Source organism: Paenibacillus sp. GCM10023250, assembly GCF_042653205.1.
In the GTDB taxonomy this organism is placed as follows: domain Bacteria; phylum Bacillota; class Bacilli; order Paenibacillales; family Paenibacillaceae; genus Paenibacillus_Z.
In genome coordinates this window covers 57,672-173,014 of record NZ_JBHSHY010000004.1, presented here as the reverse complement: position 1 = coordinate 173,014, position 115,343 = coordinate 57,672, and the positions used below count along the sequence as shown (strand labels likewise).

The window sequence follows — 115,343 nt, the reverse complement described above, 5'->3', positions numbered from 1 at the left end:
ACTTGACCATGCCTGTGATCTCATAGTTGTTCACTACTTTCAGGTTTGCGTCCACCATGCCCGCATACGAATTGGACAGATCCAGCAGGACCGAGCCATTCGCCGCCGCAGCCGGGAAGGTGTACTTGTGGAAAGCTACATGATCTGCGGTAGTCAGCTTTGCGTCGATACCGTTCTCAAAATCAACGCCGTAATAACCGACAGACGCTTCTTCACTGCTTTTGATATATTTCTGCTTGTACTCCGCCGCGTTTTTCGTGAATTCGCGAACTTCAGGCATCAAAAGGATGTTGCCGCCCGCGCCGCTGCAGCCTGCGCCGCTGTAACGCATATGAGAGAAGCCCTTTAAGTTCTTATCCTGGTAATAGTAGCCGCTGAATGCCCCGCCGTCGCCATCCGGACCAGGGGACGCCAGTCCGAACGGCGTGGTTGGGCCTGGATTCGTCTGGCCGTTATCGCCGAGGGTATTGATAAACGGATCCACATAATCGATCGGCGCCAGATTCGAAGGCCGGTCGGCCGGCGTTTGGCCGGCGTCTACGCCGTACACTTCGAATTCGTATACGCGAACGACATTGCCGTCATAGGCGGCTTTGTCGATGTACAATCGCACATAGCGCGCCTCGAACGGCGTTACGAAGCGATCGACGATCGTTTGCACATTGCTCTTCACGACGTCGACGTCGGTCCAGGTCTGGCCGTCGTCGCTCTTTTGCAGACGGAAATCCTTCGTATTCCAGAACGGGGCATTGTTCCCCTCGTTGATGGCCGCGTTTTGCACAGCCCATTCGTTGATGTTGTAAACCTTGCCCAGGTCGAGCTGCAGCCATTTTTTGGCCGCGGACGTATTGTCGCACCATTTGGTGTCGTTCTTGCCGTCGACGGCGTTAGCCGGATTCTCGTTCGCATTGCATTGGCCAGACGCCGTTGCCACAGCGCCGATCGCCACGTTCCGCGTCGGCGTACCCGGGTCCGCCGAGGCGGCCGCGGTCACGACTTCTGCCGTAACGGGCAGCAGCAGGTTATAGACGAACATGGCCGTCAAGGCAACCGCCAGTAACTTCTTCCGCATTGATATTCGGTCCTCCTTCGTTCGTCTTACAGGGAACCGGCCGGCAGCAGCCGGCCGATCATGACGGCCACTTCGGCGCGCGTCACGGATTTCTTCGGATGGAACTGCTTGCCGTCGCCTTCAATCAAGCCTTGGGTCCAGGCCTCGTTCACGGCTGTCGCCGCCCACGCCGAGATGCTCTTCGCGTCCGCGAAAGCCGGCGCTCCCTTGCCCGGAGACGCAAGGTCGAAATATTGGGCCGCGCGCACGAGCGCCACGACCGCTTCCTCGCGGGTAATGCCGTCGTTCGGACGGAACGCGCCTTGGTAGCCCGTCACGATCCCGAGCGAAGCCGCTTGCGTCACGGCATCAGCGTAGTAGCTGCCGGCCGGTACGTCCTTGAACGGATCAGTGCCCGCAGGCACGTCCGCCTTGCCGTTCCACGCGACGCTCCGCATGAGCATCGTTGCGAACTCGGCCCGCGTGATGCCGCGTCCCGGCACGTAATGCCGTTCGTCCACGCCGGTTACGATATGCTTCGCGGCCAGCGATTTCACGGCCTGCTCCGCCCAGTGGCCCTTCATCTCGATGAAGGTCTTAGCGTATTCCAGGATCGCGTACGTCGAGAAGTGGTTCACCAGGAACGTGAACGTGCCGCTCTCCGCTTTGCCGCCGACGTACTCCAATTCGCTGCCGTTCACGAAGTACGCGCCGGCCAGATCCGCCGCGACCGTCTTCGCCTGCTCGTTCGTCAGCTTCAGCTTGACCGTCGCCGGCTTGCCCAGGTCGTGAATCTCGGTCGCCGTGCCGCTCGATACGAGCTGGATAGCGACCGTAACGACCGCGCCGCTGCTATGGTAGTCTGCGTTCGAACCGAGCGAGCCCGCGATGGCGTTCTTCGCGTCGTCCGTCAGTGCCGTGTTCAGCACGATGCGGATATTCGTCTCCTGACCGGCGTTGTCCGCCGCGATCGCTTCCGCCGGAATGCGGACCGTGGCGTTGCCGGAGACAATGACGAGATCCTTGTGGTTGCTTCTCAGCGTGTTCAGCGCTTGCGCCGGGAACTCCAGCGCGCTGCCGGACATGCCGGACGATGCCGGCAGCTTGATCGTCACCGCGTCGCCGGCTTGACCAGCCGCGGACGTCAGCGTATCGCTGCCGACGATGTATGTGCCATTCGGCGCCTGATCGGGCTCGATGCCGCTGCCCGTCGCCGTGCCGGCGTCGGCCGGAATCGCGTTCGACGGCGGCGCGATAATCACGCCGCCTCCGCCTCCCTCGGACGGCTCTTGCGGATAATTACCGTCCGCATCCGTAACCGCGAACGTCTTGCTCAGCGTCGCGGCGCCGTTGCTCGCCGCGAGATGGTAGACGCCGTACGGCGCGAAGTCCGCTTCTTGCGGGATGGTGATCGTCTTCTTAAAGCTGCCCCCGGCCGATTCGATGACGTCTAGATAAAACGTCGTTTTGTCCGGGCTCACGATCTTCACGTTCACGTCGCCCTCCGCCGTTCCGGAAAGCGTCAGCCGCTCCCCGCGCTGCAGCTTGTCCGCATTCAGCTCGAGCGTGTACTTCGCCGCGGCGTAACCGGACACCGGCGCCAGTACGAAGAGCAGCGCCAGCATGGCCGCCAAAACCTTTTTCACGTTTGCAGTCCTCTCTTTCCAGCCGTTATTGGAGCACGATCGGCTTCGCCAGCTGTACCGGCGTCGTATCCAGCGGCTTCTTGCCGCTGTCGAATTGATTCACGACGAACACCTTCACTTGCGCGTCCGCGCCTGCTTGATCAAAGTATTGCGTAACCGCCATCTTCGTCTGCTTCAGCCGCACCGCGCTGAGCAGCCCCGGCGTCGTGCCGTCGCCTTTCACGAGCTGGAAGACGAGGTAGGCTTCGCCGCCGTATTCGGTCAGCGACTCGACGTTCACGGATACCTTCAGCTTGTTCTTGGCGTCGTCCCGCTCGATGCTGCCCGTAAGCAGGTACGTATCCCGCACATCGTTCTTCGTGAACGCCTTCGGCGAGACGAGCGGTGCGCCCGCCGAAATGCCGCGAGCCGCGTTGGCCGCTACGCGCACCCGTACGGCGCCTGCCGCATAGTCCGCGTCGCCGACCGGCTGCGGATTCGCCGAGACCGGCTTCCACGTTGCGCCGTTGTCCACGCTGAATTCGTAATCCGCCGGCTCCGCATACTTCGGCGCGTTCGTCCAGCCGAACGTATTGTGCGCATCGTCGACAACCGGATTCGTCGGCGCGGCCGGCTGATCGCCGGCGCTCGCCGCCACGCTGGCGTCGGAGTTGTTGCGCTTGTTGACAGCCTTCACGACGAACTCGAGCGTTTGGTCCGGATCGGTCGCGTCGACGACGTATTGATAGTCCTGTTGGGTGCCCGTGACCGGAATTGTAACGCTCCAGTTCGCACCGAGCCGATCCGCGGCTTCGTAGAGACGGAATTCGCGAACCGGGTTATTCGCATCGTCGTTCGCCGGCATCGTCCAGGTGATCGTCCGCTTGCCGTTGTCCGACTTGACCGCGGTCAAGTTGACGACCGGCGCCGGCTTCGCGTCGTCCCGGAAGATGGAATACGTGTCGAACGGCGTATCCTGACCGGATTTGTACGAGTCGATCTTGAAGCTGTTCTCGGTCATGCTGACGCCGGAATAGATCGCGACCTTCGGTTGCTCGATGTAAGCCGCATAAGCCGGATCCGGAATCGAAATCTCGTAGAATTTCGTGGCCGCCGAGTTATTGATCATGTACAGCGTGCCGCCCGGATTCACGACGCGTCCCTCGCTGTCCTTCGTTACGTCCTTGATCGGCTTGTTGCCGTACATTTGGAACGATCGCATGAACGTATGGTCATGCCCCTGCAGCACGACGTCGATGCCCAAATCGTCGAAGATCGGATACATCTTCTCGCGAAGCGCCAAGATATCGGCGTCCTTGGCGTGGTTGCCGACAGAGTAGATCGCCTTGTGGAACGCGACGATCTTCCACTTCTTGTCCGTCTTCGCCACCTCGTGCTTCAGCCATTCGACCTCCTTCTCGAAGGCTGCCGACTGGCGGGCGTCCCAGCTCATATCCATCGTGTTGAGGATCATAATGTGCGCGTCGCCGTAATCGAACGCGTATACACTGCCCGGAGGCAGCGGATCCGGGATGGCGTCGTTCGGATAGTTGAAATGATAGTAATAGTTATCGTTATAAGGACCTTCGTGGTTGCCGACCGCCGCTTGAATCGGCAGGTTCATGAGCATGTCCTGCGGCTGGCCGAAGTAATCCAGCCACTGGGATTCCAGCTTGCCCGCGTCGACCTGGTCGCCGGTCATGACGAGGAACCGCGGATCCGCGACATGCTTCAGCGCTTGGGACATCGTGTTCGCCCATACGCTGTAATCCTGCGTGCTGGAGCCTTGCGAGTCCGTCATGTACAGGAAGTTGTAAGGCTTCCCGTCGTTGGTTTCGGTCGTGAAGCTGCCCGTCTGGCTCCAGTTGTCGTCCGCGCCAACCCGGTACTTGTACGCCGTTCCCGGCGTCAGCCCTTCGGCCAGCACTTTATGGGAGATAAACGAGCCCGTCAGGCCGCTCGTAATCTGCAGATTGTTGAGCACGCGCGTGTCTTCCGGCTTGGCCGCGAAACGCTTCGCGTTCGGCGAGCCGAATTCCTCGCCCGCCGGCACGATCTCGACGATACTGTCCTTCGCGTTCGCCGGCGCGTTCTCCGGCCGGTCGTAACGGGTGTACCACGCGAACGCGCGATTGGTCTTCGCGCTGCCGTGGATCGACATCGCGATCGCGATCGGCGAATAATTGATGATTTCGGAGAGGTTGGACGGCGTAAACTTGAACGCCGCGACAGGCGTACCGTCCGCGTAGCTCAAGCCGCCGAGTCCGTCGTACGCGAGCGCGAGGCGCTGACCCGGAAGAATGGCTTTCGCCATGGTCAGCGTGACGCCGGAGGCATCCGCCGGTGCGACGCTTCGCACGGCGACCGGCGCTCCGTCGGCCGTCAGCGTCAGGTGCGCGTTCAGGCCCGCCGGCAGCTGGCCGAGCTCGGATACCAGCGTCAGCGTCACGGTCTTGCCGTCCGCCAGCGCGGTGCTTGCGACAGCGCCGGTATAATCGGCCGGCAGGTAGTACGCGCTGCTCGGCACGAAATCCTTCGCCATCGTCGGCGACGACCAGCGCAGGTACAGGTTGGAGCCGCCGAAGTCTTCGAAGTATTCGATCTTGAAGCTGTACTTGCGGCCGGCTTCCAGATGGACCGCCGCGCTCGTGATTTCTTTATCCCAATCGTTCACCCAGTGCTCGATGACGGGCTTGTCGTCGATCCACAGGTTGAAGCCGTTGTCGCCCTGCATGAAGAAGGTATAGTCGCCCGTTGCCGGCGCCATGATCTGGCCGGTCCACCGGATGTTCGCGTTGTCTTCCCCGCCCGTGTAGCCGGTCAGGATAGGATTCAGGTCGGTAAAATTAATGAGCGGGTCGACCGTCGCCCCTTTGTAATCCCCGAACGCGAAGTTATTGGCCGCGCCCGTGCCCGCATAGAACTCGGCGAGCAAGCCGTGGACGTTGCCAGCCGCGCCTTGCACCGTTCCTTTGCCCGCTTCAGGTTCGGCTGCATAAGGCTGCTGCGCGTCTGGATCGGCGCGGAAACCCATCGCCTCGAATTCGTAGATGTGCGCCGCGTAGTTGCCCGACGCGGGATCCGCGATGCCCGGATTCGTGATGGCGAGCTTGAAGTACCGCGCCTTCACCGGCTTGTCCAAATCGTGCGCGGTCAAGCCTTCCGTATTGCCGGTCACGGTAACGGCCGGCGTCCAGTTCACGTCGTCGCGGCTCGTCTCGATCGTGAAATCCTTCGTGTTGTATGCCGCTTGTTCGCCGCCGGATCCGGCATGCGCAAGCACGAACTGCTGCACGGTTACCTCCTCGCCGGCATCGACCTCGAGCCAGTACGGACGTTCCGCCGTCGGCAGACTATCGTCGCCTTCGGTGATCCATTTGCCGCTGTTTCTATTTCCGTCAATCGCGTTGGCCGGCGCAAACTCATCCGACGCGTATCCGCTCGCGGTTGCCGTAACGCCAGCCGCCGCGAAGACGTTCACCGCCGCCGTCCGGGCGTTGGCATGCTGCACCGCGGAATAGCCCGCAGCGGCAAAAACCGACGTCCAGATCAGCACGATGGCGAGCATGCGATTTGTCAGCCTGAACCCTTTCTTCACTCCTGCATTCCCTCCTATAAATCTAATAAACCCTGCATTACTATAAGCCGGATGAAAGGGGGCATCAATTGTTCCCGTGTCAACGCCGGTTAAATCCTTCGTAAAGGCAAAGCACGATTTATTCGCTGGCATATGTTAACTTTTTCTTGTACGTTACGCCCTTACGAAAGCTGCTGCTTATACTCGTAAGCGGAAGCGGAGGTTGGGTTACAAGTCCCGCATTGCCGTATTCGCGACTTGTAACCGCTCTCCCCTTCACCGCCATTGAAATGTAAACGGTTTAACGAGACGGCAGCGCGGCTCCGCCTGTCCGCATAAAGTCCTAGGCCGTTCGTCTAAACCTCACAAGTCCTCCATGTGTAGGGATTGTAAATGTTGATTGGAATCGCTCATTGGACCGTGACGAAATGGCAGACGGCGTTACGGTCCGGAGTCGCGCCCCGAAGCGGTGAAGCCGCCGATGAGGACGGGCAAGCGCAACAAAAAGAACCGCAGCCACTTGGCTGCGGTTCCCGTTCATCCGGAACGGCTTAAGGCCGTTCCGACTCATTATTAGACATGCTATGCGCCACTCGCGGTCGGCACCGATCAGTTCGCGTCGTTCTTGAACAAATTCGGATAGAGGGCCGCTACGCCGCCGGCAAGACCCTTCTGCACGTTGCGGCTCATCTCGTCGGCCACGATTTCGTAGCTGTCCGCTTCCAGGCCGTCGATGGCGATTTTGGCGATATCCGCAGGGTTCGATTTCGGAGCGTCGACGCGAGCGGTCATATCGGTGTCCATGAAGCCGACATGAAGGCCGGCGACGCGAATGTTGCGCGGCGCCAGATTCACCCGCAGCACGTTCGTCATGCCCCACTCCGCCGCTTTGGCCGTCGAATACGCCCCGGCGCCGCCGGTAGTAAACCAGGACAAAACGGAGAGAATATTAAGAACCGACCCGCCGCCGTTCCGCTCGAGGACCGGAGCGAACGCACGAACCATCGCTAGGGTGCCGAATACGTGCGTGTCGAATTCCAGGTGCATCTTGGACAGATCGTCTTCCAGCAGCGAACCGCCGGTCGAGGTGCCCGCGTTATTGATGAGAAGCGTCACGTCCTTAGCGGCATCGGCCGCCGCGGCGACCGATGCCGGATCCGTGATGTCGAGCTGCAGCGGGATCGCCCCCGGAATGTCGACGGCTTGCGGGTTTCTCGCTCCCGCGTATACTTTTGCCCCCCGGGCAACGAGCTCGCGGGCAAGCTGCAGGCCCAGTCCTCGGTTCGCTCCGGTTACGAGCGCGATTTGGTTCGCGATATTCATCGATGATCTCTCCTCTTTCGCTTATGATTTATTCGTTGTGGCTGTCGGCGGTCGGATATGCCATTTAAGAATAATTATTCTTTTACGTTGTAAAAAAATAGCCCCTCTGGCATGAACACGATCCATCGAATCGCGGCTTGGAACGTTGATTTTCTTGCGTTCCATTATTAGAATAATCATTCCCAAATGAGCGAACACCGATCGCCTTGACGAATTCATCATACCTTATTCAAGAACGAACAGTCAAGTATAATGTCTCATCCTTTCGTGCTTCCCCGTTATTATGATCGAACGAAGCGTTTTTCATCCTCGCCAGACATGCCGAAGCAATGGCGGGAGCCGCATCATGCCGCAGCCCAGGCGCCTCTATTGAGGATTGACCGAGGGAGGAGTATACTGTTACCAGTTGTCGCCGGGCTCGCTTGTCCGGCGAATTCATCCACGAGGAGAAATTATGAAGACTACCGACTTTTTGCCGATTATCCTCGGCAGCGACGAGAACGCGTACGGCAACGTCCGGCTGATCCATGAAACGTACGGGATCAAGCCGCTGCTGCTCTGCACGCGTCTGCTGATTCCCACCATGCACAGCACGTTGTTCGACCTCATCCAGATCGATCGCTTCGACCAGGAAGACGTCTTCCCCGGCGCGCTGCTGTCCATCCTGCAGAAGCATGCCGCCCCGAACCGGAAGCTGGTCGTCATCCCGTGTTCGGATTATTACGCCGGGATGCTGTCCCGCCACTACAGCCGGTTCAATGGCCTGATCGCCAATCATTTCATCTCCGGCGCGCTGCTCCAGACGCTGGATACGAAGGACAAGTTCTACGAGCTGTGCGAGAAATTCGGGTTGGACTACCCGAAGACGGTCGTCTGCGAGCCGCATGAGCGGGAAGACGCCCTGAGCCGCATGGATTTTCAATTCCCGATCGTCGTCAAGCCGGAGAACAGCAATGCGTACGAGTACCTCTACTGCCACTTCGAAGGCAAGAAGAAAGTGTACTTCTTTAACAACCGCGAGGACTACTTAACGATGGTCCGCAATATGAACACCTCCAATTACACAGGGAAATTGATCATTCAAGAGTTTATTCCCGGCGGCGACAGTGCCATGCGCGTCATTAACAGCTATTCGGACGACAACGGCAACGTCAAAATGATGTGCCTCGGCCAGCCCGTGCTCGAAGAATACGCGCCGAAGACGCTCGGCAACTATGCGGCGATCATCAGCCGCTCCGATATGGCCATTTACGAGAAGATCAAAGCCTTCCTGGAGCACATCGGGTACGTCGGCTTCTCCAACATCGACATGAAGTTCGACAGCCGGACGGGCAAGTACATGATGTTCGAGATCAACCCGCGTCTGGGCCGCAGCAGTTTGTTCGTCCGGGCGGCCGGATTAAACATGCTCCAGGCGATGATCGACCGGGTCGTCTACGGCAAAGAGACCGACTGCGTGTACGGGCGGGCCACCGCGCTGTGGTCGAACGTGCCGAAGAAGGTGTTGGACCGCTACGTCACCGATCCGGCGCTGTCCGCCGAGATCAATCGGCTGTACCGGGACAAGAAAGTGATCCGGTCGCTCTGGTACGCCAAGGATCTGAACGCCAAGCGGATCCTCAGCGTCTCGCGTTATTTCTATGGTCACGTCCGCAACTACAAGCGTTACTATTTCGATAAAGGACAAGCTTGACGCTCCAAGCGGGCGGACGGCACATGAAAAGGCAACCGGCCCATTCCGACCGGTTGCCTTGTTTGCATCCGCCTTTCCCCGCACGGCCCCGAAGTCTTGCCGTCAGCGCCTGCACGACCACGCCTTAAGCCTGCGGCTTACAAATACTTCTTCAAATTGCCCAGAATGACCGAATAGGCGTTCGGCCACAGATGGATGCCTTCCACGGTGAATTCCGGCTTCAGATTCCCGTCCCCGTCCGTTAAGCCTTCGTTCACGTTAATAAACGAAAACCCATGCCGCTTGGCCAAAAGTTCGATCGCTTCGCTTGCTTCCAGCAGGTTGGCGTTCGTCCGGGTGGCGAACAGCGCTTCCTTCTCGGACGGCGCGAGGCCGAAGTCCGCTTGCGCATTGACCGGATAGTAGGCCATCACGAATACGTCGCACCGCGGCAGCCCCGCTTGGATCTGCTCCATGATGGCCGCGTAATTCGCAAGCAGCGCCGCTTTGCCGCCCCCCGCCATCCCCACGGCCGCGATGTCATTCGAGCCGATATTGATGAAGAGCTTGCTTGGCTCCAAGTCCAAGATGCAGGCATCCATCGATTGCAGCAGGTCCGCGGTCGTCGTCCCGCCGATGCCGCGATTATAGATGACGCGGTCAAGACCCAGATCCAGCGTCAGCTGCAGTTCATGAATCGGGAAGCCTTCCATGAGCGAAGAGCCCGCAAATACGATTTGCCCTTTTTTGGCATGCCGGTTCAGCATGCGGTATTCCGTCAGCTTGGCCTGGTTCATCACGCTTCACTCCCGTTCGTCGTTGAATTCTTGTCCGCCCCTGGCGTCCGCGCCGCATCGAGGCGCATCCGAAGCACCGGTCCGCCCGGCGTTAGAATACTGAATCTATATAGCTAATGGCTGTCGGACATGAGCGCGAGTTGTTGTGCTTAACGCGAATCGATTAACCTGTCAGCCGCGAGCAGAAGATCCTTTTTCGTTGTAAAGCCATTGCCTAGAACGGTATATTGCAGCATGGTATCGTCCCGTTGAATGACGAAAGTCAGCGTGCGCTGCTGGGGTTCGTATATCACGTCCAGCCCGTTAGTATCGATGATCTCAGCCTGATCATCAAGATGGCTTGTACCTGTAAAGCCGGTGGATTCGGTCACATTGACGTTAATCGCCGGAACACTAGGATGGCTCTTATCCACATAACTGAATTCGACCCGCTCGACTTGATGGGTCAGCTTGAGCGGCTTGATCAGGTAAGGACGATCCGAAGCATGCGCTTCAGCGTCCCATTGCTCCAACTCCGCCTGCTCGACAGGGACGGTCTTATAGCGGATGGTTCCTTCGGAGAACTTGTAGGACGGGATGATTTCGCCCGGAGCCATGAATGCCGCAGGAATCCCGCTCCTCATCTGCTCGATGCCCGTGAATAACTTAGCTTGCTGCAGCGGGAAGTAATGGCCATCTATTCGATAGGCCTCCGCAATGAAGAACACCGCAGCCTCTCCGAATGCTAACGATTGTTCCGCCTCCGACATTTTGCTGGCGTACTGGGAGAGGAGGCCCTCAATCCGACGATCGGTCGCTGCGCGCTCGCTCGGGGACTGCCTATACTCCAAAACGGCGTTGTGATTCGAATCATGAAGAACGAGCCTGGAGAAGACCGCATACGCGTGAGGCCCGGAGGCAGCGATGGCGGCTAGGCAAAGTAAAACGACCGCAACCGTGAAAGGCATGAGCCTGCGCGATATCGGATCATCGGAATTCGTAGGCAATAAGGCTGCTTTCCTGAGTCGGGGCCTGGGAATAGGCTCGTTCTTCCATGCTTCCTCGAACTGCTCATATGTATGAATGGATCGTTTGTTCATGTTCGTGTCCTCCTTGTCCAGATTGAAGCGACTGTTGAAGCTTTCGTTTGGCTCGCTCGAATTTCTTCCTGGCGGCGGCAGCCGAATGATTGATGATGGCTCCGATTTCTTCATAGGCCCGGCCCTCGATAACCCGCAGCACCATGATGGAACGCTCCTCCGCGGACAACCAAGACAGCATGCGGTCTATGTCGAATGACGATTCCACATGGGCCAAGGCTGCGTCCTGATAGGAATCACTGCTTCGTCCCGGCACGAAAGGCAATAGTTGAAGCAATTTTCGTTTCTTGAGGATATTCAAGCAATGGTTATGCGCGACTCGGTAGATCCAGGCCGCTTCGGATTGGATCTGATGTTGAACCTTCCGGCTTTTCAGCGTTTTTACGAAAATCTCCTGTGACGCATCCTCTGCATCCTGACGCTGCCGAAGCATGTGGTAACAGTACTTATAGATCGCATCGTAATACCGATCGATCAGGTTCTCTATCCATTCGTTCCCGCCGTTGACGTCCAATTTCTCACCTCTTTCAAGCTTGATACTAGTAATGACAATCAAGGCGGTGGGAATGTGACGCATGTTTGCAAGATTGCCTTTCCCGGTAAAACAGAGGCAGCCGATCGCTGCCGTGTTTTCGTTAAGTGATCTAGTCTCGTTATTGCTAGCTCGCCATGTCATTTTCGAGCTCCTGAAGGTGCTTTCAAAGCCTTGCGCAACCATGGCCGCCATAGCCTTTTCTCTCGGCAATCCGCTACCTGTCAAGATGAGTCGTTCGTAATTAGATTCGGCAGATTCAGCCCCGTTCCTTCATCCTGCACGGTGGCACGGCGGACAATGAACCCGCCTGGGCTGCACTTAAGACCAGCAAAACCGCGAAATAAAAAACACCTTCAAGTTCGTCTCCGCCGTTACGACATGCGAGAGCTTCGGTTGAAGGTGTTTAAGTATAAGCCGCGCGCTTCGGAACGGCTTTACCAGGCGGTCGCTCCGCCGTCAACGGCGTAATTGACGCCCGTAATATAAGCTGCGCGATCCGAGGCGAGAAAGACGGCGAGTTCCACGAGCTCCTCGGGTTGACCGAAGCGCTTAAGGAGCGTCTTCTTCGTGATCGCCTCCCGAGCCGCCTGATTGTCGCCTAGATCACGGTCGCTGGCCGGCGTCAAAAAGGGGCCCGGACTTATCGCCACCGCGCGGATTCCTTGACCCGCGCCTTCGAGAGCGAGCTGTCTAGTCATGGCGATGACGCCGGCTTTCGACGCGGCATGCCCGACCATCGGAGGCGTCTCGCCGGCGATCATGCCGGAAATGGATGCCACGTTAAGAATGACGCCCCCTCCTCTTTGGACCAAATGCGGCCACGCATACTTGGATACGAAGAAGGGAATGTCCAGTTCGCCCGCAATGGTCGTCCGCCAATCTTCGATTGAAAAATCGGGCATGGGTCCGAATTTTTGAATAGCGGCGTTATTGTATACGACATCGAGTCCATCATATGCCTTCACGGCCGACTCGACCAATTCTCGAACCTGTTCGTGGTCGGTGAGATCGACCGGCGCGATGCCTGTCATTTCGCCGCCGGCTTTACGCACAAGCTCGACGGTCTCGGCATTGGCGGCGGCGTTAATATCGCTGCCCACGACTTTCGCCCCTTCACGGGCGAAGGCAAGCGCCGCTACGCGTCCCAGACCGCCTCCCGTCCCTGTGATCAGCACGACTTTATTCTCAAGGATTCCCATCGTTTAATACCTCCTTGGCGTTAGGAATATCCGGGTATCGTATTAAGGATATCCCGAATCATGCAATCCATTCGTTTCGAAAAAAAGGGGTTAACTCAAACCCGCGATTAAGAATGCAATAATGCCCAACAATACGATCATAAAGGTTTGCTTGAATCCATCTTTCACGCGCAAATGGGCGGCGGTTCCGCCGATCGCGGTCACCCCGATGACGAGCGCTCCGGCGATCGTGATATCCGTATTCCAGTATCCGCCGATCAAGAGCGCGGAGCCCGCGAGTTCGACGAGGCCCGTTATCCAGCGGAACCATTGCGGCAATCTCAGATGATCGAACGTATCCTTCTGAGCTTTCGCGCCCGACACTTTGCCTAATCCCCCCATGACGAACATCGCGGCCAACAGCCCTTGCAAAATCCAAATCCATATATCCACTAACATTTCTCCCCCTTAAAGTGAACTACACCTTTTGCTTAGGCAACAGATGTTGTATAATCGAGTCTATTCGATCGTCATGCCGGTCACAACCGTTAGTTTTCGATATATGCAGCTTACACAACGATAGAGGCGGGATGTCGTTCAATTCGCGGGGAGGATGAATATGATGGAGATTGAAGTCAAGACGGACCCAAGGGTGATGCGGACGAGGAAGCTCATCGTCGATGCTTTCGAGACTTTGCTGCGCAGCCATGATTTCAAAAGCACCTCGATCAAAGATATCACCGATGCCGCAACGGTGAACCGCGCCACTTTTTATGCGCATTTTGCGGATAAACACGACTTACTTGATGCGGTCCTCACCGAGTACCTCCTTCAAAACGTGCAAAGCAGCCTGCAGTGCCATGCGCGGTTGAATGAAGATTCGGTCGCGAAGGTGTTCCTCGCGATCGCAACGTTTCAGAAGGAGCTAAGCATCACCTGCAAAAAAAGCTACGAATCCATTCGCCCGGTGGTTGAAGATAAAATTAAAGGCGCAATGAAAACCGTATTTCGCCACCTGATCGCGGAGCAATACCCGGAAACGGAAAAGGAAGCAGCCGAAAGCTGGTCGTTCATTCTCAGTTGGGAATTATACGGAGCCTGCTTGGACTGGCAAGTCAATAGCTCCCTTACCGCGGAGGATTACATTGAAAAAGCCATCCCTTTTCTGACGAAAGGGATGGCTGCTCTAGAGCGTTAATTTAACTCAAGCTTATATAACGATACGCATATGACTGATGAACGTGCGTGAAGCTTGCAACCCAAGAGGCCGAAGGCCGCTTACTTGGCCGGCTCCGCCTCATGCGGTGCGGCCTCGGGCTTCTTCGGCGCCTTGTGGTTCATTCCAATGCCGACGATGCTGGCGACCGCGGCAACGACGCTGACCGTAATCGATTTTACCTGTAATAATGGACCTTCTTCGCCGCCTCATCGTAGGACACCTGTCCGCCCAGCAGCTCCGCGGCCGAACGGACGGCGATGTAGGCCTTCCCGCCGATCAGCTGGAACGGGCGGGCCGCTCGGCCGTCCACGTAGGGGGCCGACTCTTTCTCGTTCCAGGCCACCTGCAGGCCGAGCGCGTCGCCGAGCTGCTGCAGCGGCGCGTACGCGTGCCCGTCCAGGATGCGGCCGTAGCCCGCGAGCTTGTCGTTGACCACGATCTTGACCGCGTCCTCGTCGGCGGACTGGCCGTCCGGCCGGCCGCCATAGGCGTCAAAGAAGGATTGCTCCATCGCGTTGACGTCGACATTGCCCCGGATTCCGTTAACGGCGCCTTCGCTCGTATATTGAAAGACGGCCCACTGCGCCCAGGTCGGGTTCGCCATCGGGGTGTCCGTGTCGTAATGGGCCACCCATAACGGCCACTTGCCGAGCGCTTGGCCCAGATTCGAACGCGCGAAGCTGGCGCCGGTGTAGATCATGACCGGATGCCCGGCGAGCCGCTCGACCTCCTGCAGCCACTCGGCGCACCAGGCGGTCAGCTTCTCCGCCCCGATCTGCTTGGCCTCGCCTTCCACGTCGAGCACATGCGGGAAGTCGGCCTTCCGGCCTTCGACCGCGCGCACGAAGTTGGCCGCTTCCGCCTTGGGCGCGTTCAGCTCGGGGTGGGCATAGTGGTAGAAGCCGACCTTGAGACCGGCCGCGGCCGCGCCCGCAGCGTTGGCCGCGAACGCCTTATCCCGGCCCGAACCGCCCTCCGACGCCTTGATGAACGCCCCCGCGACGCCGTCCTCCCGGACGGCGGCCCAATCGATCGCGCCGCGGTCGCTCTGATGATGCGACACGTCGATGATCTTTACGTTGCTTGCCGATTTGGATTGCATGCTGTTTCTGCCCGTCCTTTGTGCCTCATCTTGCGCGAATACGCGATTATTTGCCCACGAGCTCGAAGCTGTCGAACGCCGCCCAATTGCCGGCTTTGGCGTCACTGTAGACACCGACCTCGATCTGTCCGTTCGTGACCGGAATGTTGTCGATCGTGTAGTGCGTGTACGCCGTCACCGGGCCTGTCCCGATGTCCGCCCCCAGCTCGGCGCCGCCGTAATTCTTGACATACAGCTTGAGCGCGCGCTGGCCGCCGCCCGAGCGTACCCACACGCTCGCCTTGTACAGCCCGTTCGGTACGCTGACCGTCTGCGCCGTGATTTGCTGATAATCGCCGGCTGCCCAGTGCGTCAGCTTGAAGCTGCCCTGATACGGCTGATCCCGGTCGACCTTATGGGCAAGCTCGCGGTTATGCCACTCGAACCAGTTGGCCAAATCGCCCGTATCGAAGCCGGCGTTCTTTAATAGATTCGCGCTCTCGGCCTTCGCAAATCCGATCCAATTGAGGTTGAAGCCCGCACCGCTCGCGAAGACGCGCAGCGTGATCTGGCCGGCGCCGAGATTCGCCGCCGTCTGGACCGTCTGCCAATTCTGCCAGCCGCCCGTATTCGGCACGGCCGTCGTCGCGAGCACCGTCTCGCCCGCTTTCAATTGAATCTGGCCGGTCGCGACCGGACTCGCGACCCGGTACTGCACCGTGTAGCGGCCCGCCGCGGGAACGTTCAGCTTATACTCCATCCAATCGCCGGCATCGATATAGCCGACGTTCTGGCCGCCGCCGGCATCGGTCGTGCCTTCGAGCTGTACGCCGTTCATCGCGCTGAAGCTCTCGGCCTCGATGCGGCCGGGAATCGTCACGGGCGCCGGCGCCGCATTCGCGTCGCGTTCGTACACGCGGACGTAATCGACGAGCATCGTCTGCGGAAATACGGTCGCGTTATCCGGATCGCCGTCGAAATTGCCGCCCACGGCCACGTTCAGCAGGAAATGGAACCGCTTGTTGAACGGCGCCGGGCTGCCGCCGCCCGAGCTGTACCACTCCGAAGCATTGCGCGTCTGATACAGGTTCCCGTCCACGTACCAGCGGATTTCGTTCGGCTCCCACTCCACCGCGTACACGTGGTAGCCCGCGTCCGGCAGCCTGTAGCTCGAGCCGATATACTTCCACGGATTGCCGAAGTGGATCGTGCCGTGCACCGTGAGCGGATCCGAGCCGCGCTGCTCCATGATGTCGATCTCGCCGCTGACCGGCCATGCGCCGTATGCCCAGTCGGTCGGCAGCATCCAAATGGCGGGCCACAGGCCTTTCCCCGCAGGCAGTTTGGCGCGGACCTCGAATCGGCCGTACGTCCAGTCGCCCTTCTGATTGGAGACGAGGCGGGCCGAGGAATACGGCATGCCGTTCGTGTTTTCCCGGAGCGCTTGAATCACCAAGTGACCCGTGCCGTCCAAATACGCGTTTTTCGTGCTGTTCGTATAATACTGCTTCTCGTTGTTCCCCCAGCCGGTTCCGCCGATGTCGTAGCCCCATTTGGCCGGATCCGGAGCCGTGCCGCTCGCGCCGTCGAATTCGTCGCTCCATACGAGGCGCCAATTGCCCGTGCTCATCGTCATCTCTCCTCTTCTTAAGTCAGGTATGCCGCCTTCGGTCAAGGCGATTAACAGGACAGGTTATTGCCCGGCGCGACGCCCAAAATCGAACAAATGCGCTTGTACTGGTCAACTCGGCTTTGGACCGGTCCTCCGCCTCCGCGGTTGCACTCGAGCGCGCCGTTGATCGTGCGGATCGTCTCGCCGAATCCGCGCGATTTCACCATGGCGTCATGGCAGGTCATCGATCCGGCACCGGTCTGCGTGTTCCAGAACCACAGCGCCGTCTTCCAGGCGACGGACGAATCTTGGGCGACCAAGTCCGGATTCTTCAGCAGCGGGAGCCCCAGCGCCTCGCCAGCCGCGCCGTAGTTATAGTTCCAGCTGATTTGCAGCGGTCCCCGGCCGTAATATTGCTTGCCCGGCTCGACGGGATAGCGGGTGTTGCCATAGTCCGCATAATGCGGGTAATTCGCGGTATTCGCCTCGTTAATGTAGTACAGGCCGCCCGTCTCGTGATAGACGTTGGCCAGGAACGCCGCCGCTTCCTGCTTGCGCATCGTGTCGTCGCCTGTATTCGCGAAGCCGGGATAAGCGCCGAGCGCCGCGGTAAATCCGGCATACGTATAGAACGATTGGCGGGACGGATAGATCTGGTTGAACTGCGATTCCGATACGATGAACCCACCGCCGCTCGGGTGCGACGGCTGGGCTGCCCCCGTACCCGCCTGCGCGATCGTAAATTCCTCCCACCCGGACGCAGCCGTCCGGTTCGCGTACAAGACACCGCCCTTGTTCAAATCCGCGCATACGTACAGCTGATTGGCCATGGCCTGCAGCGCGACCTTGCCGTTGCCACGGTCGATCTTCCTGAACTTCTCCCAGCCTTGAATGGCCGTCGCGCGCGCGATCAGCTTCGTCTCTTGATTGAGATCCGCCGTCACGTATTTGTTATTCGCGATCGATAGGAATGATACCGTCCCGTCGCTGTTATGGATCTCATTGAACATTTCCCACTCTTGCGCGGCCTGCCGGTTGGCGACGAGCGGGCTCGCGCCTTGGTTCTCCGCCGATACGAACGTATTATTCGCAGCTGATTTAATCGTAGATGACATGATAACCTCCGAAATTTAATTAATTTTTGAAAGTAACTCTCTTAATTACTATGAGGATACTTCTACTTTTTAACAATGCGCCGATCATCCGATATTTTAAAACATATTTTTACATTATTTATTGAATGTTTTCTTAATTTCGAGTAACTCGCCGCGATTACGTTCCGATTCATTCGCGATGCAATCGCTTATTATGGAAGCCGTTCCAGCCCAAAATGAGCACAGAGTCCTAGATGCTTTCCAGATGCGCCCGGCCGAAAACAAAAACGAGACGCCGGAGGATCTCCTGCGTCTCGTTTTCGTTTATTTTTCCGCCGATTTCTCGTTCACCTTATGGAGCAGCTTCCGGATCGCCTCGTTCAGCACGCCGATCTCCGCCTCGGTCATCCCGCTCGCTTCGAGCAGCGACATCGGCACGCACGTCGTTTGTTCCTTAAGCGAGATCCCCTTGCCGGTAATCCGGATATGCAGGACCCGCTCGTCTTCCGTCGAACGCTCCCGCCGGATCAGTCCCGCGGCTTCCATGCGCTTCAGCATCGGAGTGAGCGTGCCGGAATCCAGGACCAATTGTTCGCTTATCTCCTTGACCGACATGGTCTCGTGCTCCCATAGAGCCAGCAGTACCAAGTATTGCGGATAGGTTAAGTCGAGCTCGTCCAGCAGCGGCCGGTACATTCGGAATATCGCCCGCGAGCAAGCATACAACGAAAAACACAAATGAGCGTCCAACGGGATATGAGAACCTTGGTTATCGTGCTTCATCGCGCATCCCTCCTCTCACGTTAACTGCCGCATGTCCGTCGCCCTTCATCTTACAATCCCTTATCCAAAAAAACAATGATTACTCGGCGAGGCTGCGCAGGGCCGAAAGCGCGGCGCCGTAGTCCGGATGATCCGACAGCTCGCTCACATATTCGACGTAACGGACGGTATCGTCGGCATCGACGATAAAGATCGCCCGTTGGTCCAGCTGCAGCTCTTGGATCAGCACGCCATAAGCCGCGCCGAAGGCACGATGCTTGTAATCCGACAAGGTGACGACGCGGTCGATGCCGGCGGTCGTGCAGAACCGGCTCTGCGCGAACGGCAGGTCGACCGAGATCGTCAGGACGACCACGCCGTCGCCCAGCTTGGACGCTTCTTGATTGAACCGGCGCGTTTGCGCGTCGCATACGTCGGTATCCAGCGAGGGCACGACGGATATGAGCTTGATCAGGCCATTGTAATCGGATAGGCTCGCTTCGGTCATGAGATCCTTGTTGACGGTGAAGTCGGGCGCTTTGTCCCCGGCTTTCAATTCCGGGCCGACCAGCGTGATCGGTTGTCCGCCTGCCGTTGCTTTGCCGATGCGTTCTTGTGTCATGAGAAATACCTCCATCAGATCATAGTTGAGAAGATTTGTATATTACGTAACGGTATGCACGAGTCTTACCTGTTTAACTAAGCCTTATTGCTGCTCGAACAAGAAGTTCTCGCAATCCAGCGCCGCTTTGCAGCCGCTGCCCGCCGACGTGATCGCCTGACGGTAGATCGGGTCCATGACGTCGCCGCAGGCGAATACGCCGGGAACATTCGTGCGGGACGTACCCGGGACGACGTCCACGTAGCCGTGCGCGTCGGTACGGATCTGACCGCCCAGGAAGCCGGTGTTCGGACGATGGCCGATCGCGAGGAAGATCCCGTCGGCCTCGAGGAGCTCCTCCTCTCCCGTCGCGTTATTGCGAACTTTGAGCGCGGTTACCCCTTTGTCGCCGGACAGCACTTCGAGCGGGGCCGCGTTCAGGCTCCACGCGATTTTCGCGTTGGCGCGCGCGCGGTCCTGCATGATTCGGGAAGCCCGAAGCTCCTCCCTGCGGTGCACGATACGGACCTCGGAAGCGAACCGCGTCAGAAACTGCGCTTCCTCCATCGCGGTGTCGCCGCCGCCGATGACGATGATCTTCTTGTTCCGGAAGAAGAACCCGTCGCAGGTCGCGCATGTGCTGACGCCCCGGCCGATGTTCTCCGCTTCTCCGGGAATGCCGGCCATATTCGCGGAAGCGCCGGTCGACAGGATGACCGCGTCCGCCGTTATCTCGGTGCCGCCTTCGAGGTACAGGGTGAACGGGCGCTTCGATACGTCCACGCGGGTTACGTAGCCGGTTTGAATGCGCGCGCCGAACCGCTCGGCTTGCTTGCGCATGTTCTCCATCAGCTCCGGCCCCGTGATCCCCTCCGGAAACCCGGGGAAGTTCTCGACTTCCGTCGTCGTCGTCAGTTGCCCGCCCGGCTGCGGCCCTTCGATCACGAGCGGAGACAGGTTCGCCCGCGCCAAGTAGATGGCCGCCGTGAATCCTGCGGGACCCGTTCCGATAATAACCGTTTGATGATGCATCATGAATTCCTCCTCAGCTTCGCTTGCTCACTAATCATTTGTGTACAAACTTTATGAACCCATCATATCTGCCGCATACTAGTTTGTCAACAAATTAATTTTAAACAAACAAATACCGCCTATGCGCCGGCCTGGCTGCGAAACCGATTTGAAACGCCTATATGAAAGACAAAAAACGGCGGCCCCCACGCGGCCGAATCCGTCATTTTCAACGCTTCATTAGAGCGCTTCTCGAGCCAAATTCGTTCAATTAATTTGTTGACAAATCATTTGTTAGCAAATTATTATAGGGATGCGGATGAGCCAAAACTTTCCACGGCAACGCAGGCGAGGACAGGCGGTTCGCGGAACCCACCATTCTGAGGAGGAATAGATGATGAGAAACTTTACAAGCAAAAAGGTCATGACGCTGTCGCTGGCGGTCGCGCTGATCGGCACGGGAGCGGGCATCGGAGCGAGCCTCGCGAAATCGCCGGTCGCGGAAGCGCAGCATTATACGGCCGGCGTCGTGAACACGAGCAGCGGCCACTACATCACGGTCGGCAACAACGTGAAGCTGTACGTCGAGGACGTCGGCGAAGGCAAGCCGGTCGTCTTCATCCACGGCTGGCCGGCCAATCACGAGATGTACGAATACCAAGAGACCGAGCTGCCTAAGAAAGGAATTCGCTTCATCGGCATCGACCTGCGCGGCTTCGGCAAGTCCGACCGCCCGTACGACGGCTACGATATGGACACCTTCGCGGACGACGTGCGCCAGGTCATCGACAAGCTGGAATTGAAGGACGTGACGCTGGCCGGCTTCTCGATGGGCGGCACGGTGGCGACGAACTACATGATCCGGCATAAAGGACACGCGGTGTCCAAGCTGATGCTGTTCGGAGCCGCTTCCCCGAGCTGGAGCCAGCGCGACGGCTATCCGTACGGTATCACGCAGAAGGATATCGCCAACATCGTGGCCAACTTGAAGGCGGACCGCCCGAACATGCTGAAGAGCTTCGGCGACGATTTCTTCTACAAGCAGCCGAGCCCGGCTTTCCGCGCCTGGTTCGATCAGATGGGCCAGTCCTCGGATGCCCGCGCCACGATCGAAAGCATCCAATCGGTCGCGGACACGGATCTGCGCGCCGGACTGAAAACGATCGGCGTGCCTACGCTGATTTTGCACGGCGTACATGACAAGGCGGTTCCGTTCGCCATCGCGGAGCAGCTGCACCACGGCATCCGGAACTCGACGCTCGTCCCGTTCCAGAACAGCGGCCACGGTCTCTTCTATGAAGAGAAAGCGAAATTCAACGAGGAAATCGTGAAGTTCGTGAACCCTTAAACGCCGGGACGCCGATACGGAGGTTCCGTACCGGCCGAGATCTTCATAAGCGGCATAGCAAAGGCAGCGATCGCGGGTGATCGCTGCCTTTGCCTACTGAATTGCAGCCCGTTCGAGCTACCGGAAAAACGATCTGAACAGCCGAGCGGCGGCCTGCGGGTTCTCCTCCATGATCCAATGCCCGGTCTTCTCCAGCTTCACTGTCCTTGAATTCGGCGCATGCTCGGACAAGAATTGCTCGAGCATGCCGTAACCGGACACGCCGGCGATGCCGAGCGCGGGTACGGACAGCGGCGGGTAGGTCTTGAACGTCTCGATATCTTCCCTGAACGTCTTGTACCATTCGTTCCCCGCGCGAAGCGCGTCGGGCTGGGAATAGGCTGCGAGGTACACCTCGCGTTCCTTCTTGCTGAGCGCATCCTTGGTATAGCCCATGTAATCGTAAATCCAATTGTAGACGAGATCGAGCTGCTTGCCCTGCAGCAGCTGCTCCGACAAGCCCGGGATCGTGTTGACGGCAAACCACCAGTAGAACTTAGCCCGCTCGGGGTTGCTCTCGTCGTAGACGCCCGCCGGCGGCAAAATCGGGATGTTCAAGAAATTCTCGTTCGGATGGGAAGCATCCATCAGCAAGACTTTCTTCGTGGCTTGCGGGTAATTGGCCGCGTAAGCGTAGGCGATCGTCGCGCCGATATCGTGCCCGGCGATATAGATGCGCTCGTATCCGAGCGCTTGGGCCAAAGCATGAATATCCGCGGCCATCGTCTTCTTATCATACCCCGATTGCGGCTTGTCCGAGCTGCCCATGCCGCGGTATTCCACGACGTACAGATGATAGTACTTGGACAGCTCCGGCATCATGCTGCGAAACGAATACCACGTTACGGGCCAGCCCGGCAGTATAAACAGCGGCTCGCCCTTCCCGCCCTCGACGTAGTGAAGCTTGACGCCGTTCACTTTCTTGTAGCCGTTCTTGAAGCCCGGAAGCTCTTTGACCAGCTCCTCGTCGGAATACGCCTTGGCGGCCGCCGGCTTGCTTGCCGTGGTGTAGGCCACGTTATCCGCATGGATCCCGGCAGCACGCTCACCGCCTTGCCGATCGTCGCGCTGCGCGCAGGCCGACAGTACGAGCAGCAGCATCGACGCAATCAGCGCCAGCGCCGCGCCTCTGGCCGGCCGTCTCGAATGATGTCCAAACATCGCATTCCCTCCTGCTATAGGTGTATTGGTTCTCACTTCGATCTTACTAAGGAGGACGGAATGCCAAATCTGTGAAAGGTCATGACTCTGCATTAAAAAAAGCATCGCTTTCGGACATTGCGCATGACGATCTTCATGGGCAATGCCGAAAGTAATGCTTCCCGTATCCAGGAACGGTCTCTGCAAGCCGGCCGTGCGTTTACACCCGCCTCTTATACGCCCGCATGGCAAGCAGATAAGCTGCCGTCATGACGCCGATGCACCAGGCCAGCGCGATCCAGATGCCGCTTCCGACCGGTTGTTCCGCCAGCAGCGCCCGGATGGCGTTGACGATCGAGGTGACCGGCTGGTTGTCGGCGAAGACGCGGACGACGGCCGGCATCGACTCGGTCGGCACGAACGCCGAGCTGACGAAGGGCAGGAAGATGATCGGGTAGGAGAAGGCGCTCGCGCCGTCCACCGTCTTGGCGGAGAGCCCGGCGAACGCCGCGACCCAGGTCAGGGCCAGCGTAAACAGGGCAAGGATGCCGGCGACGGCCAGCCACGGCAGCACCCCGGCGGATGAACGAAACCCCATGACCAAGGCGGCGATCACGATGACGGCGAGCGAGATAGCATTGGACACCAGCGAAGTCAGCACATGCCCCCATATCAAGGCGGAGCGCGATATCGGCATTGTCTGAAACCGCTCGAGGATGCCCCGCTGCACATCGGTAAACAGGCGGTACGCCGTGTACGCCACGCCGCTCGCAATCGCCATGAGCAGGATGCCGGGCAGCAGGTAATTCACGTAGTTGTCCGTCCCGGCCTGGATGGCGCCGCCGAACACATAGACGAACAGCAGCATGAACGCGATCGGCATGATCGTAACCGTGATTATGGTATCCATGCTGCGGAACACATGGCGCAGGGAACGTCCGAGCATGACGCTGATGTCGGTGAAGAAACGCTTCTTTGCCGCTTCCATTTACTTGCCCTCCTTGTGGCCGACGATGGCGAGGAAGATCTCCTCGAGGGTCGGCTGTTTTTCCACGTATTCCACTTGCTTGGGCGGGAACAGCTTCTTCAATTCCGCGAGCGTGCCGTTCGCGATGATCCGGCCTTCATGCAGGATCGCGATCCGGCCGGCCAGCTGCTCGGCTTCCTCCAGATACTGCGTGGTCAGCAGGACCGTCGTGCCGCTCTCGGCAAGCGCCTTGACAATCTTCCAGACCTCGATGCGCGCTTCGGGGTCGAGTCCCGTCGTCGGCTCGTCGAGGAAGAGGATCTGCGGGTTGCCGACCAGGCTTAATGCGATGTCGAGCCGGCGGCGCATGCCGCCCGAATACGTGGACACGCGGCGGTCGGCGGCCTCCGTCAGTCCGAATCGGGTGAGTATGTCGTCGGCCACCCGGCGGGGGTTAGGGAGATATCGCAGCTTGGCGATCATGATCAGGTTCTCGCGCCCGGTCAGCACTTCGTCCACGGCGGCGAACTGCCCGGTCAGACTGATCGCCTGCCGCACATGGTCGGGGCGGGACGCGACATCGAATCCGTTAATGGCGGCGGTACCGCCGTCCGGCTTCAGCAGCGTCGCGAGGATTTTGACCACCGTCGTCTTGCCCGCCCCGTTGGAGCCGAGGAGCGCGAAGATGCTCCCCTGCTCCACCTCGAAATCGACGCCCTTCAGCACCTGCAGCTGCTTGTAGGATTTTTGCAGCCCATTCACTTGGATGCTCTTGGGCGGCATGGCTTGCACAGTTTGCACGGTTTGCATGGTTTGCATTGGAATCCCTCCCTTATCGGATCGTGACGTTCGTCAATTCGGCTCCCATGCCCTTAAGCAGCGCATAGGTCAGCTTATCCATCGCCGCGCCGTCGAAGCGGATGGTCTTGATCATCCGGCTGTACTTGTTCGTGAGCGCGAACCCCGGCCTGAACGAGACGTTGTTTAAGGTCGCGCCCTTGAACGAGGTTCCGGTCAAGGCCGTGTTGTCGAACGTCACGCCGATAAACGTCTGGCCGTCGAAGCGCTGCCCGCTCAGATCGGCGTGCTTGAAGTCCGCCCCGTCGAACACGCACCCTTCAAACGACGTCTTCCGAAGGTCGGTCTGCGCTAACGTCACGCCGGTCAGCCGAACGTCCGCGAAGCGGGCACCGCCGAGCGCCGACTTGCCGAAATTCGTGCGGACCAGAATCGTGCTGCGGAAACTGGCATTGGCCAGGTCCAGCGCGGACAGGACGCAGTCCGTCAGGTTCGCGCCGTCGAAGTTCGCTGCGCGGACGTTGCTGCTCTGGAACGTACTGCCGATCAGATCCGCGCCGAAGAAATCGGAGCCGTGCAGCGCGCTGCCTTTGAACTGTCCCTGATGCGCCGTCACGCCGGTCAAGTCGCTTTCCGCCAGGTTGCTTGCGTTGAAGTTCGTCAGCAATTTCCGTTCCAATCTCGCATTCTTCATCTTAAATCGCTCCTCATGAATTCATTTTTTTAGACGCGTATCGCATAAGCTCGCTTGTGCTTGCTGGGATGTAGTGTTGGGTTCGCTCAACCATTCGCTTCCATATCTGCATGATAAGCCATACTACTGTGTCTGTAAAGGTACTTATTTTATTATAATACTACGCCGCCGAAAATTCGTGTGGGCCAAACAAAAAAAACCGCGCGGCGCGCGGTTCTCTGAGCGTTCCTGCCTTACAAACCAATGGCAGCCGATCGAATCGGCTGCCGTTGGCTCTAAGCCGCTCCATATGGAAGGGCTCCTATAAAAGAATCTTTGGCCGGGTCGTAAAAGAGATGTCCGAACGCACCGGATTATCCGAGGGGGACTTCGGAAAAGTGGACAGGCTGATTCAATTCGGGAACGGCCAACTTACCAACAGGGCTTCTCGGCCGCCTTGTTCGATGCCTGAATGACTTCATTTCGCATTGGAAATTCTAAACACGACGCAGCGCTCGCGCAGCTTATTAAGCAGCCTTGTCCTGAACAACGCAACGCCGGAAGAAGAGCTTGATGAGGAGCCGATTGCCATTGACAGGCCAGTTCCCGGCTTCTATAATAAAGTCAACTAATTGACTATTGAGGTTGATTCAATGGATGAAAAGAAAGATGAACGACTGGAGATTATCGACAACGTTTTCCGGGCAAACGTTTTATTGGAACGCATAGGCCATAACTTGTCCTCGCAAGCCGGCTTGACCAGCCTGCACCAATGGTTTATTCTTATCGCTCTCGAGCGAGTCGGGGATCAATCTTTTAAAGAATTGGGAAACAACATGCTCGTAACCAAGCAAAATATGACAGGCATGGTGCAGCGGCTGAAACAAAACGGATTCGTAACGACTTACGAGTGTCCGCTTGACAGACGCGTCACCAAAGTCAGCATCACCGAGGAAGGAAAAAAAGCGCTGGCCAACGTCAATGAATATTCCGTTGTCAAAGTTGAACGTTTGTTCGAGGGATTTTCCGCTCAAGAGTTGGCATCGTTCGGCGGCTTTCTTGAAAGAATGATCGGCAATATGAAAAAAGAGACGTAACTAAAAATTTTATGCAATTGGTCAACTTATTGACTGTCATGATATTTACTAAAAAATAGACGGAGGACCGAGATGGCTAAAAAAAATTTCAAATCCGAAAGCCAGCTGCTGTTCGGCAAATGGAATTACGACATCGTGAAGGAATTAATGAGCGGTCCCAAACGTTTTTCGGATATCAAGAGAACGCTGCCGATTACCGGCACGTCCTTGACCGGCCGGCTGCGCATGCTTGAAGCCGAAAACTTGATTAGGAGGCATATGCATCCCGGAGTCCCCATATGCGTGGAATATGCATTGACGGATAAAGGGGAAGCAATACGGCCTGTGATCGAAGCATTCGAGCGATGGATCAGCCATTATATGGACGGGTAGCGATAGTGGAGGCAGCTTGAAAGGAGGTGAAATCGAATGAGCCAGGTTGAGGACAACGTCCCCTTTTATTTTAACGGCGATTTTGGAACCGGAGCTACGAGTAACGGATGGGCCGCCGAAGGCAATATCAAGCACGAAGTCGCGTTTTATCAACGGATTTTCAGCGGAGGACCGGTAATCCAATTTGCTTCTGAAGCACAAATTCGCCGTGCTTATGTGGCATTGGCGGCTGGGGGCACGATCGTAAAGCCGTTAGAGGAGACTTCCGTCGGCGGATTTTCTGCGGCCGTAAAGGATCCTAACGGCATCGAGTGGAATCTGCACTTTGCTAAGGATGATGGCCATAATTAACGTACATTGAGGCCAGAAGCATCGCGGTTTTACGGAACGGGGCCGGCATCGGTATCGTTTGACATTTATCTTAAACTAATGTATCTTGAATTTAAGACTTAATTCGCGATATACAAGGAGAGATTACCATGAGCAAATTGTTTTTGGACGCTGTCAAAGCTAGACGCACGTTCTACGGGCTGAGCAAGGATGTCGTCGTCTCGGAGGACCGGATCAAGGAAATCGTACGCGAAGCCGTCGATCATACCCCGTCCGCATTCAATTCGCAAAGCTCGCGCGTGGTCGTGCTCTTCGGTGAACAATCGGACAAGCTGTGGAACATTGCGAAAGAAACGCTTCGAAAACGCGTTCCCGCGGAAAATTGCGCAGCGACCGAAGAGCGAATCAACGGTTTTGCGAGCGGCTACGGTACGATCCTGTTTTTCGAAGACCACGCGGTCGTGAAGGGCTTGCAAGAGCAATATGCGTCTTATGCCGACAATTTCCCGGTTTGGTCCAACCAATCCTCGGGCATGCTGCAGCACGTCATTTGGACGGCGCTTGTCGCAGAAGGTCTCGGCGCTTCTCTGCAGCACTACAATCCGCTCATCGATGCCGATGTTGCGCAAACGTGGCAACTTCCGGGCGACTGGAAGCTGATTGCGCAAATGCCGTTCGGAAAACCGACGTTCGTGCCGGGCGACAAGGAATTCATGTCACAATCGGATCGCGTGAAGTTTTTCTAAGTGCTCGTAACATAGAGTGATTCGATGAATGCAGCGGCTGACTAGGACGCGGAGACGATGTCCTGGGCTGGCCGCTGTTTTAATTGACGTTGAACGTTCAGGTGCCGATCTGGACGATGGCGTATGGCCCGCGGCCGGAGCCTTAATGCGGGCAGCAGGCCGGTCCGCCGCGGCCGCTATCCGCTGCTCCCCTCCAACCGCCAGGCAGCGGCCTGGCCTCCACGTCCGCTGCCTATGCTCTCGCTCCTCTCCCGTGACTGCCCCCACACGACTGTCCACCCCCATCCCCAGACACGAAAAAAAGCCGCAACCGATGCGGCTTTGCCATACGTATGCGGCAAATTGACACGCCATCATGGAACGGGCTTATGTACGCATCTGCAGCCGATCCGTCATGCCCCCGGCATCCAGCTCCTGCATGGAGAGCGAAGCGCCGATGTCCCGAAAATTCGCGATGACGTCTTCATAGCCGCGCTCGACATGCTCCACGCCCGTGATATACGTGCTGCCCTCTGCCGCCAGCCCGGCCAGCACCAGACAGATGCCGGCGCGCACGTCCGATGCGTGCACCCAGCCGCCCTGCAGGGGCATGCCGCCGCGGATGAAGGCACTCTCGCGTCTGAGCTCGATCTGCGCGCCGAGCCGCCTTAACTGCGGCACGTGAGCGAAGCGCTTCGGAAAGACGCGGTCGGTGATGATGCTCTTGCCCCTGGCCTGCAGCAGCAGCGAGGTCATGGGCTGCTGCAGATCGGTCGCGAAGTTCGGGTACATGCCTGTCCGAACCCGCGTCGCCCTCAGCGAACCCGTGCCGGAGGCCGTGATATGATGCTCGCCGCATTCGATCTGCATGCCGATCTCCTCGAGCTTCGCCAGGCAGGAGCCCAGATGCTCGGGGATGACGTCCCGGACGGTCACTTCTCCCCCGTGGATGCCCGCGGCCATCAGGAACGCCCCCGCTATCAGCCGGTCCGGAATGACGGTATGCGTGCCGCCCTGCAGATAAGGGACGCCTTCGATGCGAATCTGCGGCGTGCCTGCCCCGTAGATCCGCGCTCCGAGCCGATTGAGCAAGACGGCCGTATCGACGACCTCCGGATCCACGGCGGCGTTGCGAAGCACCGTCCGCCCGCTGGCCCGGACCGCCGCGAGCATCGCGTTAATGGTCGCGCCAGAGGTAATGGTGTCGAAATAAATGTCCGCGCCCTTCAAGCGGGCGGCCTCGACGACGAAATGATCGTCGAACAGCCTGACCTCGGCGCCGAGCGCCCGAAAGGCTTTGATATGCTGGTCGATCGGCCTGGAGACGAAATCGTCCCCGCCCGGGAAGCCGATCGTGACGCTGCCGAATTTCGGGAGCAGCGCACCGGCGAAGTAATAGGAGGCCCGGAAGCCGGACGCTTTGCTCGGGTCGATGACGGCGCTGTGCATCCAGCGGGGATCCAGGACGACTTGTCCGCCGGTCTGCTGCATGGACAGGCCGATATCTTGGCTGATGGCCGATATCGTGCGAATGTCCTCGATACGGGGAATCCCGTTCAGCGTGACGATATCGTCCGCCAGGCAAGCGGCGGCGAGCAGCGCGAGCGAGCTGTTTTTGGAGCCCGGTATGCGCACGCTGCCGTTCAACGGGCCCGAATAGTCGACTTTGATGTATTTCATGACGTAATTCCCACTCTCGTTTTCGATTCAGTCTCGAGGATATACCCGCTTCCGCGGACTGCGTTTATGAGCAAGGTGTCTTTTCCGTATTTTTTGCGCACGCGGTACACCAGGGCGTTCAATTCGTCGAGCGTGACATCGGGGATGCCTTCCTCGCCCTGCAGGCGTTCCGGCCACACGCTGGCTTTGATTTCGTTCAGCGGCACCAGCTGGTTCGGGTGCTCGTGAAGGGCCCGAAGGAACAAATATTCTTTCTCCGACATCGGAATCCGCTTGCCCTCCACGATGCATTCCCGCTTGTCCCAGTGAATGATCAGCCTCGCCTCCGCCTCGTCCGGCTGCGCGTCGGCCCTTGGCGCTTCGATATCCAAGGTCTGCTCGGCGAACGAATACGAGAAATGAAGGACGACCAGCCCTTTGGACAGCTGAATGCGATCGAAGTTGTGCAGCAGATACGGCTTATGCGGCGTCATGCGCACGCCGTTCAGCTCCGTGCCGTGACGGCTTCCGAGATCGTAGAGCAGCGCCTTGTCCCGCTCCCTGCGGATGATCACGTGCTGACGGGAAATATACGCGTTCGTGAAGGCAAGGTCCGGGGCCGACTGATGGGCGACCCTGCCGATGAGCATGGTATCATCCGTCAGATTCACGCAAGTCCCGGGGGAGTAAGGTTCGCCGCTGATGACGTACAGGTAGGCGTAATTGTCCACATTCGTCACCTCCGTTTGGGTGTGCGGGCTGCTTTTCGGGTTGCGGCTCCATCCCTTATGGTACCGGAAACGGCGCGCAATGAAAACCTCTCGGCGCTGACGGCACGGTTACGGTTCGGTAATAACCGCGCAAAGTCCGAAACGCAACCGAAACGAAAAAAGGAACCGGCCCTAAGCCGGTCCCTAAAATCCGCGTTGCTGTGCCTATTGCTGCCGGGCGAGGAAGGCCGCGTCCCGGAGCAGGCATGCCGCCGCTTCCTCGGAAATATGCTTCCCGCGCTGCGCGCTTACTTCGCTCGCGAAGCTGTCCACGTTCCCATGCTCCAGCTTCTTAAGCAGGCTGTTCGCGATCCCGCCGTTGTCGATCGATCCGTTCGCCCGGAATCGTTCGACCAGGGCATGCAGGGAATCGAGGCTGGCCGTCGTCATGAACCGAACCGTTAAGGTGCCGGCATTCCCCGCGAGGTCGCGGGCTTCCACGGCCAGGACGTGAGTGCCGAGCGCAAGTCCGCTCAGGTCCACCGCTTCGCCCGGATGAAGCCGCACGCCGTCGAGCGTGACGACCGTGCTGCCGGCCGCCGCGCCGGAGCCCGCGTCGGTTACGGTAATCTGCGGGAGGAACAATTGATCATCCGTGAATACGTCGCCGTCATGCACCGAAGCGGTGATCGCCGGCGCCGTCCTGTCCAGACGAATGAAGCTTTCCCGGGCCGATTCGACGTTGCCCGCAGCATCCGCCGAGCGGTACAGGATGCGGGCCGCCGCGTCGTCGGCAAGCGTGACCGGACCAGTGTACGGCAGCCAGTTCGCTCCGCCGTCCAGGCTGTATTCCGTCTTGGCGACGCCGGACAATTCGTCCGATGCCGTCAGTGTCAGCTCGACTGGATGCACGTACCAGCCGTTCTGCCCGTCCGGCGCGGAAGGCGCCGCGGTCAGCGTCGTGACGGGTGCCGTCTTATCCAGTCCCGCTACCGCTTGGTCGATCACCTGTTGGATCGCGGCGCTGCTGTAATATCCGTCCGCCGGTCTGCCGCTCACGATCGCCTGGGCTACGGCGAGCTTCCCGTCGGCGCTCAGCAGATTCCACTTCGTTAAGTTCAGATGGAGCCCCGGCGAAGCCGGCGAGCCGAGCAGCTGGCGCACGTTCTCGGCCGCAGCCGCCTGATTGAGGCTTAAGAACACGGGATTAACCGCATACCCGCCGATCTCGAATTCGTAAATCCGGGCGGCGTTGTCGCTCGTGCTGGCCGGCTTCGTCACCCACAGCCGGACATACCGGGCTTCCGACAGATCAATCGTATGCTCGGTCCGCCCCTTCGTGTTCGCATGGACGTCAACGACGTCCCGCCACGTTGCTTTGTCGTCGCTCAGCTGGATTTTGTAATCGTACGTATTCATGCTCACCGCTTCGCCGCCAAGCTCGGCATGCGAGAGCGCGAAATCCGTAATCGCGTAATCGGCGCCCAGATCGCTCACGACCCAGTGCGGGCCGCTGCCAGCATTGGCGCACCATTTGGTCTTCAAGCTGCCGTCGAACGCGAATCGCGCGGCTTCGGACGAGGCGCAGGTCGAGCTCGCGGTCGCCGTCTTGTTCAGCGCGAGATTGGACTGGCCGCCCGATACCGCCCACGTGACGTGAACCTGCTCCGTATGCGCGTCTTCGCCCGAGCTGTTCGAGGCGGTCAGCGTAATCGTGTACGTCCCTTCTTGGCTGTAGGTGACGACCGGGTGCCCCGAGCTGTCATCGACCTGGCCGCCCGGCACATCCCAGCGGACCGATTCGGTCGTCTCCGACGAGCGGTCGATCAAGTCGATCGGCTGGCCCGGAGCGGCGTACCGCTGGCTGACGGCGAAGTCCGCCGCCGGCTTCGGATAGGCCGGCCAGTTCAGCGTGACGACCGCCGGCTCGCCGTGCCGGAAGCTGCCGTCGACGCCGACGATTTGCAGCGCCGTCTGCGATTCCTTGCCGATCCGCTTGATCTGGGACACGTAATACGCGTCGTTCGGCGTCGCGCCGAGGAACTCGCGCGTCCCGTCCGGCTTCAGCCGGTATACCTCGTACAGCGCGGCAGCCGGTTCCGGCTTGGTCCAGGTCAGCCGGGCGTCCGCGGCGATGCCGCCGGTAAATTCATTTGTCATTGCCGGCGCGCTCGGCTGGAGGGCCGGCGCGGGCTGCCCGGCTTCGTCGGTTACGGACAGCCGCCCGATGTTGACGGCGTAGCCATTAATCGCCGTGTCGCTCGCGAAGCTCAGCCCGGTGGCGGCGATCCGCTTGCCGGCATAGGCGCCGAGCGGGATCGACTTCGTCGTCCATGCGCCGCCCGGGGCGTCGCCCGCATCCAAGTAGACGAACGCGTTCGGGTCATCCGCGAAGGCGATGCCGACCTTCATATGCGAAGCGGCCACGCTCGGATCCGCCAGCTTGAACGCAACGCCCAGCTTCGTGTCCGCCCCTACCGGCAGATCGGTCTTGTACAGCTTGATCTGCGTGGCGTTCGCCGGGCCGAGGTCGCCCGAGACCTTAAGGGAGCTGCCGCCATAATAGGCGGTCGCGAAATCGATGTCCGGCTTCAGCGGCGTGCCCGCGCTGTCCGCGATCCAGCGCCACGTCGGCATGACGTCCTGCAGGCTGCGGTTATTCCAGTCCGCGGTGCGCAGCACCTCGCCGTTCACCGCGAATAGATGCCCCTGCCCCGCGTTGAAATTCGTCACGAACGGCAGAGACGTCACCGGCGTCTTGTCCGCGATGTAATTCGCGATGCCCGGCCATGACGTGCCGGGTGCCGTGCGGCGCGGATCGCCGTTCGGCCCGACCCAGAACCGGTTCTCTCTGGCGTAGAAGTCCGCCTGCCCGGTCGACGATTTGTACGCCCAATCGGGGCGGTACAGCCCGAGCGACGTCACCGCCTGGCCGCCGGACGGGAAGATGGCGCTCCAGCGAGGGGCCGAATTATACCCGTTCGCTTCCACGTCGATGCCGGCGTACAGGTCGTACGGATTCCGGCCCAGGTTCGCCGCCGCCGCATTCGAAGCGCTCAGCGTGCCCGCGCTCCATCTGAAGTCGAGGAACATGCTGTCGGAGACGATTCCGCTGCTGTCCTGGAAGAACATGCTGTTCGATGCGTTGAGCGCGCCCTGCCACGACACCGGGCCGCTGCTCACCATCGCGTCGTACCACATGATTTTCATGCTTGCGGGTTTCTTGGCTTGCAGATACTTGAGCATCTGCTGCATCTTGGCCGCGGTCGACGAATTGCCGCCGGCCGTCTCCTGGTTGATGAACCAGCCGTCGAACCCGTAATAGTTCGCCACCTCGATCAGCTTGTCCGCGAACGGGAAGGAGCCGTCCGGATTTTGCACCAGCGAGTCGTTCACCCAATCGATCTTGCCGCCGTAGGCGGTCGGCGGGTAGAAGATCGTGCCGAGGATCGGAACGCCGTTCTTATGCGCGGCATCGGTCGCGTCGGCGCTCGGCGGCACGATAATGCCCTCGCCCGAGGAGCCGGCCCAGTCGACGAGCACATCGGGATACTGCCAATATTGGAACGCATACGTATCGAACTGGTCCGAGCCTTGCGACGGCGTCCCGCTCGTATGGTCGGCCATCGACGAAAGCGCTGCCAGTTTCGGGCCCAGCGTTACGTTGGGATTTACTTGATCGCCCACAGCCCGAGTGGCCAGCGGAATGCCCGACTTATTAAAAGCGGCATCCTTGTCCGTCTCGGGGGACCAATTCAGCAGGTCCTTTGGGAACCAGTACGAGGAATACGGCTGCTCCGCGTGCGCGGACGCTTGCCAAATCATGCAGGAGGCCGCCATCACGGCCGCCAAGGCGAACAATCTTCGTAGGAAAACCAACCTCATCCGTCCTTTCTCTTTACCGCTAATAGAGCGCTTTCATTACATCGAAGCCTGCCGCTTGCCTGCGCGATGTTCACCTGCGTTGACGATTGTTTCGCAGCCCTCCCCCTCTCCGCTCGCTGCTAACGAGTAACAATTACAGGCGTGCAGATCATATTTTACTTCAAGCCCGCGTGGTTGAATAGTCAACAAACGATAGATCTTGCGGACAACCTCGCGGACCGGGAACAGCGCGGAACCATACAATCTACAGGGCATCGTCGTGATGAATAGGAGTGAATGTCATACGAGGAAAACCTGCGGCCGCGAGCGCAATGAGGCTTCCAACGGTTCGGCAGAATCCGCGCGACAACCGCCCGAAAATAAAAAAAGGGACCCGCAGCAACGGGCTGCGGGCCTAAAAGATATATTTCAAAAGGGGGGTCGAGTTCAAGTATAGCCTAGCAGCCTTAAGAAGAGATAAAGATTGGATGTCATTCTCATTACAAGTATCTTACAAAACCAATTCAAACCGCTCCCGGGCCGGCGGTTAAAAATTCCTCGGGGCGAGGTCTTTTTCTTCCGGGACGGGGAATAAGATGATCCTTAGGGCCGCGTCCACTTCACGAGTTCGAAGGAAGGGCCCACATTAGGAGGCGGTTAGGATGGCAGAACGAAGAATCGAGCCGAAAGACTTCGTCAAGATGCAGCAGCAGTACGGCCACGTCTTGGTCGACGAAGCCGTGAGGCAGGCGCTTATCAGCGAGAAGCTGATCAAGGAGACGGACGCCAGCGCGGCTGTTCTCGTCTCGGAGCAAAACCCGTTGTCCCTCCTGAAATACGATGCCGTCATCGGCTACCTGGACAAACTGTCACAGGTCGGAAAGCCGCTCACCCCCGCCCCGGAGGTGCCCGGCGGTCAGCGCATTATCGGGGAGAAGATCGGGATTCAAGGCAATCCGCCGTGGGCGGATACCGGTTATGCAGGGGGATGGCACTTCAGTCAAAGCAACGGCTGGGATGCGTGGTTTACCGTCATCCCGATCGCGTCCGGCGGATTCCGCATTGCGAATCCGGCTTGCCGGCTGACCGGGAGCCACGGCCCGGCAATACGCGGCGGAGACACCTATGGCCAGCTGAGTTACCTGACCCCCTACGATAGCGGCCGCCTTCTCTTTCACGTGAGCTGGGATAACGGCACGGCCGGGACGTACCAAGACACGAGCGGGTTAAACGCCGAGGGGCATTTCTTCGGCAACGCGGGGGGGGACGTCGTCTTCGAAGCGAGCAAGATGCCGAAGGAGAAGGTGAGCGATCCCGCTCCGATGCGGCCGGTGATCAGCTGCGAGGCCGCCGCGAATCAGATTCAGGACGGCTTCAACGTGACCATGGGCGGCGCGGGATTCGGCGGCTCCGAGCGCTACGAACTGCAGGGCCGCGTGGTCGGGACCGGATTCACCGGCGAATGGGGCGTCTACGCAGAGGGCGAGACGGATGGCTTCGGGCGTTTCGCCGCTTCCTTCGGCATTATTAAGCCGCTCGGTCAAGCATACGTATTCCGTGCTCTCGGACAGCACAGCGGGTATACCCAAGAGATCGGCATCTCTTAGGCGGCGATAAGACGGATTCGCGGACCGGCGTTCGTGCCGCATGATCGGGCAAGTCTGCCGATGGAGCTGCGCGCCCGCTTCCCGTTACATGAACAAGGGCAGCCGCATCTTGCCCCGGCCGCCCTTCACGTAAACCTTTTTCCCCGCTTGAGCCAACCTTATCGCGCGCACCTCGCGCGATGGCCGGATCGGCGGCAGCTTTAGAACGGCGGCGCAAATACGAAGTTCTTGCTCGCTTCATCCAGCGCCAGCAGCACGTCCTCGGACAGCTCAAGCTCGACCGCCTTCAGATTCTCGTCGATCTGCGACTCGCGGGTCGCGCCGGCGATGACGGTGCTGACCGCTGGCTGATGCATCAGCCATGCCAGCGACAGGGCCGTGGCGGACGTCCCGATCTCCGCGGCGATGCGCGCGACCTGTTCGCCCAGCTCCACGCGGTCGGCGTTCAGGCGCCGGGCGAAGTTCGGGTTCTTGTCCAGCAGTGATCCGCTCGGCACGGCTCCGCCCGAATACTTGCCCGTCAGAATGCCGCCTGCCAGCGGGAAATACGGGATGAGGCCGATCCCCTGATCGACGCAGAACGGAACCAGCTCCCGCTCCACGCCGCGATCGGCCAGCGAGTAGCCGGGCTGCACCGACGCATAGCGGATCAGATGCCGGCTGTCGCTAATGGCGAGCGATTTCATCATCTGCCAGGCGCTATAATTCGAAGCCCCCACGTACCGCACCTTGCCGGAGCGCACGAGATCGTCCAGCGCCCGGAGCGTCTCCTCCAGCGGCGTCTGCGAGTCGAACACGTGAATCTGGTACAGGTCGATGTAATCCGTCCGCAAGCGGCGCAGGCTCGCCTCGACTTCCCGGAAGATATGCTGGCGCGAAGCGCCCCCGGCGTTCGGGCCTTCCCCGTTCTTGATGCCCGCCTTCGTCGCGAGGAGCACGTCCTGGCGCCGGCCTTGGAACGCCTCGCCGATGATCTCCTCCGACTTCGTGCCGGTGTAGATATTGGCGGTGTCGATGAACGTGATGCCGCTGTCCGCCGCGCGGTGCAGCACGCGGATCGAGGTCTCCTTGTCGGCGCGTCCGCCGAAGGCATTCGTGCCCAGTCCCAGCACCGATACTTCCAATCCGCTCGTCCCCAATTTCCGATAACGCATATTCATTCCTCCTATAGTGGTTCATTCCAATTCGCCTCAAGCGGCAGCCTCACGCAATCACAGCTAACGACACGTTCGCCGCGTCAGACGGCGCGATTGACGACCGACGGCTTATTCGCGTTCCGGTTCCCGGTGCCCCGTTCCCGGTACAGCACGACGCCGATGATCAGCAGCGACAGCGCGACAAGCGCGCTCGGGATGAAGAAGATGTCCGGCGTAATGCCCCGAATGAACAGCGGCAGGAAATACCCGATGAGCGAAGCCGTCTGCGTGATGAACACGTACAAGCTCGCCCCAAAGCCCGTCCGGCTCAGGAACATCCGCTGCACGTAGCCCATGGCCACGCCGGCCAAAATCGAGACGAAAAACGAATACAACGGCTGGACCGCGAAGAAGACCGGGAGCGAATCGCTGCTCGTATAGGTCAGATAAGCGGCAAGCGCGAAACAGCCGCCCAGAAAAATAATCTTCTTGCTTCCGTACCTCGCCGCCCAATACCCGCCCAGCGTCATGAAGAACAGCTCGAATACCGCCTGGGTGCTCCAGATGTAGGACATCACCTCGGGCTTGTCGAAGAGCTTCAGGACGACGAGCTGCAAATACAAGCCGCGAATGGCATCGGCACAAGAGAGCAGCAGCAGCGCGATCAGCATCACGAGGGAGAACGGTTCGCCCTTCACGGCCTGCTTCGTTCCCGGCTCGCCCGCCGTCTCCTTATACGTGAGCAGCAGCACCGCCAGGCAGACATACCCGGCCATATTCCCCCACAGAACGCCCTGGAACGTGGCGATCAGGAAGATGTTCGCGCCAAGCAGCAGCCCCGTAAAAAAACCGACGCTGAAGGCCGCCCGCAGCCAGAGCTGGGCCATCTCCACCAGCTCGCCGGCCCTGCGGGCAAAATGGCTTCTCGCCATGCCGAACAGCTGCCCCATGATTAATCCGGACGGCGCGACGGCGATCGTCATGCCGATGAGCGCGCTTCGGAAGTCGGAAGCCTGCATGTAGACGGCCAATCCGATCATGCAGAGCAGCGCCGCCGCCAGAGGCAGCTTCTTCTTGCGTACCAGCCGGTCGCTGAACCAGCCGACGGTAATCGTAATGGCGATGTTGCAGAACAGGGATACGGCGAATACGGCCACGATCTGTTCCTTCGACAGCCCGACGCTCTCGTCGAGATAGACTGCGTTCATCGGCGCCAGCATGCCGGTGCCGATCCCGTAGAGGAAGAACATCGTCAGCAGGATTCTGGCGCCGGAGACCGCCATAAACGCACGAATGTCTTGCATGATTTGCATACGCCGTCCATACCTCTCGTTCTCTCGTTTTCGCTTCTCGGGCGGCCATGCTCCCGGACATCGGGCGTGCCCTTTCACTCTATCTATTATAGGCCCGCCGATTACCGCTTTAAAGAAGTGAAAACTTTATCAGCATCTTACCTCGTGTATAGTAACTACCCCCGGCACGGCATCTACAATAAGCACAAAAGCAGAGTAGCGCCGGAGCATTCCGGTCTACTCTGCTTTCTCTCCGCTATTCGTCAGTCCTATCGTGCCGCCAGCCCGTGCTCCCGCACGACCTGCAGCGCCCGCTCCGGATAATCCGTCGTGATCCGCATGCCCGGGTAGTCCGCCGCGATCCGCGCCAGCAGCGCGGGATCGTTCACCGTCCATACGCCCAGATCGATGCCGAGCTCCGCCATCTCGTCCGCGAGCTCGCGCGTCAGGAACGCATGGTGCATCGATAGGCTTGCCGCGCCCGCGTACCTCAGCTGCTCTGCGAGCAGCAACGGCTTGCCGAGGAAGATCAGCCCCGTCGCGATGGACGGATCCAGCTCGTGCGCGAGCTTCATGGAGTCGTGGTTGAACGACGACAGCACGACCTCCTGCTCCATGCCATGCCGCTGCACGAGCGCGATGACCTTCTCCTCGATGCCCGCGTATTCCTGCGCCAGCATCTTCAGCTCGATATGCAGCACGCAGCGGCCCTTCGCCAGCTCCAGCACCTCTTCGAGCGTCGGGATCCGCTCCCCGGCGAATGCCGGCGCGAACTTGCCGCCCGCGTCCAGCCCGCGAAGCTCCTCGAGCGTATGCGCGTCGACGCGCCCCGCTCCGTTCGTCGTCCGCTCCAGCGTATGGTCGTGAATGACGACGGGCACGCCGTCCTTGGACAAATGCACGTCCAGCTCGATGATCGCGATGCCCGGCTCCTCCAGCGCCAGCTTGAACGCCGCCAGCGTGTTCTCCGGCGCCGTCCCCGAGCAACCGCGGTGCGCGACGATCGTCAGCGGCAGTGCGCGGTTCGTATTCTGCGACATTTCGTTCATCTCTCATCCATCCTTTCGATTGTCTTCTTTCACGTCTCGCTTATTTGACGCCGTTATAGACGAAGGCCTTGATGATCTGCCGCTGCGAGACGAAGAACACGACGAGAATCGGGGCGACCAGAATGAGGTTGCCGGCCATCAGGACGTTCCATGTCGCCACGCCTTCCACTTCCCGGATCTTGGCGATGCCGAGCGGCAGCGTGCGCGCCGTCTCGTTCGTCGTCATGACGAGCGGCCAGAAATAATCGTTCCAATGGGCGATGAAGCTGAACAGGGCGAACGTGACGAGCACCGGCTTGACGAGCGGCACCATGAGGCGCAGGATGATCTTCCACTCCTTCGCCTGGTCGAGCCGCGCCGCTTCGACGAGCTCGTCCGGGATCTGCAGGAACGCCTGCCGCAGCAGGAAGATGCCGAAGGCGCTCGACGCGAACGGCAGGATCAGGCCGAGATGCGTATTCAGCAGTTTGAACGCGCTCAGCTCCAGGTACACGGGCAGGAAGATGAGCTGCGCCGGAATCATGAGCGTCACCATGACGATGCTGAACAGGAAGCCCGAACCGGCGAATCTGTACCGGGCGAATGCATACGCGGCCGGAATGATCGTCAGCATCTGCAGCGCCAGGATGCCGACCGCGATGATGAGGCTGTTCGCGAAGTAATGCAGGAACGGCCCCGTGTTCCACGCTTCCGCGTAATTGTGCCAGACCGGATTCCGCGGGATCCACTCCGGCGGGAAGATCATCGTCTCCGGCAGCGTCTTGAGCGAGGTGGAGATCATCCAGATGAACGGCATCGCGAAGATCAGCACCAGCAGCAGCAGACAGGCGATATTGAGCACGCGCAGGACGGCGCTGGCCGTCTGGCGGACGACCGCCTTCCGCGACCGCGCGCGGGTCCGGCTGCCGGCGGCGGCGGCACCGATCGGCCGGCCGCCGATCGTAGAGTCTACGGCTTTCAACAGGTTCACCTCTTCCTAACGGTAATGGACGCGTTTCGACAGCAGGTTGAAATACAGGATCGTCAGCACGCCGACGATTGCGAGCAGGATGACGCCCGCCGCGGAGGCATAGCCGATCTTGAAGAACCGGAAGCCGTACTGATAGATGTAATAGACGAGCGTGTTGGTCGAGTTGACCGGTCCGCCCTGCGTCATGATCGCGATCGTCTCGAACACCTGGAACGAACCGATCATGTTAATGACCGCCAGGAAGAAGATCGACGGCGACAGCATCGGGAGCGTCAGCTTCCGGAACGTCGTCCACGGCTTCGACCGGTCGAGCGACGCGGCTTCGTAGATATCCGGCGGAATGCTCTGCAGGCCTGCGATGAACACGAGCGCGTTGTAGCCGAGCCCCTTCCAGACGGCGACGATGACGAGCGAGACGAGCGACGTGCTCGGATGGGACAGCCACTCGAGCTTGCCGAAGCCGAATAGTCCGATGACCCAGTTCAGCAGGCCGTATTCGGGATCCATGAGCCAGCTCCACAGCAGCGAGATCGACACGAGCGAGATGATATGCGGGCTGAAGATCGCCCCCTGCACGAAGCCGTGGAACATGCTCTTGCGGTTCAGCCAGAGCGCGAGCAGCAGGGCAAGCCCCGTCGTCAGCGTCACGGTCATCAGCGTATAGAGCGTCGTATTGCCGAGCACCTGCCGGAAATCCGGCTCCGTCAGCAGGTCCTTGAAGTTCTGCAGCCCCACGAACGACTTGGTCGGGCTGACGAAGTTCCAGTCGAACAGACTCAGGTACATCATGTAAAAAATCGGATAGATGAAGAACAGGGAGAAAATGATCACGGCCGGCGCGACCATGCCATACGGACGCAGCTTATCCCAGAGCGTCATGTCATCTGCCCCCTGCCGCCGTCAGCTGCCTCGCGCCCATCTCGACGCCGCGCAGCCGCTCGCCGTCCGGCCCGAAGTAATAAAGCCGGTCGTACGGAATCGTCACCCGGACGCGCGCGGCCGTCTCGAGCGGCGCGAGGAACGTCTTCACGAAGAAGATGCCGCCGTCCGAGCGGATCTGATAGATATTCTCCGCGCCCAGACTCTCGCGGGTGAGGATCTCGCCTTCCAGCGTGTACCCTTCGGCGTCCACAGCCGCGCCGAGCAGCGCCTGCTCGGGACGGAAGCCGACGAAGCCGACCGGCGCGGACGAATGAAACTCCAGCCCCTTCATGTCCCGGCGGTCGATCAGGTTCATCGCCGGCGTGCCGATGAATTCCGCGGTGAAGCGGTTCGCCGGATCGTGGTAGAGCTTCATCGGTGTATCCGCCTGCTGGATGACGCCTTTATTCATGACGACGATCTCGTCGCCCATCGACATCGCTTCCACCTGATCGTGCGTGACGTAGACGAACGTCGTGCCGAGCCGCCGGTGGAGCTGGATGAGCTCGGTCCGCATCTGGTTGCGCAGCTTGGCGTCGAGGTTGGACAGCGGCTCGTCGAGAATGAACACCTTCGGCTGCTTCACCATCGCCCGGGCGAGCGCCACCCGCTGGCGCTGGCCGCCGGAGAGGTTCTGCGGCTTCTTGTCCAGATGCGGCGTCAAGCCGACGATGTCCGAGATGTCCGCGATCAGCCGGTCGCGGTCGCGCCTCGCCACGCCGCGGTTCTTCAGCCCGAACTCGATGTTGCCGCGCACCGTCATCGTCGGATACAGCGCGTAGTTTTGGAACACCATCGCGACGTCCCGCAGGCCGGGCGGCGTGTCGTTCACGCAGACGTCGTCGATCCAGATCTCGCCGCTCGTCACCCGCTCGAGCCCCGCCACCATTCGCAGCGTGGTGGACTTGCCGCAGCCCGACGGCCCGACGAGCACGGTGAACGATCCGTCCTTGATCGTCAGATTCAAATTCTCGATGATGGTCTCATCCTTGAACTTCTTGCCGATCTGCTTCAGCTCGATCTTTGCCATCCGATATGCTCCTCCTTGTGATGGATTGTTGCAGCGCGCGCATCAGCCCCTCCAGCTCCTCCAGCCGGGTCAGCCGGAGATCCCACGCTTCCGGGTCGCCGCTCGGATACGGCGAGATGAAGCAGGTGCGCCCGCCCAGCCGCTTGACCGGATGCAGGTCGTTCCAGGTATTGTCCCCGATGGTCAGAATCTCGTGCGGCTCATAGCCCTGCGCCAGCAGCGCGGCCACGTACGCGTGAAGTCCGTCCGGCTTGTTGGCGCCGAAGATCACGTCCCCGAACAGATGCCGGATCCCCATGTAACCTAGAAACTCGGCGCCGGACGCTGGCGGCGTATTGGTCAAAAGGCTCTTCTTCTCGACCGCGTCCAAGGCCTCGATCGCCCAGAACAGGCCGGTGCTGAGCTCGAACCGGTGAGGCGGCTGCAGCATCTCCTGCCGCACCCGCTCGAACGCCGCCAGCAGCTTCGCTTCCGGCAGCCGGTGCCGCCGGGACAGCGCCGTGACGATGCTCCACGGGTCGCCGACCGGCACCAGCAGCGGGGCCAGCGACGCATAGCTGCCGTAGGCGCCGGCGTCGATCTCGACGCCGTCCGCCCAGGTATAGCCCCGGACGAACCGGCCGCCCTCGAGCGCCAGGCAGACATCGTCCCCGGTATGGTAGAAATGGCCGAAGCCGCCCGGGTGTTCGCCGGCCAGCATGGCGCCGCCCAGACGCACCGCCGCTTCCGTTTCTCCTTCGTGCTCCGTTCCTTCCAGCAGGTACCGGATATAGCGTTCCAGATACGCATGATCCTGATAGAGCGTACCGTCCATGTCGAATACGACGACTTTGATCGCGGACAACCACTTCTCGTTGTACATTCGGTGCTACCTCTCCGCTCTTAAGATAGGCGGAGGGCCATCCGCCCGCCGGGCGATGGGCCCGCGAAGCCAGTGGCCCGCGGGTCCCTGCGTCCCTGCGGCGAACCGCCGCTCCGCCGAAGGTTGGTCTCTTCCCGTCTTACTTGGCGAGCAGCTTGTTCGCCTTGTCCGCCGCCTGGTTCATCGCGTCCTGCGGCGTCGTCTTCGGATCCAGAATCGCCTTCTCGATCGACTCCTTGATGATCTTCGCGACCTCGGGATACGCGCTCACCATCGGGCGCGGTCTGGCGTATTCCAGCTGATCCACGGCGACCTTATACTGCGGGAACTCCGCGAAGTGCGCCTTCAGCTCGTCGCTGTCGACGGCGGACAACCGCGTCGGCAGGTAACCGACATGCTTATGCTGGTAGATCGTGTTTTCCTTCGACGTCATCCATTTGAGGAATTCCCACGCCGCTTCCTTCTGCTCTTCGCTGCCCTTCGACGTGATGACGAGCTGGCAGCCGCCGGTCGGCACGCCGTAGCTGGCGTTGGCCGGCATGAACGACGCATCCATCGTGAAGCCGTTGCCCTTGGCGATCTCGAGCGCGCCGGATACGCCTGCCGTCGAAGCGAATTTGAAGGCCGACATCTGGTTCGCCCAGTCCTTGTCCGCCGTGGCGCCCGCTTCGTCGCCGACCGGAATCTTGATCAGCTTCTCGTCGGCGAGCTTCTTCCAGAACGTGACCGGCTCTACGCCTTCCTTCGCGTTGAACGCCGCCTGCTTGCCGTCCTCGCTCAGCATGTTGCCGCCGCTTTGAGCCACGAGCGCTTCATAGAACCAGATATCGATCGGCATCGTCATGGCAGTCTTGCCCTTTTGCTTCAGGACGCGGGCATACTCCTCGAGCTCCGTCCACGATTTCGGACCGGCTGGGTCGAGCCCGGCATCCTTGAGCATAGTGACGTTTTTATACAGAATCGGCGTGCTGCGCATGAACGGGAGGCCGTACAGCTTGCCGTCCACGTAGGCGTTGCCCATCAGACCGGGGTTGAAATCATCGAGCTTCAGCTGTTCCTTGTCGCGCTCCGCGTACATCGTCAGCTCCTCGAGCATGCCGGAGCGGGCGAAGACGCCGGTGGACGCGATCTCGAGATCGGTGACCGCAGGCGCGTCGCCGGCCGCGAACGCCGCTTGGACCTTCGCGTGCAGGTCGTCGTAATTGCCTTGATGCTCCGCGACAACCTCGATTTTGTCCTGCGATTCGTTGAACGTCTGGACCATGTGCAGCTTCGCTTCCTCGATCTTGTCCCCGAAGGCGTACCAATACTTGATGACAATCTTCTTGGACGCATCGTTCGTCCCCGCGCCGTTGTCCGCCTTCGTCCCGTCCGCGTTCGCATTCGCCGCGTTCGCGCTGCCGGCAGCGCCCGTCGCCGTGTTGTCTACCGTCGTTCCTCCGCCGCAGCCCGCGAGCATCCCCGTCATCAGGGCCGCAAGCGGCAATACCGTAAGCTTCTTCATCATCGTTTCTCCTCCACCTTTTCTATCCCTGGAATGCAAGCTCTAATCGGGGCGCAAAAAAAGAAACCTTAATCCAGCCGGGGACGAGGTGCGTCCGCCAGCGGATAAGGTTTCTCCAATACTCCAACCGATCGTATTTACTTGTCGCCTTGAATATTACGCGCCGTTCGTAAAATCTAGATTAACCCGTTGCTAAGATTATATGAATATTCGCAGAGCGCCGTCAGCCCGAGTCCAACTGGCGTAAGCGAGAACCGCTTCCGGCCGGCGCCGGCGGGCGCCGCCGCGGGCGGCTTCACGCAATCCGGATCGGGGCCAAGGCACCGCCACAGCTCGGGCCTCGACGCCGAGATCGCCGCCGCGCCGTGGTGCAGACATTCCTCCGCCTGGCTCCGCTCGTACAGCAAGCCGCCGGTAATAATCGGCAGCGCGGTGAACGACTTCACCCGGCCGATCATGTCCGGGATGCGCGCCGGCATCAGCTCGACGACATCCGGCTCGCTCTGCGCGAGGCTCTTCGCGATGTTCTCGAGCCCTTCCGTATCGACGAGGAAGAACCGCTGCACGGTGAGCAGGCCCAGCTTCTTCGCGGTCTTCACCACGTTCGTCTTCGTCGAGATGATGCCGGTCGGCTTGATGACCTTCGCGAGGTAATCCAGCCCGTAGTTGTCCGTGCTCAGCCCGCCGATCTTCTCCAAATGCAGGAACACCGGCAGCCCGTGCGCCTTGAACACGTCCACGTAGCCCTTCACGACGCCGATGTGCCCGGTGAGCAGGAAGACGCCGCTCAGTTGACGGTTCAGCGTCAGCGCGGTCTCGATATGCCGCGGGTCCTTGATGGACGCGATCATCCGGTGCGCAGCCAGGCCCTCTAGGAACGCTTCGTGTCCCGGGGCGCCGCTCATGCCCGCACCCGCCATTATTGCCGAGGCGCCGCGGCCGGCAGGGCGATCTCGATCTGACGGTCCGTCTCCTGCCCGCGGGCGTCCGGGTTCGGGCTGAAATGCTTCATGTTCCGGTGCAGCGCAGCGCCATGCGCCAGCAGCCCTTCGGCTTCGACGTCAACGGCGGAGACGCGGATCCGGCCGCCGTCCAGTTCCACGATCCGGTAGCCCGGCTGATCGAGGCCGGCGGACAGCTGCACGAAGGTCCAGTTATCCCGGGACGCGATCGAATCCACATGCGTATGTCCGTTGAAGTACACGCCGATGCCCTGTTTCTGGTTCAAGATGCGCCGCATGTCGATGTCGGGGTGAATGGACGCCTTGTCCATCTCCGAGCGCGCCGTCGTGCCATAGACCGGATGATGCGCGAAGACGAGCAGCGGCTTCGTGCCGGACTCCGCGACTTTGGCCTCCAGCCAGCGCAGCTGTTCTTCGTCCAGCCAGCCGCTCCAGTCGGCGGGGTTCATCTCGCGGGCCGTGTCGAGGAAGACCATCATGGCCGCATCCGTATCGATGGCATGATAACGCTGCTGCCCTGTAATCCGGAGCACGTCCTCGCGCGGCTGCGAGTAGAGGTCGTGGTTGCCCAGCACGTGGATGAACGTCCGGTCCTCGCGCTTCAGCAGCGCGTACACCTCGCTCAGTTCCGCGGCCGTTCCGAAATTCGTCAGATCTCCGAGCGATACATGCCAATCGGCTTCCGTATTCAGAGCGTCGTCCAGCAGCGTGCGATAGAACGCCTCACGTGCCTCCGGCAGCCCCGGAACCGCGGCATCGATCTCGTGGTAGTGCAAATCGCCGAGCAGTACCAATTTCATGATTCTCCTCCTCCTGGCCTTACTAAGAATTTTGGGATACCCGATGCCATTGTACAGGACAAGTATTCCATGTTCGTTAAGCGTAGTGGGAGTTTGTGTAAAGGCGAATGGAAACGGCAGCCCTGCCGCAGGCGGGATGTCCGCTGACTATACAGTTCTGGTTCCGCGGCCCGTTCTCCTGCGGTCCGATCTCCTATCGGCGAGCGATGCTCCATCCAAACAAAATAACCCGCATCCATCCCGTATACGTCGGGACTGATGCGGGTTAATGCATTTTGACGTCTGCTTTCATTAATCCACGCTTAGCGCTTATACCTGCCCCACCGACTCGCCCTCGATCAGCGAGACGTAGATGCGCTCGTGCTCCGCGCCCTGGCCCGCGATCAGCCTGATCAGCTGCTCGGCTGCCACCGCGCCCCAGCGCCGCTCGGAATAATCGACGGTCGCGAGGCGCGGCTGGACGTAGTCGGTGATGTCGATGTGGTCGAAGCCGACCACGTGCAGATGCTCGCCGATCCGGTACGGCGAGTCCTTCAGCGCGTGATACACGCCGATGGCCATCTCGTCGTTCAGGCAGAAGACGCCGGCCGGTCCGTCGTATTCGCCCAGGATGCGCCTCGCGGCCGCCTCGCCGCTCGCCTTGTCGAAGTTGCCGGGAATTTCCGCGTATTGCAGCGGCGCGTTGCGTTCCACCGTTTGGCGGATCGCCGCCAGCCGCTGGGCGGAGTCGAATGAGCCCTCGGGGCCGGTCACGACGTAGAGCTTCTTATGGCCTTTGCGGATGAGGTACTCCATCGCGAACGTGGCGCCCGCCATGTTGTCCAGCAGCACCTGCACGATGTTCGGATGGCTGAGCTGCCGGTCGAGCACGACGAGCTTATGGTTCCTCGCCGCATGCCGCAGCAGCTCCTGGTCGGTGAACCCGTTGTCCAGAATGATCGCGCCGTCCAGCATGCCTTCCGACAGCATCCGGTGCGACTGCGTGCCGCTGCAGATTACGAGGTCGTACCCCCGTTTGTTCATCTCTTCCTTCATCCCTTGAAGCAGCTGTCCGTAGAACGCCCCCTCGAAGGTCGTCAGGAACGCGCCGATGATGCGCGTCTCCCGCTTCTTCAGCGTGCGCGCGGCCGCGTTCGGCACGTAATTCATCTCTTTGGCCGCGGCCAGCACCTTCCCCCTTGTTTCTTCCGTGACCTTCGGATTCCCATTCAGCGCGTAGGATACGGTCGATATGGATACCCCCAAGTGTTTGGCGATGTCTTTAATGCTTACCACGGCAATCGCTCCTATCTTCACGGCTCGTTCTCGAATGGCCTATCGCAATAAAATTCGGCGATGGGGTACTGACTTCCCCCATCGCCTCACAAAAAGTTATCCCATTTGAATCTCGATCTCGTTCGGCGCTTCGCCAAGCAGCCCGCCCAGCGCTTCGCGCGCGATCCGCACGCCGCCGTGACGGTAGCGGTTCGCCTGCTCGCTCACCGGCACGGCCTGGCCGTTCACGGTTACGCCGCGCACGACCTCGCCGCCGATCCGGTACACGAAGTCGATCGGCTTGCCGTTCCATTCAAACCGGAAGCGGAGCCCGTCCAGCTCGGCCGGCAGCACGGGATCCAGCAGCAGATCCCCGCCTTCTTGGCGGATGCCGAGGCCGTTCGAGATGAATTGGTTCATATAGATCCCGGGACCGCTGGAGTAGATGCGCCAGCCGCCCTTCACCTGCACCTCGCCCGCGCGCAGCCGGCCGAAGCCGTCGCGCGCCTCGTAGCGGTCGGCGAACTTGCCGTCCGAGCTGCTGAAGTAGGCGTTGCTCTGGCGCCAGTCCGCGTTCGGCACGACGTCGCGCAGGCCGACCGGGTTGATCATCCGCAGCCCCTGCCATACTTCGTCGCGCTTGCCGAGCTTGGCCATCGCTTCGATGAAGCGGATGTGGGCATGCACGTACTGCAGCCCGATCTCGCGCCCGAAGTTCGCCGCCTGCTCGGCGCGCTTGAACCGGGTGCTGACGCCGCCGTTATAGTCCGCGGGGCGGTTCATGAGCCGGACGCCGTCCGGGCAGTACAGCTCCCGCTTGATGAGGCGGTAATGCGATTCCGCCTGATCCGCGTCCAGCAGCTCGCCGATCATGCTGCGCGTCATCGGGAGGAGGCGGTATTCGATGCCGGTCTTGTCATCGGCCGGATGCAGCATCAGCTCGATCCGCTCCGGCTCTTCCATATACGCGAAGCCGGAGATGATGCCGTCCTTCACCAGGTACCGGTTGAAGTCAGCCTGGATGCCCGCGGCCAGCTCCTGCAGCTCGGCCGACAGTGCCGCCAGCTCCCCGCTTTGGCCGGACAATGCGCCGGACAGCTGGGTTAATGTCTGGAACGTCAGCGATACGGTCCAGCTGCTGATCATGTACTGCTTCAGCTTCGCGTTCGCCGGCTGCAGCGTGTCGTCCCAGTCGCCGTCCCCGTAGGCGGACAGCCGCGTCCCGTGCAGGAAATGGTCCTTGATATACTGCAGTTCCTTGCGCGCATGGTCGAGGACGGTGAAGGCCGCTTCCGTCATCTCCCCGCTGTGCGTGGAGTACGGCACGCGCTCCTCGAGAATCGAGAAGTCGCCCGTGACCCGCAGGTAATCGCCCAGCACCTTCAGCGGCCAGACGATGATATCGCCGTGGCTCTCCTCCTGCTGAATGCGGTAATACCGGTCGAACATGAACCACTGCGGCCAGTTGCCGTCTTCCTGGTACTGATGCGCGTAGACCGTCTTTAAGATTTCTTTGACCTGGCCGTACTTGCCCGTCGCCAGGAAGTATTCCGTCGGCCCTTGGCAGACGTCGCGCGTGCCCCAGGCGGCGCCGCTGTATTGCTCCAGACCGTGCGGCACGGAGTAGTGCACCAGCATGTTATGGGTGTACCACCACGCCAGCGCGTTGAACTTCTCCAGCTCCCGCGCCTGCCGCTCCGACGCATGCGTCAGCCGGAAGCCGTTCATGACCGACGCCAGAAACGAACGGTACTGCTCGATATCCGCCTCCGCTGGCTGCTGCGCATCCGCAGCGCCCGCCTTCGCGGCGGCTTCGGCCGCTTCCAGACGGCCCGCGATCGTCAGTCTCCAGCTGGCCGCCGGCTCCAGCGCCAGCACCGCCAGCGAGGCGGAGCCCGCCGCCGCTTCCGGCGCGAGCGCGCGCTCGTCGAGCAGGCGCATGGCCGTGCCGGTGACGCCGAGCCGGTAGTGCAGCTCCGGATAAGCGCCCGCGCTTAGCGATTCGGGATCGGCGCGGAAGACGAGCTCGGCGCCGTCCTGCTCGACGAGATACGGGAGCTCGTATTCCTTATCGTTCATCGTCATTTGATTCGTGACGAGGAAGCGGTACGCCCGGCCGGTCTTCGAGACTGCCTCGAGCGCCAGCTCCGGCGAATCGGCCTTGGTCCAAGCCGTCACCACGAGCGTATCGTCCGCGAGTTTATAGATCCAGCGCGCGTAATTGAAGCCGATCTCGTACAGCGACGGCAGGGTGAGCAGGCGGTACTTGCCGCCAGCTTCCACATAGATCCGCTGGCCGGACGTCTTCAGCACGTTCAGCGCATTGCGGGCATTCGTCATCAGTTTATTGAACGAGGTGTTGCCGACCGTGATCTGCGAGTGGAAGATGCCGTACATGTAGTTGGTCGTCGAGAGGACATGCTCGTTCATCCGCGCATTGTCGCCGCTCATGAGGATATGGCCGTGCGGGCGCTCCGTGCGCAGCTCCTTCGCCTTCAGCACGATATGCTCGTACGTGCCCGTGAAGAAGGACAGCAGCTCTTCGCCGTCCACCTCCTCCTGCAGCCGGACCGGATACAGCGCCGCGACTTCTTCCTTCGTCAGCGCTTCGCCGTGAAGAGGTTCGCCGAATGCGTCGCTCCACGCCACGCGGGGACTGACCGGCCGCAGCTCCTGTTCGGAGGCGATGCCGGACTCCGCCTGCGCCAGTGCCCAAGCCGTCAGCACGTCGTCCCGGAATTCCAGCTCGGTGACCGCGTCGGCATGGTTCGGCCGCAGCAGGCCGTAGAACACGAACGACGCTTCGCCGCTTAACCGCACCGTCTCCGACTGCAGCGCCGTATACGCGAATTCGTACTGGTAGACCGTGTTCGCCAGCCGCTCCTGGCTCAGCGCTTCCGGCACGTTCGTCTCCTTATAGGAGAGGCCGAAGAATTGGAAGCCGTCCGTCGAGTAGCCGGCGGCGCCGGTCAGCGAGCCCTGCTGCAGGTACGGGAAGCCGGACGACATCGGCTGGTTCTGCCGCGAGCAGACGACGCAGCCGCCTTCTTCCGCGCGGAACGCCGTATGGCCGATGTATTGCGACATGTACGCTTCGTTCGTGCGCACCGCGCCTTTATCCGCGAGTCCCACGTCCTGCCCGTACACCACATCCACTTCCGCGCCGTCGCCGCTCAGGCGGACGTCCCAGAACCAGATCAGGCCGGGCATCAGCGCGAACGTCACATGATACGCCACGCCGAGCGCCTCGCCGCTCCAGACGACGCGCCGGTCCGACGCGCGGACTTCGCTCTTCGCATGCACGCCCAGCAGCGGCGCGAACTGAATCCGCCCTCCCTCGCGCACGCGCAGATACAGATTGTTCATCGATCCGTCCAGCGGATTCGTCATGACTTGATTGACCATGATGCCTTCGTATTGAATATCGCGCAGATCGCCGCTCTCCAGGAACGTGAAGACCAGCCCATCCGCTTCCACGGGAATCGTTGTCGTTGTTCGCTCAGTATTCATATCCGGGCTCCCTCCCATGCTCTTGGTATCCTATCCGTTCAACTCTATATCTCTAAGTATGAGGCCGCCCGCGCAGCTGCCGTGCCGCCGCAGGCTTCCGGTCAGGCATGCAAATATTCGTCCTGCACGTCGTCCATCAGCTGCTCCAGCTCCCGCTTGAGCGCCGCGATCGTATCGGCATAATCCGGCTGGCCGTACACATTGTTCAGCTCGTACGGATCCTGCTCCAGATCGAAGCACTCCCACTCCGGCGGCCGGGATTCGTCCCGCGAATCCGTCGTGCCGAGCGCCTGCGCGTAATAGTAGATCAGCTTGTAACGGTGCGTCCGGATGCCGTAGTGCGAGTACACTTCATGAATGCCGTCCAAGTGCATCCAGTAGCGGTACACCATCGACGTCCGCCAGCCTTCCGGCACCGTGCCGTTCAGCAGCGGCCGGATGCTGAAGCCCTGCATGCGCTCGTGGAGCGGCAGCCCCGCGTAATCGAGGAACGTCGGCGCGAAGTCCGTGTTCAGAATCATCGTCTCGCTCACGCTGCCCGCCCGAATCTCCCGCGGGTAGCGGATGAGGAACGGCATCCGCAGCGACTCCTCGTACATGAACCGCTTATCGAACCAGCCGTGATCGCCGAGGAAGAAGCCTTGGTCGGACGTGTAGATGACGATCGTATCCTCCGCCAGCCCCTGCTCGTCGAGGTAATCCAGCAGACGGCCCACGTTATCGTCGATAGAGGCGATGCAGCGGAGATAATCCTTGATGTAGCGCTGGTACTTCCACTTGCGGACCTCTTCCGGCGTCAGTCCTTCCGGCGGCGGTCCCTTCGTATCGAGGTCGTTCAGGTCTTCGATGCGCATCTTCGCCTGCACGGCCGCCTGCGAGCGCGTCGCGTAGTCGTCGTTGAACGTCGGCGGCTCGGGAATCTCCAGCTCTTCGTACAGGTGCATATGCTTCTCGTCCGGTTCCCAATGCCGGTGCGGCGCCTTATGATGGCACATCAGCATGAACGGGCGCGACGGGTCGCGGTTCTCGATCCAGGCCAGCGACTTGTCCGTGATGATGTCCGTGACGTAGCCTGCGAACTTCTTCTTCGTGCCCATCTCGATGAAATCAGGATCGTGGTAATCCCCCTGATCCGGCAGCACGCTCCAGTAATCGAAGCCCGTCGGGTCGTGATGGCCGCCGTGGCCGAGATGCCACTTGCCGATGATCGCCGTCTGGTAACCGTCCGCCTGGAGCAGCTTCGGGAACGTCACCTGCCGGCCGTCCAGATCGTCGCCGAGCGTCTTGACGCCGTTGATGTGGTTGTACGTCCCCGTCAGTATCGTCGCGCGGCTCGGCGCGCAGATCGCGTTCGTGCAGAAGCAATTGTCGAAGCGCATGCCTTCGTCGGCCAGCCGGTCCAGATTCGGCGTCTGGTTAATACGGCTGCCGTAGGCGCCAATGGCATGCGAAGCGTGGTCGTCCGACATGATAAACAAGATATTGGGTCGTTTCGGAGCAGCAGCGGACATCGTCATAGCACCTGCTTTCCACTAGGAATGGGGATTACTTCATACCGGAGATGCTGAAATTCTCGATAATATGCTTCTGGAAGTACGTGAACAGGATGATGACCGGAGCGACCATGAACGTAGCGCCCGCCATCTGCAGGCCGTAGTTCGACGAATACTGCCCCTTCAGCAGCGAGAGGCCGACGGACAGCGTGTACAAGCTCTCGTCGTTCGCGACGATCAGCGGCCAGAGGAAGCTGTTCCAGCCGGCGATGAACGTCAGGATGGCCTGAACCGCCAGGATCGGCTTCGAGATCGGCAGCGCGATCTGCAGGAAGATCCGGTATTCGCTCGCGCCGTCCAGCCGCGTCGCCTCGAGCAGCTCCGTCGGAATCGTCGACATGAACTGCCGGAACAGGAAGATCGCGAACGCGCCGACGAAGCCCGGCAGCACGATCCCCGTCATCGTATTGGTCAGCCCCATCGAATTCAGGATCAGGTAGACCGGAATCATCGTCACTTGGCTCGGGATCATCATCGTCGCCAGGACGAGCACGAACAGGCCGTTGCGGCCCTTGAAGTCGTACTTGGCGAAGCCGAAGCCCGCCACCGCGTTCAGCAGCAGCCCGACGAACGAGAACAGCACGATGATCAGCGTATTCTTCAGATACACGCCGAAGTTCATGTTCTGGAACAGGTCCTCGAAGCTCTTCATCGTGAAGTGGGACGGCCACAGCGTAGGCGGGATCTGCACGATCTCGCTCTCCGGCTTGAACGACGACATGATCATCCAGAAGAAAGGCAGCAGGAAGAAGAGGCCGCCGACGCTCAGCACGATGACGGATATCCATTGGAACAGCCGGCCGCCCTGCTGCGCGTCCGGGCTCCCTTTCCTCACGGCAGTTGATTTACTCATAGTGATCTCCCCGCATCTTTAAGTCATGTCCGACTCGCTTTTTTGCAGCCGGAGTTGGATCAGCGTGATGGCAATGATGAACACGAACAGCACGAACGAGCCGGCCGCCGCGTACCCGAAGTGGTTGAACTTGAAGCCGTTCTGGTAGATGAACAGCGATACCGACAGCGTGCCGTCCAGCGGACCGCCGTTCGTCATGACGAACGGTTCCTCGAAGAACTGCAGCCAGCCGATCATCGTCGTGATGGACACGAAGAAGATCGCGAAGCGCATCATCGGGATCGTGATCTTCGTCACCTGCTGCCACAGGCTCGCGCCGTCCAGCTGCGCGGCTTCGTAGTACGACTTCGGAATGCCCTGCAGCGCCGCGATGAAGATGATCATGTTCAGACCGACCGCTTTCCACAGCGCCAGCATAATCAGCGACAGCTTGGCCGTCGTCGGCTGCGTGAGCCACTGCACGTCCGGCAGGCCGACCGCGTTCAGCAGGTAGTTGAACAAGCCCAGCTGCGGATTATAGAGATAACTCCAGACGACCGCGACAGCCACGATATTCGTCACGGACGGGAGGTAATAGACAACGCGAAACGCCTTGAAAATCCGGGACGTGCCCAGATTGATCAACAGCGCGATGGCAAGCGAGAACACGATGACCAGCGGCACGCCGATCACCACATAGAAGATCGTATTGAAGATGGACTTCAAAAAGACGGGATCCGTCAGCACTTCGGCATAGTTGGCAAAGCCGATAAAATTGATGGAACCATAATCCGCGAGTCCTCCGAGGTCCATGTCGGTGAGACTGATCACGAGCGCGACCAGAATCGGGACGAGGGAGAACAGCGTAAGCAATATCAAGGTTGGCGCGATGAACACATACGGTGCTTGCCTATTCAGGAAACCTTTCATCGGGAGATCTCACTTCCTTTTTCATGCCCGGGGCATATATAGAGCAGGCCGGCCGCGCGCGGCCGGTCTGCTTCAAGTGGAGCGGAAGACGATTCCCGCACCTGGATTGCTCGTCAAGCAAAGATTACTTCATCAGCTTGGCCGCTTCTTCGTTGAAGCTGTCCATTTCCTTCTTCACGTCCGCGTTGCTGCGGTAGATCACTTCGAAGTGCTTCAGGTAGGCGTCGCCGATTTGCGCCCAGGACTTCAGGACCGGCATCGGTTCCGCCGTCTTCAGCTGTTCGCCGAGGATCTGGTAGTTCGGGTCGTTCTTCAGCTTGTCGTTATCCCAAGCGGACGTGGCGGCCGGCAGCGAGCTCGTGTCGTCCATCCACTTCAGCTGCGTCTCCGGCTTGCTCATGAACGCGACGAACTTGGCCGCGGCATCCTTGTTCTTGGAGTATTCGAAGATCGACAGGTTCGAGCCGCCGAGCACCGACTTGTTGTTTTCTTTCTTCGGCAGAACCGCGAGCGCCCATTTGTCCTTGATCTCCGGCGCTTGATCCTGGAGCAGCTTGATCATCCACGGGCCGCTGATGAACATCGGCACGATGCCTTCCTTGAACGCCGGGATGATGTCGATGCCGAGATCCTTCGGCGTAGTGCCTTTCTGGTAGAAGCTATTGATGTACGAGATCGCTTCGACGAACTTCGGATCGTTGAAGTTCGGCTTGCCGTCCGACGTGAACCAGTCCGCGCCGTTCTGGCGGGCGAACATGAAGCCGAGGGACTGCTCTTTCGGGTCGATGCTCATGCCGTACTTGCCTTTGCCGCCGGCCTTGGTCAGCTTCTCCGCGGCGTCAGACAGCTCGTCCCACGTAGCCGGCGCCTTGTCGTAGCCGACGCTCTTCAGCATGTCCGTGCGGTAGAACAGCACGCGCGTCTCGACGTACCATGGCGAGCTGACGTACTTGTCGTTGTACTTGCCTGCCGTGACGGAGCCTGCGTAGAAGTTATCGGGATTCAGTTCCGGGTATTGCGAGACATATGGCGTCAAGTCGGCCAGCACGCCGGCGTCGGCGAATTCCGCTACCCAGGACGTGCCCATTTGGACGACGTCCGGACCTTTCTTCGACGCGACCGCCGTCAGCAGTTTATCGTGGCCTTGATCCCAAGGCAGCGCTTGGACGTTGACCTTGATGTTCGGGTTGGCTTTCGTGAATTCGTCCGCGTACTTCGGCAGCGTCTTCGCTTCTTCGCCCATGCCCCATACGGTCAACGTCACTTTCTCGTTCGAAGCGCCGCCTTCGCCGGCATTGCCGCCGTTCGTATCGTTCTTCGCTCCGCAGCCGGCGAGCAAGCCGACGCTCAGCATCGCGGCCGTCATTACGGTCACTGTCTTTTTCATATCGTAAAACCCCTCTCGATGATTTCGCCATTCCATTCAATGCTGCTGTCCTTACGTGCACGCTTTCATTTCCTCCGGTCCGTCCCTCCGAGAAGCGCACGCACCCCCTCATTATGTCCTGAGTTTTCCAGCCTTATTACGGCGTTCCGAACGTCGGGATTTCCGTAGAAACGTTTCGATTACTCGTATAATTCCCATAAAATAGGTCATAATCAGTGAAATCTACGTAAGTGAAACGTTTCGAACCGATTATAGCCGAAAAATAAAGCGTATACAAGAGGGTAATATTGATGAATCGAAACGTTTCTATTGTTGTCGTGACAGCAATGATAGCGCATCCCTTGCGGCGCTTGCTTACATTTCGTTTTCAGGGGCCGCGGTTTTTTTGTTCACACCACGTGTGAGGAAGAGGCTGTGAAGCGCATTCGGGCCGATGGCCGCAGGCGAATGTAAAAAAGACAGCTGCGCAGGAACGATCTCCCTGCCGCAGGCGAACGTAAAAAGACAGCTGCGCGCAGGAAGCGATCTTCCTGCCGCAGCTGTCCGTGTCCGAGCGGTCCGTGCCCTGGCTGTCTGTGTCCGCGCCCCGATTGGCGGGCGGTTAACACCGCACGTATTTCCGTTTGAAGCCGGGCTTCCCTTTCTCGAGGAACTTCTGAATGTTCGCGTACGCGTGAATGGCTTGCTTGCTCTTCGGCTTGTCCGGATTCACCGCAACCGGTCCGACCGCCTGGGCCGCGGCGACCGCCTGCTCGTGGAGCGGCACATAGGACGTGGCGACGGTGTAGAGGAAATTGTTCATCGCGAACTTTGCGCGCTCCGGCGCGTCATGAATCGTTCGCTGTACCGCCTCGAGCATCCCGGCCAGCTTGTCCGGATCGAACTCGGCGTCCTTCCAGCTCCCGAGCAGCCAGCAGTAGCAGCTCCAGCCGGCCGACATCCGCAGCTCCTCCCCGCTCGCGATCCACGCATCCGCGACCTGCTGCGCGATCTCCGTCTCGGCCAGGGTGACGGCCACCACGAAGTCCGACAGCATGTAGAAGTACGCCGCGGCGATCCAGCGGTCGAAGTCCGCCTCCGTCATCGCCTTGGGATCAGCAATGACGCCGGCGAAGTACATGGCATCATAATTCCCCGTCGCATAGAGCTCCTCGGCCAGCGGCTGATTGCGCTTGATCTTCTTCGCCATCGGCTTCATCTCCCCGGTCGCGACGCCGAACACCGGCTCGTGCGCGCCGTTCGAGACATACATCTTCTTCAACCGCTCCTTACCGAGCGCTTCAAGTTCCTGCATGACCGCGTCCACGCTCATGACTTCCGCCATTTGGAATCACTCTCCTTTTGGTATATTCATCAAAATCCTTCAGCAATTCCGCTACCCAAAGCTCCTGATGCAACTTCACGCCTTGTTCTATCATCGTCTCAATCAGTGAAGCATCCCAGCCCAAGCCGAGTTCCGGTAGTCGCAACAGCTCTGTGTCAGCCAGTGACATTCCCTTATGTGCATATCGAAGATAAACTTCTCGATCCATGCGCCATGCGCGAAATCGCCGCCGATAGCGTATCTGCAAACTTAATGCGATGCCTAACCCGACAAGGTCCAAATCGCCGGCATAATGGAGCGTCACGTCTTCTCGTTGACTTAACAAGGCATCAAGAAGCTTGATAACCGCTGTCGTCGGGCGTCCATTTCCGCAGATGATCACTGCGCCCTCGGCTTCCGCATGCTTGCAAATTTGACTATCGGCATCTACCAGCTCGGCAAAAACAGACGGATTCTCCACCATAAAAACTCGCGTATAATTCAACGCTCCGAGCTGGGCTACCGATAGCCGTTCCACTTGCCTGAGAGTCAACACATGCTCTTGTGCCACGCCAAACAGTTCCGGAGCGTAAAGCAACACTTGGGAGGAGAGGTCGTCATCAGCGACACTACCTCGACGATATCCTTCGCGAATTAACCATGCTTGCGACATACCTTCATCGAGAACATCAATCTGCTCTTGTTCGGTACCGAATTCATCTTCCGATAGTGTGGGAGCTAGATGACCGCTATTGCCTGTGACGTACGTCAATCCCCACCAGAAGAGTCGTCCCAGCGGATGTTTCCAATCAAGTGCGTGCGCATCCCCAGTGGCTTGCGCCGCCAGTATCGGCAAGCGAATCGGCTTCGTATCTGCTCTACCCACGACTATGTTCAACGACTCCAAGCAATGATCGAGACAGCGCCGTGCCTCCGCCTGCGATTTGGCAAACAACGTTCTCAAGGTGCGGAACCCGGGAGAGGACTCGTCGATGAGTCCCTGCGCCCAGGCCAGTACGCGGCTATTATTGCTTGCTATCGCCGCACCCGCTGCCTCAATACTTCTCTGGACGAACGCCTTCCACTCCTCGTACGTAAGCGATTCTCGCTCTCCTCTTGTCAGGACAGGTTCACCATTCATAATCTGAAGCAATTCCTTCACGGTAAGCTCGAATCGGTCAGCCGCCAGCAAGCGCTTAAACGTATTCAACGAGTACGCCCTGTTCTCCCCTAGGACAGGAGGACTATATAAGCGGTAAAACGTGTCCAGTGTATCGCGCTCGAGTTCACTTATATTGGTAAGCGTTATAGAGCCTCTCGCCCCATCCTTCGACGCTGCATACTTCTGTGCGAGCTGCTTCAGAAACCGTTCAAATCCCGGTCTGCCAAAATAGCTGCGAATCTCTTCTTCCCTCACGCCTCGGCTTCGCCTCCATGCGCAGCAATTGATTCCAGGCGCCGTCCATTCCAGCGGTAACGAAGCACCGTAACATAATTCGCATCCTTCGGTCTGTAAATCTCGCAGATCCCAAGTTTCGGCACGGTATCAAAACAGCCCCACAATACCTGAGAAGTCATCATGTAATCGAATTCCATTTCCGACAACAAGCCGAATAGGTCACGAATATTTTCATCATCGACGCCTGCGAATGCCTCGTCCAACGAAATAATCTTCGGCGCGTCCGGGCTCGCATCCGCGTATCGGGAGTAGGTCGCGGCAAACAGCGGAATATACATCGACATTGCTTTCTCGCCGCCGCTCAGCACATTAAATCTGGCGTCCGTGAGCTCACGGTAATTGGTTTCGTCACCTTTCTTATAACGCAGTGAAAATTGGAACCATGAACGATAGTCCAGCATATCGTAAATATGCTTACGCAACGCTTCCCGCTCCTCGGCTGCGCCTTGCTTAGCCCACTGAACGCGCGAACGAAAATGACCTACGAGACGCTCTACCTCATCATCCCGCAACAAATGCGAATCGCGGCGAAGGAGCTCGACCAGCTCATCGCTGCTCAGCTCGGACTCCGATTGTGCGGCTTTGGGCAGCCACTGCAGTTGCAGTTTCAACCCGCTCGATGTATCCCGATCGGACATCAGCTTGTTCATCGCCTTCAACCATAGCTCCGCGCGTTGTATCCGTGCACGAATGGACTTGCCGACACTACGCATGATGACTTCCTCGAACAGCTCTCGGTCCTTTTCGTTAAGCAGACTTTCCTGCTCCGCCAAGATATCTCCCATCTCCGCAAGCAGGGTGCCGGGCTTTTGCGGCCTAGTACGGTCACGCATGGATAGGAGCGTAATTCTCCCGGTCTCACTAATGTCGGACTCCAGTACATATTCGGACAGCAGATGCTTGGTGGCATTGAACTGATCATAAAGCATCCCGCTCAGCCGATCCCTATTGGACCGGGATACGCTGACTTCCAGCTCGGCAACGACCGATCGGCATGCGCTAAGCCAATCCGCAGCCGTTCCGCCGTCGATTTCGTATCCTTCCGTCTCGGGAACAAGACGCATCTGCCACTCACTGATAAACTGCTGTTTTCTTCGCTGCGCCTGTTCATCAACTTCTTGCTCACGCATCGCCAATCCAGACTGACGCTCCCGGAGCACGCCTATGTGCGTCGAGATGTCCGCAACCGCTTTCGACAGATGCTCGCGCTCTTTCACCAACTCCTGACGCCGTTCCTTTAAGGCGCTGATTCGCGCATACAAATCGCTGATCCCAAGCTCTTCCATTAAGTTGCGCAGCTTCTCCGTTTTGACCCGAAGCGCATATTGCTTGTCGAGCAGCGCATCACGCAGTTCTTCTTCTATGTCAGCCTGCCCAGCCTGTTCAACTGCCTCCAAATCATACCGTTTCGCTTCCTCACTCCGCTGCCGATACTCTCTCCAGTCGGAATGAAGTTGAGCGATCGCCTCCAAGTAACCCCCAATGGCCTGATTGGCCTCTTGCAGATCGCGAATGGTTTTAAGGCGTGTCCACCCTGCTGTCTTGGCGATAAAGGCTTGCTTCAGCTCCGCCCATAATTGCTGCTTGATCCGAAGCTGGTCCGCCAGCTTGTTCTCTTGCTCCAGCAACACTTTGAAGCGCATTGCAGATTCAAATTGCGCAGACCAGGCACGTCGCAGGGCGGCATGCGATTCATCCTGAATCGGAAACCGCGACAGCTCCTGTTGTAGGCTAAGGACGGCAGTGTCACAGTCAGCGATGCCATGGCGAAGCGATAGAATACGCTTGTCCATGCTATCGATCTCTAGTCCCAGCCGAGCAATTTCCGCCAGTTTATATCGCTTTCTCGCTTCTTTCCCGATATACTGCACCCGGTGAACATCATGATCGACTTTACCGACAAGTGCGCCAAACCGGTAATAGTCGCTGCCGACGATCGATGCATGTTGCTCCTGCGACAACAAATCCGTCTCTAATCCTTCGCCCCACGCAAACGAGCGGAGGACTGCTTCGACTTGCTGTTCGGACAGCCCGGATTCAGCCGAAGGCATTGGCTTTAACACATCCGCGAGCGTGTAACCCCATTCCATTGGCTGCGGAACGACCCATACGTCTTCATAATTTTCGCCAATGGTACCGATTTGACCATCAGGTCGCAGCCAGGCATCCAACAACCTGCTATTTAGAAGCGTCAGTTCGATGCTCGCTCTTTGCGCCTCGCTGATATGAGCATGAAAATCGCACACTTCATAGAGCGGAGCTCCTTGTCCCGGCTCGTACCCACTTCGCGTCCGCAATCGCGCTGCGCTGCGAACAGGCTCTGGCTCGCGACTCTGCTCCCAGGCCTGCTTCTCCGCAGTCAGCGCATCCCTCTCCGCCAGCAATTGCTTGAGCTGATGCTCCAGGTCCAGCTTTCCTGCAACGATCTCCTGCCGACTTCGGTCGGCTTCGCTTCGTACGGGCCCCAGCACGGCCTCCACGTTCTGCTGCTCATAAGACAACGTACCGCTCGCCGCAAACATATCCTGTACGGCGGTTTCACTTAGTTGGAGTTGCACCAGGGACTGCTTCCATACCAACAAACGTTCTTTCCATACATAGAGAGCGGACTCGGACGCCTCAACCGCTCCGCGCATGTTATGCTCGGCCCGATCGCGTTCTGAGCGCATCGCGCCGAGCTGATTGTCGTACTCGGCAACCAACTGCCCCGCTTCCCGTTCCTGCTCCGCGAGTCGGATCGCTTCGCCAACTGCGCCGCGATGGAGATCCACGTCTCTCCGCCAGGCTGCAATAAAGGCTGCGTCATCAGGCGGCTCCGGGCTCCAGTACTGAGCGTATACGCCATGATGTTCGAATTCCATATCGCCGGCCAATCCTTCAAGCTCTGCTAGCCCCTCCTGTTGCATCTCCAACAACTCGGCCTGCAACCCGCGTGCCTGCTCTGCAGCCAGCTCCGCCGTTTCACGGCTTCGTAAAGCAGCAGTTAAACGCTTCTGAGCCTGTTCAGCGTACCCCCCAGTTTCCTTTAACTGCTGCTCCGCTTGTTCCAGCTCATGCTGCTTCTCCATCGCTTCGCTGCGGCCGAGCAGTTCCAGCTCCGTCTCCGCTTCTACCGTCCGCTCCTGATTGTTCGCCTGCGCCGCTTCGATCGCAGATTTGTTCTTCAACGCGCCTTGCAGTTCTCCTGAAAGTCCGGCCATCTGTTTCTTGACCTCTTCCTGATCCGCATGTGCGGCAAGCCACTGATTCCCGCTATGATAAAGCAAGAAGCGATTATATTGCTCATAGCTGCGGTTCAGTTTCTCCAACTCCGCACGATGAAGCGTGAGTTCTTCCAGGCGGTCGGCCAGCTGGTCCATATCCTCCATCACCTCTGACAACGGACGCAGCTCCTCCTCGTGCAGCGGCGGTAGTGCCCGCACCAGAACTTCATAGATCGCCGTCGGCTTCACATCCTTGGACAACTTGGGACTGCGCAGCTGAATGAGCAGGTTGAGCAAATCCACATAGGCTTCCTTGTCATGAAAGCCGAACAAAGCACGATTCACCAGATCGCGGTACGCGCGTTGCTCCTGAACCACCTGTCCACCCGAGCCGATTCGCTCCTCCAGTCCTTTGCGATCCAACGGAAACTTCCCTTGACCCTCCTGGAACAATACGTGATCGTACAACCAGAAGTCATAGTTTATCCGTCGCCCATCTTCCAGCACGAAGCCCCAAAAGCCGATTTGAGCCGCCCCGCGCCGCGCCCTCAAACCGATGCCGATCGTCTTGTAGATGTTCTTAGCCGGGTGAAAAAATTCAAGCCACAAATACCCGGTCCTGTCCGAGTGCTCTTCTTTATCACCAAGCAAGTAATACTCGATTTTACGATCTCTAGAGCCGAATGGATCAAGCCGGTTCGGATGCTTGTCGCCGTCCAATACGAGCGGGATAAAGCTTTGCATGGTCACTGATTTGCCCGCTCCATTCGTGCCCCGCAATACGAGCCGACCCTCCTCGAGTTCAAACTCCTCATCCTCATAAAACCAAAAATTCAGAATGCCCGCCCGGTTCATCTGCCAACGGTCGCGTTTCATGCCTTCCACCAGGTTCTCGGTCACGTCGTCCCTTCCTCTCCGTCATCCCATGAATAATCCGCGCTCCAGCGAGAAACGACCGCCGATACGATAAACCTCATCCCGCTGTCACTTTCTTCTACCCAGCGGCCAAGGTTCCACTCCGCCATATGCGACGTCAGCACATCGGCCAACTCAGGCAAGCTCTTTCCGCGGTGCTCCTTACTCCAATACTCGCTATATTTCAGTTTTAGCTGGTACAGCAGACCCTCAACATCCGTTTGCGTCAGGTCCACGGTTCCTTGTTCCGTTACGAACCAGTCTCGGCTGCCCAGCCTTCTTCTAAGTTCTCCCGCAAATAACAGCACCAAGTCAGATATTCCCGCAGCCGTGGGGAATAAGTCGCATTCGCCAGTAAGTTCTGGATAGAAGAAGAAGAGTCCCTCCCGGTATCGACTTCCCTCCAAGCCAAACATAAACTGCATCTGATCCACCAGCGTACGCCGCTGTGTCTGCACATAATACAGCTCATCCGCACTCCATGCCCGGTCTGCAACCGCCGGTTCTAGCAGAAGCCGCCTGTAGATACGATGTCTCCGCTTTCGCAGTTCACCGTCCATGGTCTCCGGATAGATCACCTGCTCATTGAAATCGTCCAGCCGGTCGTAGCCCTTCAGCTCTTTAGGAAAATGCCGAAGCACATACCTGGCTGACGGCGAGCATTCATAAAGCACGTTTTTCGTGCGATTATCATGCGCCCAGTCCGTTTCCTCTCCGTCAATATGGCGCAGTACGCCGAGCTGCCTCAACTTCTTCAGCGCGCGAACCATCGACAGCCGATGCTGATAATTTTCCCAGTCCATTGCCACACCTGATGTGACCAGCTGTTCGCTGACCTGTTCGACAATGTCGGTTAGAACGAACTGGTCTAGCTCCGTCTTGGATTCCAGAAACCATAGCGAATAGGCAAACAAGGCATAATCCCTCGGTTCCCGAAATTCCGAGAAGCCCATCCACGACTCGGCAACTACCGGCGCTTTATCCAGCTTAGCCATCGTTCGTGTCATAATAAGCGAGAAGCCTGTGAACTCTGCAAACCAATCCCGCAACTCCGTATATTGATCCCGAATCGCGTAGAACAGATCAGGATCTTCTTCCTTGGCAATCCAATGCCGGTTCAGCAAAGCATGCGCGCAATTGCGCCGGCGCTCGTTCCAATGCTCGGCATCCGCCTTCCGATTAGCGCGCATGCGACGAAGCGCGTAGGATGTCGTCCCCCCTCTAGCCACTTGCCGCCTCGCCTCCCGCTACTTCAATCCTATAATTCGGCATTATCAGCTGGCCGTCATCGCTGTGAAGCACGGCGTCTTCCTCGTCTTCGCCAGGAATGATTAACGAGATTCGATTGCCGTCAGCCGTTACGAACGATCTCGAAGCTGCTGCCGTGCAACGCCCGATCCACTGGAGGAGCCGCATCCGTTCTTGCGTCCTCAGCCTCGGCAATTCGGCAATCTCCACCTTGCCCAATCGCTTCATCTTATCAACAAACGCCCTTTCTTCTTCCAATTGAATCAGCAATTGCTCACGAAAGGCTTCACGACTGGCCGTATGACTACGCATCGGTTCAGAGCTCGAACGAGTAGAACGTTTGCGGCTGCGCGTCCGTATGAGACGAACATTGGGCGGTTCCTCCCAAGTCGAGGCATCTGTCCGCTCCGTGCTGCGATCGTCGATACCTTGCAGATGCCGGCTAGGGAACAAGCCAAACACATAAGCGGCAAGCTTATGCGCCTCTTCCATGTCGGTCAGCCCGGCAAACCGACGGCCAAGCGTCTCCAAGTCATTGCGCCTGCTGACACCGCCGCGCCGTCTTTCCTGCAGCCGGACTGCGCTGCGCACGACTTTGGCGATCGCTTCTTTGGTCGCCCGCTCCAGCAGCGTCAGTTCGCTTAACTCCAGATCGTCTCCAACAAACCAACGTTTCAAGTTGTTCCAGCCCTGCTGCAGCTCTAGCCGCAGCTCTTCCCTTGATTTGCCTTCTTCCAAACGCGGCTTTGCTTGTTCATCCGCCAACACTTTTTCCAAGTAAGCATCCCTCAGACCGTTCCCAACTCGCTGCAACAGACCCTCAATTCGATAAGCGCTTCGTTGAAGGCTTTTGACAAAGTGCTGCAAATAGTTCACTAGACTATCCTTTAACGCGAGAAAGCCTTCCGTAGCCATCATTTCCTCGGCTTGAATGGAATGAATGCTAGCAATGAAATCAGCCGCGTTCTCATGCATCGTCTTGAACGCTTCATAGAGCTTCTCCCAATTCCGAAGCGCTTCCCCCGGTTCGAACTCCATCACTTTGTTTCGAATCTCTTGAATGCATATCGTGATGCTATCGAAATAGGTCGTTTCCAGAGAGCCGCCATATCCCTTTACCTTCTCCAACGACTCCAGCATTCGCTCAATCTCGATGGCATATGGCGTAAGCAAGTACTGGCTCTTCTTCCGCATATATTCTTCCACGGAGAGCGCTCGTCCCCCGTCATGCCTCGAAGCCAAGTTACCCCAGCCCTTCAAGTTCTCCAGATCGGATAGACACTGGTCCAGTGTGTATGCTTCCAGAACCCCCCAAGCCATCACACCTTCATATACTTCTTCCGGCCGAAGCCAATATTTTAAACGCTGATATTCTGTATAGACGAACTTCATAATTGCGCGATATCGCGCTACGTTAATGGCCGTTAAATAACTGAGCTCAGGCACGGCGCGCAGTCCGGCAGAGGTGATAATCGGATCCAAGTTTCGCTCCTCCTTTAATCCCTTTCATTTTATCAGGTTGAACATTGCGCGCCTATTGTCTGAATTTGGCTTGCTTCAACGTATCGCTTGCTCGACTAATCCTCTTGCCGTTTGAAGCACACGCCCTTTTGTGCTAATAATGCATCTGTCTGGCAAAGTGCCCTTCCCCCTGGCTCGCCCCCCATAAAAATGAAATAAGGATGGACATTTCATTGATTTACTACCCTCCTCTGCAGCCTGGGGCTGATCTTCTTATAGAGTAAACACAAGCATCATTTCTTTTCAATAGACTCAAAAATGCGCATTCCGACTATAACAATTAATGATTGAACGAATTGATCAAGAACAAACGTTCTGGTACACTTAACTTATTAAAAACCACAATCTCAGGCTAGGGTGAGGCATATATATGGAGAAGGTTGATATAAAACAGCAACTTAAACTTGATTCCTTCAGCCAGGAGCTGCTAACAGAGTCACTCTCACTTCTGCAACTCAATCATCAAGACATCAGACGAGAACGTTTCATTAAAGGCGTCTTCTGCCCACATTGCTTGCAGTCTTCTGGAAAGATCGTGAGCAATTATGTGCGTTTTGGTTTCGTTAATGGTACAGGTTGGCAAAGATATCAATGCAAGCACTGCAAGCATATCTTCAGTGACCTGACACGTACTTTCTTCCATAGAAGCCGCAATGTTCACAAGTGGCCGTTATTCATTCAATACCTATTGCAAGACAGGCTTCCTTTAAAACAAATTGCAACCAAACTCGAGCTTCATTTCAATACAATCTATGCGTGGAAGAAGAAGCTTTCAGCGTTCTTTGAGCTCTATTTGCCAAATAGGAATTTTCAACCTTCCGATCAAAGTTCCTACGATTGTACAACCCTTTCGATCAGCTGTCCGAATAAAGGTAATTCCGCAAAAAGCGATGATAAGTCCTACGAAGTCCAAAACACCACGAATAACACCGAAATTTCCGTAATTATTGCTGTTAACCGTGAAAACCCAAGTCGAGTTCTCTTTTCAATAGCAAAAGATTATTACGATGCTTCCGTCCATCTTGGTACGCAACCATCAGCTCAACTCTCCAAGGTTGTTCATGAGATCCAACAATTCTGCACCAAAAAACGGGGCTTTCCCGCACGAAACCTATTTATGCATCTAAACTTTTTCCGCATGCTTAAGCTAACAGAGGCTATAAATCCTGCCATTATGGCTTCTGAAATAATAAAAATCTGCCTCGATAAGGATCATTTATCACGATCGAACAGGCTTTTAAAAAGATTGATCTAGGTATATTAAATCAATCATTAATTGTGATTGATTCATATACCAGGATCAACCACTGCTTCCAGAAGTTTTCCGCTTAATAGTGAAATAAAAAAGAACAGCCCCGATTTGAGGCTGTTCGAACCGTTTGCAATCTATCTTCAACGCGTGAAGCCTATCAAATTCCATAAACCCTTCTTCAGAACATCATAATTGCTTAGCCACATCTTCTCTTCCCTCAATCCCCGTCACCCGGCTCGCCAGATCCACCTGCTCGTGATCGAGCGTCACGCGAATCGCGCCCGTGCGCCGCTTCTCCCGCCAAGCGATGATCTCCTCCTCCGAGCGGAGCTTCAGCTCAGCGATCTCCACGGCCCGGTCGAACACGTACTTCGACGTGCACAGCAGCGTATGAATCCCTCGGCCGCCCGGCCGGATCGGCGCGGGACGCTTCGTCCACGGCTCGACCGTGAACTTCACGTACAGCTTGTCCTCCGTCCCTCGCCGCGGAGGAATCTCCTGAATTTCGTGACGCCGCACGACCTTCCACGCTCGAATACGGCTATACCAGTGCACGCCTGCTTCCAAGCCTTGCGCTTGAAACTTGCCGATCGACTGGTAGAGCGCCACGTACTCCAATTGCGAGAGCACCGAGTGATCCGTGAAATTCTCGAGCGGCACGTGGTAGAAGCCATGCTGAAGCGCCATATCGAGCTGCTCGACGTGGCGCAGCGAACCGACCAGTACATTTTGCCCGGCCAGCTTGTCCTTGTAGTACGTCTGGGTTCCACGCGGACGCGTCGAGCGTTCGTAGGCCTTCTCCGGACTGTCCTGGACGATCTCGTCCAGGAACGCCTCCATCAGCTTGGTCGCGTTCGGCAGGAACGGGAAGGCCCCTACGTTCACGAGCTCGATGCTCTTGTAGAACTTATGCGACTTGAACTGCTCCTCGTCATGATACGGAAAAAGCACATACGCCCCGAACATGCTCCGCTCGATCTCACGCTCGCCCTTCTCCGCATAGACGATCGCATCCCGATACCGGTGCATCGTGTTAATATCCGATTCCTCGGGACCCGGCGTTCCGTACATCGTACGGTAAGGCGTATCCTCGTACGCCGGGTTCAGCCGGTACTTGGCGTCGAAGATGTAGTTGTACACCGAGGCGGAATCGTTCTTCTTCAGCGTCAGGACATTATCCGGCCGCTGCGCCACCGTATGCGCTTGCTCCCCGCTCGGCAGCGTGTTGTAATAGAGCGTGAACGTCTCGCCATTCACGGGGTTGCGGTACACCATCCTCGCCTTCTGGGTCTTGTCCAACGTCACGAACACGCCCGTCCGGTTGACCCGGATGATGTCCTGCTTCACAAGCTCATACTTGCGGCTCAGCAGATCGTGAATCTTCAGGAAGCACCAGTATTCATAGAGCTGCGCCAAGTCCTTCATCGACAGGCGGAACAAGTCGCCCTGGATGGACAGCCCTTTCATGAGCATTAAGTAGTTCCGATACACTTCCCGGTAGCCCGGCGCCATCTGGAGCACGAGCGTCACCGAGAGCTGCCGCATGTCCCGTACTTGCAGAAAATCCAGCGCCAACAGCCGTCCGAGCTGTCTGCCCATGTCATCGAGCTTGCGCGCAAGCATCGGATCTGGCAGCCGTCCCTTGTCGATCAGCCGCACCCGCAGGTCCTTCAGCTTCTGGGCGATCCGCAGCAGTACCCATCGCACGAACCGATTTTCGTTCGTGTCATAATCGACATGCCGCTTCGTCTCGATGACATGGCTTGGCAGATAACGCTGGCCATTCAGCTGAATGACGCCGCGGCGCTGATCTCGCGCGAGCAGGTGGGGGCGCTTCGTCAGGAACGCAATGTTGGACTTGCCGGGCTTCTTCACGCGTCCCGCTTCGACGATCCGATTCTCCACCTGATGCTTGGCGTGAGGCGAGCTTTGGATCCGCTCGACCGCTTGCACCAGCTGTCCGAATACATACTGCAGGATCGAGAAGAACTCCGTCAGGCTCTGATGCCGCGTCTCGCGAAGTCCCGTCAGATTGTACGTCTTCCGCAGAAAGTCAAACGACAAGTTATAGATCTGCTGGTTCACGTCGTTCAGAATCATCTGGTAGTCGTGCTTATAATCCATCTTCACCGGGAAGATCTCCAGCTGCAGCTGAAGCACCGTCTGCCCATGCAGCCGAAGCTCCAGATCCGTCAGACCGACTTCGTTCTGAAAGTTCACAATGCCGGACAGGATTCGGCTGCCGAGCGGCTTCACCGCTTGCCGCACATGTGCGTTCTCATGGTAGAAGACGAGCGGCAGCTCCTCCTTCTTCTCGACGACGAGCTCATACGCCTGCGTTTCATAGAAGATGGGGTACACGGCATCGCCCGTCTGCCAAGGCGTGAGCTGCTGCGTCTCCGGATGGAAGAGCAGCATGCGCTCGATCTGAACTGCACTACCCGGCGCCGAAACCTGCAACTGGGCGGGCATCAACGCCTGATCGGCCGTACGGTGTAGACGCAGCGTATCCACGGTCGGGTGGAACGGCTTGCCTTGGATGAACACATTGAACCGATTCGTCTCGATGCGAAGCAGCTCCACGCTCACGTTAAGAGAGCCAGTAGGACGTGAATCCATCTTCCTCCAACCTCCGCAGCATGAAGGCAAGCTTGCGCGCGCTGAGCGGGTACTTGGCCGTCTCTTCCGAAGTCGACCCAGAGCTCCACTTCAGATACAGCTCGCTTGCGTCATCGAGATAGTCTTGCAAGGGCAGCTTACGATCTAGCGCCACCTGCAGCAGCTGCAGGAGCACCCGCTTCACGGATGAAGAGCTGCCTTGCACGCGCGGCAAGATCTTTTGCAGCAGCTGCAGGTCGAAGGCTTGATCCTCACTCATCAGCCCGAATTGTTCATTGTAGATCATATAGAAGCAGACCGCGTCGCGAATCCGAAAGCCGACATGCGCATGCACCTGCTCGAGGATGCCGTTCACGCGGACGAGCTGCGCAGTTACGCGCTTCGCAAGCGCCTCATGCTCACCGTAGGCGTCCACCAATTGCAGGAATTCGCTCCGGAGGAAAGCATTTGCCGCACGTCCCGCTTCCGGACCATCCATCTCCTCGGCCTCCGGGAACTGCTCGAGATGGATATAGTTGAATTCGATCGTATTGGCACGGTCGAGCACCTTCTTGCTGAACGGATGCGTGGTCTCGTCCATGTTCACCGTGCCGATCAAGTACACGTTATCCGGCAGCGCCAATCCGCCGTATAGCGGCTGGTCCTCCGGCGCCAGGCTCTTGGCTTCCAGCAGCGGCACCGTCACGATACGTTCCCCGCGCCACTCCTGCGTCTCGATGACGCTGAGCAGATCGCTAAAATAATGCTCCACCCGCGCCAGGTTCATCTCATCCAAGCAGATAAAATACGGCTGATGCCGGTTACGCTCCTGCGCCGCGACCGCCAACACTTCAGCTAGCTTGCCCGGACGGAACGCCCCCGTCAGGTCCTTATAACCGAGCAGGTCCGACGGATCGCTCCAATCCGGCCGCACCGGGATGAGCGAGAACTGCCCGTTCGCGCTCGTCGCGCCGAGCGCTTCGGCGAAGAGCTTCACGAGCTTCGTCTTGCCCGTCCCGGAGACGCCGGCGAGGATGACGAATGGCTTTGTCTTCAGCGAGAGGTAAAAATTCTCGATCAGCCCCGGCGGGAAATGAAACCCTTTGCCGTGGATGAAGGCCTTGATCGCTTCGATACGTTCGGGAACGGTTAGCTGGTCCATGGGCTCCTCCTCTTCCAGCTCTTGCTGGTAGGTATTCATGTCGCCGGACTGCAAGACGATGTCCGCGTAGCGTTTGTAGCTGTCTACGACGTTCTTGAGGTCGGCTAGGAGCTGATCGTCGTTAGGGACGTGGCCTCGTTCGTAGCGAACGGAGGCGATAATAGCAGCCTGGTAGTCATCGCCAATCCCTGGTACAAGCTCATCGTAGCTCAGACCACTCAGCGGCAGTAGAGAACGAATTTCTTCGTTTTTCTGCTTAAAGTAAGGATAAGCCCCCTTCTTCTTCAAGCGCTGCAGCGGCTCGGTCACGCCTTGAATGAGCGTCAGATAGACCGCACTCATATCCTCCGCGAACAAATAAACGATATATTCACCACGTTGAACCGTGGCTTGAATGCGTTTATCTAGGATGGCAATCCAAGGAATGCCCACCCAATTCCCTTGCCCAATTGATCCTTGTACCTTGTATTCAGAATCGATAAATTCCAGCGACCGGAGGTAGTCCGGAATGCGGTTCCGCATCAATCCACCGGCGGGATGATTCGCGAACGGCTGCGTTTTGAAGGATAAATAGTTATCCAACAGATGATCGAAGGCAGCCTTCAACGAGAACCCTGCTTGGGTCTCCAATTGACGGTGATAGTCGTCCAGCTGCTCTGTCGCGTAAGCTTCTAACTCCCGGATCATCGGCTCATCAAGCATGGACCAGATATGCGTTTGGAACGTAATGGTATCGCCGGATGTCTCGAGAATCGCCGATAGGGCATCGATCGGAGTACGAAGCAACGTCTTGGTCTGCGGTAAGGTGAAAGCAGCCCAGCTGTCCGCGACATTAGCCGGCGGTACATCCACGACTTGCCCCGCTTCGCTCCGATGCCGATAATACGCCAAAAACCGCTCAGCCACGGCGCTCAGCGGTAGGAATTGCAGCTTCGTTTGCTTGTATTCGCCGATAATGGAGAGGACGAGGACCATCTTGTACGATCTCTGCCGATTGCGGAAGATAGTAGATAGTTCGGTTGGTAAAGTCATGACGGTTTCGCTCCAAACTTGGGATTAAGATGCACGATCGTAATAGAATTCAAGCTATTAGTCTGAAAGTCCTGCTAAGACAAAAGCCGACGATCAGAAGACGCCGGCTGACAAGGTCGTGCTATCCAGACTGCTTCCGCGAAGACGTCTGTTGATTTTTCTTCTCCACTACAGTATCCAGGTACGTCGTAAATTTCGATTCAAGCTTACTTCTTTAACTCGATGCTAACTTGATGACCATATTCATTAAACATATACACTAAATTCGACCCATCGATTAACGTAATCGGCTTGTCTTTTGCAAACTCTCTAGAGTCTTTTCCATAATAACTAGTCGTAACCAAAATCCCTTTTGAAGCCCCTTCCGAAACCATTGTACCGTAAAGATCTCGAACGGCAGATACTGGAACAACCATATTGTATCGTTTGGCTTGAATGATGAACTTACCCCCGCGAATCGGATCTGGATCAAACGCAATCGCGTCTACCCCACCGTCTCGGCTTGCTTGCGTAACCTTAACCTCTGCACCGTCTTTGGAAAATATTTTCGAGAACAACTCTCGAACCAAGTGCTCAAAATCCGCCCAATCGATTGTCGCTAAATTTGTCGAAGCGTCGATTCCATTTATTACTTCTTTGGATTCCACAAATCGTTTATCGTCGCGGTTGATATCAAGAATAGGCCGAACAGGGGCCAGCTGGGCAAGAGGACCAGCAACAAGTCCCTTTAAGTTTCGATAACACTCTTTTGGTTCTACACGGCTTAAATTGTAACTCATAAATTCTTCTTTAGATGCCTGACAGGACAAAATACACGATTTAAAGTCGTTTCCGGTTTTGGAATCTACACCTTCGACCCAGCCATTGAATACAACGGTTTTGACTTGTTCAATATAGACCGATTCAAAAACTTCATGAATTGTTCTTAAACAAATCTGATATAGAACATTTTCATAAAAGGCATCAAATTCTTTTACCTTCATCTCCACCACATTGATGTCTTTGCGGCTAGCTACGTATTTGTACTCCGTAACTCGCGGAGTACTCTCTTTTGATGGCAGATTATAATTAATAATAATCGTTCCACTAATGGGCTCAAACATGACATCATAATCCTTTTCGTACCCATCCGGATATGACGAACGTTCTAATACGATGTGAATATATTTTTCAATCGCCTCTCCATGCCCTTGTTCAAACTCTTGTTTTAACAAATCAACAGTGCTGTTTTTCTCTTGTTGCAAGCGTTCATATTCTGCTTTTTCACTATTATATAGATCTAGAGCTTCAAGATATTGGCCTTTTGCTGCTTCTTCTTTTTCTATTCGAGAAGCTTTTTTCGACTTGATTAGCATCTCAAGAAATTTGCTTTCTTTGGGTACACGAAGAAGATCGTTGAATACTTCCAACGTAGGAGCGGTTTTATTGAATGTAGTCTTATCCTTTAACGAATTCCAGTTCAGCTTATCGTTAACTTTCAATGTCGCATTTAAAATATTTTTATATTCGTTAATTAAAGATTGAGCTTCTTCAGTCTGAAATTCAGCTTCTTCTTTTAAATCATTAATAGCCTCTTTCAACCGACCACGTTTCTCCCTTTCATCCCATTTACGAAGTTGATCGTTCGCTTTTAGCTCTACTTCACTTCTTGTCATACCTTTTATTTCTTTTGTCAAGCCTAGATAATCATTTCTAATGGTAAGTGAATAGTTATATCGGGAAGCCATATTACCAATCCTTTCAAAATAGGAGAAATTACTTAGCACTTCAACAACTAACATGTATTCCCATTTTAAATATATTCAGCAGTTTTATACGTCGAAGGCGTTAGATCGAGTAATTGAGGAATCTCCCCTCTCACCCATACATCCCCCGCCAGCGCTCCAGCCTTTCCCGCATCGCATCCCGGTAACTCTTCGGCTCCAGGATCTCCGCCTCTGGCCCGTAGGAGCTCACCCACATCAAGAACTCCCGGTCATGGTTGAGCGTGACCTCGAACAGCAGACTGCCGTCCGGCTGTGGCTTCAAGCGAGGCTCCACGAACCATTCTTCCTCCTGGATGTACCTGGCCACCATCGGCGAGAACCGCACCTTGAAACGGATATGTTCCTGGCCTCGCTCGATCGAGAACGTATTCTTCATATACTGCCGAATGCTGAAGCTGCCCTTATCGAAATGATGATTCGTCACCTCAACCTGCAGGAACCGGCTCACCCGGAAGGTGCGCATCTGGCCTGCTTGATGGCAGTAGGCGATCAGGTAGAAGCGCTGTTCCCGTGGCACGAGGACGTATGGATCGATAATCCGCTCTGTCTGTTGGTTACGCCCTTGTGAATGGTACACCACCTTCAGCGACGTCTGGGACAGGATCGCTTGGATAATGGGGAATAGGTAGTTTGGTCCCGGTTCCGGTCCAACCGGTGTCCCCATCTGGATGACGTCCGCTACCTGCTGGACGACGTCCGCATGCACGGACTTTTCTTTGCGATGCGTCGCCATGATCTTCTCGTATGCGGAATCGAAGCCTGGAGGGAGCAGCGGCTTTACCTGGTCAATGACGGAAGGCAGCATGGAGAGTACGAGTGCCTCCTGCTCTGTGAAGTTGAGTGGGTACATGGAGAAGCTTCCAACGTACGAATACCCTTTTCCATGGCCGAGGTTCGCAAAAGGAACAAAGGAGCTGAGCAGCTCCAAGTCCCGATATATGGTTCGTTCAGTCGTCTCGCAGCGTTCGGCAAGTTCCCGACCGATAATACCCGGTTTCCCTTGAATAAGCATAATGATTCGCAGCAAGCGAATGAGTCTTTCCGTCATGTCGGCACCTCGCAATTTGTCATCCTTAGACGTTCTAGGCCCAATTAACTATTTCCTGCTAGTGGATGACGACCAATAAGTTACCATTTTGTGAACGCAGGCTCGTTTATTGCTTCCTTTTCATCGTTCTGTATTTCTGGCTGTGCAGCGCTTTGCGATCATGAGCGGTAATCGGGGCATCCCCGAACCCTTCCAGCCTCTCGTACAATAGCTGCGATTCCGCACGCAGATCTGCATCCTCCGTTACAATTGCCATCTGAAGCAGCTTATCGGCTTGCGCTTGGATCATCTGCTTTCCTGCATCCAGCTGCCCATTGTCGAAGGCGTCCATTGCCTGCTCGATGGCGAGTGCCGTCTCCGTAATCTTCACTTGCTTCTCGACTGCCGCATCCGTCGGGAGGCTCAGGAGATCGGCTTGATCGCTGAATTCCGCAGCTAACGACATCGTGACGGTGCAGGTTTTGATGCCCTCCGTTACATTGACATAAGTCCATTCAAGCGCCAGGACGGGGTGAATCCCATCCGAATGGGGCTGGAAAGTCATCTCTACCAGGATCGATTTCGTCTCGGAGTCGTACAGATCACCCAAGTGAAGCGTCGAACTTCCATCACTCACGTTCGCTTGATAGCCGTATAGGTTCGTAATGGTGGCGGATGTCGAAGGGGTTAGCTTCATCGTCATGTTCTGCGCCAGTACCGATAAGACGCCTTGCAGTTCCTTTGCAAAGATCCCCCGGATATCGTCCGGTTTCTCAATGTAATAGAAATTTCCGCCCCCGCCATCCGCGATCGCTTCCATGAGCTCCTCGTCAAAACCATGGCCTACGCCCATCGTGGAAATGCCTACCCCCATGCTGCGGAACTCCTTCGCCATGCGTGCCAATTTGGCGCGATCGGTAATGCCTTCGTTGGCATGGCCATCCGAGAGCAGCAGGACGCGGTTGACCATTCCAGCTTGCTTGGCAGCAGCCGTATACTGTGCCCCTTGAATCAGACCGCCGCTCAGATTCGTTGTTCCTCCAGCTTCGATTGCCGCGATTTTTTGTTTCATCCCCTCTTTGTTCTGAACCCTCTCCGGCTCGAAGATCGTTTCAATCTCGTCATCAAACGCAACCATGCTGAGCAGGTCCCCCGGGCCCATCTGCTCGGTGACATATTGGCAAGCTTTACGACTGTAAGCCAGCGGCTTCCCCGACATCGACCCACTCCGATCGAGGACCAGCCCGATATTAATCGGAGCCCGCTCCGATTGGCTCGCAGCCGTGCCCTTCAATTCCAGCAATAAATACGCTTTGTCTACCCCATCACATGGGAAGTATCGTCGGATCCAGCGATGAGTTAGCGTGACTGTATTCGTCAACAGAACCACTCCTTCAGGTTAGGTATAGCGAGCATAGCAGACGATTCTGACAGAAGAATGTCACCGAACGCACGTTCCAACATCATCGCACTCGAGCCGGCCTGAATTCGTATTGTCTGCCTGTTCTTGCTTCCTCAGCTCTAGCTGGTCTACCAATTCATTAAGCAAGCTCGCTATCTCCGGACTGCAGAGCTCCAGCTGCTTCACAATCTCTCTGATATCTAATCGAATCACACCATTCACTTCGCCATTCATGGGCGTTCCTCCATCACAGTTACCGAATTTACCCATATCTTATGGCTTGGCTCTGACAACGCTTTGTCATAGAACGTATGTTTTGCTAGAGGGAAGTATGGGTGGGGATGGCTGAAAAGGACAAAAGTTCGGACCCTGCTACGCTGCCAGCCGAAATAACCAAACGCATGTTCCATGACAGCCTCTTGTCGCTGGGAACAGTTATGCTGGCAGTAGTCTAGTCGAATCGGAGGAGGTTACACACGGATGGAGTATATTGTATTTGACATGGAGTTTTCCGTCGTCAAGAAGGTGCATGAGGCGGAGATTTTAGAGATCGGGGCGATCAAACTCAGCGACGAAGACGGAACGCTGGAATGGTCGATATCTTCCATACCTATGTTAGGCGTACCAGCTTTGCCCGTCTGACCCCACTCACGAAGGAGTTTACGGGTATTACCCAGCAGCAAGCCGATACGGCTCCATGTTTCCAGGAAGCGGCGGCCCTTTTTCATTCCTGGCTTGGAACGAAACCCTATTATTTGTGCTCTTGGGGGCCGGACGACAAGCATCAGATGCTGCGGCAAGGCAAACAGCAGCGGCTGGACCTGAGTTGGTTTCGCAATTACAACGATATTCAGCTATTGTTCACTCGATTGAACGGCGGTGATCATGGGCAGCGATGGGGGCTCAAGAGAGCACTCAGCCAGCTCGGAATCAATTTTTTGGGCAGACAGCATCATGCCTTGGATGACGCCTTTAATACGGCCAAGCTGTTTGCCATGATCTTCTCGCGCATTCAGCTTGAAGAGAATCACGTTTCGGATGAACCGCTTCATGTGTCCAAGCTCGTCTATTCGGATGACGATGGTGAGGATCAGGTCTCTCCTTTTGACAAGTTAGCGGGGTTATTTACGGCAGCGCAATGATGCGTTTCATGAAAAAAGGACGATGCGAGGTGTTTCATCGCATCGTCCAGGAGCAAGCGGTAATACTTGGTAGAAGACGACTATACAGTAGCTACCAAAGAATGCGCTGCAGAGAGAATAACCCTTTTGGTGTCAGAAAGTGTGCCATATCCTAAGCTTCAGGTTTTAATATTTTTTGCTAATTGAGCCACACTCTCCACATGCACCGTATGCGGGAACATTCTGTTCTGTGATGTGATCTGTTACAATCCGCAGAAACCTTGATTTGACGAGCTTTCCGCTAAGTGGTTTCCGCTCTGTTAGTCCTTAAACTGATCGTTTCTGTTGATGTTTTACATCAATTTTACATCAGTTTTACAACAACTATATCCCCAGTAGCCTCATCGCTGCCTGTGGTTCATTGGCACATTATCCCCGATATTGCAAAGTCTAGAGCCCCTGTGATTGCTACCGCATTGTCTCAAAAGATATTTTAATTTAACAAACTGAATCCATCGTCAAATAAAGCTGCAGTATTTTTACCATTTGATTTAGCGTATCTTAACGCAAGAAAAGCATCGCAAAGACTAGAACCTACACCAAGAGAAAAATTAATTCCTTTACTGTTATGACGTATTAAATCAAAAAGCTCTTTAACATCAACAAAATCCCTTTTACATATTATTCCGTCAGCTCCACTAAAAATAATATCGAATCCACCTATAACTAGTTGGCTTGATATAGAATTAACAGCGTTCTTAACATCGTTATTTATCTTTTGTAAACTTATTTCATCATTGTTCATGAAACTTTTTTCAATTTTCAAACCTATGTCATCTCCATCAATGTAAACATACATCATAATACAGTTCCTCCTGGGCTTGCCTTTAATTTTACATCATCAAAAAACTCTATGTATTCTTTTGAAATATTCTTTAATCTCAATTGACCAATTGTACTATGGTTAGTCCAAAACTTACCATAAAACTCTGCCTTATTTTTGTTTATAGTCAACTCTAACTCAGTCGTTCCTTTTCTAATTGATTGGTCTAAGGCATTAACTTCTTCTTGAGCATATACATAGACCAGTTTGTTTTTTTCACTTTTCTTGTCGAGTGTAAGTATTTCACTATATGAATTGTTTTTGAATCTTTCGGTATAAGAAGTAATATGGATATTTAGGAAATTTTGTTTTATTACTAGTGCTATATCACCGGTATAAATCTGATCGTTTTTAACGTTTACAGATTCATAAGTTCCAAACCATGTTCCGCTTATGTTTTCTTTGTAAAGTATCTTATTTAAAATTGGAACCTTCCATCCGAAGTGAAAATAAAACCCCCACCAAATCGTCAAAAATGTAGATATAGAAAAAGCGGTTTTTACACCATGTACAGAAAGTAGTCGAACATCAATTGTTAGAAGTACCATAACGCTAAGTAAGGTTAAAATAAAAGTTATTAACACAATTCTTAGTTGCTCTTCTTTTTCCATAGTGTATCCTCTCGAAATAATAAATTAACACTTTAATCGTATATGCCCCTGATTAAGACTCGGTAATATCATATTGATAGAATTACAATTAATATGTTAATAAAGGAATTATATTCGTCTTTCTGATTTGTTGAAGTAATTAATGGTTTTATTCCGTTTGCTTCTTTGTAATTTCCAAGGTTCTCAAAATCATTTTTTAGAAACTTAAGCAATTCATCGAAGGTGTAACGGAGTAAAGTATATCTTGAATAAACTGTATTTGGAACATTCCAAAGTAATGATTCTAAACCGAATGAGGAGATGCTTGAAGGAATTGAATATCCCGATTCCTTCATTATGCTCTTCATCTTTTTCATTGTAATTGTCCTGATTATACAGCACATTCCCCCCCCCCTAGACAAGCGATTATTTTTATTTACACCTTTGCCATCTCCCGAGGCAAATCCGGTTGATAATTCGGCACATTGACTTGAGATGACACGGCAATGCAAGATTCTTTATATTTCACAATATGTCTATCATACCATTTATTTGGACGGATATGGAAACAAACTACCTCGAAAGACAATACAAAGTACTTTGTTATTAAATTTTTATACCCACCGCGTTGAAATCGCTTGGGCCACATGTCCGCGGGAGAAATACCGAAGTCATGTTTATTGTTGTGACTCGATCATTTGTTTCAATTCGTCTATAGAAAGGTAATGAAGCTTGTACCGATGGATCATTCTGTGGCAATTGGAGCAAAGTACGGTCAAATCTGTACTAGGATCGATTGGTTTGCTCTCTTGAAACTGATGCAATGGGATAATATGATGAACCTCAATATAGCCAGCACCATGTTCACCATACACTTTGGAAAAGTTGAAGCCACAAGCTTTGCAAGTCGTCCCATGAATTGCAATGGCTTTTTGTCGGTTCCTAGGGTTACGCTCATACTGAATAACCTTGCCATACTTTGCCTCACCCTCTCGTAATAGCCCCTCAAAACCGGGACTGCTCTTTGGAGATGACCTAGCTGTATGAGGGAAGGTAGATTGGTTGTTTAGAAATACAACTCTCCCTTTATCCATAACAGTCTTGCAAACAATTCTGAACCTATCGCTGGATTCCTTGGTGACATATACGGGGACACCGTAACAACCTGAGAACAAATTGATATAATCGTTTGAATGACACCCAATAGTCTCTACATTTAGGATCCGAGCCAGTTCATGTGGATTGACTAGGATCCCTTCACTGGTCTGATATGCAAAGTTGTCAATCTTTCTGATCTTTCTATTGTAACGCTTAAGGAGAGCATTACAATGATCAGGATCGTTTATAAACCGGATAAATTCTTCACGCTTTTGTGCATCCGAACCATACTTGTTCAATAGTTCACTTCCGGCCATTTAAGGCTCCCTCCCCCTCGTCAACTTAACCCTTTTCCTCCAGGAGGGGCCAACCTGTTCTAAATTATTCATTACAAATATTATGTAACTCCTTTGATTGTATCATTCAATACGCTCAGTGGGCTATTCCACGGGCAATCAAGCTATCATACATTTGTTGTTTTTCGTCTTCACTATAATGGGTGTATCTCCAATTTGGCCTTTTCATTTTGCAATTTGACCTTTATTTGATACCGTTCACATAAATACTGCACCATATCAACATATGTCGCCTTAGCTTTCACATAATCCTTATTAAGTAGGAAGGCATAACCTACAGCAATATAATGATCATATAACTCCTGGTAAGTTTCCTTGGAATTTGGTTGCTGCTCGATCTTTTCAATAATTTCCGGCGCGATCCGGTAATATTCGCGTATTAGCGATGCACCATCTGAATCCTCGATCAGATGTTCGTCCCGATATTTCTTAAATGCTAGTATTTCCTCACAATCATCTTCTTTCCCAAGTGATTGACATGTTGCCGTTGTCAAAAAACACCAGCCGTTGCTGCCGGAATAGCTCGAGGAGCTGCTTGTGGAATAATTTCTGCCGCTGTTGTACGTCTCCCGCTGTTGATTGGAAGAGATCCAGCCACTTACCTTTTCAAACTCCACCTTTGCACGCTGATGCCCCTTACGAGCCGCCTGACCGAAGTAATCTTTCGCTTTAGGCAAATCCTTTGCTACTCCGTTTCCATATTGATACATTTTCCCGCAATAGAAGAGAGCCTCAGCAGATTTTCCCTTTTCCAATAAGCTTCGTGCAGAACGGAAATCTTCCTTCCAGTAGTAGATCGAACCAAGGTTTTCACAAACCGAAATATCACCTGAATTTTTTTGAAGCAGGTATTGATAAAGCTCCATAGCGATATTCATGGATTTCTCTGCACGTTCCCGAGAACTCCTTTTATTTTTTACCAAATTGATGAACTCGATATCCGCCAGTTTTCGAATTGCCGGGATATGTTCATAGACCGCGGCTATCTTTAATGCTGTTATCCCTTTGGCATAACGATCGTTATCTAGACAATGCAATCCAAAACGATAGTTGGCTTCAGGAATAAGCATGTTAGCTAGCTTTTCCAATTCATACGTTCTGTCAGAATCTAGGAGCCGAAGCAAATTGTTCCCGGCGTGAAGGGCGCCCTCATCCAATGCTTTAAGGTAATAGCGCTTTGCTGACTCTATGTCGCCGCATTTCTCATAATCCGTTGCAACTGCATAATACTCTGCGCTTCCAAGCGATTCCGGAAACTGTTTAGCAATCTGTGCTATATGTCCTTGAGGAAGCTCTAGCTGTTCACCAAAACGAATTTTCGCTTTTACAACCAAATAACGGTTAGAGGAACTCTCTTTGGCAAGATGTTCTAGCTGCTTAATTTGTGGCTTATTGTTGGACTCTAATCTCTTGAACATCTCCAAAATATAAAGGTACGGATAATCCACACTTTCCAGCTTATCCATGTACTTTCGCACGATTGCATGCTCACCGCACTCCAAGAAATTAAGGACCAGCTTAGTTGCTTCCTCTTCGTATTCCAAGTGATAGGAGAATGTTTCGGCTAGCCAATCTTCATAGGGAATACCAGATACTTCGTACAATTTATGTTCGAAATGATGAACCTTTCCCATCAGGCTCTTTAGTGTAGTTTTGCATTCTTGAAAAAGGTTTCTTCCGTCTTTTAAAGATACACTAAGTTCCTGCTTTAGCTTCCTGAGGCTAAATTGAGTATCTTCATGGTCAATTTTGACCAAATCCCGATTCATCCCCTCCACTATCGCAGCCAATCTGTTAACATCTTTATACTGGAACAGATATAAATTACTGAATAGGTGCAAAAAGCTCTCAGCAAAGGATACATTATTCCGCCACTGATTAATTGAGGCAAGCCAATTTTCAAAATCTTCATCAAGTTGATGAATTGTAATGGGATTCTCCAGCCACTTCACCTTGCTAGTGAACGGCTTTACAATCTCTTTAACAGCTTCCCTGCTCTTCTCATCTGTTACAATAACAATGGGTGTCCATGGATTCGATCTGGCGAAGGACTCTATCGTTTGTTTCCAAATTCCTCGTTCATCTGTTGGAATGACTATGTAATCTGTCATATTCAATAGGTTTTGATGGTACTCCATAGATTTCAAGGAGTAAAACGGAAAATGAATATAAGAGATGGCTTTGTACGGAATGCTTGCTGAAATACTAAACGCGTACAGAAACTGCCGAATATCGATATCCCTTTTGTGAAGTTCCTTGTTGGCGTTAAAGAAATCCTTCTCGCTTAAACTAATTTGGTTTTCTATAAGATTTACAGCATGTATTGTATTAGGCGAATCCGATGAATACAATACGGCCGGTATATTGTTGTTAATCTTGTGCAATTTCGATTTCGCGACAAAATCCAGTATTTTTTGATCTAGTCCATTCGTGCCTAGAATACCGATAGTCGTTTTCCCGATAAGCTGAGGAAACTGCGTCAGGATTTCTGCTCGTTCAAGTACCCTTCTCATCCCTCCCATCAGTTTGGCTTTCTGGGGATAAGGGTTTCTCTCCAGCATGGTAGCAAAGTCTTTTGTGACGAACGAAAACAAATCTTCCAGCAATGTTTTTTCAGTGGTGTTAGGTGATTGCTGTTCTGAGAGAAGCTTTGATAATAATTCGAAACTATCCTTAGGTGTCTTCATTACCATTTCTCCGGTCAATTAGAAATAGAAGCTAATAATTTATTAATGTCTTTCTGAACCATTTCTACCGCGTTGGCGTATTCGTCGATATTTCGGATATCACGAATGACTTCCGAATACAGCTTGACCAACGTTTGAATCTCCATAACGCTCTCCGATTGAAAAATGACTTGACCGATTTCATTTCGGCGGTCAATCATCCTTTTTCGCTCGGCCCCTAGTTGCCGCGTAATGATCTTATGAATCTCTTTAATCTGTCTGGCAATGTCTTCGTTGCGATTGACGTCCCGATCTGCCCTGTCTAGGAACTGCCTTAACCGGTCGGTTCCTCCGTATTCCTCTCTTTCTAGGGCAGAATAAGCGACAACGTCATAAATGGGCAGCCCCGATCTGTACAAAATGTCCCGACTTCTTGCAACGATAGCATGAATTTCTCTATCAGTCTTCTTATCGGCCTTGTTAAAAACCACGAGAATAGGGTTCTTTGCTTTAATCGATCGAATAAAATCAAGGTCCGGCTGCTGGATAATACCGTTCTCAATATCAACCAACCAGATCATATAGTCTACGGTTTTCAGTTGATGATACGCCTTTTCCGCATCCGAAACGCTCCGCTTCACACTGGAGTCGGCCTTGTTATATCCAGGAGTGTCCAGTATGGCAATATTTTGATAGCGGAAGTCCGGTACGTTCATCACCAGATTATTAATAAACTGTGAAAATCCAATTTTATATTTTTGATAAAAGGCATGAGTTAATGCCTGGGCAGCTTCCATGTCCAGAGTAATATCCTGATCATTGTAGGTATAAGCCTGAACCGACATCCACTGCTTTCGAACTAAATAAGTAGGGATGGAGGTTGTCGGACTCTGATCCTCAGGCAACAAATCGCTTCCAAGTACAGCATTAATAAACTTGGACTTACCCGCGCTGAATTTCCCACCAATGCCAACAACCGTTTTGTTCTTGAGCAGCTGAAGCTTGTGCTGCTCAAACAACTTGTCGCTAAGTTGAATTAGCCGGTCATACAATTCAATTTCATTGGATAAGCTGACCTTTCCAGACGTCTCCAAAAGCTTCCGATCCAGCAAGTAGTCCAGCTTGCGAATATTCCTTTGTTTATTTATGTTCTTCTTATCATTAGACAGCAGCTTGGCGATCAACGCTAACCCCTTCTGCTCATCTTCAAGATACGGATTTTTCTCTTCTTCCAGTAGAAGATCATCGTCATCGTCCCATAAATCCATCTTGCCACCTCATTCTAATGATGTCGAATCTCCATTTTGAAACTTTGAACTTGTTCAACAAGAAGTTCATATTTCTGAATGCTCTTCTCTTTGTCTTTCAGTAAATTTTGAACGAGCTCAACATTATGCGTAAGCTGCTTTTCGATGTTATCCACGAATACGCTTGCCTGATCCACTAAGCTGTTATTGATTTGCTCGGCTAACGATTGCAGTCTTTTTACAATATCATTAGAAATTTCTCGCAGCATCTTTTCCTGCTCATACATCAGCTCGCTGATGGCATTACCCTCGATCACACCGGTAGAAAACTTACTTAGTATGGCTTCGTCGTAACCGTGTGTGTTGATCTCGAGTGATGGAATCGAAAGCCTTCCCAATACGATGTCCATTGGTACCAGGATGTCTCTCTCATTAAATTTCTCGTCACTTAAATCAAAGGCACCGATTACCGCATCTTTCAGCTGCTTTTTTACATCATTTAGATTGAACAAGGAACGGAATTCCCTGTTGACCAATTCTTTAGTGCGAGTCGTGTACTTCCGCAGACTGGATATTGCTTCATGTACATTAGCTGAATTGATCGTATCGGTTACCGTGTAATGCTCCTTTTTCAAACCGAGAAATCCAACACTTCTCGTACGCTCTCTGGTTTCTGTCCGCGTAGAAACCGTTACTCCCAAGAAATTATCAATCTCTTTCGCAATGTCAACTTCCAGATCCTTCAGAATCCGCTGGGCATCAATGCTGCTCTTTTCGAAAATAGATTTCACTTCAATTCGAATTGAATTTAGCTTTGAACGTAATGCTTTTAATTTCTGTTGCAATTGTTCGAAATCGTAATGATTTAAATCCTCTTGGCTCTTCAAAATAGCTATATGAATATTGTCGAGCATATTTAATATATGGCTTTTTTGAGAACTTGTTAAATCCGAGACCCGCTCCAAGATCGTTTGTTCTTTCTGGATTTTCAGTTCATTAAAAATTTTATTTTTTGTATTCTCAATATTAGATAATTGGAACAAAAATTCCGGCGTATCCAGGAAGCCTTCAAAACGCTTTTTCATTTGAGTGATGACATTTTGTTCCTCCTCCGGCAGCGGGACATTATCTTGAATATGCTTGGCCGCAGCATACATTAGGGAGGATATAAACGTAGGCGGGAGGGATTCCTGAAGATTTCTCAAAACTGGCGGACAGTTCTGCGATTTCGTAAGTTCCTCCACATTATGTACTGCTTGTGTATTAAAGGTTTGCCGGCTCTTTTTGAAAGCTTCCGTAAATGGAGCCATCCTTACCTTGTAATCCAGAATCCCGGAATCGAATTTGCTACCGATCAGAACGGCTTTCCGAATGCCTTCTCCCGGCAGCGTCTTCGTCAAGAACTGGATATCTCTTTCTCCAAGAAATTGCCCCACATAACTAAGCAAAAAAACGACGTCGCAATTGATTAAAAAATCCTGAGTCTTTCGGCTTCGCGATAGAATCGGATCGTTTAGTCCGGGAGTATCGATAACTTCAATATCTTTCAGTAAAGGATTGTCTAAGTAAATCTCTGTATGTTTAACAATTGGGGTAAATGTACCGTTAGACCCGACATATTGGTTCAGTTCCTGTATGAATGCCTTCTGAGAAGCAAGGCCGTTAATCTCCTGAGTCTTGCCTAGCCATTCATACACATCGAGATTGCTTTGCTCCACCATTCGAGTAAGTTCTTTACATGCTCTTATATGGACAGGGATACTTTCCATTATCATCTGCTCTACGGATTCGTAGGTTGGTGGAGGGTATGCGTAACCGCTTATGTCGGTTGGTATGTAGCTTTTGAGCTCTTCTCCCAACTTTCTTTGAATGAGAGTATCGTATTCTTTTGATAGCTTCTCTATTCCCTGCCAGTCATAATCCGTATAATAAACTATTTTGGCATAAGGAGTTTCACTGTGCCCAATCTTTGTCAAGGCCGCTGTCATTGGGGTCGGAGCCTTGGGAAGCACTGATTCACCTTCAAAGATCAGGGCATTAAGAAAGGATGATTTTCCGGCCTTTACATCTCCTACAATGCCAATTTTCAGGACTCGCTCAGTTTCTTTAATAGTTGCGAGATTCTGTTTAATATTGTCAACTTTATTTCGAAATTCGAACAACTGCTCATTATTAATGAATTGACTGGATTGTTCCAACACACCAGCAATCCGTGTAATAGTTTGAAGAAATTCTTCATCCTTCACTTTTGTATGCATCATAGTTCACCCCACCTAACTTATAAATTACAGTGCCTGAATGAGTGACTGTACTTGGCGAATATCTTGTGCCGTTTCATTTTGCATAGCTGCATATGCCGATTCTTTTGCTTGTTTCATAGTAAGCGAGGCTTGAAGCGCCTCGGTTTCTACTTCGATCATTTCATTCATCTTTTCTTCCATCTCATCCATAAGTTCTGACTCTAATTCTACTAATGTATGGTCCATCTCTTGGCTAAGCTTGGACACGATTTGTGGAATAATTTCGGTTTCTACTTTACGTTTCAAGTCCTCCTGCTGGCTCTTCTGAGATAGCTGCCCAAAGAACCTCATAATGTCTGGCAGGAAGATGATAATCAACTCTAACCATGGTGCCACAACTGTCGTTGTAATCGCGAGAACCCCAGTTAATAACCGGTAAAGTCCTTTCGATTTATCCGTTGTTTCAAGGATTTTTTGCAGGCTTGATGTCACCGCTGTATACTTACCTGCAATATCTGCCGCGATATTCTCGGAATGGTCCTCAAAAATTTCCTTTAAGTCAATCTGCTGAACAAATTCATGAAAAGATGCTTCGGTGTAGCGCTGCGTCGAAGAAATGAGCACAGGACGCAACAAATCATTTACAGTTCTTGTAAAAGCATTGTCTCCGGAAGTAATACTGGAGGCTAAAGCTGATGAATTAGAGTAAAGTGCATTCTGCACATCAGCTACAATGGCCGGCTTAACTTGATTTTTCATTTTCAAAGAGAGCTTTTTGCGTTCTTTTTCCATTCGGCTAACCAACTGCTCTCTTGTTTTCTGATGCATTTTAATCTTTTCGACAAGCTCCTGATCGTCAAACTCATAACTCTGAGCAATCTTTTCGATAGCCGCCATGCAAAGATTTGCGATTTCAACTATATGCGGCTTAAAGGCTTGCTCACAGAGGTCCTTGATATGAAAGGAACCGAGGATCTTTTCCATCTCTACCTCGATGTTATCGAACTTGGAGGTAGAGACAACGACAACGTCCTTTTGGAATATAGCACTAGCTGTTTGCTTTACTTTATTAACGATTGCCGCAACTTGACTCTCCGGCTTTTTATCTGATTTGGTTACAACAATAGACAAGTTATTGTCGTATTGCTTTATTTCTCGTAAAAAGTCGATAGATGAGGATTTGATTTCTCCGTCCTCGCAGTCTACGACCAAGATATATGCATTTCCCTGTCCTATATATTGCATAATCGCTTTGTTATGTTGCTCCAGTCCAGAATTCAAACCTGGCATATCTACCAGAGTATAGCTCTTGTATTTTTTCAAGAAGTCATGTTGGATATGATATGTCAGATGTTGATAGGAGTTCGAATCTAGGTGTGAAATTTCATCAACCGAGCACCTAACATTACCATTGAGACCACCAACCAATTCCACGTATTCCCGTTCATCATAAATAAGCTCACTTGCGATTGCTGTCTCCGGCCCTTGATCCTCCACCAACAAATCCCGATTGAGTAACGTGTTTAACAAGGCGCTCTTACCTGCGCTAAACCCGCCGATTACCAATACCTTTAATGAGAATTCTGTTATATCTTTGCGGCATTGAGCAATCTTTTGCTGGACATGCTCAGAAATACCATACTTGGCCGCTAGTTCCTCCAATTGGTTCAATTCGTTTGCATATAGAGTTGTGTGTTCCATACATATCCCATCTCCGTTAATTTTGTAGTTCCAAAGTAATGCCGCCTATAGTTCGTAAGACTAATTCGACATAAACATATGAAATTCCTGTTTATTCTATCTGACCGGTGGACAGTCATTGTGTGCCCTTCAAGTCCTCTGTATGAATTGCCCGCGGCGAGGTGCTTGAAGCGAAACCGATGCAAATCTCCTTCTCGTTGAAGGTATCCCGGTCATTCCAATTTCAAGGCGTGCGAGTACAAGCAGAAATGAGAAAATGGAAATAATGACGAGATCAATATATCCCCCTTACCTGAGAAAAATCAAAATACCGCCTCCAATCGTAAACTAAGATTACGAAGCGATATTTTACCAAGATGGATTTGCTTATTTTACATAGAATTAAGCAGTGATCTTGCCTTCTCTCGTGCTACCTGATTAACTCGGGGAGAGTTCGCGATTACCTTTAAGGTTTCAATTTGGAGTCCATTTTCCGCTATCCTTCTGGCTGCCTGAATGCACATTTTAATGCCATCTTCGTCTTTTCCAAACTGCACCATTTGTTCCCGTACTAATCGTTCATCGAACCCAGGTTTGTTCCAGAACTCAAAGTATGTTACATATACATTTTTTTCGCACATTTTCAGATCAAAATCCAAATCCTTTGCCATTTCGCATCTCCTTTCGTCATACTGTTGTTTATGGCTTGCACTTGCCGCATTTCTTAAATGGGTATTCCGGATAATTAGTCTTGGACCATGTCGACGCCTCATCCATGAGGGAGAAATCATACCAACCACCATCGCCCCTCATTTCTCGAATTCCTTTAAGGCTCGTTTCTTCTTGTAGAACATGTCCGCACGTGGATTTATGGGCTGTACATAATTTGTCAGGGATATGAACGTTTACCCAAATCAATATTTTACCCTCCAGATAAAATCATAATTTTAATCTGTAAATAGCTTTGTTCTCCAAACCGCGAATAACCGGTGTCCATTCTTCACTATCCGCGGTTGTTTGAAGCATGTCCTCTACCATCTGCAGCTTAGCATCCATCGCATCGATATAGTGAAGGGCCACAGCTTCCGGTAATTGCGGTTGAACAGGGCTTCCCCATTCACCCAAATTATGATGAGACAGAATCAAATGTTGTAGCGCCATGATGGCATTCGACTCTAAATCGAGCCCAAGTTTGATTGCAGCTTCTGTAATCCAATTGGTAGCCATACTGATATGTCCGATCAATTTGCCTTGATTACTGTAATCAACTACCATACCATACTCCGAAATCATTTCCACTGGTTTTGCGATATCATGCAAGATGATGCCCGCCTTAATCAAATCCGAGTTAAGAAACGGCCGTTGCTGACTAATAAATTCGCCTAGTTCAAGCATTCGAACTATATGGTAAGCTAGTCCACCGTAATAAGCATGATGATGGGATTTAGCCGCGGGTGCAGAATGCAGTGTATCTTTCACTTTCTCAAAACAAAAAGATACAATCGATTTAATATCATTATGATTTAGACTATTTATGGCATTTTCAATGATTGGGATTAGTTCGTCAGCACCTACAGGGGCGGCACGGATAAAATCCGTTACGGATACCCCGTCTTGTTTCGTTGTTTTTCGGATTCGTATTACTTTTACTTGCAGTTTTTCACGGTATACTTGAACCACACCCTGCACTTTAACAAGACACATCGGAAAGAATGTTTCAATATCGAGCTTACTTGCTTCCCAATACTTTGCAGAAATATTGCCACTTGAATCAGCAAGTACTATATCTAAGAAATCTTTAGGAATCGAACTATTTGTCTGCTTTGCTTCTATTTCTTTTATCAAGTAATACCCGACAAATTCATCCCCGTCTTTAAAATCTTTTATTAAAACGGACACGATCTCACCTCTACATTGTGGTATGAACTACCGGCTCTACAACTCCTGAATCACGTAATGCATGATAAAAATCCATAATAATTTTCCTATCTTGTTCATCACGGTATAATCCAATCGGTCGTACTTTACTGAAAGTAAAATGAAGATTATCTTTAGCCCTTGAGAGAGCTACAAAAAAAGTTGCTGTATGCTCTTCCCTCTGATCTGCAAATTTATAAAAAGCCGCATCCTCTAGTCCCAAAAAAATTATTGTTTTATACTCTAATCCCTTACTCTTATGAATTGTCATAATAGGAACTGTATTTTTCCCAAGCAAATTATCGATTGCAATGTCCAAACTGCCCGCTTTCATGTATTCTTCCCACAGATATTTAGCCAACTGTAGACGTAGCTTTTCGATATAATTTGATCTCATATATTGCGGAAAGTACGCTTTCAGTGCATCAATAGAATAAAAGTCACAAATTCTTTTTAATATATTCCCCAGATAATTTTCGTTACTTATTGACCTCAAATCAGATTTGAGTTTCTTAATAAAATCACTTAATTCTCTCTGTGGTTCGTGAATCTTCGAAGATGTTTCGTCCATGTTTTTTAAATCGAGAAATATATTCCTACAATAAGTCCATGAACCTGCATTTCTTCTGATTGCTATAGTCATTGTGTGAATACAAAGGGATATGAAATCTTCTTTAAGGAAGTCCTGATATACCCCTTCGTTTCTCACCTGTATTCCAATTTTATTAAATTCCGTAATCATTTCGCTGCAGTACACATCTATTTTTTGTTTCACAAGAATACAGATATCATTCGGTTTATGGCTACCGTCTGCTAAGTAAGACTGCACAATGCCTCCAATTGCTTGGGCTTCCTGGATATGATTTTCAAACCAATGAAGGTAAGCTCGGCCATCAGATGCTTGCCATTTTGGATTCGTTTGGATTGATATGGGCTGCTCATTAAATCTTGAAAAAAACATTTTCTGAATTTCAATGAGTCTGGGTGCTGATCGATGATTCATCACTAACCGATAAGTAGTTGCTCCAAAGTCGGACTGATAAGTTGGGAAAATCTCTCTCATCGCTCCAGCCCACACCATAATACGTTGTTTTCCATCCCCCACTGCAGTTAATACCGAGTTGGAATTATGAAAGCATGCCTTCACAAATTCATACTGAATATTCGTGGTATCCTGAAACTCATCGAGAAACACATGACTATAAGTCAATTGCAAAGCCTTCCTCAATTGAGGATTTGATACTAACAAATACGTTGCCAGCCTAGTGATCATAGCGAACGACAATCTAGCCGTACTAGTTACCTCACCTTTAAGTAAGAATGACCAAGCAGTCTTTGTTGGATATTTATTATCCAAAGGTAATGGTAAAGAATATCGAACGATTTCCTTTTCCAACAAGTTGTTTATGTCACCTGGCCGCATCCCAGCGGGAGGTATAAACCCAGCATGCTCATACGCAGTCCTAATATCGTTTTGAGTTCGGTCCGCAACAGCGATATCATAGACTGAATCAGGCCTGTAATCCTCAGGAATACCTAGATAGAAACGATCCACAAGACTTTTAGCAAATGCATCATAAGTCATAGATTGGAATCGCTTTGAAAGTTCTGTACCGCAACGTTTCTCTACCCGTTCGGCGAGGTTTTTCGCGGCATCTCTCTTAAAACTTATTTCAAGAATTTTCCTTGGCACCTTGCAGGTAGATGTCTCAAGCAAATAGCAGGCTCTTTGTGCAAGCAATTCCGTCTTACCTGCTCCAGGCCCAGCAATAACTAAAGCGTTGTCTTCGCTTTTTACAACTTGTAGCGCAGCAGGTTCAAGCATTAGTCCGTCGGCAGGTTCCCATCTATTCTTATCAATGATTTTCATCTAATAGCCTTTCCTTAATCGCTAGAAATTTTTTGTTTCACACTAGCAATCAGCCGTTTTAATGGTGCCGGCAAGCGTTCCTCGAACAATTCATCAGTGATATTCAATATCGCCAACCGATGGGTGACTGGTTTTCCCCGTTGTAAAAAGAAGTAATCATACCACACCATCAATTTTTTCTGTTCAATCGTGTAAGTATCACCACTACTCCCTCCTTCTTTTAATGTATGTTTAGTCGCATTACTAACACGTTCGAGATACTCCGGTAATTCTGGTTCGTCATTTTCTATCTCTAGTACTTTTCCTATTTTGTCTATTCGTGGCCCTTCATTGAGCCTAAGTATCTGTTTATATGCATCCGGAAACGCCTCTAACATCATAAAGTCCAAGTCCAATGGACTTGAGAAATAAATATCGTAGTTTTCTAACCTTTGTAACCAAGCCTTTTGGTTATCAACATAACTTTCATCCCAAGTATGCATTTCATTCAGATCTTCATCACTAAGGATGCTTCCACCCATTAATGATAATAGTTCACTCTTATCCACACCGATTTTAATCAATTGCAATAAAGCATATTTTATCCGTCCCCAACCCCCACCACTTCGCTCCTTATCAAGATCCAATAGTGTGACATAGGGAATTTCCAGTTCATTTAAAAGCTTCCAAAAGTGATTAACGTGTCTTCCCCCAAGCGGTACTACAGATACCGAAATGCTATCCAAATGATCTTCTGTCTTCAATTCAATAGCTTTAGGGATAACGATTTCTTCACTATCCCCTTCACCTAAAATAACTAATTTCGAGAAGTAAATCTCTGGGTATGCCCTTACAGCTTCTTTTACATATTTATACGCTTCTTCATTTTCTGCAGATCCCTGTAAACGAGGTAATACGATTTTTTTTACTTTCGTAACAACCTCATCTACCGAAATATTGAAATATCGAATTGATTCAGGCAAAACCCTCTTCACAATTGCTGGCGTATGTGAGGTTAAAATGACTTGGGAATTATTTTTTGAAGCGATTCTATTCAAATTAACGATAATATTGCCCAATAGATGTGGAGACACATGGTTTTCAGGTTCTTCGATAGCGAGAATTGTTAGGGCCGGAATTTGGATGTTAAATAGTGGTGCATCCTCATCTTCACTATTGTCCATAGCTTGCTGTTCAATTTCCAGAAACGAATCCACGAGTGACAAATAGAATAAAGACCTAAGCCCATCTCCTAATGAATCAATGGAATATGCTTTTTGCGTTATGGATGGCATAAAATCCACTTCAAACTTTTTTATTAATTGATCCAGGTCTGTGCTATTGAATCTGATGTTTGCTTCCGAGTATCGGGTATCCTTATGGTATTTTTTCCAGTGATCTTTCAGTGAATCCCTAACCCTCTCTAATCCAGCCTCTTCAAACAAGGATTCTTCAGCACGTTTTAGTTGATCCTTAATGTTCTCCTTTGTTTCGGTTGACCAGTTAATACTCTTCAAAACACGCCAGAGCAATGTTCCGGTCGCATTCCTTAATAACGTGGATGGATTGCGAATTGCTGGAACATAGATAATTTTTATTTGTGAGAGCTCGCTTGGCGGAATCTTCGTAGCTACCTCTTCTGCATCCTCTGATAGAGACACATAGTTGACTTTACTTTCTATGATTCCATCTGGTGTATTGCTTTGCTCCCAAGTAGCTTGTAGCCTAATTCGCAAGAACGGTGGCTCGCCAGTGTTTTCAACAACAAAGTTATCAAAATACGTAGGTATTGCATAATGTGTTTCACCTTCATCGTTCTCAATTTCCGGAAATGAGAAATTCGCCTCGATGTAAAGCTCTCGCCTCTCCAAATCTTCAAGTACTTCGTCATACGATACATAAAAATCGGACTTCTCTAACGTTCTATCTGCATTTGTTTCTCCAAACAACTTCGTTAGTGCCTGCAGCGCAGCGCTTTTCCCACTACTGTTAGCCCCGATAAATGTTGTAATATCTTCGAAATCTATTACCGTTTCCGTTGGTCCATAACTACGAAAATTGCTTATTCTTAATTTGTTGAGCCGCATAACAGCATCTCCTTGTACAGTGCATATTAAGATTATTTGGATGATCTAGGATTTGAGTATCAAATCTTCCTCCGAGTCCAGTTCCACTTCTCCCAAATTATGACACGACCATTTGACCTCTACTTGTCACCGAATGTTTGTTCCTATGAAAAAAACGAACCTCAAAATAATTGAAGTCCGCCATGGTGTAGTTTCTTTTATAATATCCCACGTTTTATACCACGCTTGAAATGATGAAATACCTCAGAAGGATACATGTTTAATGCGCTCATGAGTACAGTGCAGAAGCCTACAAGAATAGCGGGGCCTTCACTGTTAAATTCAAACTCGATGCCCCTTTCTTGTAAATAAGTTATCAGCCTATCGAAATCGTCTTGATATTCCGGATATAGCGGATAAGCTCGTTCGTGGATATGCTGTATAAGATCCCATGCTCCTAGCTTGACAAACTTCGGCTGCCGCTCTTCAATATCAGACAGGTTGCCATACGCAGTTTCAAAAGCCAGATCAATAAACTTTTGGCTGTATCGAAGTTTACTCCACTCCGGTTGCGCCAATGGGGCTCCAAAAACTTGCTCTATCTCATCTTGCAACTCATCTAAGAGCGGAAATCGCGATGCGTATCCAAGACTTTCAATTAGCCCAGTATAATACCATTCCTGGCTCTCACGTCCCCGTTTGAATCGCTTCCACGTCTCTTCGCCATATTGCTCCAAATCCCGTCTTATTGAGCGGATATTGTGCAGCTTATCTGCGCAAGACACCTGACGAATGGCCAGATTCGACGTTTTAAGCGCCTCCAGCGTGTGCTGTTTTCTCTCCTCCCAAGTGGCTCCTTTGTCGGGTTCAGAGCACCCCTTGACAATTTCAAGAACAACGGAGCCAAACAGTTCAAGCAATTGTTCATCGGTCGTCTCGGTATCCTCAAGCGTATCATGCAGGATCCCGGCAGCTACGACTTCTTCCTTACAACCCGCTTTCAGCAAAATCATTCCTACCGCATACGGATGACTGATATATGGAATTTCTGTTCCTTTGCGCGTCTGATTTCGATGTGCGTAGGCGGCAAATTCGATCGCTTTTTCAATGAGTGAATTCCAACTCAATCCATGTTTATCTTCGACATCGGCCATCCTAACTGACTCCTCTCCGCTTTAAATCAGTGCCTCTACGGATTCGCTCATGATATTCGTTAACTTATTCGCTAATTCCTTATTCCATATGCCCGGCTTTAATGTATATACCCCCATGCGATGCTTCTTCATATAGTCGTCTCCGAACAGAATCGAATTTTCCTTACCGTCTGCAGGCGTAATAATATAAACCTCTTCTACCGCCCTGCTACCATCAGTTGATCGCACGATTCCATCCCGATACTTATGCATTTCTCCTAGCGCCATCGGTAGATTGCGATCGACGCGATACTTTGGATCAAAAATAAACAATTGCCCTTTGACCTCAAGAACGATATCCGGGATCATATCATGCGTATACGTGACGAAATCGAGCGTTGACGGTTTGAACCTTCGTTGATAAGCAAGAGTGGCGCCGCCAACCAGCTTAATTCGGCGCTCTTTTTTCTCGGACAAATTCAAGACTAGACCATCCTGCTCAAGGGTAAAGAGATCGGAAGAATCGAGCAATGAGCCATTTTCCCGCAGTATCTTGACCAGTTGCATGAAGACCCATATTTCATAAAGATGATACGTGTCTTTCAAAGGAATTGAGTTTTGAACTCCGATCGAGTACTCATTAAATTGATAGAGCTGCTGAAACCAAGAAAACCAATTCCGATAGATCGGATGTTTGCGAAACACTTGTGATACGACGACCGGGCCAGCGTGAGGCTGTAGCTGTTGCAGAAAAGAAGAGCGAAGCCACCCGTTCACACGATCAAGATAATAACCGGCTTTGGATCGTATCGCATCCATGGATACGCTCTGGTACTCACGCAGAAGATGCTGTAGCTCGAGCAGTTGCCGAAGCAACACTCGGTTCTCATATACGCTGTACGTGTCCTCGCGCTCACCAGACCATACGAGCTCGGGAACGGGAATTTCTCGACTCATTCCGTTGCCTGGATGTCGTTCCGACCAAGCAAGTAGCGCCGGCGTCACATGCTTCACGTTTTCTCTGCGAATCCATTGATCAGTCCTGGTCAGCTTGCGAAGCGGTCTGGCTTGAATGTCTCGAAACCATTGCTGCAGCCGATAAAAGGAACGATCGACATAATCCCACTGCGCCAATGAGGTTTTTCGAGCGAAACCTTTGTTATCGAACTTCAGAAAAGCTCCGCAATGTTGAAAACAAGCCGCCGCTTCCGCAAGAATATCCGCTATCATTTGCGTGTAGTCTGCTTCGGTTATTTTCCGCTTGTCTGGAAACAAGTACGTCTCATGGGTTATTCGTTCAGCTTGTTCAATTGTGAAAGTCAGCAAGCCAGACTGGAAAGGCGCCGTCCATTCGCCTTCCCAGCCTGTTACCGTTCGCACCATCGAGATCGGCATGCCAAGCGCAAAAAATTGGAATGGCTCGCGGTACGACGTTCTCCAGCGATAGACTCGCGCTTCCTCAAATCGCATTTTATCAATCGGAGTCCATATCCCCGTGTCCGAGCAGTAGAATTCAGGATTATCTCCAGAACTGGGTAGCGCCATACCGATCCAGTTCTCCTTTCATGCGCAGCAAATGATAGAGCGATTCCGATCCGTCGCCGAATAACGCGGCTGTCCAATCGATCAAGTCGGTGAGCAAAGCATCAATTCGCTCATCCCCGCGAATCTTGGGCAGCACTTTCTCGGCAATCACGCGATCGACTGCTTCCTTCTTCTCCATGCGAATATCCGAATCTAGTTCCTCGTTGGCGTACAGCTTGCGGAGCATCTCATTCATCGTCCGGTAACCGAAATGAAGCTCATACCGGCTTAGCTTTTCATGAAGTGCCTGAAGCATTTTCCATTCTTCCTGCAAGGCGACCTTATACTTAGACTCCGCCTGTACCCAGAACTGATCCAAATCGACATCCGACAAGGTCATAACGAAGGCTCTGTCCAACACTTTATCCGAGATGCTGTGTGTCGTCTCATCCACGTTGATCGTCCCTATTACATAGAGGTTGTGTGGGATTTGCAGCTCCTGCGGAACATCTGTAATATGGCTTTCCGTATGCAGACGAATCGGCTGTCTCGATTCAATCGCACTTAAGTAGTCACTCAGATAGTATTCGACGCGGGCCAGATTCATCTCGTCCAGCACAATGAACATCGGTTTTCCTTCCTGGATGGCTTGAAGCACGGCGTTCAGAAATGGCGTCCGAACATATCTTTTTTCCAAAGCGCTGTAATAACCGAATAAAGACGTAGAATCGGTCCAATCCGGCCGTACCGGAATGACTTTCAAATACGGATTCATCGCGTCGTACGTTTTGCCGTATACCGCGTTTGCATAGAGCAAGCAAAGTCTTGTTTTCCCCGTACCGGATATCCCGTTCAAGATGACAAAATGTTTGTCTTCCAGGCTCGTCAGGTTCAAATGGAAATCCCGAACAATAGCGTCCGGGTATGTGAAGGGACTCTCGCGTACATTGGACAGGATGGCGCTCAGGTTAAAATCGTGCTGAAATCCCTCTTCCATTTCCTCCTCTTCCTCAGCATGAGGTTCATTCTCCTGTATGAATGACTCTGGTGAATCTTTGGGAAGATGGATCATTCCTGTACAATCTGCGAATAGTGCAGCAGCTGTGATCAACCTGCTCTTCACATTTTCGATTGGCTCCGTAAACAGCAGCTTCTCATTATCCCAAGCACCAACAAAAAACGAATTCCCATCAAGCTGGAACCCGTGCTTCACTAATTCTTCAAGTGATTTCGTTTGATATTCTTTGTTATGATTAGATGAGTATTGATCTTTACCTCGGAACTTAAAGCTTTTCGTTATCGCCCACTGAATAAGACCATTTCCATGTAAGTTGCGGAGATTATAGAAGAGATGCCCATATCCGTTGACAAACACACCGATCGCTTCATTGGGTTCCCGCAAGTAGTTTTCTAACATCCCATCCGTTACCAATTGGCCTTTATCATAGATCCCGTATTTTTGCCGGCGTTGGTTAGGTTTGATTTGATTCACTTGATCGAACTTAACAACATATTCTTTGCCATGGAGAGTGAGCTTGATATCCTCAGCATGAGAATTAAACTGTTCCAAAATCTTCAAAGAAAGAGCATGGCTAGTCGCCTCATTACGTACAAATTGCCGAATCGGTTTGAGTAAATTCCAAGTATTCCATATCACATCAATAAGTCGATCCATTTGTGGTATCTGATCAAAATCAATTAATGTGCCAAAACTTATCCAAGGACGACGTTTCTCATTTGCACTTTTTTGAATATAAGGGATCAAATCCGATTTGTTTAACAAAACTTCATCATTATCGCTAACATATATACTTACTTGATCTGAAAGTAAATCTAGGATCGCGCCAAATTCTTCTAGGTTATGTTGAGTTCGCACAGCCTCCCAGAAAGGATAGAAATTGCTGTTCAGTATTATTTTCAGTTTTCGATCCGCCCCGTTTAACGAGAGCATTAAAGCAGAGTACTCTGATTGAAAGAGGCTTTTATCCGTTAATTCAACAAATGCTTTTTTGCCAATATCAGAATTCTGCTTGCTTTCCGCATACTTAGGATTCCGAGCATCATGCATCGTTGTACGAAGAGTAACTTCATATGTATGGACATGGTAATCTAGCAGTTCCGGGACATCGCCTGCATATTTGTTTTTGAATTCTTCCATGAGTTGACGAAGCACTGGCTGGACTTCATCAAGCACGCGTTGGCAACGTAGCGACGTTTCGGGAATAGACAAAGCTTCTTCTATTTGATGGATGTTCATGTTGGCCTCCGATTATTTATTCGTAAGGATTGGATCTGAGAGTCATCCCTGGATTGGTAAGTGAAAGCATATACTGATGCTCCTCAAAAGCATCCGATAATCTGGATTTCAGCTCGCCATCCAATTCGATCGGTAACACTTGCCCCTCTTCGAAAACACAATTAGGAACCGCGCCTTCTAAAATAGGAATAGCAGATTCCATTCGAATATATCCTCTATGCCGCCACATCGTTTCAACAACAGGGTCCACATCTCGGCCAACCACGTCTTGAAAAAATGGCGTAACGATCAAGGCAAAACCATCAACAACCTGACGGTTACCACCTAACAGCTTCTTCTGACAAATCCAAAGATAGAAAGGTCCCTTCAAGAGTTTTTTGGATTTCTGTTTGGATAACGCCTGAATAGCCGATAAATAAACATTTCGAATGTGCTCATTAATTGAATCTTCATTTTGATCGGACAACATAGATAGATCGAATTGGTAAGCCCAACCTTTAGATTTTAATACTTCCTCAGCCAATTCAATAGTTCTCAGTGAGCTCATCCTGTCATCATCCCCTCTCATGTGTTACTCTCACATAGTATAAATCAATCGTTGGACACATCCATGTCACGAAACATATGTTCTTTTTAAATATATTTATCGATTACTTTTCTTGGTTAAATTAATTATTAGTACTTCAAAGTACAACATTTGAAATAGTTCTCACTTCCTATGTCTTCGTCAATATCCAATAAAATCCTGCTATACAACCATCAATAAAAAAGTTTCCCAACATAGGATGTCAGGAAACGAAAAGTAGAATATTATTCTTTGTAAAGCGCCGCGACACACCAAGCCTTACATTTGAATAAATGTTGGTAAATCTGTTAGTTTTCTCTCTTCTTTCACAGTACCGTCTTTCACAACATAAATATAAGTCCGATCTTCTATCTCTTTCAAATCCTCGGAATATTCTTCGGATGGCCAATACATTTCTTCGTCGGAAATGATGATGAATCGTGGCTCCCCGTTAAATCTTTCACTATAAAAGTCAACCAGCGAAAATGGATTAAATGTCTTTATATTTGCCCGCCCATTTTGTCGTTCGTAATCCTGGATAATGTCCTTGTAATCTACGGAAATAAGTCTTTGAGATTTTCCTCTTGGTATAACCTCCAGTTGGGCAATTCGTTTTGGTGGCTTCATTCCAATATTTTTTTGTCTTTGAACTAAAGCTAATCTCCGCTCCTTACGCATTTCCACGTCAATTAGATTAGCATCAACTTGATTAATTAAGGCACCATTACGATTTTCCTCATTTTCTCGTTCATACTTGCCGCGGCGCTCAATTAAATCATCGATTTGTTTTTTAAACGTTTTGTCCAAATAGCTTGATACTCGGTCCAGCTGCTCTTCACGTTTTTGTCGAACCTGATCACGTAAATCCATTGCTGCCTTCACCGCGGCGGACCGAAATGAACTATCTAACGACTCACTTAAAGTGGTAAGTTCACCGACAAACTCATGCTGAAACAACCAATAAGGATCTAATCGAATTAATGAATCATCCTGTCGTTTACCTAGAAGGATAAGTTCATTAGCTAATTCATTTCCTGTGCCATCGGTAACACTATTAAGATAAACCTCAATTGACAAGGGTTCACTTACCGGACAATACACCATATAACGATCTATTGCTAATTTCTCATTTTCTTTACGTGTAAGAATCATTCCTAATTTAAATAGAGGATGATCCTCAGAAATGATATCGATTCCTTCCTTTACATAACTCCTAAATGAAGTGAAACGAATTGCATCCTCCAGTTGATACAATGGAAGACGATTTGTTTTTGATATATCTCGAATGTATTTAGGCAATCGTTCAATTCGTTTTATCTTCTCATTTTGGGTCTGGTGTATCCGCACATTACATTTCTTAAGGATATATTCTGTAAATAACCCAAAATTTTGTTCGGGGAGTTTTCTTACTACAAGATCATGCTGTTCCCTTCGCATCTTGGGTAAATCAAAAATATCTTCGGAAAGCCTCTCCCGCTCTACCTCTTCAAGCAGTTTTTTATGCTCTTCTGAGAGTTTCCGCTCCATAGTTGCAATAATATCGTCTAACTTTTCACGGTGAATGACGGCAGCTTGCATTAACGATGCCAAATCGTTGAAATCACCATCAACGATGTCACCGATAAAATCGTATACAAGGTCGGCACCTAAGTCTTCCCTCATTCGTTCCATTTTCTCAAGCAGACGTATCATTACGTCGCCTTCTCGTGTGTTAGATGCAACAAGATTAAAGATAGCCACTTCATTCTTTTGACCAATTCTATGAATACGTCCCATACGTTGTTCTAGCTTATTGGGGTTCCACGGAATGTCGTAGTTGATCATCTGATTACAAAACTGTAGGTTGATCGACTCTCCACCGGCATCCGTAGCAAGCATGATCTGGCACTCATTACGAAACAATTCAACTTGTCTTCTACGCTCATCCATAGAGAAACGCCCAACAATCTTCGCGATCTGCGGGACACGCGTTAATAAGCGTTTCTCCAAAAAATCAAGTGTGTCCGCCGATTCCGTAAAGATAAGAATCTTTTCCCCTTGATTCAATAAACCATTCCAACCAAATAAGGTTTGCTCTAGTTCATCATATTTTCGTTCAACAGCCGTTTCTTTCAGTCGGGAGGTTTTCCTTATTAATCGTTCTAACTCATTAATTTCGATCCTTAGCTCCTCTGGATCAAGGTTATCTGTTGAGCTTTCAAGTTCATCTTCTAACTGTTCTTGAGTTTCCAACGATTCGTCTTCATACTCATCCCAATCAAATTCCATTCTATTTTTGTTTTGTTTCTTCTTACTTGCGATCGTTTCTTCTAACAGCTTGATTAACCGGTCTCTTCTACGCTTAAGCGACAGATCTATGGCATTAACAGACGAGCTGAGCCTTCTTTGGAGCAGCATCATAGCAAAAGCTGTGCTGTTACTTCCTGAATTCATCGCTCGATTAAAGTAGAGACGAACATAATCTGTAACTGATTCGTAAAGATCAAGTTCTTCTTCAGATAAAGTATACTGAATCGTTCTAGCTGTCCGTTTAGGAAAAAGGGGCGTCCCATCAAAATTTTTGAGTGTTTCCTTTAATCTTCGAATAATAAACGGATTTGCCTTTTCGCGTAGGGATTCTGTTACCGACAAGTTAGAAAAAATATCATCATCTACTAAACGCATCAGATGCCGAAAGTTCTCCATGTCACCTTTATGTGGAGTAGCTGTTAGCAGCACGCAATGCTCTGCTTGCCTAAGTACGGTTTCGCCTAAGTGATATAGCTTTGTTTTAGATGTTTTCTTATTGGCAACTCCATGAGTGTAGGCTGCCATTTTATGAGCTTCATCCACGATCACAAGATCGAAATTCGCCTCACTGACTAAGCTTTTTACATCATCACGGGCCGCCCAATAAACGGAAGCAAGACAACATTCATGTTCTAAGAACGGATTTTTCGAACCATACTGCTTGATTACAGAGCGATTTATGATAAAGAAATCCTCATGGAATTTATCCTGCAACTCTTCCTGCCATTGTTTCAAGACTAATGGAGGAACAAGAATTAAGATTCTCTCCACACTTTCACGTGCTTTAAGCTCTTTAATGAGCATACCCGACATAATCGTCTTCCCTGCACCTGGATCATCCGCAAGTAAGAAGCGTACCTGGGGCATTTGAAGCATGCGGCTATAAACCGCTTCGATCTGATGTGGCAATGGAATTAAATTTTTGTTGCCCAATGCCCTTTTTGAAGAGTATTTACTATTGACTAACAATGCGTGATATCGCAGATAATGTTGAAGATCACTTGAGGCTATCTGCTGGTCCATACTAATTTGCCCACTTATTCTTTTCAAAGATTCAAGCTCAGTTTTATCCAACATTAACTCATAATACCGATTCGAATCCCGCCCTAATGCAGCAATAGAGAAAAAGCCTTCATCGAAGGCTTCAACTTTTTTAATTTCAACACTCTCTGGAAACTGAGCACCTTGTACTATTTCACCGACTTTAATCATGATCCCACCGCCTTACCTCAATCCTACCATCACCATGTCTATACCCTGCCGCGTTACTTGTAACCGACTATTTCTCAATTCGCTTTCCGCTAAGTTTAAACTGAATGGGAACAAACAAGGTTCCGTAGCAATTTGCTTTAATTCTATGGCTGATTTCTCAGCGGCTTTCAGCATGACCTCAATAAGCCAAAGTTTATATTCTAACTGGCGAATGGGTATCTTTCCAGCATTCACATATTGTTTTTTTTGCTCACTGATTACTTCTAAGTGTTTAAAAGTTCCAAGTACGGCTCCCGTTGATACACTGACTCGCCTACGTTCACCATAAAGCGCAAAAATTTTCCTGCTCAACTGCATACTCGAGAATTCCCCATGAAGCTGAAAGAGACGCCCCACTTGATCAGCAACATCCCTGAAGAATGGATATGCAAGAAGCATCATGCCCCAGTGCAGGAGCAATCTTTCTTCTCTCGAAGCGTTCGTACACAATTGTAAGCCACGATCCCGAATTTCCATATTCTCGTTGTCGACTAACAGCCAAATTTTAAACAGAATCGTTCTAGCATTAAGTCTTGCCTTAGCACCAGCAATATCTGCCATCAAATTTTGATCCACTAGATCATATAGCTGTTGTCGATTTTCCACTCTTGATAATTCACGTGCGATGTGGTCCAACTGATGCAATTGCAGTTTTTGATCAAAGCCAACCGCCTTTTTCAATCTGACACCTTCATTCTCTTCTTTTCTTGACTCGCACGAAAGGAACGATAACCTCTTCAATGCTGGTCCCGCCATGGCTCACTACAACTTCGCCTTCTTTAACAAAAGCCTCGCCACTTTTAGCTATCAATACGAAGAATTCATCCGGGAGGCCGATAGAATCCCATTTTTGCGACGAGTATTTCTGTACAGCCCGATCCCGCAACTCCTCAGAATTATAAACTCGAACTCGCTCACCACGGGTATCCGCTAATACGCCTTCGCGAATGGCTCCGATACCTATGCTTTCTTTGTTGCCATGATCAGAAGTTATATATACATCAAATCCAGCATCCAATAAATCGTGAAGTAATGATTGCAAATAACCGGTTTTTAACCAAATAGAAATTTGCCCTTGCATTCCCCTATGACCTTGAATCGTGTGATGTGTCAACTTATCGATAATGTCGACTACAAGTCCCGCCACTTTAATGCTCGATTTAGATAACGCCTTAATTTCCGATTTATTATATTCCCCTTGGCCTAATGATTTTTCATACGTGACATGTATTGGCGCAATACCATATTTAGCCCAACATGCTCTCCACTCTTTTTCCTCATTAGCTGTTGTATGAATGGTTGAGTAATAAGTTTTCGGTATTTCCCCCGAGAAAATGGCTTGTCTAGATACAGAGGTTAACGTAGGGATCCAAGCAAATGTACCGTTTTCTATAAAATCGAAAGAAGACTGTAAGTTTGAACGCAATTGACTCCACTGTACAAAACTTAATCCGTCCATTACAATTATAGCCTTTTTAGGATTTCCTTGCAGGTGCATATGCTCAGCCACTTTATGGAGCATAACTGGTGTATGCTGATCTGATAACGAAGCCAACGCCCCATAATGATTATTTAGCCAGAGAGCAAATTGCTCTTCTATAAGTTGCTCAAGGGACTTTATTTTCTTACTAATTTCTGATGAAGTATCTAGAGTTAACATGATTGATTTCGCAGTACTGAATAAACCGATAAGGTTGACCCAGCCGCGGCGGTCAATCTCAAGTTCTAACATTTTTTCGATCTGACCGATATGCTCGTTTATTAAAACGATTTGTGACTGTTCTTCATTCAGTTGTTTTACTCCAAATAATAATGAATCAGGTAATGAATCTTTATTAAAGGAAATAGGTATTAATTTGCCTATACGAAATAAACCAGCAAGTGTATCTTGTAATTTGGTATCCCAAAATGGATGATACTCAGGAGTATCATTCTCCAAGAAATTGCACCATTCCTGCTGTAAGAAGGAGTACAAAGCATCAGAAGATTGAATTAACTCAGATATAATCAATCGTGGATTACTGTTTGTATGATTTAATGCATCTCTCAGATAGTTTTCTATCGTTTCAGGCATTGTAAAAGGAAGTTGATGTCGGCTTATACAAAGTAAAATATATTCAGCTGCGGAATCAATAGTGTCGTATGGTAATTTGTAAATTCGCTTCAATAAGAAGTCTATAGTATCATTGTCTGATCTCTTGACTGGTATATCATCCATCAACGATAAAGTATCTAGTGTTCTAAAATCGAGTTCTTGCACGATAGGTGCGGATAGCATTGGGAACAATTCACTTTTACAAATTGAAATATGTTTGCCCTGAGCCCATATATCGTAGGGGATATCACTGATATCATCTGACTTCGGATGTATTAGCAGATAACTATTAAATGGATTCGGTCTATACTGGCTTTCATACCAATACCTGAATACGGCCCGATCTTTAAATTCTACAACGTCTATCCCTAACTTATACAACTGGCTGATAATGACTTCATCTTGCAACAGGGAATCTGGGTCTGTCACTAACGTAATATGGTAGAAAGGTGCTTGAAAATGTTCAAGCACCTTTTGACGCCAATTTTTATTCAAATCGTCTACACTTCCTTAACTACAGGCCGAGTCTGATCTGTGCGTTATCGTAATACATTAGCAATTTGTCATCTTCTTGAAGTACGTTTTCAGGGAGGCGCTCCCCGATTGTTACGATTGTTTGGTAATCTTTTTCACTCCAAGCTTTCTTGAATCCAGCTCGGATAGCTTCGGTGCGGAATTGTTTTAGTTTTTTCTTATTGGAAGAAAGCTCTTCAATATATTGACTAAATTCTCTCAATAATGTTTTTTCACGTAATTTCTCCAAATCTGCCTGTTTATTTGGATCAGGTACATACCAACGATCTAGAGCTTTCTCAACCAGTTTATCGTCCTTTTTAGACAGATTGCGTAGATCTTTATAGTCTGAACTTAGATACGTGTGTATTTGGCTAGGAACTTCACTTTCTCCCTCGTACTTTAAGAAATTTTGCTCCAAAAGAGTATCTAACTCTGGTAACATTTCGTGCTTAGCAATATGCTGAATCTCTTTAATAAAACTTGAATGTAACTCTTGACGTGTTTGTGGTTTTTTAAGCAACTGGTGACGAAGCCATTCAATAGCACTATTTTCATCAGATACAAATAGACTTAGTTGAGAAACTCCTCTTCCGCTCATCCGTTTTTTATCGTAATCTACTACTTGCCTCTCAAGAAAAGCCATACCATCTCTCATCGGAAACCGACGTTCCACACCTGTTTGAAACTCTGCCGATGACAAAGGTACGCTTAAACCATTCTGCACATAATATGACACCATTCTATCGAACAAAACTCTTGGAGTCCTTTCGACAATAAGTTCAGTAATACCTCTCGGCCCAATGTAAATAGGTAGTTTTTCAAGATGGTTTCTTACATAAGACCATGCGGAATCTTCCGTGTATTGATTCTTAATGATTTCGGATTTCATTTCATTAGATGGCTTGTATGCCGATATTACCAAATCCTGCTTCACTGCCGTGGTAGTTGTTACTGCTTTAAAACTCCCTTGTTTCTTATCTAATGCAGACACGTTTGCAACAATGAACCCTGACTCCACAAGTGCTGTTTGAATACTATTCCATACAGAAGCCTTAGTATTTGAAAATTCAACTGTCATCCATCGACCAGGTTTCAATATTGAGTATGCCTTCTTGAAGCAATCTAACATAAGTTGTCGATAATCATTTAGGTTTTTTCCTTGTACGCTATTCTCAATTGCCTCCGGTTCATCATCGGTAGAAACTTTGAGCCAGCTCTCCCAAATTGAGTTAAGCTCAGAATAATTAAGATTCGCTCCAAACGGAGGATCAACAAATATATAATCAACAGAATTAGGTTTAATTTCTATAATTGACGAATCACCACATCCGATAACTGAAGATCTTGTTTTTGGAAATAGCACTGCTTCATTATTAGATAGTCGTGTAAACTTGTTTGAAAGTATATAGCTTACCGATACTTCCGATTGCTGTGAACCAATATATAATGTTCCACTTAAGTACCTATTTACTTGGGAAAAATGGTTGGGAGAATATCTCGATAATTTAGAGAACCCTAAAGCAGCATATTGCACAAAAAAAACACAAAGTTTTGATTTAGATTTAAAAGCAGCACTGTAAAGAGCTCCTAAAGCCATTAAGTTACGTTTTGTATAAAAATGATGGATATGCGTTACTCCATGAGATATTTTCGGTTGTCTAGTATTTTGACCGTCTTTTAATTCATTGGTCGGAACCCAGTAGGGAATCTCACAATTGTTTATTTTTTCTATTAACTTAAGATCGAACTCATCTGGTTTTTTTTCAGCTTTCTTACCACCAACCGTATAGTTGATAAGCACAGGTATCTGTTTAGCTTCTCTAACATTTTGGCCAATTAAACTATCATATCTTGTCGTCCATGCTCGTTCCATACTTCGTTTTGTTAAAGTTCTTGTACAAAATGGACAAGCAAATTCATCTTTTACATTTCCAGAATCGTAATCAACGGCAACATCACGGAACACAATCTCAGATGTACACTCAGGACAGACAAAAACATCAGACCAAACGGTATAGTTAATTCTACCAACTTGCCCATCAATATGTTTCGTTTCATACATCCAGCCAAATTCTTTTTCCACTTCAGATAATAGTTTAATTGCTTCTTTCTCAAAAGCTGCAATATCAACTGGGGTGTTATAGTTGTACGAAATAAATGTTGCCGCTGACGATAAATCATTTAATATTGCACGACGGGGCCCCAGTTTAGAAAAAGGAACCCAACTTACCTTTCCATCTTCTTTTATTTCTTCTTTGAGAACCCATCCTTCGTTATCGACTTGATACCCCAATTCCCTAACCGCTTCACGATTTCCGCACATCTCAGCAGCGACTCCTGTCATACCCGAACCACAAAAGCCATCGAAAACAACATCGCCAGGATTAGTATAATGAAGAATATAACGCATAATTGCTTTATGAGGGACCTTCGTATGATAACTATGGGCATTATATATAGGATGACTCTTACCTTCACTAACATCAGCAGTGAAAGGTTCTCGTTGAAAATCAAAGGCATCATTCATTTCTTTACATTTTTCCCAACCCAAAATAAAATCATTGACCCATGGATTAGGACAAGCGGTGTAATAAGGCGGGTCTGAAAGAGTCAAAATATCCTCATCATCACCTTTTGGAAATCCTTTAATCCCCTTAAGTTCTGGTAACTTCTTACGCAACTCCTCGGTAAAATACGCGCGGCGCGCGTCATCATTTTCAAATGTCAAACCCAAACAGGTTACTGGACCTGTTTGGGTTTCATTTTTCATCTCGAATAGGGTTTCTTGCTTTAAGTTATCACTCATATCTTAAGTTACTCCTTCTTTAACATGATCCGTACTCGATTAGTCGATTGTGAGCCAACCTGTTCCCTTACTAATTGTTCAAACCGCAGGCGCAGCTCCTCAATAGTCAATGGACTACCATCGCCAGCCATCTGCAACAACCGATTTAATGGCAATTCAACTTTCTGAATTCCTTCTAGGACTTCTTTTATTGTCTGGACCAAGCGCAAATCAACCGGTATCCCAAATGATTTATCGTCCATAAACTGTTTTGTTAATTGTTTTTGTTCGCCAGTGAGTAATTCAATATTCTCTCGTAACTCACTATCATTCAGGTTAGTCAACAAGGTATTCGTCCAAGAATCAACTAATTCTTCTAATTCAGTTTCCAACTGCCGAACAGTTACTTGCTGTGCAAATTTTTCATCTTTTGGACGATAACGGCAATGCGGACAAACTGGAGAATGCTCCAATTCACCTTTTTGCAATTTCCAGCAAATTTTCAAATCATCAGACTTAGTCTTCCATGCTTGTAATTGTTGTGCAGGCAGAATTGGGATCATAGAAATCTTCTGCAATGTATCGATACGTCCGTCACGTTTAAGTTGGTTGAGCTTATTCTCCTCTGTTGCTCCTAAGCGTGATGCTGCATGTTGCGCGTAATAGAAAGCAATATATTGTTCCTTTAATTGATCTATTACTTGGAGTTCAGCACTGCAGTCACTGTTAGCCTTTAAGGAAAGGTATAGATCCTCCAATGCACCTTCAACTTTTACATACCAATCATCAGCAATCGAGACATGATTCCTAGCACTTACGATATAGTTCGCTTTTTTTGTGATTTGGGAGGCAAGCTCACGCCACTTATTAAGCTTATCCATTAACATGATGGATTCTTGCTGGCTTTGAATTTCTTCAATTGTCTTTTTGAAATTTTTAAGTTTCGCCGGTGTATCGAACACTTGAAGACTCTGCAGGAATTGATTCAGACTTTGAAGTCTGCCTTGGTAATCCTGCAGTTCCTCGTCCGATAGAAGTGGCAATTCCCATGTAGGAATTTTATCTTTAAGCTCGTGTTGCATTTTAACCAGCTGAGTTAGTTGTTGCTGTACTTTAGTTTGAAGCGTTTGAACTCCATTGGTCTGGGAATCTGGTTGAAGTAGTCCATGACTAATACTAAATAAATCAAATAATGCTCGCAACTCTGCTAGTGGCAAATCACTTGGTTTTTTTATATGACTAAATTCGGCAATCCCTTCTGCCTTCAAAGCGATTAACTGGTTAAACTTCATGGAATCATAGGTTTCCCCATTAATTGTGATTACAATATCACCAGTGTAGACTAGAGTAGCTAATATTACACTTAAGAGCTCTGGTTCTAATTGGAATTCTATCGTTTTCTTGACTTCCCAATCCCCTTGAGATTGGAGGACTTCAAGAAGTTCAGGGGCATTCAGAACCTGTCCATTGCCTTTACTATTTAACAAGCTCAAAACCCATTTGGTATATCCGGATTTCTGTACATTTATTTTTTCCCCATCCAATAACACTAGTCCTTCAAGTATGGTTCTTGCCGTCTTCGTTTTGGGGTTAGAGATATTCGCTAATGTCTCCGGTATATATGTTTTCAACATGGCTTCACGAGTGATACTGATGCTACTAAGCCTGAATGTAGGATAATCAGAATACTTCTCCTCAAACCATGTGGTTAAACAATCATCTGCCGCTGCATCGATGATTTCTCGCACTGTCGCTTGCGCTGGAGCAGATAGGCTCCATTCAGCAAGTTTCTTAGTTACGCCCTTATACGTCATTTTATATGCAGATGGCATATTCTCAACAAGCCACTTCATTAATTTCCTTAAGAACTCCGCGGCCTTATCGTCATACAGCTTCTTGGTCGCGCTTGATGCAGTTATGGACATTTCCCTAGCGCCTGCGTAAAGACGAAGCGCAGTATGGAATGACTCATCCTTTGTGTCCAGTTTGAAGAACACTTCATCCGGTTTGGCTTCATCTTTGAATTTAGGCGGATCATACGGTTGAAGCATATAAATGTAGAAGTCCCGCTCCGGTTGTGCAGTGGAACGTTCATTTGGCGCCCCGAAAAATAGATACCCCGGTCGAGTTACTTTCTTTGAGTACCAGTTTAATTCGTGCTGCCAAATTCGATAACCCGATACTATACTTGGGGATCCATCGTCGGTTAACTTCTCGAGGACTTCAAAGTAATATCTGTCCAATTGGTTGCCAACTAGCATCCCGGCTTTTTCTTCAATCAAAGAGTCAACGTCGGTTACTTTCTCCAAATCGAGGTAATATTGTCCGTTATCTCGATTAAAGGAAATAAACTGGTAGCTGACGGATTTCATGATCTCATTTAAGATTGTATCAATAGTTGCATTTAGAAAATCAGAATCTAAATCAGGAAAATCAAAATATAAAAATAATTGGTCTCTTAATTCCGCTGAAGTGACGCCGATCTTTACTTTAATATCATCCGTTGTAAGTCTAAATACGGAAAGAGCCTGTACGATACGTCTAGCAATTGGTTTATAACTTGCCTTTGCTTTAGGGAAAGAACTTTCAATCCGATCCATGAGGACATCCGACTTTTCCAATACTTCACGTACATCTCGATCCGTACGCAAAGTACGGTCCCCTTTGATATAGAGCCAATAATTATCGTAAGAGACTACTCCCGGGCTATTTACTGGAACTTCGGTATCAAGAAGTTTCTCGATCTCATCGCTAATGGTAGTTAATGCTACACGTTTCTCCACAACACGTACATTCTCGAATGCCGTTAAGTATGCAGGGTGAATAGGAAATAATGCAGTGTACTTCTCGATTTGTTCTCCAAGATTCTCAAAAAGTGGAGCAAATCTTTGTAAGTGTTCTCTTATTAAGGCTTTTTGACGGTCATCCTTTCGTAATAACCGCTGGGAAACGACGAATTCGATATCCTCACGCACTATGATCGCTTGCTCAGTACGCTCCTTGACTCTTCGAATTTCATTTGCTACGAATTGAAATTTGGGATTATCAAACAGCATTTCCTGTACGCCTGTAATAAATCTAAATCGAGTAGACTGTACAACTTCCCCCATTGCCCGTAGAAAGCCTAAGTCAAGAATGAGTTCTTGCTCCTTGCGTGTACGCAAATAATCAAGTAATTCGTCTATTACCAACAAAAATCCGTGGTCTGGATACACCTCATGAAATGCAGCCATCATACGTTTCATTTCGTCTTTATTACTTACCAAGGTAGCTACATTCGGCATTTCATAGTCCACATTAATCTCTTGAAGGTAATTAGTCATTTCTCGAAATAAAACTTCGCCAAGTGGCAATTGAATTCCATCAAATTCTACACGTAATACTTTGAATTTCCCTTCTATTTCTTTTGCCTTTTTCGCAATTTTCTCATGATGGATATATTGTGAGGTCCCATCAGACTCAGCAATAGCTGCTATTACACTCATCAGGTGAGATTTACCGGTACCATAGTTACCAACGATCATAATTCCTTTGTGGTCAATAGGACGTTGGAATTGAAGTTGTTCAAAAATAATATCATCGATTACTTCTGCCATACGGTCCGATACTACATATGTTTGAACTAATTGTTGAGCTAGTTGATCTTCAGCGGCATCCTTTAGAACAACTACAGACTTTATCGGTTCAAATTGGATCAATTCTCTATACTTCATCGTTAAATCCCTCCACAATTAATAGAACATAATACTATTACTGTACTCGGTATTCTGGTAATACTCTGGGTGCTCCGGAGTCGCATAATAGAGCACTCCATTTTCAGCTTTACCTGGCCATATTACCAGCAGAACTGTATTTCCACTCTGTGCTTCTAGCAACTTAATTGGATTTTGCTTTAACTCAGGATCAAATAAATATTCGATATTGTGTATGCATACAACATTATGCTTTTGATCATTTATGGCCTTCCTTAGCCACTTCGCAACATCAAAAGGGCGTTTGTCAGAGGGGACCAATCTTAGTTGTTCTGATAAATATAAGCCTATGTTTAATGTCGGAATACCCTCACGATTTAAGTCATTGATGAGCTTCTGTTGGTTCGTAGTTGCCGGAAGCAGGAAAAAAAGTTTATATCTCTGATTACTCAAACTTGAGATCTCAGTATGTAACAACTCAAGTTTCTCAGCCATAAGGTTAACTCCTCTTGAATGTAGCTAATAGGACTATAGGATTATAATTCGACAATTGGATCTGTTATCCTTCACTTAGACGTCATGTTGCCCATTTTCCTAACTGGGCAAAATACAACCCCGCTTCTTTCACCTTATAACCAAAAGTTTGCTCCCATTCCGACGCATATGCCTGAACTTGCGGCCGGTAAAAATCAATGAATGACTGCAGCTTCTCTTGAGTTACACTGTCCGTCTTGAAATCAACAATAATCCAACCCTCCTCTTCCTCGAAGAGGAAATCAATGACTCCACGAACATAGGCATACCTTATTGAACCCGTACCTTCCAATGCGACCGCAACCTCTGATTCAGCACTCCCAGCATCGCTAGATACGCTGACTTCACCGGCATTCTTTCGAATCATCAGCGGCACCTCGAATAATCGGCGGCGAGCGCGTAGGCTGCGCTGCCAGAGTTCGCTTGCTATTACGCTTCTTACAACCCGAGCGGCTTCGCTAACGAGATCATCGTCCATGCCTTCCTCATCCGCTAAGAAACGTATAGTGTCTTCAAGTTCCGACTCCGGTAACCCCTTGCCTAGCATCTCAATAGTACGGTGAACGACACTTCCAAACGCCATTCCTTTGCCTTCCACGGACCATTCCGGTGTATCGCCGGCTGCTTTCGTCTGGCCGGTGACAGATAAGACTGCGTAAGTAGGCTCACTAATCGCATTCAGCCTCATCTTTCGAACTTCCGCGACATTTTGCAAATCCGGCCCCTCGGTCAACTCCGTCTTCTTCTCTGGCTTCATCGCCGGCACATCAAGTTCGCGTGCGAGATCCATCCCATCAACGAGCGGTGTCCAAGGGCACTTCGCCGGTTGATCGGGATACAAGCTTATAACGAGCATTTGCTTCGGGCGTGTAGCCGCGACATAAAGTAACCGATCTTTCTCTGCATTGGAAAAAGCACGCTCTCGTTCGTTCATCTCACCCCATCCTAAGGGTTGAGCGATCACTTCCGTTTTGAACTCTCCGATTGATTTACTTATCGTAAAGTAACCTGCAGCCGGATCTACGGAACGATCAATATACTGCGTCGCATCATGATCAGACTCCCCGCATGGACAGGCTAAGAAGACTACGGGTGCTTCTAGTCCTTTGGCTTTATGCAGATTCATAATCCGGACAGCCTGGTTGCCGCCAGCGTAAAGGCTCGATGTTTCCATCCCTCGATCCGCGAGTATGTGCTCAATCAATCGACACAATTCCGCCCAGCTTGAACTCGCCGCAGGATCTCCATGTAACAGTTGCAGCATTCTCACCAATGTCCCAGCACGAACAGAGCCTGCCGGCAGCGTCGACACGTACGGCAGAACACCGAGATCATCCACGATTCGGCTGAACGCGGTGGCCGCGCTTAACGTGCGAATCCATCCCTTATATTTCTGAAGCTTTCCAAGCACCGTAACAACTACCTTGGCCTCATCACTGCAAGCCTCCAATGCCGGTAAGTCAAATAACGAGAACGAAAATCCGCCCTGCTTATAAGCCCATAATTGCCGATCACTCAAGCCGAACAACATTCCGCGCATAACGGAGAGTAGAGCCGGTTTATCTGCAGAATCCTCTAAATACCGTACCAGCTGTAATAATGCGAGTAGTTCCTCATAGACCGTTGTACTGCCCGAAGTATCTGCCGGTACTCCGAACAAATCCAACTGTTCTGCGTACAGGTGGATGAACTCCCTCGTTTTCGTCAGAATCAGAAAATCACTCGGAACCGCATTTCGGTTTCCTCTATCACGATCTACAATCTGCAAATTACCATTATTACACGCCCACGATATATATCTTGCAATCTGCTCAGCATCTGTTTGTGCGACGGCAGCTTTGCCTCCCGGCATTTTGGGATAATTAAGAACGTATATCCCATGTGGCGGTTTACGAGCACCTTTGGGATTGTCCGCACGTGTCTCCATCTTCACTAACGCAGCCTGGTACTCCGTTTCCGAAGACGGAAATTTGCCGACAAACTGACCATTTATGTAATCACCGATGGAATGTACAGAACGGAAATTAGCTGCTAGACGACAAACCGCACCGCACTCCTGGATGCGCGCCTTGACTTCGTTATAGATAGAAATATCCGCCCTGCGGAAACGATAGATTGATTGCTTCGGGTCCCCGACCACGAACAAGGAACCTGGCCGTGGTGTAAGCCGCCGCCAGTTTTTCTCGAATACCCCAACCTCAGCGCTCCCTGTGAGTAGAAACATCAGCTCCGCTTGAATCGGATCCGTATCCTGAAATTCATCGACAAGCAGCCTCTGGTATCGTTCGGCGAAATACGCTCTTACTTCACTATTTTCACGTACAAGCTTGGCAGCTTCCATGAGTAAGTCCTGGAAATTCAGTTTTCCCGCGGCGTATCGGCGTGTCTTGTAATGATCAAGTACAGGCCGCACGAAGCGGATCAGCTTCGGATACATATATTCACGCCATTCCTGAAGGAACGGAAAAAGTATGTTGATCTGCCAATCGGGAAAAAGCTTTTTCATCTCGCCGGCATGTTCTTTGGATGTCCACCTATTCAGCGTCACGTCAAGCTTGCGGTCAAATTCCTTTGCGATCTCGAGAATTCGCATATCATCCGACAAGTCGATGTAGCGCATCTTCTGATGCGTCTGTCGAACAAGCTTCTGTACCGTATCCCAGCCTTTCTCAGGCTCCACCGTCGGAATATAGGGCGCTGCAGCATCGAGCAAAGGAAGCAGAGTTTCCCGAATTCGATCAAAATTGGGCCGTTCCCGCTCCTCACAAGGAAGCTCAACATCAGTAAACAAAGACACACGATCAAATACGTCTCTAAGGGTATTAACATCCACACGCAGCGACAATAACTTTTCGAATTGTAACCGCGCTTCTTCATCCAGCTCAGCCATGTAATCATCCCAACAACTCGAGCGGAATTGCTTATCGCTTACTTCGTCCATTTCTACAAATGATGGGTCCAGCCCTGCCTCAATGGGACGCTCGCGCAATAGCGATCCACAGAACGAATGGATGGTTCCGATGAAGATCAGATCAAGATTTCCCAGTGCTTCGGACAACCGCTCCCGAACTAAAGAAGCATCCGATGATCTTCGATATGCTTTCTCCAACGCCAGTCGGAAACGTTCTTTCATCTCGTCTGCAGCTTTGTTGGTAAAAGTAATAGCCGCGATTTGACTGACACTAACGCCGGATTCGATCAATGCCAGAAGCCTGCTAACCAAGCTGGTCGTTTTACCCGATCCAGCCCCTGCCTCAACAAGCAAAGTCGTATTTAAATCCGTAAGGATCCGATCACGGTCAGCTTGATCTGCAGGTGCCGTAAAGCCGAATGACTCAGTCATGACTCTCCACCTCCAGCAGCGTGCTTAGAATATCAGCATTTACAGACGAATCACGTTTGCCCGCCATCCACTCCGCATGAGATCCGCACACGGCTCGGTAATCACACCACCCACATGTCCTCGAATCTTTAGCCGGGACATAAACCCCTCGATTCCGAGATTCCAGCTGCTTTGCAATAATGGTAGCCAGGTCTTCTCTGCGATTCTGAATTCGTCTTAC

The 115,343-nt window shown here is 52.3% G+C and carries 82 protein-coding genes and 2 pseudogenes (2 of these 84 cut by a window edge); 11 read left to right on the top strand and 73 right to left on the bottom strand.

The features are described from left to right. From ACFPB1_RS06255 to ACFPB1_RS06240, 4 genes are all read right to left on the bottom strand, one after another. A protein-coding gene (locus tag ACFPB1_RS06255) for a glycoside hydrolase domain-containing protein (RefSeq protein WP_379223073.1) crosses the window boundary here: on the bottom strand, positions 1-1,072 show its start. The gene continues 3,764 nt to the left of window position 1, outside the view; the window shows 1,072 of its 4,836 coding nt (coding positions 1-1,072); the start codon lies at positions 1,070-1,072; its stop codon lies beyond the left edge, outside the window. Between the two features lie 26 nt (positions 1,073-1,098). Further along, a complete protein-coding gene (locus ACFPB1_RS06250) occupies positions 1,099-2,697 on the bottom strand; it encodes an S-layer homology domain-containing protein (RefSeq protein ID WP_379223071.1) in 1,599 nt (532 codons plus the stop codon). 25 nt (positions 2,698-2,722) lie between these two features. Next, entirely contained in the window at positions 2,723-6,274 is a 3,552-nt protein-coding gene (locus ACFPB1_RS06245) for a discoidin domain-containing protein (protein ID WP_379223069.1), read from the bottom strand. A 588-nt stretch (positions 6,275-6,862) separates the two neighbouring features. Further along, a complete protein-coding gene (locus ACFPB1_RS06240) occupies positions 6,863-7,576 on the bottom strand; it encodes an SDR family oxidoreductase (RefSeq protein ID WP_379223067.1) in 714 nt (237 codons plus the stop codon). Positions 7,577-8,030: 454 nt separating this feature from the next. On the opposite strand from ACFPB1_RS06240, the gene ACFPB1_RS06235 reads away from it, so the two are divergent. Next, a complete protein-coding gene (locus ACFPB1_RS06235; protein WP_379223065.1) occupies positions 8,031-9,269 on the top strand; it encodes an ATP-grasp domain-containing protein in 1,239 nt (412 codons plus the stop codon). A gap of 137 nt (positions 9,270-9,406) precedes the next feature. Here the strand turns inward: ACFPB1_RS06235 and ACFPB1_RS06230 are convergent, their stop codons facing one another. From ACFPB1_RS06230 to ACFPB1_RS06210, 5 genes are all read right to left on the bottom strand, one after another. Then, positions 9,407-10,045, bottom strand: coding sequence for a GDSL-type esterase/lipase family protein (locus ACFPB1_RS06230; protein ID WP_379223063.1), 639 nt, complete (start codon positions 10,043-10,045; stop codon positions 9,407-9,409). A 149-nt stretch (positions 10,046-10,194) separates the two neighbouring features. Beyond that, positions 10,195-11,124, bottom strand: coding sequence for a hypothetical protein (locus ACFPB1_RS06225; protein WP_379223061.1), 930 nt, complete (start codon positions 11,122-11,124; stop codon positions 10,195-10,197). Beyond that, positions 11,096-11,851, bottom strand: a complete 756-nt coding sequence (locus ACFPB1_RS06220; protein ID WP_379223059.1) for an RNA polymerase sigma factor — start codon at positions 11,849-11,851, stop codon at positions 11,096-11,098. The genes ACFPB1_RS06225 and ACFPB1_RS06220 overlap by 29 nt, the downstream gene beginning before the upstream one ends. A gap of 242 nt (positions 11,852-12,093) precedes the next feature. Further along, on the bottom strand, positions 12,094-12,858 hold the full coding sequence (locus ACFPB1_RS06215) for an SDR family NAD(P)-dependent oxidoreductase (RefSeq protein WP_379223057.1): 765 nt from the start codon (positions 12,856-12,858) through the stop codon (positions 12,094-12,096). A 90-nt stretch (positions 12,859-12,948) separates the two neighbouring features. Next, a complete protein-coding gene (locus tag ACFPB1_RS06210; protein WP_379223055.1) occupies positions 12,949-13,290 on the bottom strand; it encodes a DoxX family protein in 342 nt (113 codons plus the stop codon). Positions 13,291-13,456: 166 nt separating this feature from the next. On the opposite strand from ACFPB1_RS06210, the gene ACFPB1_RS06205 reads away from it, so the two are divergent. Next, entirely contained in the window at positions 13,457-14,035 is a 579-nt protein-coding gene (locus tag ACFPB1_RS06205; RefSeq protein WP_379223052.1) for a TetR/AcrR family transcriptional regulator, read from the top strand. 196 nt (positions 14,036-14,231) lie between these two features. On the opposite strand, the gene ACFPB1_RS06200 is transcribed toward ACFPB1_RS06205, so the two are convergent. The 6 genes from ACFPB1_RS06200 to trxB all read right to left on the bottom strand — a co-directional run bounded on the left by ACFPB1_RS06200 (position 14,232) and on the right by trxB (position 20,238). Continuing rightward, positions 14,232-15,158, bottom strand: coding sequence for a GH25 family lysozyme (locus ACFPB1_RS06200; RefSeq protein WP_379223049.1), 927 nt, complete (start codon positions 15,156-15,158; stop codon positions 14,232-14,234). Positions 15,159-15,204: 46 nt separating this feature from the next. Then, a complete protein-coding gene (locus tag ACFPB1_RS06195; protein ID WP_379223047.1) occupies positions 15,205-16,767 on the bottom strand; it encodes a carbohydrate-binding protein in 1,563 nt (520 codons plus the stop codon). A gap of 50 nt (positions 16,768-16,817) precedes the next feature. Then, positions 16,818-17,864, bottom strand: a complete 1,047-nt coding sequence (locus tag ACFPB1_RS06190) for a glycoside hydrolase family 19 protein (protein WP_379223045.1) — start codon at positions 17,862-17,864, stop codon at positions 16,818-16,820. Between the two features lie 303 nt (positions 17,865-18,167). Then, positions 18,168-18,626, bottom strand: a complete 459-nt coding sequence (locus ACFPB1_RS06185; RefSeq protein WP_379223043.1) for a MarR family winged helix-turn-helix transcriptional regulator — start codon at positions 18,624-18,626, stop codon at positions 18,168-18,170. A 79-nt stretch (positions 18,627-18,705) separates the two neighbouring features. Next, positions 18,706-19,227 carry a thiol peroxidase gene (tpx, locus tag ACFPB1_RS06180; RefSeq protein WP_379223041.1) on the bottom strand — a complete coding sequence of 174 codons (522 nt, stop codon included), beginning with the start codon at positions 19,225-19,227 and terminating at the stop codon, positions 18,706-18,708. 84 nt (positions 19,228-19,311) lie between these two features. Further along, positions 19,312-20,238, bottom strand: coding sequence for a thioredoxin-disulfide reductase (gene trxB, locus ACFPB1_RS06175; protein ID WP_379223145.1), 927 nt, complete (start codon positions 20,236-20,238; stop codon positions 19,312-19,314). A 376-nt stretch (positions 20,239-20,614) separates the two neighbouring features. Here trxB and ACFPB1_RS06170 point away from each other — a divergent pair, with 376 nt between their 5' ends. Continuing rightward, entirely contained in the window at positions 20,615-21,565 is a 951-nt protein-coding gene (locus ACFPB1_RS06170) for an alpha/beta fold hydrolase (protein ID WP_379223039.1), read from the top strand. A gap of 117 nt (positions 21,566-21,682) precedes the next feature. Here the strand turns inward: ACFPB1_RS06170 and ACFPB1_RS06165 are convergent, their stop codons facing one another. The 4 genes and pseudogenes from ACFPB1_RS06165 to ACFPB1_RS06150 form a co-directional block, all read right to left on the bottom strand. Beyond that, the gene (locus ACFPB1_RS06165) at positions 21,683-22,765 is read right to left on the bottom strand and encodes an alpha/beta fold hydrolase (protein ID WP_379223037.1); all 1,083 of its coding nucleotides are present in this window, start codon (positions 22,763-22,765) and stop codon (positions 21,683-21,685) included. Positions 22,766-22,964: 199 nt separating this feature from the next. Continuing rightward, entirely contained in the window at positions 22,965-23,732 is a 768-nt protein-coding gene (locus ACFPB1_RS06160) for an ABC transporter permease (RefSeq protein ID WP_379223035.1), read from the bottom strand. Then, entirely contained in the window at positions 23,733-24,494 is a 762-nt protein-coding gene (locus ACFPB1_RS06155) for an ABC transporter ATP-binding protein (RefSeq protein ID WP_379223143.1), read from the bottom strand. Positions 24,495-24,543: 49 nt separating this feature from the next. After that, a pseudogene (locus ACFPB1_RS06150) lies at positions 24,544-25,188 on the bottom strand (pentapeptide repeat-containing protein); the annotation flags it as partial. A 647-nt stretch (positions 25,189-25,835) separates the two neighbouring features. Between ACFPB1_RS06150 and ACFPB1_RS06145 the strand changes: the two are divergent. The 4 genes from ACFPB1_RS06145 to ACFPB1_RS06130 all read left to right on the top strand — a co-directional run bounded on the left by ACFPB1_RS06145 (position 25,836) and on the right by ACFPB1_RS06130 (position 27,727). Then, on the top strand, positions 25,836-26,279 hold the full coding sequence (locus ACFPB1_RS06145) for a MarR family winged helix-turn-helix transcriptional regulator (protein WP_379223033.1): 444 nt from the start codon (positions 25,836-25,838) through the stop codon (positions 26,277-26,279). Between the two features lie 72 nt (positions 26,280-26,351). Continuing rightward, positions 26,352-26,651: a winged helix-turn-helix transcriptional regulator gene (locus ACFPB1_RS06140; protein ID WP_379223031.1), complete on the top strand. Its 300-nt coding sequence runs from the start codon at positions 26,352-26,354 to the stop codon at positions 26,649-26,651. 36 nt (positions 26,652-26,687) lie between these two features. Then, complete coding sequence (locus ACFPB1_RS06135) at positions 26,688-27,002, top strand: hypothetical protein (RefSeq protein ID WP_379223029.1); 315 nt, start codon at positions 26,688-26,690, stop codon at positions 27,000-27,002. 128 nt (positions 27,003-27,130) lie between these two features. Then, the gene (locus ACFPB1_RS06130; RefSeq protein WP_379223027.1) at positions 27,131-27,727 is read left to right on the top strand and encodes a nitroreductase family protein; all 597 of its coding nucleotides are present in this window, start codon (positions 27,131-27,133) and stop codon (positions 27,725-27,727) included. Between the two features lie 366 nt (positions 27,728-28,093). On the opposite strand, the gene murA is transcribed toward ACFPB1_RS06130, so the two are convergent. The 3 genes from murA to ACFPB1_RS06115 form a co-directional block, all read right to left on the bottom strand. Continuing rightward, positions 28,094-29,386: a UDP-N-acetylglucosamine 1-carboxyvinyltransferase gene (gene murA / locus ACFPB1_RS06125; RefSeq protein WP_379223025.1), complete on the bottom strand. Its 1,293-nt coding sequence runs from the start codon at positions 29,384-29,386 to the stop codon at positions 28,094-28,096. Then, positions 29,383-30,096, bottom strand: coding sequence for an FHA domain-containing protein (locus ACFPB1_RS06120; protein WP_379223023.1), 714 nt, complete (start codon positions 30,094-30,096; stop codon positions 29,383-29,385). The genes murA and ACFPB1_RS06120 overlap by 4 nt, the downstream gene beginning before the upstream one ends. Before the next feature lie 204 nt (positions 30,097-30,300). Further along, entirely contained in the window at positions 30,301-33,900 is a 3,600-nt protein-coding gene (locus ACFPB1_RS06115; RefSeq protein ID WP_379223021.1) for an endo-beta-N-acetylglucosaminidase, read from the bottom strand. Positions 33,901-34,601: 701 nt separating this feature from the next. On the opposite strand from ACFPB1_RS06115, the gene ACFPB1_RS06110 reads away from it, so the two are divergent. Next, positions 34,602-35,546 (top strand): hypothetical protein, encoded by a 945-nt coding sequence (locus ACFPB1_RS06110; protein WP_379223019.1) that lies wholly within the window; start codon positions 34,602-34,604, stop codon positions 35,544-35,546. Between the two features lie 200 nt (positions 35,547-35,746). Here ACFPB1_RS06110 and ACFPB1_RS06105 read toward each other — a convergent pair whose 3' ends face one another. From ACFPB1_RS06105 to ACFPB1_RS06005, 21 genes are all read right to left on the bottom strand, one after another. Then, a complete protein-coding gene (locus ACFPB1_RS06105) occupies positions 35,747-36,700 on the bottom strand; it encodes an aldo/keto reductase (RefSeq protein WP_379223017.1) in 954 nt (317 codons plus the stop codon). A gap of 83 nt (positions 36,701-36,783) precedes the next feature. After that, the gene (locus ACFPB1_RS06100) at positions 36,784-37,995 is read right to left on the bottom strand and encodes an MFS transporter (protein ID WP_379223015.1); all 1,212 of its coding nucleotides are present in this window, start codon (positions 37,993-37,995) and stop codon (positions 36,784-36,786) included. Between the two features lie 248 nt (positions 37,996-38,243). After that, positions 38,244-39,023, bottom strand: a complete 780-nt coding sequence (locus tag ACFPB1_RS06095) for a glycerophosphodiester phosphodiesterase (protein WP_379223013.1) — start codon at positions 39,021-39,023, stop codon at positions 38,244-38,246. Between the two features lie 40 nt (positions 39,024-39,063). Then, the gene (locus tag ACFPB1_RS06090) at positions 39,064-39,870 is read right to left on the bottom strand and encodes a carbohydrate ABC transporter permease (RefSeq protein WP_379223141.1); all 807 of its coding nucleotides are present in this window, start codon (positions 39,868-39,870) and stop codon (positions 39,064-39,066) included. A 129-nt stretch (positions 39,871-39,999) separates the two neighbouring features. Further along, the gene (locus ACFPB1_RS06085) at positions 40,000-40,872 is read right to left on the bottom strand and encodes a carbohydrate ABC transporter permease (protein ID WP_379223011.1); all 873 of its coding nucleotides are present in this window, start codon (positions 40,870-40,872) and stop codon (positions 40,000-40,002) included. A gap of 1 nt (position 40,873) precedes the next feature. Beyond that, positions 40,874-41,944, bottom strand: coding sequence for an ABC transporter ATP-binding protein (locus ACFPB1_RS06080; RefSeq protein ID WP_379223009.1), 1,071 nt, complete (start codon positions 41,942-41,944; stop codon positions 40,874-40,876). Further along, a complete protein-coding gene (locus ACFPB1_RS06075) occupies positions 41,898-42,806 on the bottom strand; it encodes an HAD family hydrolase (RefSeq protein WP_379223007.1) in 909 nt (302 codons plus the stop codon). The genes ACFPB1_RS06080 and ACFPB1_RS06075 overlap by 47 nt, the downstream gene beginning before the upstream one ends. Before the next feature lie 139 nt (positions 42,807-42,945). Continuing rightward, positions 42,946-44,313 (bottom strand): ABC transporter substrate-binding protein, encoded by a 1,368-nt coding sequence (locus tag ACFPB1_RS06070; RefSeq protein WP_379223005.1) that lies wholly within the window; start codon positions 44,311-44,313, stop codon positions 42,946-42,948. A gap of 173 nt (positions 44,314-44,486) precedes the next feature. Next, a complete protein-coding gene (locus ACFPB1_RS06065) occupies positions 44,487-45,215 on the bottom strand; it encodes a glycerol-3-phosphate responsive antiterminator (protein WP_379223003.1) in 729 nt (242 codons plus the stop codon). A gap of 14 nt (positions 45,216-45,229) precedes the next feature. After that, a complete protein-coding gene (locus ACFPB1_RS06060) occupies positions 45,230-46,072 on the bottom strand; it encodes a metallophosphoesterase family protein (RefSeq protein ID WP_379223001.1) in 843 nt (280 codons plus the stop codon). 309 nt (positions 46,073-46,381) lie between these two features. Then, entirely contained in the window at positions 46,382-47,347 is a 966-nt protein-coding gene (locus tag ACFPB1_RS06055; RefSeq protein WP_379222999.1) for a LacI family DNA-binding transcriptional regulator, read from the bottom strand. Between the two features lie 96 nt (positions 47,348-47,443). Continuing rightward, positions 47,444-50,836: a GH36-type glycosyl hydrolase domain-containing protein gene (locus ACFPB1_RS06050; RefSeq protein WP_379222997.1), complete on the bottom strand. Its 3,393-nt coding sequence runs from the start codon at positions 50,834-50,836 to the stop codon at positions 47,444-47,446. Positions 50,837-50,937: 101 nt separating this feature from the next. Further along, the gene (locus ACFPB1_RS06045; RefSeq protein ID WP_379222995.1) at positions 50,938-52,347 is read right to left on the bottom strand and encodes a sulfatase; all 1,410 of its coding nucleotides are present in this window, start codon (positions 52,345-52,347) and stop codon (positions 50,938-50,940) included. Between the two features lie 34 nt (positions 52,348-52,381). Continuing rightward, positions 52,382-53,242, bottom strand: a complete 861-nt coding sequence (locus ACFPB1_RS06040) for a carbohydrate ABC transporter permease (protein ID WP_379222993.1) — start codon at positions 53,240-53,242, stop codon at positions 52,382-52,384. 18 nt (positions 53,243-53,260) lie between these two features. After that, a complete protein-coding gene (locus tag ACFPB1_RS06035; RefSeq protein ID WP_379222991.1) occupies positions 53,261-54,151 on the bottom strand; it encodes a carbohydrate ABC transporter permease in 891 nt (296 codons plus the stop codon). A 124-nt stretch (positions 54,152-54,275) separates the two neighbouring features. Then, entirely contained in the window at positions 54,276-55,538 is a 1,263-nt protein-coding gene (locus ACFPB1_RS06030; RefSeq protein ID WP_379222989.1) for a sugar ABC transporter substrate-binding protein, read from the bottom strand. A gap of 601 nt (positions 55,539-56,139) precedes the next feature. Next, positions 56,140-56,850, bottom strand: coding sequence for a DNA alkylation repair protein (locus ACFPB1_RS06025; RefSeq protein WP_379223139.1), 711 nt, complete (start codon positions 56,848-56,850; stop codon positions 56,140-56,142). Further along, the gene (locus ACFPB1_RS06020) at positions 56,819-58,258 is read right to left on the bottom strand and encodes a TIGR02679 domain-containing protein (RefSeq protein ID WP_379222987.1); all 1,440 of its coding nucleotides are present in this window, start codon (positions 58,256-58,258) and stop codon (positions 56,819-56,821) included. The genes ACFPB1_RS06025 and ACFPB1_RS06020 overlap by 32 nt, the downstream gene beginning before the upstream one ends. After that, on the bottom strand, positions 58,255-62,403 hold the full coding sequence (locus ACFPB1_RS06015) for a TIGR02680 family protein (protein ID WP_379222984.1): 4,149 nt from the start codon (positions 62,401-62,403) through the stop codon (positions 58,255-58,257). The genes ACFPB1_RS06020 and ACFPB1_RS06015 overlap by 4 nt, the downstream gene beginning before the upstream one ends. Beyond that, entirely contained in the window at positions 62,400-63,647 is a 1,248-nt protein-coding gene (locus tag ACFPB1_RS06010; protein ID WP_379222982.1) for a TIGR02678 family protein, read from the bottom strand. Before ACFPB1_RS06010 ends, ACFPB1_RS06015 begins: the two co-directional genes overlap by 4 nt. Further along, positions 63,640-65,148 (bottom strand): TIGR02677 family protein, encoded by a 1,509-nt coding sequence (locus ACFPB1_RS06005; RefSeq protein ID WP_379222980.1) that lies wholly within the window; start codon positions 65,146-65,148, stop codon positions 63,640-63,642. The genes ACFPB1_RS06010 and ACFPB1_RS06005 overlap by 8 nt, the downstream gene beginning before the upstream one ends. 409 nt (positions 65,149-65,557) lie before the next feature. Between ACFPB1_RS06005 and ACFPB1_RS06000 the strand changes: the two genes are divergently transcribed. Continuing rightward, positions 65,558-66,442 carry a hypothetical protein gene (locus ACFPB1_RS06000; protein ID WP_379222978.1) on the top strand — a complete coding sequence of 295 codons (885 nt, stop codon included), beginning with the start codon at positions 65,558-65,560 and terminating at the stop codon, positions 66,440-66,442. 183 nt (positions 66,443-66,625) lie between these two features. Here ACFPB1_RS06000 and ACFPB1_RS05995 read toward each other — a convergent pair whose 3' ends face one another. The 6 genes and pseudogenes from ACFPB1_RS05995 to ACFPB1_RS05970 form a co-directional block, all read right to left on the bottom strand. Beyond that, positions 66,626-69,058 carry a DUF2357 domain-containing protein gene (locus tag ACFPB1_RS05995; protein WP_379222976.1) on the bottom strand — a complete coding sequence of 811 codons (2,433 nt, stop codon included), beginning with the start codon at positions 69,056-69,058 and terminating at the stop codon, positions 66,626-66,628. Further along, a complete protein-coding gene (locus ACFPB1_RS05990) occupies positions 69,030-71,231 on the bottom strand; it encodes an McrB family protein (protein ID WP_379222974.1) in 2,202 nt (733 codons plus the stop codon). Before ACFPB1_RS05990 ends, ACFPB1_RS05995 begins: the two co-directional genes overlap by 29 nt. Positions 71,232-71,437: 206 nt before the next feature. Next, the gene (locus ACFPB1_RS05985; RefSeq protein WP_379222972.1) at positions 71,438-73,012 is read right to left on the bottom strand and encodes a restriction endonuclease; all 1,575 of its coding nucleotides are present in this window, start codon (positions 73,010-73,012) and stop codon (positions 71,438-71,440) included. A 76-nt stretch (positions 73,013-73,088) separates the two neighbouring features. After that, entirely contained in the window at positions 73,089-73,847 is a 759-nt protein-coding gene (locus ACFPB1_RS05980) for a helix-turn-helix transcriptional regulator (protein WP_379223137.1), read from the bottom strand. Positions 73,848-73,919: 72 nt separating this feature from the next. Next, a pseudogene (locus tag ACFPB1_RS05975) lies at positions 73,920-74,045 on the bottom strand (HTH domain-containing protein); the annotation flags it as partial. Positions 74,046-74,151: 106 nt separating this feature from the next. After that, positions 74,152-75,405: a vWA domain-containing protein gene (locus tag ACFPB1_RS05970; RefSeq protein ID WP_379222970.1), complete on the bottom strand. Its 1,254-nt coding sequence runs from the start codon at positions 75,403-75,405 to the stop codon at positions 74,152-74,154. A gap of 501 nt (positions 75,406-75,906) precedes the next feature. Here ACFPB1_RS05970 and ACFPB1_RS05965 point away from each other — a divergent pair. Further along, positions 75,907-76,068, top strand: coding sequence for a hypothetical protein (locus ACFPB1_RS05965; RefSeq protein WP_379222968.1), 162 nt, complete (start codon positions 75,907-75,909; stop codon positions 76,066-76,068). Then, on the top strand, positions 76,017-76,568 hold the full coding sequence (locus ACFPB1_RS05960) for an exonuclease domain-containing protein (RefSeq protein ID WP_379222966.1): 552 nt from the start codon (positions 76,017-76,019) through the stop codon (positions 76,566-76,568). Before ACFPB1_RS05965 ends, ACFPB1_RS05960 begins: the two co-directional genes overlap by 52 nt. A 472-nt stretch (positions 76,569-77,040) precedes the next feature. On the opposite strand, the gene ACFPB1_RS05955 is transcribed toward ACFPB1_RS05960, so the two are convergent. The 24 genes from ACFPB1_RS05955 to ACFPB1_RS05840 form a co-directional block, all read right to left on the bottom strand. Next, positions 77,041-77,409, bottom strand: coding sequence for a mCpol domain-containing protein (locus ACFPB1_RS05955; protein ID WP_379222964.1), 369 nt, complete (start codon positions 77,407-77,409; stop codon positions 77,041-77,043). Then, a complete protein-coding gene (locus tag ACFPB1_RS05950; RefSeq protein WP_379222962.1) occupies positions 77,406-78,041 on the bottom strand; it encodes a hypothetical protein in 636 nt (211 codons plus the stop codon). The genes ACFPB1_RS05955 and ACFPB1_RS05950 overlap by 4 nt, the downstream gene beginning before the upstream one ends. Before the next feature lie 68 nt (positions 78,042-78,109). Continuing rightward, complete coding sequence (locus ACFPB1_RS05945; RefSeq protein ID WP_379222960.1) at positions 78,110-78,397, bottom strand: hypothetical protein; 288 nt, start codon at positions 78,395-78,397, stop codon at positions 78,110-78,112. Positions 78,398-78,697: 300 nt separating this feature from the next. Further along, positions 78,698-79,435 (bottom strand): HNH endonuclease, encoded by a 738-nt coding sequence (locus tag ACFPB1_RS05940; RefSeq protein ID WP_379222957.1) that lies wholly within the window; start codon positions 79,433-79,435, stop codon positions 78,698-78,700. Positions 79,436-79,608: 173 nt separating this feature from the next. Continuing rightward, entirely contained in the window at positions 79,609-82,161 is a 2,553-nt protein-coding gene (locus ACFPB1_RS05935; protein WP_379222955.1) for a tetratricopeptide repeat protein, read from the bottom strand. Positions 82,162-82,175: 14 nt separating this feature from the next. Then, positions 82,176-83,408, bottom strand: a complete 1,233-nt coding sequence (locus ACFPB1_RS05930) for a dynamin family protein (protein WP_379222953.1) — start codon at positions 83,406-83,408, stop codon at positions 82,176-82,178. A gap of 14 nt (positions 83,409-83,422) precedes the next feature. After that, the gene (locus ACFPB1_RS05925; protein ID WP_379222950.1) at positions 83,423-85,648 is read right to left on the bottom strand and encodes a dynamin family protein; all 2,226 of its coding nucleotides are present in this window, start codon (positions 85,646-85,648) and stop codon (positions 83,423-83,425) included. A 24-nt stretch (positions 85,649-85,672) separates the two neighbouring features. After that, positions 85,673-87,328, bottom strand: a complete 1,656-nt coding sequence (locus ACFPB1_RS05920) for a dynamin family protein (RefSeq protein WP_379222948.1) — start codon at positions 87,326-87,328, stop codon at positions 85,673-85,675. A gap of 371 nt (positions 87,329-87,699) precedes the next feature. Next, on the bottom strand, positions 87,700-87,978 hold the full coding sequence (locus ACFPB1_RS05915) for a hypothetical protein (RefSeq protein WP_379222946.1): 279 nt from the start codon (positions 87,976-87,978) through the stop codon (positions 87,700-87,702). A gap of 268 nt (positions 87,979-88,246) precedes the next feature. Next, a complete protein-coding gene (locus ACFPB1_RS05910; RefSeq protein WP_379222944.1) occupies positions 88,247-89,206 on the bottom strand; it encodes a 3'-5' exoribonuclease YhaM family protein in 960 nt (319 codons plus the stop codon). A 10-nt stretch (positions 89,207-89,216) separates the two neighbouring features. Then, complete coding sequence (locus ACFPB1_RS05905) at positions 89,217-91,094, bottom strand: UvrD-helicase domain-containing protein (RefSeq protein WP_379222942.1); 1,878 nt, start codon at positions 91,092-91,094, stop codon at positions 89,217-89,219. Positions 91,095-91,108: 14 nt separating this feature from the next. After that, a complete protein-coding gene (locus ACFPB1_RS05900; protein ID WP_379222939.1) occupies positions 91,109-93,160 on the bottom strand; it encodes an ATP-dependent nuclease in 2,052 nt (683 codons plus the stop codon). Positions 93,161-93,357: 197 nt separating this feature from the next. Then, entirely contained in the window at positions 93,358-94,293 is a 936-nt protein-coding gene (locus ACFPB1_RS05895) for an HD domain-containing protein (RefSeq protein ID WP_379222937.1), read from the bottom strand. A gap of 21 nt (positions 94,294-94,314) precedes the next feature. After that, positions 94,315-95,817, bottom strand: a complete 1,503-nt coding sequence (locus ACFPB1_RS05890; RefSeq protein ID WP_379222935.1) for a DUF2357 domain-containing protein — start codon at positions 95,815-95,817, stop codon at positions 94,315-94,317. Next, positions 95,792-98,053, bottom strand: a complete 2,262-nt coding sequence (locus tag ACFPB1_RS05885) for an McrB family protein (RefSeq protein WP_379222933.1) — start codon at positions 98,051-98,053, stop codon at positions 95,792-95,794. Before ACFPB1_RS05885 ends, ACFPB1_RS05890 begins: the two co-directional genes overlap by 26 nt. 16 nt (positions 98,054-98,069) lie before the next feature. After that, the gene (locus ACFPB1_RS05880; protein WP_379222932.1) at positions 98,070-98,600 is read right to left on the bottom strand and encodes a hypothetical protein; all 531 of its coding nucleotides are present in this window, start codon (positions 98,598-98,600) and stop codon (positions 98,070-98,072) included. 297 nt (positions 98,601-98,897) lie between these two features. Then, a complete protein-coding gene (locus tag ACFPB1_RS05875) occupies positions 98,898-102,119 on the bottom strand; it encodes a DEAD/DEAH box helicase (protein ID WP_379222930.1) in 3,222 nt (1,073 codons plus the stop codon). Between the two features lie 12 nt (positions 102,120-102,131). Then, positions 102,132-102,839, bottom strand: a complete 708-nt coding sequence (locus ACFPB1_RS05870; protein WP_379222928.1) for a hypothetical protein — start codon at positions 102,837-102,839, stop codon at positions 102,132-102,134. Between the two features lie 10 nt (positions 102,840-102,849). Next, positions 102,850-104,748: a BREX-3 system phosphatase PglZ gene (gene pglZ, locus ACFPB1_RS05865; protein ID WP_379222926.1), complete on the bottom strand. Its 1,899-nt coding sequence runs from the start codon at positions 104,746-104,748 to the stop codon at positions 102,850-102,852. 19 nt (positions 104,749-104,767) lie between these two features. Next, positions 104,768-107,575, bottom strand: coding sequence for a DNA methyltransferase (locus ACFPB1_RS05860; protein WP_379222923.1), 2,808 nt, complete (start codon positions 107,573-107,575; stop codon positions 104,768-104,770). An 8-nt stretch (positions 107,576-107,583) separates the two neighbouring features. Next, the gene (locus ACFPB1_RS05855; RefSeq protein WP_379222921.1) at positions 107,584-111,267 is read right to left on the bottom strand and encodes a DUF6079 family protein; all 3,684 of its coding nucleotides are present in this window, start codon (positions 111,265-111,267) and stop codon (positions 107,584-107,586) included. Between the two features lie 18 nt (positions 111,268-111,285). Further along, a complete protein-coding gene (brxF, locus tag ACFPB1_RS05850; protein ID WP_379222919.1) occupies positions 111,286-111,741 on the bottom strand; it encodes a BREX-3 system P-loop-containing protein BrxF in 456 nt (151 codons plus the stop codon). 82 nt (positions 111,742-111,823) lie between these two features. Beyond that, entirely contained in the window at positions 111,824-115,123 is a 3,300-nt protein-coding gene (locus tag ACFPB1_RS05845; protein WP_379222917.1) for a UvrD-helicase domain-containing protein, read from the bottom strand. Beyond that, positions 115,116-115,343, bottom strand: the end of a protein-coding gene (locus ACFPB1_RS05840; RefSeq protein ID WP_379222915.1) for a PD-(D/E)XK nuclease family protein. 2,670 nt of this gene lie beyond the right edge of the window; 228 of the gene's 2,898 nt are visible here — the last part of the coding sequence; the start codon falls outside the window, past its right edge; the stop codon is at positions 115,116-115,118. Before ACFPB1_RS05840 ends, ACFPB1_RS05845 begins: the two co-directional genes overlap by 8 nt.

Excerpts from the sequence above, each read along its gene's own strand:
- ACFPB1_RS06070 (WP_379223005.1), bottom strand. The coding sequence starts at position 44,313 with ATGATGAAGAAGCTTACGGTATTGCCGCTTGCGGCCCTGATGACGGGG.
- ACFPB1_RS05890 (WP_379222935.1), bottom strand. The coding sequence starts at position 95,817 with ATGGCGCTACCCAGTTCTGGAGATAATCCTGAATTCTACTGCTCGGAC.
- ACFPB1_RS06140 (WP_379223031.1), top strand. The coding sequence starts at position 26,352 with ATGGCTAAAAAAAATTTCAAATCCGAAAGCCAGCTGCTGTTCGGCAAA.
- trxB (WP_379223145.1), bottom strand. The coding sequence starts at position 20,238 with ATGCATCATCAAACGGTTATTATCGGAACGGGTCCCGCAGGATTCACG.
- ACFPB1_RS05985 (WP_379222972.1), bottom strand. The coding sequence starts at position 73,012 with ATGTTAGTTGTTGAAGTGCTAAGTAATTTCTCCTATTTTGAAAGGATT.
- ACFPB1_RS06220 (WP_379223059.1), bottom strand. The coding sequence starts at position 11,851 with ATGGCGGCCATGGTTGCGCAAGGCTTTGAAAGCACCTTCAGGAGCTCG.
- ACFPB1_RS06195 (WP_379223047.1), bottom strand. The coding sequence starts at position 16,767 with ATGAGCACGGGCAATTGGCGCCTCGTATGGAGCGACGAATTCGACGGC.
- tpx (WP_379223041.1), bottom strand. The coding sequence starts at position 19,227 with ATGACACAAGAACGCATCGGCAAAGCAACGGCAGGCGGACAACCGATC.
- ACFPB1_RS06240 (WP_379223067.1), bottom strand. The coding sequence starts at position 7,576 with ATGAATATCGCGAACCAAATCGCGCTCGTAACCGGAGCGAACCGAGGA.
- murA (WP_379223025.1), bottom strand. The coding sequence starts at position 29,386 with ATGAAATACATCAAAGTCGACTATTCGGGCCCGTTGAACGGCAGCGTG.
- ACFPB1_RS05990 (WP_379222974.1), bottom strand. The coding sequence starts at position 71,231 with ATGACTTTACCAACCGAACTATCTACTATCTTCCGCAATCGGCAGAGA.
- ACFPB1_RS06230 (WP_379223063.1), bottom strand. The coding sequence starts at position 10,045 with ATGAACCAGGCCAAGCTGACGGAATACCGCATGCTGAACCGGCATGCC.
- ACFPB1_RS06060 (WP_379223001.1), bottom strand. The coding sequence starts at position 46,072 with ATGAAATTGGTACTGCTCGGCGATTTGCACTACCACGAGATCGATGCC.
- ACFPB1_RS05920 (WP_379222948.1), bottom strand. The coding sequence starts at position 87,328 with ATGGAACACACAACTCTATATGCAAACGAATTGAACCAATTGGAGGAA.
- ACFPB1_RS06155 (WP_379223143.1), bottom strand. The coding sequence starts at position 24,494 with ATGCCGCCCAAGAGCATCCAAGTGAATGGGCTGCAAAAATCCTACAAG.
- ACFPB1_RS05965 (WP_379222968.1), top strand. The coding sequence starts at position 75,907 with ATGGAGTATATTGTATTTGACATGGAGTTTTCCGTCGTCAAGAAGGTG.
- ACFPB1_RS05900 (WP_379222939.1), bottom strand. The coding sequence starts at position 93,160 with ATGCGGCTCAACAAATTAAGAATAAGCAATTTTCGTAGTTATGGACCA.
- ACFPB1_RS06035 (WP_379222991.1), bottom strand. The coding sequence starts at position 54,151 with ATGAAAGGTTTCCTGAATAGGCAAGCACCGTATGTGTTCATCGCGCCA.
- ACFPB1_RS06160 (WP_379223035.1), bottom strand. The coding sequence starts at position 23,732 with ATGGAAGCGGCAAAGAAGCGTTTCTTCACCGACATCAGCGTCATGCTC.
- ACFPB1_RS06165 (WP_379223037.1), bottom strand. The coding sequence starts at position 22,765 with ATGTTTGGACATCATTCGAGACGGCCGGCCAGAGGCGCGGCGCTGGCG.
- ACFPB1_RS06115 (WP_379223021.1), bottom strand. The coding sequence starts at position 33,900 with ATGATTTGGCAAGCGTCCGCGCACGCGGAGCAGCCGTATTCCTCGTAC.
- ACFPB1_RS06205 (WP_379223052.1), top strand. The coding sequence starts at position 13,457 with ATGATGGAGATTGAAGTCAAGACGGACCCAAGGGTGATGCGGACGAGG.
- ACFPB1_RS05915 (WP_379222946.1), bottom strand. The coding sequence starts at position 87,978 with ATGGCAAAGGATTTGGATTTTGATCTGAAAATGTGCGAAAAAAATGTA.
- ACFPB1_RS05880 (WP_379222932.1), bottom strand. The coding sequence starts at position 98,600 with ATGAGCTCACTGAGAACTATTGAATTGGCTGAGGAAGTATTAAAATCT.
- ACFPB1_RS06030 (WP_379222989.1), bottom strand. The coding sequence starts at position 55,538 with ATGAAAAAGACAGTGACCGTAATGACGGCCGCGATGCTGAGCGTCGGC.
- ACFPB1_RS05895 (WP_379222937.1), bottom strand. The coding sequence starts at position 94,293 with ATGGCCGATGTCGAAGATAAACATGGATTGAGTTGGAATTCACTCATT.
- brxF (WP_379222919.1), bottom strand. The coding sequence starts at position 111,741 with ATGGCTGAGAAACTTGAGTTGTTACATACTGAGATCTCAAGTTTGAGT.
- ACFPB1_RS06200 (WP_379223049.1), bottom strand. The coding sequence starts at position 15,158 with ATGCAATCCAAATCGGCAAGCAACGTAAAGATCATCGACGTGTCGCAT.
- ACFPB1_RS06130 (WP_379223027.1), top strand. The coding sequence starts at position 27,131 with ATGAGCAAATTGTTTTTGGACGCTGTCAAAGCTAGACGCACGTTCTAC.
- ACFPB1_RS06000 (WP_379222978.1), top strand. The coding sequence starts at position 65,558 with ATGGAGAAGGTTGATATAAAACAGCAACTTAAACTTGATTCCTTCAGC.
- ACFPB1_RS06215 (WP_379223057.1), bottom strand. The coding sequence starts at position 12,858 with ATGGGAATCCTTGAGAATAAAGTCGTGCTGATCACAGGGACGGGAGGC.
- ACFPB1_RS06075 (WP_379223007.1), bottom strand. The coding sequence starts at position 42,806 with ATGTACAACGAGAAGTGGTTGTCCGCGATCAAAGTCGTCGTATTCGAC.
- ACFPB1_RS05905 (WP_379222942.1), bottom strand. The coding sequence starts at position 91,094 with ATGAAAATCATTGATAAGAATAGATGGGAACCTGCCGACGGACTAATG.
- ACFPB1_RS05980 (WP_379223137.1), bottom strand. The coding sequence starts at position 73,847 with ATGTACCCACTCAACTTCACAGAGCAGGAGGCACTCGTACTCTCCATG.
- ACFPB1_RS06145 (WP_379223033.1), top strand. The coding sequence starts at position 25,836 with ATGGATGAAAAGAAAGATGAACGACTGGAGATTATCGACAACGTTTTC.
- ACFPB1_RS06085 (WP_379223011.1), bottom strand. The coding sequence starts at position 40,872 with ATGACGCTCTGGGATAAGCTGCGTCCGTATGGCATGGTCGCGCCGGCC.
- ACFPB1_RS05940 (WP_379222957.1), bottom strand. The coding sequence starts at position 79,435 with ATGGCCGGAAGTGAACTATTGAACAAGTATGGTTCGGATGCACAAAAG.
- ACFPB1_RS06190 (WP_379223045.1), bottom strand. The coding sequence starts at position 17,864 with ATGTCATCTACGATTAAATCAGCTGCGAATAATACGTTCGTATCGGCG.
- ACFPB1_RS06185 (WP_379223043.1), bottom strand. The coding sequence starts at position 18,626 with ATGAAGCACGATAACCAAGGTTCTCATATCCCGTTGGACGCTCATTTG.
- ACFPB1_RS05855 (WP_379222921.1), bottom strand. The coding sequence starts at position 111,267 with ATGAAGTATAGAGAATTGATCCAATTTGAACCGATAAAGTCTGTAGTT.
- ACFPB1_RS06110 (WP_379223019.1), top strand. The coding sequence starts at position 34,602 with ATGGCAGAACGAAGAATCGAGCCGAAAGACTTCGTCAAGATGCAGCAG.
- ACFPB1_RS06080 (WP_379223009.1), bottom strand. The coding sequence starts at position 41,944 with ATGGCAAAGATCGAGCTGAAGCAGATCGGCAAGAAGTTCAAGGATGAG.
- ACFPB1_RS06225 (WP_379223061.1), bottom strand. The coding sequence starts at position 11,124 with ATGAACAAACGATCCATTCATACATATGAGCAGTTCGAGGAAGCATGG.
- ACFPB1_RS06100 (WP_379223015.1), bottom strand. The coding sequence starts at position 37,995 with ATGCAAATCATGCAAGACATTCGTGCGTTTATGGCGGTCTCCGGCGCC.
- ACFPB1_RS06095 (WP_379223013.1), bottom strand. The coding sequence starts at position 39,023 with ATGAACGAAATGTCGCAGAATACGAACCGCGCACTGCCGCTGACGATC.
- ACFPB1_RS05925 (WP_379222950.1), bottom strand. The coding sequence starts at position 85,648 with ATGATGCATACAAAAGTGAAGGATGAAGAATTTCTTCAAACTATTACA.
- ACFPB1_RS05955 (WP_379222964.1), bottom strand. The coding sequence starts at position 77,409 with ATGATGTATGTTTACATTGATGGAGATGACATAGGTTTGAAAATTGAA.
- ACFPB1_RS06050 (WP_379222997.1), bottom strand. The coding sequence starts at position 50,836 with ATGAATACTGAGCGAACAACGACAACGATTCCCGTGGAAGCGGATGGG.
- ACFPB1_RS06235 (WP_379223065.1), top strand. The coding sequence starts at position 8,031 with ATGAAGACTACCGACTTTTTGCCGATTATCCTCGGCAGCGACGAGAAC.
- ACFPB1_RS05930 (WP_379222953.1), bottom strand. The coding sequence starts at position 83,408 with ATGGATTTATGGGACGATGACGATGATCTTCTACTGGAAGAAGAGAAA.
- ACFPB1_RS06065 (WP_379223003.1), bottom strand. The coding sequence starts at position 45,215 with ATGAGCGGCGCCCCGGGACACGAAGCGTTCCTAGAGGGCCTGGCTGCG.
- ACFPB1_RS05885 (WP_379222933.1), bottom strand. The coding sequence starts at position 98,053 with ATGAACATCCATCAAATAGAAGAAGCTTTGTCTATTCCCGAAACGTCG.
- ACFPB1_RS05935 (WP_379222955.1), bottom strand. The coding sequence starts at position 82,161 with ATGAAGACACCTAAGGATAGTTTCGAATTATTATCAAAGCTTCTCTCA.
- ACFPB1_RS06105 (WP_379223017.1), bottom strand. The coding sequence starts at position 36,700 with ATGCGTTATCGGAAATTGGGGACGAGCGGATTGGAAGTATCGGTGCTG.
- ACFPB1_RS05845 (WP_379222917.1), bottom strand. The coding sequence starts at position 115,123 with ATGACTGAGTCATTCGGCTTTACGGCACCTGCAGATCAAGCTGACCGT.
- ACFPB1_RS05875 (WP_379222930.1), bottom strand. The coding sequence starts at position 102,119 with ATGATTAAAGTCGGTGAAATAGTACAAGGTGCTCAGTTTCCAGAGAGT.
- ACFPB1_RS06040 (WP_379222993.1), bottom strand. The coding sequence starts at position 53,242 with ATGAGTAAATCAACTGCCGTGAGGAAAGGGAGCCCGGACGCGCAGCAG.
- ACFPB1_RS05860 (WP_379222923.1), bottom strand. The coding sequence starts at position 107,575 with ATGAGTGATAACTTAAAGCAAGAAACCCTATTCGAGATGAAAAATGAA.
- ACFPB1_RS06045 (WP_379222995.1), bottom strand. The coding sequence starts at position 52,347 with ATGTCCGCTGCTGCTCCGAAACGACCCAATATCTTGTTTATCATGTCG.
- ACFPB1_RS06025 (WP_379223139.1), bottom strand. The coding sequence starts at position 56,850 with ATGAGCGTGGACGCGGTCATGCAGGAACTTGAAGCGCTCGGTAAGGAG.
- ACFPB1_RS05945 (WP_379222960.1), bottom strand. The coding sequence starts at position 78,397 with ATGAAAAAGATGAAGAGCATAATGAAGGAATCGGGATATTCAATTCCT.
- ACFPB1_RS05950 (WP_379222962.1), bottom strand. The coding sequence starts at position 78,041 with ATGGAAAAAGAAGAGCAACTAAGAATTGTGTTAATAACTTTTATTTTA.
- ACFPB1_RS06170 (WP_379223039.1), top strand. The coding sequence starts at position 20,615 with ATGAGAAACTTTACAAGCAAAAAGGTCATGACGCTGTCGCTGGCGGTC.
- ACFPB1_RS06135 (WP_379223029.1), top strand. The coding sequence starts at position 26,688 with ATGAGCCAGGTTGAGGACAACGTCCCCTTTTATTTTAACGGCGATTTT.
- ACFPB1_RS05960 (WP_379222966.1), top strand. The coding sequence starts at position 76,017 with ATGGTCGATATCTTCCATACCTATGTTAGGCGTACCAGCTTTGCCCGT.
- ACFPB1_RS05995 (WP_379222976.1), bottom strand. The coding sequence starts at position 69,058 with ATGGATTCACGTCCTACTGGCTCTCTTAACGTGAGCGTGGAGCTGCTT.